At 28.7% G+C, this 115,343-nt stretch carries 110 protein-coding genes, 4 pseudogenes and 2 riboswitches (2 of these 116 running past the window's edge); of the genes and pseudogenes, 90 read left to right on the top strand and 24 right to left on the bottom strand.

Annotation, left to right across the window (positions count from 1 at the left end):
* The 3 genes from arsA to ACYUDJ_RS06965 form a co-directional block, all read left to right on the top strand.
* On the top strand, nucleotides 1–1,239 hold the 3' portion of the coding sequence (gene arsA / locus ACYUDJ_RS06975; RefSeq protein ID WP_043031546.1) for an arsenical pump-driving ATPase. 507 nt of this gene lie to the left of the window's left edge; only the last 1,239 of its 1,746 coding nucleotides appear in the window; its start codon lies beyond the left edge, outside the window; the stop codon is at nucleotides 1,237–1,239.
* 98 nt (nucleotides 1,240–1,337) lie between these two features.
* Nucleotides 1,338–2,408, top strand: a complete 1,071-nt coding sequence (arsB, locus tag ACYUDJ_RS06970) for an ACR3 family arsenite efflux transporter (protein WP_043031549.1) — start codon at nucleotides 1,338–1,340, stop codon at nucleotides 2,406–2,408.
* Nucleotides 2,409–2,461: 53 nt separating this feature from the next.
* Nucleotides 2,462–2,665: a DUF4177 domain-containing protein gene (locus tag ACYUDJ_RS06965; protein WP_043031551.1), complete on the top strand. Its 204-nt coding sequence runs from the start codon at nucleotides 2,462–2,464 to the stop codon at nucleotides 2,663–2,665.
* A 214-nt stretch (nucleotides 2,666–2,879) separates the two neighbouring features.
* Here the strand turns inward: ACYUDJ_RS06965 and ACYUDJ_RS06960 are convergent, their stop codons facing one another.
* Nucleotides 2,880–3,323: a C-GCAxxG-C-C family protein gene (locus ACYUDJ_RS06960; RefSeq protein ID WP_043031552.1), complete on the bottom strand. Its 444-nt coding sequence runs from the start codon at nucleotides 3,321–3,323 to the stop codon at nucleotides 2,880–2,882.
* 445 nt (nucleotides 3,324–3,768) lie between these two features.
* On the opposite strand from ACYUDJ_RS06960, the gene ACYUDJ_RS06955 reads away from it, so the two are divergent.
* The 13 genes and pseudogenes from ACYUDJ_RS06955 to ACYUDJ_RS06895 all read left to right on the top strand — a co-directional run bounded on the left by ACYUDJ_RS06955 (nucleotide 3,769) and on the right by ACYUDJ_RS06895 (nucleotide 14,263).
* Nucleotides 3,769–4,086, top strand: a complete 318-nt coding sequence (locus ACYUDJ_RS06955) for an ArsR/SmtB family transcription factor (RefSeq protein ID WP_003488869.1) — start codon at nucleotides 3,769–3,771, stop codon at nucleotides 4,084–4,086.
* Between the two features lie 161 nt (nucleotides 4,087–4,247).
* Nucleotides 4,248–5,054 carry an arsenite methyltransferase gene (gene arsM / locus ACYUDJ_RS06950; RefSeq protein WP_154219213.1) on the top strand — a complete coding sequence of 269 codons (807 nt, stop codon included), beginning with the start codon at nucleotides 4,248–4,250 and terminating at the stop codon, nucleotides 5,052–5,054.
* Nucleotides 5,055–5,389: 335 nt separating this feature from the next.
* Nucleotides 5,390–5,938 (top strand): histidine phosphatase family protein, encoded by a 549-nt coding sequence (locus ACYUDJ_RS06945; RefSeq protein WP_043031553.1) that lies wholly within the window; start codon nucleotides 5,390–5,392, stop codon nucleotides 5,936–5,938.
* 221 nt (nucleotides 5,939–6,159) lie between these two features.
* Nucleotides 6,160–6,351, top strand: a pseudogene (locus ACYUDJ_RS06940) (helix-turn-helix transcriptional regulator).
* Nucleotides 6,347–6,472, top strand: a pseudogene (locus ACYUDJ_RS06935) (DUF2922 family protein); the annotation flags it as partial. The pseudogenes ACYUDJ_RS06940 and ACYUDJ_RS06935, both read left to right, overlap by 5 nt.
* 169 nt (nucleotides 6,473–6,641) lie before the next feature.
* On the top strand, nucleotides 6,642–7,244 hold the full coding sequence (locus tag ACYUDJ_RS06930; protein ID WP_003488881.1) for a MarR family winged helix-turn-helix transcriptional regulator: 603 nt from the start codon (nucleotides 6,642–6,644) through the stop codon (nucleotides 7,242–7,244).
* The gene (locus tag ACYUDJ_RS06925) at nucleotides 7,244–9,028 is read left to right on the top strand and encodes an ABC transporter ATP-binding protein (RefSeq protein ID WP_043031555.1); all 1,785 of its coding nucleotides are present in this window, start codon (nucleotides 7,244–7,246) and stop codon (nucleotides 9,026–9,028) included. The genes ACYUDJ_RS06930 and ACYUDJ_RS06925 overlap by 1 nt, the downstream gene beginning before the upstream one ends.
* A gap of 402 nt (nucleotides 9,029–9,430) precedes the next feature.
* A complete protein-coding gene (gene bcmB / locus ACYUDJ_RS06920) occupies nucleotides 9,431–9,892 on the top strand; it encodes a 5-hydroxymethylcytidine 5'-monophosphate nucleosidase subunit BcmB (RefSeq protein ID WP_003488885.1) in 462 nt (153 codons plus the stop codon).
* On the top strand, nucleotides 9,882–10,856 hold the full coding sequence (locus tag ACYUDJ_RS06915) for a thymidylate synthase (protein WP_042386254.1): 975 nt from the start codon (nucleotides 9,882–9,884) through the stop codon (nucleotides 10,854–10,856). The genes bcmB and ACYUDJ_RS06915 overlap by 11 nt, the downstream gene beginning before the upstream one ends.
* 11 nt (nucleotides 10,857–10,867) lie before the next feature.
* Nucleotides 10,868–11,626, top strand: a complete 759-nt coding sequence (locus ACYUDJ_RS06910) for a class I SAM-dependent methyltransferase (RefSeq protein ID WP_042386256.1) — start codon at nucleotides 10,868–10,870, stop codon at nucleotides 11,624–11,626.
* Between the two features lie 45 nt (nucleotides 11,627–11,671).
* Nucleotides 11,672–12,886, top strand: coding sequence for a thiamine pyridinylase (bcmE, locus tag ACYUDJ_RS06905; RefSeq protein WP_043031557.1), 1,215 nt, complete (start codon nucleotides 11,672–11,674; stop codon nucleotides 12,884–12,886).
* 128 nt (nucleotides 12,887–13,014) lie between these two features.
* Entirely contained in the window at nucleotides 13,015–13,848 is an 834-nt protein-coding gene (gene thiD / locus ACYUDJ_RS06900; protein ID WP_003488894.1) for a bifunctional hydroxymethylpyrimidine kinase/phosphomethylpyrimidine kinase, read from the top strand.
* Nucleotides 13,849–14,032: 184 nt separating this feature from the next.
* Nucleotides 14,033–14,263, top strand: coding sequence for a TIGR04540 family protein (locus tag ACYUDJ_RS06895; RefSeq protein ID WP_003488895.1), 231 nt, complete (start codon nucleotides 14,033–14,035; stop codon nucleotides 14,261–14,263).
* A gap of 230 nt (nucleotides 14,264–14,493) precedes the next feature.
* Here the strand turns inward: ACYUDJ_RS06895 and ACYUDJ_RS06890 are convergent, their stop codons facing one another.
* The gene (locus ACYUDJ_RS06890; RefSeq protein WP_003488897.1) at nucleotides 14,494–14,958 is read right to left on the bottom strand and encodes a COG2426 family protein; all 465 of its coding nucleotides are present in this window, start codon (nucleotides 14,956–14,958) and stop codon (nucleotides 14,494–14,496) included.
* A 395-nt stretch (nucleotides 14,959–15,353) separates the two neighbouring features.
* Here ACYUDJ_RS06890 and ACYUDJ_RS06885 point away from each other — a divergent pair, with 395 nt between their 5' ends.
* From ACYUDJ_RS06885 to ACYUDJ_RS06855, 7 genes are all read left to right on the top strand, one after another.
* The gene (locus tag ACYUDJ_RS06885) at nucleotides 15,354–16,142 is read left to right on the top strand and encodes an ABC transporter ATP-binding protein (protein WP_003488899.1); all 789 of its coding nucleotides are present in this window, start codon (nucleotides 15,354–15,356) and stop codon (nucleotides 16,140–16,142) included.
* Nucleotides 16,143–16,144: 2 nt separating this feature from the next.
* Nucleotides 16,145–17,827 carry a hypothetical protein gene (locus ACYUDJ_RS06880; protein ID WP_003488900.1) on the top strand — a complete coding sequence of 561 codons (1,683 nt, stop codon included), beginning with the start codon at nucleotides 16,145–16,147 and terminating at the stop codon, nucleotides 17,825–17,827.
* Nucleotides 17,828–18,106: 279 nt separating this feature from the next.
* On the top strand, nucleotides 18,107–18,799 hold the full coding sequence (locus ACYUDJ_RS06875; RefSeq protein WP_003488902.1) for a response regulator transcription factor: 693 nt from the start codon (nucleotides 18,107–18,109) through the stop codon (nucleotides 18,797–18,799).
* 395 nt (nucleotides 18,800–19,194) lie between these two features.
* Nucleotides 19,195–20,115: an ATP-binding cassette domain-containing protein gene (locus tag ACYUDJ_RS06870; RefSeq protein WP_003488904.1), complete on the top strand. Its 921-nt coding sequence runs from the start codon at nucleotides 19,195–19,197 to the stop codon at nucleotides 20,113–20,115.
* Complete coding sequence (locus tag ACYUDJ_RS06865; RefSeq protein WP_043031562.1) at nucleotides 20,115–20,906, top strand: ABC transporter permease; 792 nt, start codon at nucleotides 20,115–20,117, stop codon at nucleotides 20,904–20,906. Before ACYUDJ_RS06870 ends, ACYUDJ_RS06865 begins: the two co-directional genes overlap by 1 nt.
* A gap of 122 nt (nucleotides 20,907–21,028) precedes the next feature.
* Nucleotides 21,029–21,886 (top strand): AraC family transcriptional regulator, encoded by an 858-nt coding sequence (locus tag ACYUDJ_RS06860; protein WP_003488908.1) that lies wholly within the window; start codon nucleotides 21,029–21,031, stop codon nucleotides 21,884–21,886.
* A gap of 45 nt (nucleotides 21,887–21,931) precedes the next feature.
* Nucleotides 21,932–22,837 (top strand): sensor histidine kinase, encoded by a 906-nt coding sequence (locus ACYUDJ_RS06855; RefSeq protein ID WP_042386264.1) that lies wholly within the window; start codon nucleotides 21,932–21,934, stop codon nucleotides 22,835–22,837.
* Between the two features lie 266 nt (nucleotides 22,838–23,103).
* Here the strand turns inward: ACYUDJ_RS06855 and ACYUDJ_RS06850 are convergent, their stop codons facing one another.
* Nucleotides 23,104–23,397: an H-type lectin domain-containing protein gene (locus tag ACYUDJ_RS06850; protein WP_003488913.1), complete on the bottom strand. Its 294-nt coding sequence runs from the start codon at nucleotides 23,395–23,397 to the stop codon at nucleotides 23,104–23,106.
* Nucleotides 23,398–24,345: 948 nt separating this feature from the next.
* On the opposite strand from ACYUDJ_RS06850, the gene ACYUDJ_RS06845 reads away from it, so the two are divergent.
* From ACYUDJ_RS06845 to ACYUDJ_RS06815, 7 genes are all read left to right on the top strand, one after another.
* The gene (locus ACYUDJ_RS06845; protein ID WP_042386267.1) at nucleotides 24,346–25,341 is read left to right on the top strand and encodes a DUF4003 domain-containing protein; all 996 of its coding nucleotides are present in this window, start codon (nucleotides 24,346–24,348) and stop codon (nucleotides 25,339–25,341) included.
* 279 nt (nucleotides 25,342–25,620) lie between these two features.
* Entirely contained in the window at nucleotides 25,621–26,691 is a 1,071-nt protein-coding gene (locus tag ACYUDJ_RS06840) for a VgrG-related protein (RefSeq protein WP_043031564.1), read from the top strand.
* A gap of 183 nt (nucleotides 26,692–26,874) precedes the next feature.
* Nucleotides 26,875–27,567, top strand: a complete 693-nt coding sequence (locus ACYUDJ_RS06835) for an ABC transporter ATP-binding protein (protein ID WP_003488916.1) — start codon at nucleotides 26,875–26,877, stop codon at nucleotides 27,565–27,567.
* Nucleotides 27,554–30,250: an ABC transporter permease gene (locus ACYUDJ_RS06830; protein ID WP_003488917.1), complete on the top strand. Its 2,697-nt coding sequence runs from the start codon at nucleotides 27,554–27,556 to the stop codon at nucleotides 30,248–30,250. The genes ACYUDJ_RS06835 and ACYUDJ_RS06830 overlap by 14 nt, the downstream gene beginning before the upstream one ends.
* 1,182 nt (nucleotides 30,251–31,432) lie before the next feature.
* A complete protein-coding gene (locus ACYUDJ_RS06825) occupies nucleotides 31,433–32,146 on the top strand; it encodes a response regulator transcription factor (protein ID WP_003488920.1) in 714 nt (237 codons plus the stop codon).
* Between the two features lie 171 nt (nucleotides 32,147–32,317).
* Nucleotides 32,318–33,580: a sensor histidine kinase gene (locus ACYUDJ_RS06820; protein WP_003488922.1), complete on the top strand. Its 1,263-nt coding sequence runs from the start codon at nucleotides 32,318–32,320 to the stop codon at nucleotides 33,578–33,580.
* Nucleotides 33,581–33,873: 293 nt separating this feature from the next.
* Nucleotides 33,874–34,515 (top strand): lactate utilization protein, encoded by a 642-nt coding sequence (locus ACYUDJ_RS06815; protein ID WP_043031566.1) that lies wholly within the window; start codon nucleotides 33,874–33,876, stop codon nucleotides 34,513–34,515.
* Nucleotides 34,516–34,870: 355 nt separating this feature from the next.
* On the opposite strand, the gene ACYUDJ_RS06810 is transcribed toward ACYUDJ_RS06815, so the two are convergent.
* Nucleotides 34,871–35,059 (bottom strand): H-type small acid-soluble spore protein, encoded by a 189-nt coding sequence (locus tag ACYUDJ_RS06810; RefSeq protein ID WP_003488926.1) that lies wholly within the window; start codon nucleotides 35,057–35,059, stop codon nucleotides 34,871–34,873.
* Between the two features lie 133 nt (nucleotides 35,060–35,192).
* A riboswitch (THF riboswitch) is annotated at nucleotides 35,193–35,293 on the top strand.
* Between the two features lie 95 nt (nucleotides 35,294–35,388).
* Here ACYUDJ_RS06810 and ACYUDJ_RS06805 point away from each other — a divergent pair.
* From ACYUDJ_RS06805 to brnQ (ACYUDJ_RS06735), 15 genes are all read left to right on the top strand, one after another.
* Nucleotides 35,389–36,174: an ECF transporter S component gene (locus ACYUDJ_RS06805; RefSeq protein ID WP_003488927.1), complete on the top strand. Its 786-nt coding sequence runs from the start codon at nucleotides 35,389–35,391 to the stop codon at nucleotides 36,172–36,174.
* Nucleotides 36,175–36,365: 191 nt separating this feature from the next.
* On the top strand, nucleotides 36,366–37,346 hold the full coding sequence (locus ACYUDJ_RS06800; protein ID WP_043031568.1) for a DUF5692 family protein: 981 nt from the start codon (nucleotides 36,366–36,368) through the stop codon (nucleotides 37,344–37,346).
* A 217-nt stretch (nucleotides 37,347–37,563) separates the two neighbouring features.
* A complete protein-coding gene (hypB, locus tag ACYUDJ_RS06795) occupies nucleotides 37,564–38,232 on the top strand; it encodes a hydrogenase nickel incorporation protein HypB (protein ID WP_003488931.1) in 669 nt (222 codons plus the stop codon).
* 84 nt (nucleotides 38,233–38,316) lie between these two features.
* A complete protein-coding gene (locus ACYUDJ_RS06790; RefSeq protein ID WP_043031571.1) occupies nucleotides 38,317–41,013 on the top strand; it encodes an FAD-dependent oxidoreductase in 2,697 nt (898 codons plus the stop codon).
* 83 nt (nucleotides 41,014–41,096) lie between these two features.
* Nucleotides 41,097–41,438 (top strand): hydrogenase maturation nickel metallochaperone HypA/HybF, encoded by a 342-nt coding sequence (locus ACYUDJ_RS06785; protein ID WP_043031573.1) that lies wholly within the window; start codon nucleotides 41,097–41,099, stop codon nucleotides 41,436–41,438.
* Nucleotides 41,439–41,689: 251 nt separating this feature from the next.
* Nucleotides 41,690–42,145, top strand: coding sequence for an AraC family transcriptional regulator (locus tag ACYUDJ_RS06780; RefSeq protein WP_043031575.1), 456 nt, complete (start codon nucleotides 41,690–41,692; stop codon nucleotides 42,143–42,145).
* Between the two features lie 414 nt (nucleotides 42,146–42,559).
* Nucleotides 42,560–43,357, top strand: coding sequence for a 4-hydroxy-tetrahydrodipicolinate reductase (gene dapB, locus ACYUDJ_RS06775; protein WP_043031578.1), 798 nt, complete (start codon nucleotides 42,560–42,562; stop codon nucleotides 43,355–43,357).
* 331 nt (nucleotides 43,358–43,688) lie between these two features.
* Nucleotides 43,689–44,528 (top strand): sulfurtransferase, encoded by an 840-nt coding sequence (locus tag ACYUDJ_RS06770; protein ID WP_043031580.1) that lies wholly within the window; start codon nucleotides 43,689–43,691, stop codon nucleotides 44,526–44,528.
* Between the two features lie 52 nt (nucleotides 44,529–44,580).
* Complete coding sequence (locus ACYUDJ_RS06765) at nucleotides 44,581–45,075, top strand: GNAT family N-acetyltransferase (protein ID WP_043031582.1); 495 nt, start codon at nucleotides 44,581–44,583, stop codon at nucleotides 45,073–45,075.
* A gap of 195 nt (nucleotides 45,076–45,270) precedes the next feature.
* The gene (locus ACYUDJ_RS06760; RefSeq protein WP_043031584.1) at nucleotides 45,271–46,719 is read left to right on the top strand and encodes a serine hydrolase domain-containing protein; all 1,449 of its coding nucleotides are present in this window, start codon (nucleotides 45,271–45,273) and stop codon (nucleotides 46,717–46,719) included.
* 192 nt (nucleotides 46,720–46,911) lie between these two features.
* On the top strand, nucleotides 46,912–47,517 hold the full coding sequence (locus ACYUDJ_RS06755) for a helix-turn-helix domain-containing protein (protein ID WP_043031586.1): 606 nt from the start codon (nucleotides 46,912–46,914) through the stop codon (nucleotides 47,515–47,517).
* Between the two features lie 575 nt (nucleotides 47,518–48,092).
* Entirely contained in the window at nucleotides 48,093–49,490 is a 1,398-nt protein-coding gene (locus ACYUDJ_RS06750; RefSeq protein WP_003488977.1) for a zinc ribbon domain-containing protein, read from the top strand.
* Nucleotides 49,491–49,827: 337 nt separating this feature from the next.
* Nucleotides 49,828–50,997, top strand: a complete 1,170-nt coding sequence (locus tag ACYUDJ_RS06745; RefSeq protein ID WP_042386287.1) for an amidohydrolase — start codon at nucleotides 49,828–49,830, stop codon at nucleotides 50,995–50,997.
* 563 nt (nucleotides 50,998–51,560) lie between these two features.
* Nucleotides 51,561–52,874: a branched-chain amino acid transport system II carrier protein gene (gene brnQ / locus ACYUDJ_RS06740; protein WP_003488980.1), complete on the top strand. Its 1,314-nt coding sequence runs from the start codon at nucleotides 51,561–51,563 to the stop codon at nucleotides 52,872–52,874.
* 150 nt (nucleotides 52,875–53,024) lie between these two features.
* Nucleotides 53,025–54,338: a branched-chain amino acid transport system II carrier protein gene (gene brnQ / locus ACYUDJ_RS06735; RefSeq protein WP_003488982.1), complete on the top strand. Its 1,314-nt coding sequence runs from the start codon at nucleotides 53,025–53,027 to the stop codon at nucleotides 54,336–54,338.
* 352 nt (nucleotides 54,339–54,690) lie between these two features.
* Here brnQ (ACYUDJ_RS06735) and ACYUDJ_RS06730 read toward each other — a convergent pair whose 3' ends face one another.
* Entirely contained in the window at nucleotides 54,691–57,168 is a 2,478-nt protein-coding gene (locus ACYUDJ_RS06730) for an ABC transporter substrate-binding protein (RefSeq protein WP_003488984.1), read from the bottom strand.
* Between the two features lie 221 nt (nucleotides 57,169–57,389).
* On the opposite strand from ACYUDJ_RS06730, the gene ACYUDJ_RS06725 reads away from it, so the two are divergent.
* The 21 genes from ACYUDJ_RS06725 (at nucleotide 57,390) to ACYUDJ_RS06625 (ending at nucleotide 77,471) form a co-directional block, all read left to right on the top strand.
* Complete coding sequence (locus tag ACYUDJ_RS06725) at nucleotides 57,390–57,626, top strand: FeoA family protein (protein ID WP_003488986.1); 237 nt, start codon at nucleotides 57,390–57,392, stop codon at nucleotides 57,624–57,626.
* Nucleotides 57,627–57,657: 31 nt separating this feature from the next.
* On the top strand, nucleotides 57,658–58,434 hold the full coding sequence (locus ACYUDJ_RS06720) for a FeoB small GTPase domain-containing protein (RefSeq protein WP_042386290.1): 777 nt from the start codon (nucleotides 57,658–57,660) through the stop codon (nucleotides 58,432–58,434).
* A 1-nt stretch (nucleotide 58,435) separates the two neighbouring features.
* Complete coding sequence (locus ACYUDJ_RS06715) at nucleotides 58,436–59,959, top strand: nucleoside recognition domain-containing protein (protein WP_043031589.1); 1,524 nt, start codon at nucleotides 58,436–58,438, stop codon at nucleotides 59,957–59,959.
* A 494-nt stretch (nucleotides 59,960–60,453) separates the two neighbouring features.
* On the top strand, nucleotides 60,454–61,068 hold the full coding sequence (gene cobC / locus ACYUDJ_RS06710; protein ID WP_043031591.1) for an alpha-ribazole phosphatase: 615 nt from the start codon (nucleotides 60,454–60,456) through the stop codon (nucleotides 61,066–61,068).
* A 272-nt stretch (nucleotides 61,069–61,340) separates the two neighbouring features.
* A complete protein-coding gene (locus tag ACYUDJ_RS06705; RefSeq protein WP_043031593.1) occupies nucleotides 61,341–62,897 on the top strand; it encodes a VanW family protein in 1,557 nt (518 codons plus the stop codon).
* Between the two features lie 220 nt (nucleotides 62,898–63,117).
* Nucleotides 63,118–63,864 carry an adenosylcobinamide-GDP ribazoletransferase gene (gene cobS / locus ACYUDJ_RS06700; RefSeq protein WP_043031595.1) on the top strand — a complete coding sequence of 249 codons (747 nt, stop codon included), beginning with the start codon at nucleotides 63,118–63,120 and terminating at the stop codon, nucleotides 63,862–63,864.
* A 25-nt stretch (nucleotides 63,865–63,889) separates the two neighbouring features.
* On the top strand, nucleotides 63,890–64,675 hold the full coding sequence (locus ACYUDJ_RS06695; RefSeq protein ID WP_043031597.1) for an AIR synthase related protein: 786 nt from the start codon (nucleotides 63,890–63,892) through the stop codon (nucleotides 64,673–64,675).
* Nucleotides 64,676–64,885: 210 nt separating this feature from the next.
* Nucleotides 64,886–65,164 carry a DUF4491 family protein gene (locus ACYUDJ_RS06690; RefSeq protein WP_080333491.1) on the top strand — a complete coding sequence of 93 codons (279 nt, stop codon included), beginning with the start codon at nucleotides 64,886–64,888 and terminating at the stop codon, nucleotides 65,162–65,164.
* 133 nt (nucleotides 65,165–65,297) lie between these two features.
* Nucleotides 65,298–65,480: a hypothetical protein gene (locus ACYUDJ_RS06685; protein ID WP_003489003.1), complete on the top strand. Its 183-nt coding sequence runs from the start codon at nucleotides 65,298–65,300 to the stop codon at nucleotides 65,478–65,480.
* 17 nt (nucleotides 65,481–65,497) lie between these two features.
* Nucleotides 65,498–65,746: a spore coat protein gene (locus tag ACYUDJ_RS06680; protein ID WP_043031602.1), complete on the top strand. Its 249-nt coding sequence runs from the start codon at nucleotides 65,498–65,500 to the stop codon at nucleotides 65,744–65,746.
* A 543-nt stretch (nucleotides 65,747–66,289) separates the two neighbouring features.
* Complete coding sequence (locus tag ACYUDJ_RS06675; protein WP_043031603.1) at nucleotides 66,290–67,642, top strand: polysaccharide deacetylase family protein; 1,353 nt, start codon at nucleotides 66,290–66,292, stop codon at nucleotides 67,640–67,642.
* 225 nt (nucleotides 67,643–67,867) lie between these two features.
* Entirely contained in the window at nucleotides 67,868–68,221 is a 354-nt protein-coding gene (queD, locus tag ACYUDJ_RS06670) for a 6-carboxytetrahydropterin synthase QueD (protein WP_003489008.1), read from the top strand.
* A gap of 243 nt (nucleotides 68,222–68,464) precedes the next feature.
* Nucleotides 68,465–69,652: a dihydropteroate synthase gene (gene folP / locus ACYUDJ_RS06665; protein WP_162266809.1), complete on the top strand. Its 1,188-nt coding sequence runs from the start codon at nucleotides 68,465–68,467 to the stop codon at nucleotides 69,650–69,652.
* A 160-nt stretch (nucleotides 69,653–69,812) separates the two neighbouring features.
* Nucleotides 69,813–70,064: a dihydroxyacetone kinase gene (locus ACYUDJ_RS06660; RefSeq protein ID WP_043031604.1), complete on the top strand. Its 252-nt coding sequence runs from the start codon at nucleotides 69,813–69,815 to the stop codon at nucleotides 70,062–70,064.
* Between the two features lie 93 nt (nucleotides 70,065–70,157).
* Nucleotides 70,158–70,613: a 2-amino-4-hydroxy-6-hydroxymethyldihydropteridine diphosphokinase gene (gene folK, locus ACYUDJ_RS06655; RefSeq protein ID WP_043031606.1), complete on the top strand. Its 456-nt coding sequence runs from the start codon at nucleotides 70,158–70,160 to the stop codon at nucleotides 70,611–70,613.
* Between the two features lie 300 nt (nucleotides 70,614–70,913).
* Nucleotides 70,914–71,354, top strand: coding sequence for a heat shock protein Hsp18 (gene hsp18 / locus ACYUDJ_RS06650; protein ID WP_043031608.1), 441 nt, complete (start codon nucleotides 70,914–70,916; stop codon nucleotides 71,352–71,354).
* A gap of 284 nt (nucleotides 71,355–71,638) precedes the next feature.
* Nucleotides 71,639–72,928: a MerR family transcriptional regulator gene (locus ACYUDJ_RS06645; RefSeq protein ID WP_043031610.1), complete on the top strand. Its 1,290-nt coding sequence runs from the start codon at nucleotides 71,639–71,641 to the stop codon at nucleotides 72,926–72,928.
* A gap of 54 nt (nucleotides 72,929–72,982) precedes the next feature.
* Nucleotides 72,983–74,158: a DegT/DnrJ/EryC1/StrS family aminotransferase gene (locus tag ACYUDJ_RS06640; RefSeq protein WP_080333492.1), complete on the top strand. Its 1,176-nt coding sequence runs from the start codon at nucleotides 72,983–72,985 to the stop codon at nucleotides 74,156–74,158.
* A gap of 144 nt (nucleotides 74,159–74,302) precedes the next feature.
* The gene (locus ACYUDJ_RS06635; RefSeq protein ID WP_043031612.1) at nucleotides 74,303–75,424 is read left to right on the top strand and encodes a DegT/DnrJ/EryC1/StrS family aminotransferase; all 1,122 of its coding nucleotides are present in this window, start codon (nucleotides 74,303–74,305) and stop codon (nucleotides 75,422–75,424) included.
* Nucleotides 75,425–76,782: 1,358 nt separating this feature from the next.
* Entirely contained in the window at nucleotides 76,783–76,983 is a 201-nt protein-coding gene (locus ACYUDJ_RS06630) for a helix-turn-helix transcriptional regulator (RefSeq protein ID WP_043031615.1), read from the top strand.
* Nucleotides 76,980–77,471: a DUF6773 family protein gene (locus ACYUDJ_RS06625; protein WP_043031617.1), complete on the top strand. Its 492-nt coding sequence runs from the start codon at nucleotides 76,980–76,982 to the stop codon at nucleotides 77,469–77,471. The genes ACYUDJ_RS06630 and ACYUDJ_RS06625 overlap by 4 nt, the downstream gene beginning before the upstream one ends.
* Nucleotides 77,472–77,885: 414 nt before the next feature.
* Here ACYUDJ_RS06625 and ACYUDJ_RS06620 read toward each other — a convergent pair whose 3' ends face one another.
* Nucleotides 77,886–78,440, bottom strand: a complete 555-nt coding sequence (locus ACYUDJ_RS06620; protein WP_043031619.1) for a flavin reductase family protein — start codon at nucleotides 78,438–78,440, stop codon at nucleotides 77,886–77,888.
* Between the two features lie 374 nt (nucleotides 78,441–78,814).
* Here ACYUDJ_RS06620 and ACYUDJ_RS06615 point away from each other — a divergent pair, with 374 nt between their 5' ends.
* The gene (locus ACYUDJ_RS06615; protein ID WP_043031621.1) at nucleotides 78,815–79,351 is read left to right on the top strand and encodes an adenylate kinase family protein; all 537 of its coding nucleotides are present in this window, start codon (nucleotides 78,815–78,817) and stop codon (nucleotides 79,349–79,351) included.
* Nucleotides 79,352–79,750: 399 nt separating this feature from the next.
* On the top strand, nucleotides 79,751–80,281 hold the full coding sequence (locus ACYUDJ_RS06610; protein ID WP_043031623.1) for a hypothetical protein: 531 nt from the start codon (nucleotides 79,751–79,753) through the stop codon (nucleotides 80,279–80,281).
* Nucleotides 80,282–80,596: 315 nt separating this feature from the next.
* Here ACYUDJ_RS06610 and ACYUDJ_RS06605 read toward each other — a convergent pair whose 3' ends face one another.
* From ACYUDJ_RS06605 to ACYUDJ_RS06595, 3 genes are read right to left on the bottom strand one after another with little or no spacing between them, the layout of a single operon-like run.
* A complete protein-coding gene (locus tag ACYUDJ_RS06605) occupies nucleotides 80,597–81,391 on the bottom strand; it encodes an ABC transporter permease subunit (RefSeq protein WP_043031624.1) in 795 nt (264 codons plus the stop codon).
* A gap of 18 nt (nucleotides 81,392–81,409) precedes the next feature.
* Nucleotides 81,410–82,327 carry an ABC transporter ATP-binding protein gene (locus ACYUDJ_RS06600; RefSeq protein ID WP_080333493.1) on the bottom strand — a complete coding sequence of 306 codons (918 nt, stop codon included), beginning with the start codon at nucleotides 82,325–82,327 and terminating at the stop codon, nucleotides 81,410–81,412.
* The gene (locus tag ACYUDJ_RS06595) at nucleotides 82,287–83,444 is read right to left on the bottom strand and encodes a helix-turn-helix domain-containing protein (RefSeq protein ID WP_043031626.1); all 1,158 of its coding nucleotides are present in this window, start codon (nucleotides 83,442–83,444) and stop codon (nucleotides 82,287–82,289) included. Before ACYUDJ_RS06595 ends, ACYUDJ_RS06600 begins: the two co-directional genes overlap by 41 nt.
* A 422-nt stretch (nucleotides 83,445–83,866) precedes the next feature.
* Here ACYUDJ_RS06595 and ACYUDJ_RS06590 point away from each other — a divergent pair, with 422 nt between their 5' ends.
* From ACYUDJ_RS06590 to ACYUDJ_RS06565, 6 genes are all read left to right on the top strand, one after another.
* Nucleotides 83,867–84,232 carry a hypothetical protein gene (locus ACYUDJ_RS06590; RefSeq protein WP_043031628.1) on the top strand — a complete coding sequence of 122 codons (366 nt, stop codon included), beginning with the start codon at nucleotides 83,867–83,869 and terminating at the stop codon, nucleotides 84,230–84,232.
* 336 nt (nucleotides 84,233–84,568) lie between these two features.
* Nucleotides 84,569–84,664: riboswitch (guanidine-I (ykkC/yxkD leader) on the top strand.
* Nucleotides 84,665–84,720: 56 nt separating this feature from the next.
* Entirely contained in the window at nucleotides 84,721–85,428 is a 708-nt protein-coding gene (locus tag ACYUDJ_RS06585) for a B3/B4 domain-containing protein (protein ID WP_043031631.1), read from the top strand.
* 18 nt (nucleotides 85,429–85,446) lie between these two features.
* A complete protein-coding gene (locus ACYUDJ_RS06580) occupies nucleotides 85,447–86,136 on the top strand; it encodes a radical SAM protein (RefSeq protein WP_043032388.1) in 690 nt (229 codons plus the stop codon).
* Between the two features lie 548 nt (nucleotides 86,137–86,684).
* Entirely contained in the window at nucleotides 86,685–87,767 is a 1,083-nt protein-coding gene (locus ACYUDJ_RS06575; protein ID WP_043031634.1) for a GerAB/ArcD/ProY family transporter, read from the top strand.
* 477 nt (nucleotides 87,768–88,244) lie between these two features.
* Nucleotides 88,245–88,820 (top strand): GNAT family N-acetyltransferase, encoded by a 576-nt coding sequence (locus ACYUDJ_RS06570; protein WP_043031636.1) that lies wholly within the window; start codon nucleotides 88,245–88,247, stop codon nucleotides 88,818–88,820.
* 48 nt (nucleotides 88,821–88,868) lie between these two features.
* Nucleotides 88,869–89,522 carry a pentapeptide repeat-containing protein gene (locus tag ACYUDJ_RS06565; RefSeq protein ID WP_043031638.1) on the top strand — a complete coding sequence of 218 codons (654 nt, stop codon included), beginning with the start codon at nucleotides 88,869–88,871 and terminating at the stop codon, nucleotides 89,520–89,522.
* 269 nt (nucleotides 89,523–89,791) lie between these two features.
* Here the strand turns inward: ACYUDJ_RS06565 and ACYUDJ_RS06560 are convergent, their stop codons facing one another.
* The 4 genes from ACYUDJ_RS06560 to ACYUDJ_RS06545 form a co-directional block, all read right to left on the bottom strand.
* Nucleotides 89,792–90,361: an NAD(P)H-dependent oxidoreductase gene (locus ACYUDJ_RS06560; protein WP_043031639.1), complete on the bottom strand. Its 570-nt coding sequence runs from the start codon at nucleotides 90,359–90,361 to the stop codon at nucleotides 89,792–89,794.
* Nucleotides 90,362–90,378: 17 nt separating this feature from the next.
* On the bottom strand, nucleotides 90,379–90,933 hold the full coding sequence (locus tag ACYUDJ_RS06555; RefSeq protein WP_043031640.1) for a flavodoxin family protein: 555 nt from the start codon (nucleotides 90,931–90,933) through the stop codon (nucleotides 90,379–90,381).
* A 104-nt stretch (nucleotides 90,934–91,037) separates the two neighbouring features.
* Complete coding sequence (locus ACYUDJ_RS06550) at nucleotides 91,038–91,364, bottom strand: ArsR/SmtB family transcription factor (protein WP_011948550.1); 327 nt, start codon at nucleotides 91,362–91,364, stop codon at nucleotides 91,038–91,040.
* A 343-nt stretch (nucleotides 91,365–91,707) separates the two neighbouring features.
* Complete coding sequence (locus tag ACYUDJ_RS06545; protein ID WP_460289538.1) at nucleotides 91,708–92,535, bottom strand: MerR family DNA-binding transcriptional regulator; 828 nt, start codon at nucleotides 92,533–92,535, stop codon at nucleotides 91,708–91,710.
* Nucleotides 92,536–92,646: 111 nt separating this feature from the next.
* On the opposite strand from ACYUDJ_RS06545, the gene ACYUDJ_RS06540 reads away from it, so the two are divergent.
* The 4 genes and pseudogenes from ACYUDJ_RS06540 to ACYUDJ_RS06525 all read left to right on the top strand — a co-directional run.
* On the top strand, nucleotides 92,647–93,270 hold the full coding sequence (locus tag ACYUDJ_RS06540) for a GNAT family N-acetyltransferase (RefSeq protein WP_043032390.1): 624 nt from the start codon (nucleotides 92,647–92,649) through the stop codon (nucleotides 93,268–93,270).
* Between the two features lie 198 nt (nucleotides 93,271–93,468).
* A complete protein-coding gene (locus ACYUDJ_RS06535) occupies nucleotides 93,469–93,984 on the top strand; it encodes a GrpB family protein (protein WP_043031645.1) in 516 nt (171 codons plus the stop codon).
* Between the two features lie 43 nt (nucleotides 93,985–94,027).
* Nucleotides 94,028–94,552: a GNAT family N-acetyltransferase gene (locus ACYUDJ_RS06530; RefSeq protein ID WP_043031647.1), complete on the top strand. Its 525-nt coding sequence runs from the start codon at nucleotides 94,028–94,030 to the stop codon at nucleotides 94,550–94,552.
* Nucleotides 94,553–94,558: 6 nt separating this feature from the next.
* Nucleotides 94,559–94,681: pseudogene (locus ACYUDJ_RS06525) on the top strand (acetyltransferase); the annotation flags it as partial.
* A gap of 258 nt (nucleotides 94,682–94,939) precedes the next feature.
* On the opposite strand, the gene ACYUDJ_RS06520 reads toward ACYUDJ_RS06525, so the two are convergent.
* Both ACYUDJ_RS06520 and ACYUDJ_RS06515 read right to left on the bottom strand, forming a co-directional pair.
* Entirely contained in the window at nucleotides 94,940–95,641 is a 702-nt protein-coding gene (locus tag ACYUDJ_RS06520) for a pirin family protein (protein WP_043031649.1), read from the bottom strand.
* Between the two features lie 276 nt (nucleotides 95,642–95,917).
* Nucleotides 95,918–96,226 carry a winged helix-turn-helix transcriptional regulator gene (locus tag ACYUDJ_RS06515; protein WP_043031651.1) on the bottom strand — a complete coding sequence of 103 codons (309 nt, stop codon included), beginning with the start codon at nucleotides 96,224–96,226 and terminating at the stop codon, nucleotides 95,918–95,920.
* Between the two features lie 127 nt (nucleotides 96,227–96,353).
* Between ACYUDJ_RS06515 and ACYUDJ_RS06510 the strand changes: the two genes are divergently transcribed.
* Together ACYUDJ_RS06510 and ACYUDJ_RS06505 are read left to right on the top strand one after the other, a co-directional pair.
* Nucleotides 96,354–96,983, top strand: coding sequence for a nitroreductase family protein (locus ACYUDJ_RS06510; protein WP_043031653.1), 630 nt, complete (start codon nucleotides 96,354–96,356; stop codon nucleotides 96,981–96,983).
* 624 nt (nucleotides 96,984–97,607) lie between these two features.
* Nucleotides 97,608–99,050 carry an esterase/lipase family protein gene (locus tag ACYUDJ_RS06505; RefSeq protein ID WP_043031655.1) on the top strand — a complete coding sequence of 481 codons (1,443 nt, stop codon included), beginning with the start codon at nucleotides 97,608–97,610 and terminating at the stop codon, nucleotides 99,048–99,050.
* A 176-nt stretch (nucleotides 99,051–99,226) separates the two neighbouring features.
* Here ACYUDJ_RS06505 and ACYUDJ_RS06500 read toward each other — a convergent pair whose 3' ends face one another.
* Both ACYUDJ_RS06500 and ACYUDJ_RS06495 read right to left on the bottom strand, forming a co-directional pair.
* Nucleotides 99,227–99,805, bottom strand: coding sequence for an LOG family protein (locus ACYUDJ_RS06500; protein ID WP_043031657.1), 579 nt, complete (start codon nucleotides 99,803–99,805; stop codon nucleotides 99,227–99,229).
* 57 nt (nucleotides 99,806–99,862) lie between these two features.
* Nucleotides 99,863–100,318, bottom strand: coding sequence for a DMT family transporter (locus ACYUDJ_RS06495; RefSeq protein WP_043031660.1), 456 nt, complete (start codon nucleotides 100,316–100,318; stop codon nucleotides 99,863–99,865).
* A gap of 113 nt (nucleotides 100,319–100,431) precedes the next feature.
* Here ACYUDJ_RS06495 and ACYUDJ_RS06490 point away from each other — a divergent pair, with 113 nt between their 5' ends.
* Nucleotides 100,432–101,319 carry a LysR family transcriptional regulator gene (locus ACYUDJ_RS06490; protein ID WP_043031662.1) on the top strand — a complete coding sequence of 296 codons (888 nt, stop codon included), beginning with the start codon at nucleotides 100,432–100,434 and terminating at the stop codon, nucleotides 101,317–101,319.
* A gap of 271 nt (nucleotides 101,320–101,590) precedes the next feature.
* The gene (locus ACYUDJ_RS06485; RefSeq protein ID WP_003489072.1) at nucleotides 101,591–102,037 is read left to right on the top strand and encodes a GNAT family N-acetyltransferase; all 447 of its coding nucleotides are present in this window, start codon (nucleotides 101,591–101,593) and stop codon (nucleotides 102,035–102,037) included.
* Nucleotides 102,038–102,246: 209 nt separating this feature from the next.
* Here the strand turns inward: ACYUDJ_RS06485 and ACYUDJ_RS06480 are convergent, their stop codons facing one another.
* Nucleotides 102,247–102,669 carry a pyridoxamine 5'-phosphate oxidase family protein gene (locus ACYUDJ_RS06480; protein WP_003489073.1) on the bottom strand — a complete coding sequence of 141 codons (423 nt, stop codon included), beginning with the start codon at nucleotides 102,667–102,669 and terminating at the stop codon, nucleotides 102,247–102,249.
* Nucleotides 102,670–102,791: 122 nt separating this feature from the next.
* Here ACYUDJ_RS06480 and ACYUDJ_RS06475 point away from each other — a divergent pair, with 122 nt between their 5' ends.
* The gene (locus ACYUDJ_RS06475; protein ID WP_043031664.1) at nucleotides 102,792–103,724 is read left to right on the top strand and encodes a helix-turn-helix transcriptional regulator; all 933 of its coding nucleotides are present in this window, start codon (nucleotides 102,792–102,794) and stop codon (nucleotides 103,722–103,724) included.
* Nucleotides 103,725–103,978: 254 nt separating this feature from the next.
* Here the strand turns inward: ACYUDJ_RS06475 and ACYUDJ_RS06470 are convergent, their stop codons facing one another.
* Together ACYUDJ_RS06470 and ACYUDJ_RS06465 are read right to left on the bottom strand one after the other, a co-directional pair.
* Nucleotides 103,979–104,449, bottom strand: a complete 471-nt coding sequence (locus tag ACYUDJ_RS06470; RefSeq protein ID WP_003489076.1) for a threonine/serine exporter family protein — start codon at nucleotides 104,447–104,449, stop codon at nucleotides 103,979–103,981.
* Nucleotides 104,449–105,210, bottom strand: coding sequence for a threonine/serine exporter family protein (locus ACYUDJ_RS06465; protein ID WP_043031667.1), 762 nt, complete (start codon nucleotides 105,208–105,210; stop codon nucleotides 104,449–104,451). The genes ACYUDJ_RS06470 and ACYUDJ_RS06465 overlap by 1 nt, the downstream gene beginning before the upstream one ends.
* Nucleotides 105,211–105,573: 363 nt before the next feature.
* Here ACYUDJ_RS06465 and ACYUDJ_RS06460 point away from each other — a divergent pair, with 363 nt between their 5' ends.
* Nucleotides 105,574–106,737: a MerR family transcriptional regulator gene (locus tag ACYUDJ_RS06460; RefSeq protein WP_003489080.1), complete on the top strand. Its 1,164-nt coding sequence runs from the start codon at nucleotides 105,574–105,576 to the stop codon at nucleotides 106,735–106,737.
* Between the two features lie 353 nt (nucleotides 106,738–107,090).
* Here ACYUDJ_RS06460 and ACYUDJ_RS06455 read toward each other — a convergent pair whose 3' ends face one another.
* Complete coding sequence (locus ACYUDJ_RS06455; protein WP_043031669.1) at nucleotides 107,091–107,591, bottom strand: peptide deformylase; 501 nt, start codon at nucleotides 107,589–107,591, stop codon at nucleotides 107,091–107,093.
* 234 nt (nucleotides 107,592–107,825) lie between these two features.
* Between ACYUDJ_RS06455 and pdxR the strand changes: the two genes are divergently transcribed.
* Nucleotides 107,826–109,262, top strand: a complete 1,437-nt coding sequence (pdxR, locus tag ACYUDJ_RS06450) for a MocR-like pyridoxine biosynthesis transcription factor PdxR (RefSeq protein WP_003489084.1) — start codon at nucleotides 107,826–107,828, stop codon at nucleotides 109,260–109,262.
* Nucleotides 109,263–109,565: 303 nt separating this feature from the next.
* On the opposite strand, the gene ACYUDJ_RS06445 is transcribed toward pdxR, so the two are convergent.
* The gene (locus ACYUDJ_RS06445; RefSeq protein WP_003489085.1) at nucleotides 109,566–110,084 is read right to left on the bottom strand and encodes a nitroreductase family protein; all 519 of its coding nucleotides are present in this window, start codon (nucleotides 110,082–110,084) and stop codon (nucleotides 109,566–109,568) included.
* A gap of 684 nt (nucleotides 110,085–110,768) precedes the next feature.
* Here ACYUDJ_RS06445 and ACYUDJ_RS06440 point away from each other — a divergent pair.
* Both ACYUDJ_RS06440 and ACYUDJ_RS06435 read left to right on the top strand, forming a co-directional pair.
* A complete protein-coding gene (locus ACYUDJ_RS06440) occupies nucleotides 110,769–110,954 on the top strand; it encodes a hypothetical protein (protein ID WP_003489087.1) in 186 nt (61 codons plus the stop codon).
* Nucleotides 110,955–111,033: 79 nt separating this feature from the next.
* Complete coding sequence (locus ACYUDJ_RS06435; RefSeq protein ID WP_003489088.1) at nucleotides 111,034–111,216, top strand: hypothetical protein; 183 nt, start codon at nucleotides 111,034–111,036, stop codon at nucleotides 111,214–111,216.
* A 274-nt stretch (nucleotides 111,217–111,490) separates the two neighbouring features.
* On the opposite strand, the pseudogene ACYUDJ_RS06430 reads toward ACYUDJ_RS06435, so the two are convergent.
* A pseudogene (locus tag ACYUDJ_RS06430) lies at nucleotides 111,491–111,961 on the bottom strand (epoxyqueuosine reductase); the annotation flags it as partial.
* A 246-nt stretch (nucleotides 111,962–112,207) separates the two neighbouring features.
* Between ACYUDJ_RS06430 and ACYUDJ_RS06425 the strand changes: the two are divergent.
* The gene (locus ACYUDJ_RS06425) at nucleotides 112,208–112,414 is read left to right on the top strand and encodes a hypothetical protein (protein WP_003356234.1); all 207 of its coding nucleotides are present in this window, start codon (nucleotides 112,208–112,210) and stop codon (nucleotides 112,412–112,414) included.
* A 200-nt stretch (nucleotides 112,415–112,614) separates the two neighbouring features.
* Here ACYUDJ_RS06425 and mraY read toward each other — a convergent pair whose 3' ends face one another.
* Nucleotides 112,615–113,568, bottom strand: coding sequence for a phospho-N-acetylmuramoyl-pentapeptide-transferase (mraY, locus tag ACYUDJ_RS06420; protein ID WP_003489092.1), 954 nt, complete (start codon nucleotides 113,566–113,568; stop codon nucleotides 112,615–112,617).
* A gap of 427 nt (nucleotides 113,569–113,995) precedes the next feature.
* Here mraY and ACYUDJ_RS06415 point away from each other — a divergent pair, with 427 nt between their 5' ends.
* Both ACYUDJ_RS06415 and ACYUDJ_RS06410 read left to right on the top strand, forming a co-directional pair.
* Complete coding sequence (locus tag ACYUDJ_RS06415) at nucleotides 113,996–114,856, top strand: helix-turn-helix domain-containing protein (protein ID WP_003489094.1); 861 nt, start codon at nucleotides 113,996–113,998, stop codon at nucleotides 114,854–114,856.
* Nucleotides 114,857–115,037: 181 nt separating this feature from the next.
* Nucleotides 115,038–115,343: the 5' portion of a TetR/AcrR family transcriptional regulator gene (locus ACYUDJ_RS06410; RefSeq protein WP_003489097.1), read on the top strand. 258 nt of this gene lie beyond the right edge of the window; the window shows 306 of its 564 coding nt (coding positions 1–306); it begins with the start codon at nucleotides 115,038–115,040; its stop codon lies beyond the right edge, outside the window.

Raw genomic sequence — 115,343 nt, 5'->3', positions numbered from 1 at the left:
GAAAGTACACATGGTGCTTCATGTTTAGGACAGCTTTCAGGACTTGAAAGCAAAAAAGAAGTTTATAAAAATGCAGTAAATACTCTAGCGGATAAGGATAAAACTACACTTATACTTGTATCACGCCCAGAAGTATCACCTTTAAAGGAGGCTGAAAGAGCTTCTAAAGAACTCCAAGATATAGGAGTAAACAATCAAGTTTTAGTTATTAATGGAGTACTTGAAGAGCATGAAGATTATCTTTCTAATGCTATTTATACTAAACAACAAAAAGCATTAGAAGATATTCCACAATCATTAAAGACTGTTGAAACTTTTCAAATTCCATTAAGACCGTATAATGTAACAGGTTTAGAAAATGTAAGAGCTTTTTTAAAGAATAATAATATTAAATATAATGATGAAAAATTAAACACTACTAATGTACCTAAATTAAATAAGGTAATAGAAGATTTATATAATACTGATAAAAAAGTAATATTTACAATGGGTAAAGGTGGTGTAGGTAAAACTACAATAGCTGCTGCAATTGCCGTAGGATTAGCTAAGAAAGGAAAGAAAGTACATTTAACAACTACTGATCCAGCAGATCATTTAAAATTTGTGTTAGATGAAAGTTATGGAATAACTCTAAGTCATATAGACGAAAAAAAGGAACTAGAAAAATACAAAGAAGAGGTATTAAGCAAAGCACGAAAAACCATGAGTGAAGATGATATTGCTTATGTTGAAGAAGATCTAAGATCACCTTGTACTCAAGAAATAGCAGTATTTAGGGCATTTGCAGAAATAGTTGAAAGGTCAGAAAATGAGGTTGTAGTTATTGATACAGCACCAACAGGGCACACTTTATTACTTTTAGACTCTACTCAAAGTTATAATAAAGAAATTCAACGTTCACAAGGAGATATTCCAGAATCAGTTAAGAAGCTTTTACCTAAGCTTAGAAATGAGGAAAATACAGAAGTAATCATCGCAACATTAGCTGAAACTACTCCTGTTTATGAGGCTTTAAGATTGCAGAAAGATTTAAATAGAGCTGGTATTCACAGTAAATGGTGGGTTATCAATTCAAGTTTCTATGCAACCAATACAACAAATTCTATCTTAAAGGTAAAAGCCAACAATGAGGTACAGTGGATTAACAAAGTGAATGAAATATCTAAAGGTAATTTTGCAGTTATAGGATGGATGCCTGAGGAAGTTAAGGGGGAGATACTTAACCGCTTAATAAAATAAGCGTAATTCCACTATAAAGTGACAGTACAAATTTTGTAGTGGAATTTTTAGAATATTATATAGGGCATGATTAGAATATTAATTTAAGGAGGGATAATATGTCTCTAGATAAGAAAAAAGAAAAGAAAGGTCTTGGAGTATTTGAGCGGTATCTTACTATATGGGTAGCACTTTGTATTGTAGTAGGAATACTTATTGGTAGATTTATTCCTATTATACCTGAAACTTTAAATAAATTTGAATATTATAATGTATCCATTCCAACTGCTTTCTTAATTTGGCTTATGATATATCCAATGATGCTAAAAATTGATTTTAGTAGTATAGTAGATGCAACTAAAAAACCTAAGGGATTAGTAGTTACTTGTGTTACTAATTGGCTTATAAAGCCATTTACAATGTATCTTATAGCATCATTTTTCTTAAAGGTTGTGTTTAAATCTTTTATTTCAGCAAGTCTTGCTACAGAGTATTTAGCAGGAGCAGTATTATTAGGAGCAGCACCATGTACAGCTATGGTATTTGTATGGAGTTATCTTACTAAAGGGGACCCAGCTTATACTTTAGTTCAAGTAGCCGTAAATGACCTTATTATATTAATAGCTTTTGCTCCAATTGTTGCATTTTTATTAGGAGTAAGTAATGTTACAGTTCCATACGGCACATTAATTTTATCAACTATATTATTTGTAGTTATACCTCTTACAGCAGGATATTTAACAAGAAAATCTGTTATAAAGAATAAGGGAATAAAATATTTTAATGATGTATTTTTAAAGAAATTTGATAATATAACTGTTATGGGATTGCTTTTAACTTTAATTATTATTTTTTCATTCCAAGGAGAGATTATACTAAATAATCCACTTCATATTTTATTAATTGCAGTGCCACTTACAATTCAGACATTTTTAATATTTGGGATTGCTTATGGATGGGCAAAACTATGGAAATTACCTCATGATATTGCTGCGCCAGCAGGGATGATAGGAGCGAGTAATTTCTTTGAATTAGCAGTTGCGGTTGCTATATCATTATTTGGATTAAAATCAGGAGCAGCCCTTGCTACAGTGGTTGGTGTTTTAACAGAAGTACCTATAATGCTAACTCTTGTTAAAATTGCTAATAATACAAGGGGATGGTTTCCAGTGAAAAATATAGAGAAATAATAAATAAATTTTAAACCACACTTCTATTAGAGTTATTAAGGAGGTTATAGCATATGAAATGGGAATATAAAGTTATTGGAATTAATTCTGTGCAAAATTTAGGTGAGCCCGGAGATTTACGAAAGGAACTTAATAATTATGGAAAAGAAGGATGGGAACTTGTAGGTGCTTTGACCAAACCTCATGAGGGAATAGGATGGATTCCAAAACCAGATAATGGTTCAGTAATATTTAAAAGAGCACTTAGTATAGAATAGGTGAGAATTATATAAATTATGAAAAGATAATTAAAAATTAATTATATTTTCCTCAGGCTGTTTATAAACATATTTTGTAAACAGCCTTTTAAATTTATACAAAAAGAATTTTTATTATTTATGTAGAATATATATTATAGACTAAAAATGCCCGATAGGCTTCTATGGAGGATAAAAATGCTTACCACCAGTAAATAAAATATATTCTTGTTACTTATCTATTTTCTACTATTATTCTTGCTACTCTTTCCGCTACTTCACCTGTAAATGCTATACATTGATTCATATGCTCTTTTGAACCTAATTGCATGCCTTTTGTTAGAAATCTACAGCAAAGACTTTTGTGTTCTTTTTTAAAATCATCATGTAATTTTTTACTTAGTTCCATGGATTTTTCAACTATAGGGTCTTTTGCTTCTTTTCTACCAAACACCATACCAAGTGCCATTATTCCACCTGCTATAGCTCCACAAGTACATCCTGAGCCTCCCATCCCTACTGGAAATCCTGATGCCATAGCTATAGCATCATCTGAAACTTCTATTTTAAATTCATCTCTAATAGTTTTAACTACTGCTTCTGAACAATAAAAATCTCCATTTCTATAGTAATTTTCAGCAACTTCTCTTATTTTATTAAAGTCAATATTATCCATCATATTACCTCCAAAATTATTATTTAGTTGTAAACTATTTTTATTCTAAGCTAAAGTTCATATCAATATGAATAAACTTATTATTTATTGTAATATTCTGCATTGCAAGTTATTTTCCTCTTACTCGATTTAGAATAAAAACATTATTTATGTAGAAATTTTAAAAGTTATGTCTATAAGTTTAATTATTATTTTAATTTTATATTTGATTTTTATTAGTATTTAAATAATATTAGTGTTAAGTAATCTATTTTGCACAATATATAACTTAGAGTATAGTTAATACTTTCAGGTTCACATTTAATATATTATTTGTATAACATACTTCTATATGGATGAATGTTTATGTATGGGTATATTTAGTGCTGATAAATATAAAGTACATTGACACTATATAGAATGTGATCTATACTGTGCATAGATAAATATCTGTATTGGAGGGAACTCAATGAACTTAAATTATGATGATAATGCAAAAATTATTAAAGCATTATCAGATGGTAGTAGATTAAAAATAATTGATATGTTGTCCTGTGGAGAAAAGTGTGCTTGTGATATATTAGAACATTTTGATTTTACACAGCCAACACTTTCTCATCATATGAAGGTTTTAATGGATTGTGGCCTTGTAGAATCTAGAAAAGAAGGCTTATGGTCACATTATTCATTAAATATTACTAATTGTAATAAATTAATTTTATTTTTTATGAATATTATAACGGAAACAGACGACTGTATCTGTAAAGATAAAACAAAATCTAAATAATAAAAAACTTAGTTAAGAGAATTAAATTATATTACATTAAGATAATGAAGTTTTACAAAAAAAGTTTGGATAGTACCTAAGAACCTTACGACTTTAGTCGTGAGAGGTTCAGCACTGAATAGTTAAAGTAGGGAGGAAAAAAGATGAGTGATTTAAAGAAGATGAGTGATTTAAAAAAGATAAATAATTTTAAAAAGGTAGATGTTAGAAATGCTGTCCGTAATAGTTATAGAAAGATAGCTATTGGAAATGCAAAAGAGGATGGCTGCTGTGGTGGAAGTATTAATCTTAAAAAATCTTCCATAGAGATATCACGTAAGATTGGATATTCTGATGAAGAAATATCAACTGTTCCAGAGGAAGCTAATATGGGGTTAGGTTGTGGAAATCCCCAATTAATAGCTAATATTAAAGAAGGAGAGACTGTTATAGACCTTGGAAGTGGAGGAGGATTTGACTGTTTTTTAGCTTCAAAGAAAGTTGGGACTAAGGGATATATTATTGGAGTTGACATGACTCCAGAGATGATTAGTAAATCAAGAGTTATGTCTAGGAAATATAGGTATAGAAATGTAGACTTTAGATTAGGTGAAATTGAAAATCTTCCTGTAGCAGATAATACCGCGGATGTAATTATTTCAAATTGTGTTATAAATTTATCTCCAAATAAACAAAGAGTATATAATGAAGCTTATCGTGTATTAAAAAAAGGTGGTAGAATTGCTATTTCTGATATAGTTCTTATTAGAGAATTGACCAAGGAAATGAAGCAAGATGAGAAACTTTATTGTGGATGAGTTACTGGGGCATCTTCAGTTGAAGAATTAAAAGTATATTTAGAAAAGGCTGGCTTTAGTGATATTAAAATTGAAACTAAAGAAGTCTCAAAGGAATATGCTGAAAAATGGGGACATAACTTAAAGGTTGGAGAATATATTATGTCTGCATCAATAAAAGCAATAAAATAATAATTTAAAAGGAGTGGAAAAAATTTTTTCTGCTCCTTTTTTGAATGTAAGGAGTGCCGCTTATGACCTTAAATGAATACATAAAGCTTGGAGAACTGTAGCGAGTAGAAAGAAAAATAGTAACTTGTACAAAGTTTCCTTGTTAAATAAAGCTGTTGTTAGAATACAAGTTGTATTGCTTTGTTTTTTTATTTCATAATATGCAGTAAATATTGCCTTCTAAGAGTGACCAAAGTAATAGAAGATCTATTAAAAATATAGGCTAACACCTTTGAGTTGATTATCATACATTATTATTGATATAGAATGTATGCACAGGGAAAGGAGAATTTAAATTGAATGGATCGTTACTAGATTTATTAAGGAGTGGAGGATATATACTATATGTTAGGCATGGGGAAGCGACTGTTGGAGAAGACCAACCTAATCTAAATTTTCTATACTGTTTTACTCAAAGAAATCTTTCGGAAACAGGAAGAAGACAAGCAATTTACTATGGTCAAATTATTCGTAATTTACAAATTCCTATTAATTATCCCGTCTTAACAGGCCCGCTTTGTAGAACCATAGAAACGGCACAATTGGCTTTTGGAACGGCAAATGTTCAAATAGACCCATTTTGGTTTCAGATTTATAGGCTAAGTGGAAATCTATTTACTGCAGAGCAACGAAGAATACTAGATTCTCTTCAGACAAGGTTGGAAATTATACCGCCTCAGGGTAGTAATATGGTCATTGTCGCTCATAGCTTTCCAAAAGGAATTGGTTTGGGCCAAATCCCAGACATGGGAACAGTAATTGTTAAACCGCTGGGGCAGGGGAATGGTTACGAAGTTGTTGCTAAATTGTCCTTAGCAGATTTATTGAATTTAGAAAAACACTGATAAGAGAAAACAAAGTCCATATCGAATGCCTTGGACTTAAGCATATGGACGTTGTAATTATGTTTAAAGGTATTATTTACTAATCACCAATGATTAATTGACTTTCATCGTTAAAGAAAGGTTTAGAACAAGCTCGACCCGAGGTTTCACAAGGATCCCCAGGGTATGTAAGCTATATTTTATTATTACAATTCATCAATTATAACAAATCTCATAGGTAAGTGGTAATTCATCTTTCAATTTACCGAGCTGAAAAAAGTATATATCAATCTAAATTAAGTGAAATGGTAGGTGTATCTCGTCAAACAATTAGTTCCATTGAAACATGACAATTTTGTCTATCGGCGAAATTGGCTTTAGTAATTTGTATAGCCTTAAATAAAAAATTTGAAGATATTTTTTATTTTGATTAAGAATTGTGGTAAGGCTATAGTAGACAAGAACATATTCCAAAATAAAAGTGGAGATCTTTCAAATCTTAAAGTTGCTAGGATTATAACAACAGATACAGAAGAAATTAAAATAGAAGAATAATTACAAAAGCTCTCACAATGTGGGAGCTTTTGTTCATTAGATTCATAAGGAATTTGTAAACATAATTAAATTTATTTAGTTTAAATATTGACAAACAAAATAAATGAGCATATAATTTATTTTGTTAGATTAAGTATAAACTAACAAAATTAAAGCGGAGGAATACAAAATGCATGAAAATAATATATTAAACAATTTAATGCACATTGCCAGACAACCCTTTATGTTCTTTAGAAATGAAGTACAGGAAAAGACAGACAATGCTTTTGAAACATTACGTTTATTGGCCAATGAAGAAAATGTTACGGCAGGTCGTATTGCTGAACACTTAGATATAAAACCATCAAGCGTAACTCAGATTATTAAAAAACTCCAGGATGTAGGAACAGCTGAACGTGTAAAGTCTGAAGAAGATGCTAGGGTTACTTATGTATTGATAACTGATAAGGGAAGAGAAAGTTTAAAAGATAGAGGGGATATTTCAGAAAACCTGAAAGTTAAGTTATTTAAAGGTTTTGAAGAAGATGAACTTGAAAAGTTAGATGATTATTTAACTCGTATGTTAGAAAACATTTCAAGTGAAGATTTTCAAAAAAAATTAAGTGAAATTTTCGGTGATGATAAAATGTGGCAGCGATTTGGTAAAATGTCAGCACACTTCGGACGTGCGCGCGAACATATTATTCGTGAACATATGTTAAATCACAGTGACTTTGGTGGCTTTAGAGGTTTCGGCGATCACGGAAGATTTGGAGAAAGGAGGCATAAATAATGGACGGAGACAGACATGATAATAATTCAGTACGTAAAGATGGAACCAAATTTTCATTTAGACAATTTGCCAAATTAATTACAACAACAAAACCTAAATATTATCTTTTGGTTATTGGGGTAATCTTCTTGATTATATCATCTAGTGTTCAAATTTATGTTCCAAAATTGGCAGCATCTTTAGTAAACAATTTTTCTAAAGGAATGGATTATTCACTGTTATTAAAAGTTGTTTTGTTATTTATTGCTTCTGCAATTGTTTCAGCAATTGGTGGAACTATACTAGGTGTTTTTGGTGAAAATGTCATTCAAAATTTGAGAAAAACACTATGGATAAAACTAACTACACTTAAAGTAAAATATTTTGATACAGTGAAAGCTGGTGAAATATCAAGCCATTTGGTAAATGACACTATGCAAGTAAAGCAACTACTTGCTGCTACTTTTCCTCAAACATTAGCCAGTGTAATACTTGTCGTTGGATCAGTATATATGATGATTAAAATGGATTGGCATATGTGCGTGGCTATGTTAGTTGCAGTACCAATTGTCATAATTGTAATGATCCCAATTATGACATTTGGAGCAAAAGTTGCTCATACTAGACAAGATGCACTTGCACAGTTTAATGGAATTGTTAGTGAAACATTAAGTGAAATTAGACTAGTAAAAATATCTAATGCAGAAAAACAAGCACAAACAGGTGCAAATAATAAAGTAGATAAATTGTTTAAAGTAGGAAAGAAAGAAGCAATCTTTGATGCAACAATGCAACCATTTATGATGATGATATTTATGAGTATGGTTTTTGGTTTATTAGCTTATGGTATGCATCGAATTGCTATAGGCGCAATGGCAATAGGAACATTAATGAGCTTTTTAATGTATTTATTTAATTTAATTGGAGCAATGCCTAGTATTGCAACCTTGTTCTCAGAAATGGCTAAAGCTGCTGGTTCAACAAAGCGTGTACAAGAATTGCTTAGCGAAGAACCAGAAGACTTTGAAAATGGTAATGAAGTTGATTTGTCTAATAAGGAACTCAGGGTGGAAAATATCAATTTCTCCTATGAAAAGGATGAACCAATCTTGACTAATATATCTTTTGAAGCAAAACCAAATGAAATTGTTGCTTTTGCAGGTCCATCAGGTGGTGGTAAGTCAACAATTTTTAGTTTACTTGAAAGATTTTATGAACCTAGCAAGGGAAGGATTAAATTTGATGATATAGAAATAACAGATATTAAATTAACAGATTATCGTAGACAAATTGGATTTGTCTCTCAAGATAGTGCAATTATGGCTGGAACCATTCGTGATAATTTAACTTATGGTCTTGATGAACAATTTAAAGATGAAGAACTTTGGAATGTATTAGAACTTGCATATGCACGAAAATTTGTAGAAGATATGCCAAATGCTCTTGATACAGAAGTTGGTGAACGTGGAGTGAAAATTTCTGGTGGTCAACGTCAACGTATTGCAATTGCTCGTGCCTTCTTACGTAATCCAAAAATTTTGATGTTGGATGAAGCAACAGCAAGCCTTGATAGTGAATCAGAAATGATGGTGCAAAAGGCACTCTCTAACTTAATGAAAGGTCGTACAACACTTGTTATTGCCCATAGATTAGCTACTATTGTGGATAGTGATAAAATCTATTTCATTGAAAAAGGTAAGGTAACAGGTAGTGGAACGCATGAAGAACTTGTAAAAAGCCACAAAACTTATGCAAAATATGTTAGTGAACAGTTCCGAGTTGATACGTCGATACTTACAGCTTAGTAAATATAATAAAAGCTATTACTATATTATCTGAAAATGAAGATATGAATAAAATAGTTTATATGTTTGATTTAGCATTAACTAAACTTAATATGATTTTAGCAAAAGTGATGGAATTATCCATCACTTTTTTATTTTATTAGCATATTTCTAGGAGCTACGCTTTAAATAAATATGTAAATAAAATACTAAAAAAGAAAAAATTAAGCATATAATTATTGATGGCTTAACAATTAATGGTATAATATATATAAAAAACCAATATTATAAGTTTTAAATTAAGAATAAAACTTATTACTTAAAACAAAGTTTAAAAACTACTTTGTACTTGTTTTATAGTATCTAAAATCTGAATATAGGAGGAAGTTGTGTAAATTTATATTATTAAAGTGAGGTGTAATTATGAATAAAAGAGTGTTTTTAGCTGCTCCCTTTAAAGGGGTAATTAAGGAAAAGCAGTCGATTATGAAAGAAGAAGAAAAGAAGAGAATAGAAGATCTTATTTTATTTTTAGAAGAAAAGGGATGGAAAGTAGATAATGCACATAAGAGAGAAGAGTGGGGAGCTAATTTTATGTCTCCAGATCAATGTACAAAATTGGATTATGATGCAATAAAAGAATGCGATTTATTTATAGCTTTCCCAGGGGTACCCGTTTCCCCAGGAACCCATATTGAAATTGGATGGGCTTCAGCAATGGGGAAAAAAATAATTTTACTTCTAGCTGAAAAAGAAGAAAATTATGCTTATTTAATCAGGGGATTACATACTGTAAGTAACGTACATTATATAATTTATAATGAGGAAAAAGAGTATCTTCAGAAATTAGATTTATATTTAGATGGTGAAAATAATGAAGTTTAAAAATTTTCATGAAGCGTATTTAAAAAATTTAAATGATGTATATTATAACCCTGAGTTTATAAATCAACCAAGAGGAAATGTAAGTAAAGAAAGATTAAATTATTTTATGATACTAGAAAATCCACGAGAAAGAATTTGTTACACAAAATCAAGGAAAACTAATATTGTTTTTAACTTTGCAGAAGCATTATGGTATTTATCGGGGTCTAATGATTTAGATTACATTTCTTATTATGCAAGCAATATGAAGAAATATTCTATGGATGGCAAAATTCTTACAGGAACTGCATATGGTCCCAAGATATTTTCCTATGGACATAATAACATTAATCAGTGGCATAGGATAATTGAATTGTTCAAAGAAGATCCAGATACAAAGAGAGGATTTATTGAAATCTTTGATGCAAATGAAGATTTATCATTAAAGAATATAGATGTTTCTTGTACCATAGGATTTCAATTTTTCATTAGAGAACATGAATTATATATGACAACTTTTATGAGAGCAAACGATGCTTATCGAGGAATTATAAGTGATGTTTTTTCATTTACTTTTATTCAAGAGTTTTTAGCCACTGAATTAAATTTAGATGTAGGGCAATACAGTCATAATGTAGCAACAACACATATATATGAGCCAGATTTTAAATTAGCTGAAAAAGTATTATCCGAAAGCAAAAGTGCTAAAAAGGAGCTCTATTTTCCTAGAATGCCTAAAAAGGATAGTTGGCAAGATTTAAAAATAGTTCTTCAATATGAAAAAGAACTAAGAAAACAGACAGTCCATTTAACAAAGAAAGATATTGATAAATTAGAGATAGATGAATATTGGAAGCAAATCATTTATTTATTTGTACTTTACCAAGAAATATATTATGGTGAAAATTTAGATTATGAAATATATGAAAGCTTAGAACCAACTTATAAGTATTTGTTTTGTAATAAGTGGAATCAGTATTTTTAGGAGGGGATATTTTGGGTACATGTTGGAAGGACGAAGATGTTTCAAAAAAGTTTAATTTGTATAATGATATGCTAGAAAATATTTTGGGATTTAATTATATTTTTCAAAATTTAAAATCAAATAAATCTATTAAAAAAATTTTAGATTTTGGATGTGGGCCAGGAAAAGTGGCGGAGCGAATGGCAAAGATAAAACCTGAATCACAAATTATTGCAGTAGATCAATCAAAAAATATGCTTGATATTGCAATGAAAGAGCATAATAAAGAAAATATAACTTACCAATTAATTGAGCAAAACCAATTAAAAGGAATAGAGAAAAATTCCATAGATTGCGTTGTTCTTTGTTTTGTAATAATTAATAATTCAGATAAAGATAGAATTAAAACGATTTTCCAGGAAATTTTTAGAGTTCTAAAAAAGGGCGGAAAATTTTTTATTCTTGATTCTAATCCTAATGCTGCTGGGGTAGAATTTTCAACTTTTACAAATGGGAAAAGTGGACAAGCTTATCATTTAGGGGATCATAAAAAACAATTTTTGAAAATCCCTAATAATGAAGTGCTAATTTTGGAGGATTATTATTGGTCAACAGATTTTTATATTAATAATCTGGAAGCAGTAGGATTTGAAAATTATAAAATTGTAGAACCAACTATAGAGAAAATAAACAAACATGAATTGAATGCTATTGAAGAAACATATGAAATTAAAGAGTGGGGGAGTGAAAAGAATAAACCACCCTTTATTATATTTGATGTGGAAAAATAAGCAAATTTAGAGAGGAATTACATGTATAATGAAAGGAGTAAACCCATGAAATTGAAAAATTTATTTAAAAGAAGTTTATCTTTTTTATTTTCATTTATAATGATTTTTACATTGGTTTCAGGCTTAAATGTACAGGCTTTTTCAGGTGATGAACCCAAACAAACTCTTAATGTAGCTTTATATGAATATGTTCCTGATCCTATACGTTTTAAAAAAGCAGTTGAAACTGAGTGGAATAAGAAAGAACCTAATATAAAACTTAATTTTGTAGATTGGGATTGTTATAGCGAGGATCCACCAAAGGATTTGGATGTATTTGTTTTTGATGCAATTTATTTATCTCATTTTGTAAAGGAAGGATATCTATCTCAAATTCCACAAGGGGACATAAAAAATAAAGAAGATATTCTACCTTTCGCAATGGAAGGGTGTACTATAGAAGGTTCAGCTTATGCAATACCTCAAATCATATGTACGAATCTCTTATTTAGTAGAAAAGGAGATTATGACATACAAAAAGTAAATTCTGTGTATGATTTAAATGACAAGTTAGGAAAGAACACATCAGAAGATATTATTCCTCCTAATAATAAAGGACTATTAATAGATATGTCTGGAGGAACTAGTAAAGTTTGTATGTATTTAGATTCATTAATTGATACAACACAAGAGTATACAGAATTTAATTCATTACCTAATTTAAATGAATTAAATAAAGATGCAATTGATAGCTTAGGATTATTACAATCAATGGCTGGAAAAAATCAAGCTAATTATTGGCCGGAAGACAATGATTCATATATTAGGGCTAAATGGTTTATTAACGGAAAAGGAAGGGCTTATATAGGTTATACTGAAGCAATGTCTCAAATGAAAGAATTTGCAGATGATATTGATTTTAAGACAATTTCTTTATCAAAAAATTCTAATATTCCTATTTTTTATGGAGATGTGGTTGGAGTAAATTCTTCTATAACAAATTCATATAAAAAAGAAAAGGCAATTGAACTTGCTAATATTATCACAGACAAAAACACCATGGTTAAGGCAGTTTCTCCTGATGAAAATAATAAATATCCTCAATATTTATTACCTGCTAGAAGAAGTGTATATAATAATTTAGAAAATAATCATCCTATTTATGGTAGATTATATAAAATAGCGGATAATCCTAATAATAGACTGTTTAGGACTGGACCTGAAATACGTATATGGTTAAAAGAAGCCAAAAATATTATTACCGAATATTTACAACAATGATATAATAAATAATAATTATTCAAATTAAAGAGGGTGTTAAAAAAATAGATTGGATTTTAAGACTTCAAATATAAAAATTAGATCTATTTTGGTATACACCCTCTTTTTATAGAGGGGGAGAAGATTCTATGAAAAAAGTACTTAGTATTGCAGGTTCTGATTGTAGTGGAGGAGCAGGGATACAGGCAGATTTAAAGACTTTTTCTGCTCATGGGGTTTTTGGAATGAGTGTTATTGTATCTGTAGTTGCAGAAAATACTAGTAGAGTAATTAATATTCAAGATGTTACACCCGATATGATTAAAAGCCAGATTGATGCAGTTTATGAGGATATTGGTACAGATGCAGTAAAAATAGGAATGCTATCTACGCCAGATTGTATGAAAGCAGTATCTGAAAAACTACAAGAATATAAACCGAAAAATGTTGTAATAGATCCAGTTATGTATGCAAAAAATGGATGCCCTTTAATGGACCCTAATTCCGTATCTACACTAATTGAATCTATTATTTATCATGCAGATATTTTGACTCCCAATATACCAGAGGCAGAGAGAATTTCAGGGTACAAAATAAAAACTATAGAAGATATGGAGAAAGCTGCTGGCATTATTGAAGGCATGGGATGTAAAAGTGTTTTAATAAAAGGTGGACATTATATTGGGGATGCTATAGATGTATTATATGATGGAAAAAAATTTTATCATTATAAAACTCAGCGAATTAATACAAAAAATACCCATGGAACAGGTTGCACATTATCCTCTGCAATTGCTTCTAATTTAGCTTTAGGTTTCGAAATAAATGAAGCAGTAAGAAGAGCAAAAAATTATATAACTATGGCAATCGAACATTCATTAGAAATTGGTAAAGGAAACGGACCAACTAATCATTTTTATCAAGTTTATTTAAATGGACTACAGGGAATGGAATTGGATAAGGAGACAAAATGTAGTCAATAATCTAAAATAAAGTCTTTTGTTATGCAATCAATATTTTGAAACTAGTGGATTTTAAAATAATAGAAAAGTATAAGAAATAATATTTAAAAACTCTTGAAAAATTTGCACATCTTTTTTTATTTTTATGATACAATTATGTTCTGTATAAAAATATTTACTAAAATTAATACGGAGGATAAACAAAATGAGAAAGGTGTACAAAAACCCAAAGGAATTAGCTACATGTTTAAAGGATTTAGTAGATTTATATTTAGATGATCTTATGACTTATGAAAAGTTAGAAGAAAAAGTTTCTAAAATAGTCGATGCTAACAAAAATAGTATATATAAGAACGAAGTTATAAATACTAAATTAGCTAACGTATTAGGGGATTTGAGAATAGATGTTATAAACAAAATAGTAAAAGATAAATAAATTTTTCATGTAATTAGGCAGAGCTAAAAATACAATTTATTTTCTTTTATAAAAAAATCTAGTGAAAATTTTATGATGCATAAATCATAAATTTCCACTAGATTTTTATTAAGTATTAACTTGCTTTTATATTTATAGCTAAGAAGTTTTAATTGACTTTTTAAAAAATTACATAATTATTTATAAGACATTTTATCTATATAAAGTCCTAAATAATTCATTAAATCATTTTAAAAGACCCTAAACAAACCAACAGCAGCAGTACCCATTATAATACCTGCTAGTAATACTCCAGCCATAACAGCTATAACAGTAGTTTTAAAATCCATATCTAGAAAACTAGCTGCTAAAGTGCCTGTCCATGCCCCGGTTCCAGGAAGTGGTATTCCAACGAATAATAATAAACCAATAAATAAACCACCTTTACCTGCTTTTTCTTGCAACTTTTTACCTGCTTTTTCTCCCTTTGATAAACACCATGAGAAAAATTTCCCAATAACAGGTTTGTCAGCTCCCCATATAAGAACCTTTCTTGCAAATAGATATATGAAAGGTACAGGTAACATATTTCCTATAATTGCAACAATATAAGATTGAAGCACAGGTAGTTGATACATTTGGGAGTATGGAATAGCTCCACGTAGTTCTAGAATTGGAACCATAGATATAAAAAATACTATTGCATATTTCGTCATTATATAAACTCCACCTTTTCTTTTAGTTAAAAATATATAAGTAATTTTAGAAATAATATATCATAAATCATAAATAAGTACAAATAGGTTAATATCAATATTAAATAATTATACACAATTTTAACCTAATTTTAACCTAAAGAACTATAACATTTTTAATTTGGTGTTTAAAAATCTTAGATTAATGGGATTATTTATAATATGATTGATTATTAATATATTTTATTAAAAAATATTAGTTATATAAGTGGAACAGTCTATGTTTATATTCATATATTTTATTTGAGTATGTCATGGAAAAAATGTATTCTATTAACATTTACATATGGTATAATTAGGAATGTGTTTAAGCTAATTATATAAAATTTTATAATAAATTATAGTGAGGGTAATTTATGGACAAGTCAAACGATGTAGTAGTTTCTATAAGAAACTTAAAAATGAGTTATGGAAGTAAAGAGGTATTAAAAGGAATAAATTTAGATGTAAATAAAGGGGAAATTATTGGGTATATAGGACCTAATGGTGCTGGGAAAAGTACCACTGTAAAGATAATGCTTGGTTTAGTTAAGGGATATGAAGGTGAAGTAAAAATATTTGGAAATAATATATCCTATGATAATGTAGGGTATAAACATAAAATAGGGTATGTGCCTGAAAATGGAGAAGTATATGACAATTTAACCGCTTACGAGTATATAACTTTTTTAGGCGAAATATATGGCATGGAATTAGAAGGAGTAAATAATAAAGCAAAAAAACTTATGAGCCTTTTTGGAATAGAGGAAGCGTATCACTCAAGAATATCTTCTTATTCAAAGGGGATGAGACAAAAACTTTTGATAATATCAAGTCTTATTCATAACCCTGATATCTTATTTTTAGATGAGCCTTTAAGTGGACTTGATGCAAATAGTGTGCTTGTTTTTAAAGAGGTGCTTTCAAAATTAGCCTCAGAAGGAAAAACTATATTTTATTCATCTCACATAATGGAAGTTGTTGAGAAAATAAGTAGTAGAATAATATTATTAAATAATGGACAAATTGCAGCGGATGGTACTTTTGAAGAGTTAAAGAAAAGGAATATGGAAGGTTCTCTTGAACAAATTTTTAATCAAATAACTGGATTTACAAAGCATGAAGAGATTGCAAATGAATTTATCTCCGTACTAAAGGAGGTATAGAAATGGAAGATTTTAAAATATTGAAGTTTGTTGATAAATTTAAGTTTATATATGAGAAACTTGGTGTTAATTATGCTTCCATGAGAACAATACTTAAATTAAAGCTTTTGATGGATAATAGAAGAGTTCCAACAATATATAAAGACAAGGAAAATGAGGATAAAAAGAATACTTTTAAAAAATCACTTCTTCTATATGGATTAATGGGAGTTTTTCTTGCGGTTTTTATTTTTATCCCATCACCTATGGTTGTAAAAATGAGTATAAATATAGGTGCCATAATGTTTTTAATCATGAGTACTATGATTGCAGATTTTTCTTCTGTACTTTTGGATATTCGTGATAAGAATATATTAAATACTAAACCATTAGATCCCAAAACAATAAACGCAGCTAAGACTACTCATATATTAATTTATATTACATCTATTTCCGGGGCAATTGCAGGGCCAACCTTAATAGGGGGACTTATTAAATATAAATTTAAGTTTTTTATAATTTTCTTTTTTCAAATAATATTGATATCATTTTTTACAATGTTTTTTACCGCCATATTGTATTATTTTATATTAAAAATTTTTGATGGAGAAAAGCTTAAAGATATAATAAATTATTTTCAAATAGTGCTATCAGTAGTGCTTGCTTTAGGATATCAAATTATACCAAGAGTATTTGATTTTACTGGTGTAAATGTAAATTTTAAAATTAAATGGTGGAGTTATTTAGTTCCACCAGTGTGGTTTGGAGCGCCATATAGCTTAATAATGGAACATAATACTGGAAGGGAGTATGTTTTATTAAGCATAATGTGCGTGGCTATACCAATTATAATTTTTGGTATATACTATAAATTTATTGTTCCTTATTTTGAAGAAAATTTGCAAAAACTTGATAGCAGTATAAGTAAAAAAGGAAACCTTGAAGAAGCTAAAGGGGTAAGGCATAAAGGATATGCATCTATTTTTTGTAGAGATAAAATAGAAAATGTATTTTTCCGTTTTTCAAGAAACATGATAGCTACAGAAAGAAAGTTGAAGCTAAAATTGTATCCTACTTTGGCTTTTGCTGTGATTTTTCCTTTCTTAATGTTTATAGGCTCTTTTTCAAAATATGAATCAGTTTCACAGGCATTTAATGAATTTTCAAAGGGAAATTATTATTTTTCAATTTATTTATCAGTGTTTATGTTAGTGGCAAATATAGATCTTTTAAGTCAAAGTGAAAAATATAAAGGTTCATGGATATATATTGTTCTGCCTATAGACAACCCAGGAAAAATCCAAAAAGGAGTTTTAAAAGGATTTATATCAAGATATATTTTCCCAGTATTTTGTAGTATTTGTATTGTTTTTTTAATAATATGTGGATTAAGAATATTACCAGATATAATAGTAATGTTTTTCAGTATGATGATTTTAATGGTTGTTATGCAAAGCTTATATAAAAAAGAATTACCTTTTTACAAGGATTTTCAAAGTAATGGGGAAAATTCCATTATTGCATTTGTAGTTTCTGCAGGTCTTACAGGAATCTTTTTCGGATTACATAAGTTGATTAGAAGTTCAATACAATATAGTTTTAGTATTTATATATACATTGGAATTTTGCTTATAATTAATATAATTTTATGGAAAAAACTATTTAATATAAGTTGGAAACAATCTCAATTAGAGGATGCACAATAATCCACGGGAAATGTAAACAGCTTGAAAATGTAATTTATTTTAAATAGAAAAGTATCTTTAATATTAATAAGGGATTTATTATACTAAAAAGAATAAAATAGTTTAAATAAAAAAAGCCAGGGAGTTTCTTTGGCTTTTTTTATTTTAATAGCTATTATTGAATTATTTTATTATAATTCAATATTTAAAATTAAGTTTTTATTTTTTGTCTACCCACTATACCTGTTATAATAACAGTAAGGGCTAAGGTAAATATTAACTATATTGGGGGAAGTATTAATGGATAAAGACATTAAAATATTAGTTGTTGAAGATAATAATGATATAAATAAGTTATTATGCGATATGTTAAGACAAAGCGAATATATTACTAAATCAGCTTATTCCGGAACAGAAGCTTTAATATATTTAAAAGAATATGATTGGGATATGGTTTTATTAGATTTAATGTTACCAGGGATGGATGGTAAAGAGCTTTTATCTAATATAAGAAAAAGTAAACCTATGCCTGTAATAATAATTTCGGCTAAGGAAGAAAAGGATATTAAAATAGAAACTTTAAGAATGGGAGCAGATGATTATATAACAAAGCCCTTTGATATAGATGAGGTGTCAGCTAGAATAGATTCACACCTTAGAAGGTATAAAGAATTTTCCAATATAGCACCACAAAATTTATTAGAATATAAAGAAATATCTCTTAACAAAGATACTAGAGAAGTTTTTGTGTATGACAAACAGATAATGTTAACAAGTAGAGAATTTGATATTTTACAACTTTTGATGGGTTATCCTAAAAAGGTTTTTACTAAGGCTAATTTATTTGAAAGCGTATGGAGCAGTGAGTATTTGTGTGATGATAATACTATTAATGTACATATAAGTAATTTAAGAAATAAGTTGTCCAAAGCAGGCACAGAGAATGAGTATATCCAAACCATTTGGGGAATCGGGTATAAGTTAGATAGCTAATCTTTCTTTATTCTATATTAATTTGTTTAGTAGCTGTTTATGAATTGGGTTATAAATTAAATGGATAATATTAACATTGTTATTAGTTTAAATTAATTTAAAATTTTTTTATTTACTTTCTGATCATAGGAACACAAAAACTAAATTTCCATGCTTTTATAAATGCTCCATATTTATAGGATAGATAATTAATGTTAATATTAAAAACTTTATTACAGTATGAAGTCTTACTTGTAATGTTTTAACTTAATACTTTCTTAAGGTTTTTCTTTAGAATTCATTAGGAATTAGGTTTTAATATTAAATATGTAGTAAGGTTATCAACATGTTGATAATAATATAAAAGATTTAACTTAATAATGAATTAAATTAAAACCTAAGAAAGGAGATTTATTTTGAGCGAGTATATTTTAAAAACAACAAATTTAAGTAAAAGATATAAAAAGGATTTTGCAGTGAATAATCTAAATATTAGTATAAAAAGAGGAGAGATTTATGGTTTTATAGGAGAAAATGGAGCAGGAAAAACTACATTTATTCGCATGATAACAGGACTTGTCTACCCTACCAGTGGAGAAATAAAATTATTTTCTAAAGAAGAGGGTGATGAATTAGGTAATGTTAGAAAAAGAATAGGTGCCTTGATAGAAAGACCAGCTTTTTATCCGTATATGACAGCCTATGAAAATTTAGAGGCTTTTAGGATTGAAAAAGGTATTCCAGGTAAAGAATGCATAGATAAAACTTTAAATTCTGTAGGTCTTTATGAAGATAAGAATAAAAAACTAAAGAACTTTTCTCTTGGAATGAAGCAAAAGTTAGCATTAGCTATAGCCTTATTAGGAGATCCAGAGTTTTTAATATTGGACGAGCCTATAAATGGATTAGATCCTATGGGAATTAAGGAAGTAAGAGAGCTTTTAAAAAAATTAAATAAAGAAAAAAACATAACAATGCTTATATCTAGTCATATTTTAGGAGAATTATATCAACTTGCAACCTGTTATGGAATTATTCATAAAGGTAAGTTAATGGAGCAGATTACATTAAAAGAGTTAGATGAGAAATGTAAAAGAAACTTAAGTATAAAAGTAGATGACGTAAATAAAGCTGCTGCTATTTTAGAAACAGAATTATCCACAAATAATTTTAAAGTTTTGCCAGATGGTACTATAAAGCTTTATGATTATGTGGATAATTCAAGATTAGTTTCTTCTACACTTACAAAACAAAATATTATAATTGATCAAATCATGCCAAATGAGAGCAATTTAGAAGAGTATTTTATAAATTTGGTAGGAGGCGATTTTAAATAATGTATAATTTAATTAAATTCGAATTTTATAAGTTAAAACATAATAGGGTATTTAAAAATTCACTTATTTTAATAAGTCTTTGTGTTGCCTATACCATATACTTATTCTTTTTTAAGGAACATACGTATAAGGTATTTAACTCTGCTTTTGGAGGAAGAGAATATGGATTTTGGCTAAATAATTTTAATAATAGGGGAAACCCAAAAGCTATAGAATTTGTACATTCAGCCCTTGGTTTTGTACCTGTTTTTGAAATATTAATTATGTTTATAGCAGGAGAATTTATAATTAAAGAATATTCCTATGGAACACTAAAGAATATTTTATCCTATGGACATAAAAGAGAGCAGGTTTATATATCAAAAATAATTATTATGTTTGTAGTTACATTTATTTTAACATTTTTATTGTTGTTTGGTACTGTTATAGTAGCTTTTATTAGTGGAGCTATAAAAAAAATTTCCTATGATGAAATAATACATGTAATTAATTTTACGCTTCTAGTTTGGATTATTTTTGCAGCAATAGCTAGCATTTATACATTTTTATCTACATTAATAAAGAGTAAATCTTTAATTGTAACTATAGGTATGGTATATATTTTCTTAGCAAATATTTTTATAGGAAGAGTTTATTGTCAAAGATATACTCCAACTTTTATGCTTATGGATATAGGCATTATGCTACTAAGCATACAAAATATACATCATATTATAATGACCTGCATTGCTTTAATTATAGTTACTAGTTTTCTAGGCGTTTTAGTATTTAAAAAACAGGATATAAAATAAAAATAGTAATTTGATGTACAGGTTATTTAATAATCTCTCAGACAAGACAAAACATAACACAAAAAGTCGGTAACAACCGCTTGAAAAAAGATAAGATATAGATACAGATAGGGGTGATGATTATGGGCTGGATTGAAGGAATTGGTGAAGCTATCAAATATATTGAGGAGAATATCACTGAAGAAATACCAATAGAAAATATTGCGAAAAAAGCATTTGTGTCTCCCTTCTATTTCCAAAAAGGTTTTGCAATGCTTTGTGGTTTTACGGTGGGAGAGTACATCAGACAACGCAGGCTTACCATTGCCGGCAGTGAGCTTGTTTCTACTGATGAAAAAATAATCGATATTGCACTGAAATATGGCTACTCCTCACCGGATAGTTTCACAAAAGCTTTTACTCGGTTTCATGGTGTCACACCTACTGCTGTTCGAAAAGATGGAGCAATGATTAAATCCTTTGCTCCACTGAAAATCAAATTTTTATTGGAAGGCGGTTATATTATGGATTACAAAATTGTTGAAAAGGATTCCTTTACTGTCATGGGTGTATCAAAGGTGTTTAAATATGATAGTGCAACTACAAAAGTCCCACAGTTTTGGACAGAGCATTATGAAACAGGAAATGGGAAATTTGTATGTGGAATGTACGGGGTAAATATAGACGAGAGCATGGGTTCAGATGAGTTTGAATATTTGATTGCAGACAATTATAATCCGTCTATGGAAATACCTAATGGTTTTGTTACAAAGATTATTCCTAAATACACCTGGGCTGTTTTTGCTTGTAAGGGCCCAATGCCGAAATCTATGCTAGATGTGAGCAGAAAAATCTTCTCAGAATGGCTACCTAATTGCAAAGATTATGAAATTGCAGCAGGCTACAATATTGAAATGTACACTAATACGGATGATTATCCGCAAGGTAATCAAGATGAAAACTACTACAGCGAAATTTGGATTCCTGTTAAGAAAAAATAACTACGTAAAAGGTCATAATTTTTAAAAAATGGAGAGGAGAGTAATATGATTTTTATTATAATAGTGCTAATAATTTTTTTATTGCTCTTACTCCCCTATGTATTTTTTATGAAAAGAGAAATAAAAAACATTACAATCCAATTAAATGAATATAATGATTTGAAATCATTAAAAAAGATAGATGCTACTCTTTTTGATAAAGAAATTGAGAATTTAGCCTATAGCATTAATAAACACATTGATATAAATATACAATCACAAATTAAGCAAAAAAGACTAGAAGAAGAAATAAGAAAAAATATAGCTAATATATCTCATGATTTACGTACACCCCTTACATCTATTATAGGTTATATACAAATGATAAAAAAAGGGAATCTATCAAAGGAAAAGCAAATAGAATATATAGACATAGCTGAAAGAAGAGCAAAGGATTTACAAAATTTATTAAGTGATTTTTTTGAACTTTCCATTATAGAATCACCAGATTATTATATTGAGCTTGAAAAGATTAATATAAATAATATACTGTGTGAAGTCATAGCTTCTTTTTATAATAGTTTTCTAGATAAAAATATAGCTCCTAAAATAGATTTGCCAAAGGACAACATTATGGTAATTGGAAATGAAGGGGCTATAAAAAGAGTACTACAAAATTTAATAGTAAATATTATAAAACATTCTAAGGAAGATGTTTATATAGGTTTAAAAAAAGAAAATAATAAAGCTGTATTAACTACAATTAATAGATGTGATGATATTAAAGAGGAGGATGTAGATTTAATTTTTAATAGATTCTATAAAAAAGATGATGTCAGAACCAATAAAAATGGAAGCACCGGATTAGGCTTATCTATTTCTAAAAGACTTATGGAAAAAATGAATGGGGAAATTTACGCTGAAGTTCATAAAGATTTATTACATATTTTTTGTAAATTGGATTTAAAATAAGAGGCTGTACTCAAAAATAAGTACAGCCTTTTTTACCTTGTGTATGTAAAACATATGTCTACCACAAGGTTAACCAACACATATTAAATTATACATATAATTTAATATCTAATTCAAGTAAGTTTTTAAAGTTCCTATTAAATTTATGCTTATATTCATTTATCTAGAGGGTAGTAGTTATAGGAAATAAAAATTTAAAGGCAATAACTAGTGTAAAAAAGGAACAGAAGTATTTTCTGTTCCTTAAAAACATTACCTAAATTTTACTATTCACCATAAGCCATCCAGCTAACTCCAACTCCATAAATTTCGGAATCTGACCAAGTGTGAATACATAGCGTAAAATCGCGGTTAGTTACATTATCTACATATACTTTAACACGTGCATTATGGTTTTTTATTATATCAAGGCCGCTCAAGGCAACCATTACAGTTGGTTCTTTTTCAAATACTTCTTTGAAACTAATTGTAGTACGATATTCTCTTATACCATCACCATTTAGAAGATTCCAACCTCCAATAGTTTGATCATAATAAGCTTGTCCACTTCTTATTTGCATAACTATCTCTCCTATCTTTTATCTTGAAGGTTTATATTAATAGTTTCCGTCTAATATTAATATATGTTTAAAAATAATTTGTGTGAGATATGATTCAAAATGATAAGAAATAATATATACAAAAATAAGGTGAGTGAATTTTAGATAAAATATAATATAAGTAGGTTTATATAAATATAAATTAAGGAATAAGTTTATTTATTTAGAATTTTTAGTGGTTATTGTGTATTTCAATAATTATAAATATATAGTGCTAAAAGTAACATAATATAGATGACTTTTAACACTGTTATAAATAGACATATTATTATATAATATTAACTGTATAGCATTTTATTGGAATATAACAAAAACTATAGATTTAGTTATAATTTTATATTATTACGAAATTGTAATAATTAAGTTCAGTATATTGTAATATAAATAGTTTAATATAGAGGTAAGTTGAATTAAGTAATTTTTATCTGATGACTACCTGCTCTAATACTCCCATCTTCTTCAAGGTGGGAGTAAAGAGCGGTTACGTCCCTGGATAACCATTTCCTCCTAAAGGATAACGACTTCTAAGGAGTAAAACTTCTAAGAAGTCTGTTAATAAGCTTTAGTGGGAGTAAAAACTCCCTATAAAGCCACGAACTCTGTTTATGGAACAGTGAAGTTTTATTATAAGAATTACTTTTTAGGGGATAAAAATTATTTAAAAAATATTTATAATTAGGGGATAGAAAGATGGAAAAAGAAAAAAATGCTTATATTAAGGAGATTATATTTGTTATATCTTTAGCTATAGTATTGTGTATGTTTGTAATGAGATAAAATAGATATTAAAAATAATAGTTTGTTTTTAAGTAAACAATAATCACTATAATAGCACAATAAAAATACTAAAAAGCATAGATTAATAGAAATGTTTACATGATTATTAAAAATCATAGTGGAGGTGGAACTATGGAATTATTATTAAAACAAAAGATAGATTTGATGACAGAGAATTATAATGAGCTTAAGAAAGCCTTTAAATGGGAGTATAGCATAGTAAAACATTTTGTGGCTATGAACTCAGCTATTAAAGATAAGAAGATAAATGTTGAAGAAATTGAAGAGATAAAAGATTATATAAAAAAACAGGTAGGGCTATTTTCTCAGTTTAGAGGAATGAATTTATTTATTTTAAGTAGTCTTTTGTATTTAGAAAGTAATTACAAAGATTTTTTTGAAAACATGCAAAAGGTATACGAAAAAATGAGAGATGCAGGTTTTAGAAATAGTCAGTACTTACCTTTAGCTTCTTATACTATAGTTAAAGAAGTTTCTATGGATAAATGGGATGAAAAAATCCAAAGAATGAAGAATTTTTACTCTAATATGAAGAAAAATCATCCTTGGTTAACTACAGCAGATGATTATGTTCTTGCAGCAGTATTAGCTACTTCAGATTTAGATATAGAAAAAACTTCAGAAGAAATGGAGATTTGTTATAAACTACTCAACGAAAAGGCTTTTGTTAAAGGAAATTCCCTTCAAAGTCTTTCTCAAATACTTGCTTTGGGAGAAGAAGATGCAGAAAGTAAATGCAGTAGGGCGGTGTCTTTATATAACGAATTAAAGAGTGAAAAGTGCAAATTAAGATATGATGGATTAGCTTCTTTAGGGGTACTAACTCTTATAGCTTCTAATGATATTAAGATAGTAGAAGAAGTAAAAGAGGTTTATAAGTATATAAAAGAAAAAGATGGTTATGGAATCTTTAGTATTGAAAAGTCCCATATAGTTATGTTAGCTATTTCTTTAGTAGCAGATTCTTATATAGAAAGAATTCAAAAAGGATTAATAGATATAACTTTGGCAAACAGTATAAATGCTATAGTAATAGCACAACAACAGGCAGCCATAGCAGCAGCTTGTGCAGCAAGTGCAGCGGCGGCCTCATCAGCTAGTTCATAAAAAAGAATATTATAAACAATATAAGTATAATTGTTTTAAAAAATCTATTTTATTAAATGAGAGTTTTATTTATATTTTTTATACCTAAAATATTAGGAAATAGTAGAAAAGCCCCTATAAGTGTCTATTGAAAGGGCCTAAAAAGAATGCTATAATGTGGATTATTACAGGCTTTTGTATATAAATAAAGTTTATTAAGAAAAATATTTATTCATATAATATAATATTTATTTTGTGAGGATGAAAAAATACTTTTTTAGGATAAAATGGGGGATAACTATGGTGGAAAATACAAATTTACTTAATAGCATATTTTTAAACCAATATAAAACACAAATGAATAATAGTAATAATACTAATACTGTTGATGGGAAAACATTGGGGAATTTTGACCAACAACAAGCAGTGCAGCAAATGGTTTTCCAGGTAGTGCTAAGTCAAATGATGAATAGTATGGGTAGCATGAGTAGTATGAATGGTATGAGTAGTATGAATGGTATGAGTAGTATGAATGGTATGAGTAGTATGAATGGCATGGATAGTATGAGCAGTATGGGCAGCATGAATGGTATGGGTAGCTTAGTAGCAACACAGGCATTATTAAGTAGTTTGACAAATACAAGCTCATTTAGTTTAGATAATTCATTGAATGCTCTAAGTAATTTTAATTCAACTATGAGAGGGGCAGCTAGTTCTTTATCTAAAGGCTATAATAATAGAGTGGATAATAGTTTTAGCAGTTTAGGTATACGTGCTTCAAAGTATGAATCTAATTTAAATCCCGCAGAAATCAGCGATGATCCAGGGGATTATGGCGGAAAGTCCTATGGAGCATGGCAATTTTCATCTAGAACAGGTTCTTTAGATTCATTTATTAATTCACTTAAAGGAAATAATAATGATATGTATTATAAACTTACATATGCAAAGTCTAAAGATAACGGTACATTTGGTGAAAATTTTGATGCCGCATGGAAGAGTATTTCAAGTCAAAATAAAGATAGATTTTTAAAGGTACAACAAAACTACGTAAAGGCAAACTTTTATGATACTGTAGCGCAGTCTTTGAAATCAAAATTTGATTTTGATATAAGTAAAAGAAGTAATGCTTTAAAGGAAAGCTTATGGTCTACAGTAGTTCAACATGGGGTAGGAGGAGCTACATCTATATTTTCAAAACTAAATTTAAATAATAATGATAGTAATATTATTAATGATTTATATAACGAACGTCAAAATGTAAATGTATATTTTAGAAGTAGTTCACCTGAAATAAGACAAAGTGTATACAATAGATTTACTAGAGAAAAACAGGACATGCTAAGTATGTTAAATGAACAATTTGTTTAAAAATACATATAAATTAGGAAAATGTAAAAAGCATTCAATCTTTGAGATTGGGTGCTTTTGTTAATATATATTCATAATTATTACTATTTTGTAATAATTAAATTTATAATATTGTAATAAAAGAGGTTTAATATATAACTTGTAGATGACAAGTCAAATAGAAAAAGAGGAGTGGACTTATAAATGGAATTATTAAAAGTTAAAGATCTTTGTAAAAGTTATGGAAAAGGTGAAATAAAAGTAAATGCCTTAAAAAATATTAATTTAACTATAAATCAAGGAGAATTTGTGGCTATAGTTGGTCCTTCAGGTTCTGGTAAAAGTACATTACTTCATCTTTTAGGGGGAGTGGATAAGCCAACCTCTGGTAAAGTTGTTTTAGAAGGTACAAATATATATTCTTTAAAGGAAAATGAATTAGCTATATTAAGAAGAAGAAAAATAGGATTTATATTTCAGTTTTATAATCTAATACCAGTACTTACCGCAGAAGAAAATATGGAAATGCCAGTGCTTTTAGATAATAAAAAACCAGATAAAAAATATATGGAAGAACTTTTAGATATATTAGGATTAAGAGAAAGAAAAAATCACTTACCTTCACAACTGTCTGGTGGACAGCAGCAAAGGGTTTCTATAGGTAGGGCCTTAGCTAATAAACCATCTATAATATTGGCAGATGAACCTACAGGTAATCTAGATTCTAAAAATTCCAAGGAAATAATAGAACTTTTAAGATATTCAGTTAAAAAATATAATCAAACCCTAGTGCTTATAACCCATGACTTAAATATAGCAAAAATGGCAGATAGAGTTATAACCATAGCAGATGGAGAAGTTAAAGGGGACGAGGTGACTAAAGTTGAAAAGCTATAGTGAAATTACAGGAAGATATTTAAAACAGAATAAGAAAAGAACAGTGTTAACCATAGTAGGAATAATTTTAGCCATATCTTTATTTTCTGGTATAGGAAATTTATTTTTCAGTATGAGAGATAATTTTATACAAAGAGAAAGAGAGCAGAAAGGCAACTATGAAGTAAAATATTCAGGAGTAAGTGAAAATAAAGTAAATAAATTAAAAAATAATTTTGAAATTAAGGATTATGGTGTAAGTAAAGAAAATAATAGCTTTATTTTAAAGGATGATAAAAATGGTGAGAAAACAGGCAGTGATATTGGTAAAAATTCACCAGACAATAATCCTAAAATCCTAAATTTAGATTTTTATGATAATAGTATGTTAAATAATGTAATGACTATTGATATGAAAGAAGGAAGAAAACCCAAGGCAGCAGATGAAATAATACTAGAAAAAAAAGCAAAGAGAAAATTAGGAAAAAAAATAGGAGATTATATAGAAGGAATTAATATGGATTCCGAAATACTTAAAAAAGCAATAAAGGACAATCCTCAAATACTTTTTAATGCTAATGAAAAGATTAATTTACAAAAATCAGATTCAAAAGAAGTTAAAAAGTATAAAATAGTAGGATATTTTGATGTTGAAACAAGTATATCAAGCAATTTTTATGGGGCTATAGGATATTTGGATAAGAACTCCATAAAAAATGATAGTAAGTATTCTTTTTATGCAAATCTTAAAGAAAAGAAAAATAAGGTAGCTATAGGTAAGAAAGTTGGTAAAACCGTAGGATTAAGTGAAAATAAAAGAGGAAGTAATGAACCAGAAGTAAGTTTTAATGATTCTGTATTAAGACTTATGGCGGAAGGAAATAATACCATATTAAATGAGGGGACAAAGGGAATATTTGTATTTATTGTAACCTTAATAATAGTATGTACGGTAGCTGTTATTTATAATGCTTTTAACATTTCTGTAGCGGAGAGAATAAATCAATTTGGTATATTAAGAAGTATAGGAGCTACTCCAGCTAAAATAAGAAAACTAGTATTTAAAGAAGCTTTTATAATGAGCATTATAGCTATTCCTATAGGAATCATTTCAGGATATTTAGGAATTTATACTACAATAAAGCTTATGTCAAATTCAAAACAGTTTATATTTGAAGGTTTAAAAATAGGCTTTTATAAAGAGGTTATAATTATATGTATTGTACTTACAGCTATAACTATAATATTATCTGTGTTAGGTCCAGCTATAAAAGCCTCTAGAGTAGCGCCAATAGACGCTATAAGAAATTCTTCAAACCTTAAAAAAGAAAAAATAAAAAGAAGAAAAGGAAGACTTACAAAATTAATATTTGGTGTAGAAGGGGCAGTGGCCTACAAAAATATAAGAAGAAATAATAAGAGATTTATAATAACAGTTTTCTCTCTTATGATATCTTTAATAATGTTTATAATTTTCACCTCTATGGGTAAGATATCAGGAGAAATTACTAAGCAATTTATGGATTCAATGCCTTTTGATGCTAGTATTCAATCAGATAAATCAATTGATCAAAAATTTATATCTGAAATTAGAAGTAAAGATGGTATAAAAGAAGTATATGCTCCAAAGATTAGAAATGCTTTAGTATATTTAGAAAAAAATATTTTAAATGAAAAATATTATGAAAAGATAAATAAAGAAATGCCTAAAAGCGAAAAAATTAAAGGAAAAGATTATGTTTGCTTAGATAATATAGCATATTCATCTTATGATAAAGCTTCCTTTGAAGAGGCAAAAAATAATTTAGTAGAGGGAAAAATAGATATAAAAGCTTTAGATAATAATGGAGTATTGCTTATAAATAGAAATGAGATAACTAAGAAAAACGGAGGAAAAGTAATATCAGATATTACAAAATATAAGGTTGGAGATAAAATAAGAATTCCAAGGACTAAAGATAAATTTTATCCTGAAAGAGGAGAAGAAAAGAAAATTGATTTAAAAGAAGAATATAGACAAGGTATAGAAAAAGGAGATTTCATTGAATTAACTATAGTAGGTATATTAAGTAAGGACAGTTTTAATGGAAATTTAGGTAAAGATAGTATAGGCTTAGTTTTTAGTGATAAATGTTTTGAAAATAATTTTGGCGCATTACCTGTAAAGTCTGTTGCTATAACCTATAAAGATGAGAAGGCTAGAGAAAAATATGAAAGTTATTTTGAAGAAAAGGCAGAAGAAGTAGAAGGAAGTTATATAGATGTTTATAATATGAACAATCGAATGGAAAGCGCTAATAAACAAGTTGCGGTATTTATGTATGGTTTTATAACTATAATAACCATAATTGGAATGGTAAATATAATAAATACTGTAACTATAGGATTACTTCTTAGAAAATCAGAATTTGCAACTTTAACAGCTATAGGAATGACAAAAGCTCAATTAAATAAAATGGTAATGTTAGAAGGATTACTTCATGGGATATTTACCAGTGTATTTGGATCAATTATATCCTATGTATTATATAATTTACTTTTAAAAAAGAGCTCAGATTTTATGAGTTTTGATATTAAGTTTCCTATAGATGTATTTGCAATAGGTATTTTAGGAGTAATAGCCATAACAATTTTAGCTTCAATAATACCACTTAGAAAACTTAAAAAGATGAGTATAGTAGAAAATATAAGAGCAAAAGAATAAAAATAGTATCAATAAGAGGATGTTTTAAAATAAATTTAATTTTAATGCCGCAAATAGAAAAAATATATTCATAAACAGAGTTCTTGGCTTCAGTGGGAGTTTTTACTCCCACTAAAGCTTATTAACAGAATTCTTAGGAGTTTTACTCCTTAGAAGTCGTTATCCTTTAGGGGAAATCGTTATCCAGGGACGTACCTGCTCTTTACTTCTACTTTGAAGAAGATGGAGTATTAGAGCGGGTAGTCATCGGATAAACCATTCATTTTTCTAAGTAGTTCTAAATGTGGCTACATTAAAAATTTTCTACCCGGTAGAGTCGCCTTCCTGGCTTCACTACCGGCTCCTCACGTCCTGTGAGGAATTACGCAAATTTTTAATTTGGCCAAATTAAGAACTACTAAAGCTTATTCATATGTTTATTACATATATTTTTCTATTTGCTATATTAAAATTAGATTATATTAAAATACATTTTGTATTAGAATCTCAGCATAATTTGATTATTTATAGTAATATATATTTTGCATTATCTTCTAAATTTTAATTAGTGTAAAGTTTTTATGCTAGTTAATCTTTAAAAGTAATAATTACAGGTATAAATAATAATTACAATGGACTGAAAAAATTAATAATTAAAAATGATAGTTAAAAGCTTAAAGTTTAATCTATAATAATGGGGGAGAAAAATATGAAAAAAGAAATAATAGAAAAAGATAAGGGAAAAAATAAAAAAGGGGATAAAAAAAATGATGATTATATGGCCTTTTTAGGTATGATGGCAACATTGGATTTATTAGTTGTGAAGTAGGATTATAAAGACTTATAGCTCATAGTAGAGCTTAAGTCTATTTTTTTATAATTTAATTATATAAAATAACATTTAAAAATTTAGGTGTTTTAATAGATAAATTACTTTTCTTTTAAATAATTATAATATAAATTATAATTAAATAAGGTATATATAATAAAATTATTAAGTTTTTTATCTATTGATAATTTAATTATATAGTTAGTAACTAATATAAGAAAAATTTATTCAAGTTTAAGAATCAAATGATTAAACATCCTATGGGATACTAAGAATATAAGAACGATTTTGGAATTAATCTGTTAATAATTATTAACAAAATAGATATATTTTATATTAAATGTTACAACTACATTATATAAGGAGAGGGTTTTGTGACAAAAATATTATTAGTAGAAGATGATATGGCCCTGGCCATTGGAGTGGAATATACATTAAAACAAGAAAATTATGAAGTTAAAAGAGCTAAAAATTTGAAAGAGGCTAGAAAGATTTTAAAAGAAGAAGAATTAGATTTAATTTTATTAGATTTAATGTTACCAGATGGAAGTGGATATGATTTTTGTAGTGAAGTAAGAGAAGAAAGCTTAATCCCAGTAATATTTATGACTGCCTGTGATGAAGAAGCTAATGTGGTTTTAGGATTAGACATGGGAGGCGATGACTATATAACAAAACCCATTAGAATAAGAGAACTTTTATCTAGGATAAATGCAGTTTTAAGAAGAAGAGCTAAGGAAACAGAATCAAAAAATAAGAATATAAAAGAGAATAATTTAAATAGTAATAAAATAATTTCAAAGGACATAATAATAGAACCCTTAAAAGCAAAAGTATTTAAAGGGGAAGAAGAAATTTTATTAACAGCAGGGGAATATAAATTACTTTTAATATTAGTAGAAAACAAAGGGAATGTGTTATCTAGGAATGTTTTATTAGAAAAAATTTGGGATGTGGATGGAAGTTTTGTAGATGGAAACACATTAAATGTTTATATAAAAAGGTTAAGAGAGAAAATAGAAAAAGATCCTAAAAAACCTGAATATATAGAAACTGTAAGGGGGATAGGTTATAGATGGAGTGAATAAAAGTGCTTTATAAGAATGTAAAACAATTTGTGTAAACTCCATTTAATATTTTAACTCAGTGTAAAGTAGATTGTGGAATTTTCAGTAGATAGTTACTACATATATATTAAAACTATAAAATATTATATTAAATCTTTATAAATTAATTTAGTACAACTGAGGGGGATAATTTTGTTAAAATATTTTAGAAATCCTGAAATTAAAGAATTAACTTTTAAATTCAGCATAATATTTATTTTATTTGCTACATTAACTACAATTTTTATAAAAGGAGAACTTAATAAATTAAATAAAGATTACATAAATCAAAATACCTTGATAGTAGGAAATATACTATCAAAACATCCAGAACTGGAAGAAGAAATAATACTTTCTTTAAAGAGTAATGAAGATGCAAGATATAATGAAGAAAAAAATTATAAAATAGGAAAGAATGTTTTAGAAAAATACTCTTATGATGAAAATTTAGAACTTTATAAAAATCCAGTATTAAAGAACTTTAGTATAAAATTTATATATAGAACCATAATTTATTTTGGTTTAGCTATTTTTATTATATATATCATAATATATGATAAGTTTAAGTATTTTTATAAAAAAGCAGAAGTGTTCACTAAAGCCTCAGAAGAAATAATGGATGGCCATTTCAATAAATTTGTAGATGAAAATAGAGAAGGAGATTTTTATATTCTTTCTTCTAAATTTAATTTAATGTCAAACAGATTAGAGGAATCTTTATTAAACTTAAAAAAAGAAAAAATATTTTTAAAAAATATAATATCAGATATTTCCCATCAATTAAAAACACCACTATCCTCTTTAATAATGTTTAATGAATTGATGAAGGATGAAAATATGCCAATAGAAGATAGAGAAAATTTTTTGAAACTTAGTGATGAACAGTTAAAAAGAATGGAATGGCTTATTATAAATCTTTTAAAAATAGGTAGACTAGAGGCAGGGGTAGTAGAATTTAAAAGAGAAAATAATCCTTTGTATGTGACGGTAAGTAAAGCATTAGCAGGTCTTAGTGAGAAAGCTAAGAGAAAATCACAAAAGGTAATAATTAATATAGATGAAGATGTATATTTTAAGCATGATATGGAATGGACAGCAGAGGCTATTTCTAATATTATAAAAAATTCTATAGAACATACAGATAATTATGGACAAATAAAAATAAGTTGTGAAGAAACACCAATATCTTTAACTATAAGTATAAAAGATAACGGAGAAGGAATACCAGAAAAATTACAAAATAAAATATTTGAAAGATTTTATAAAGGAGAAAATTCAGTTAATCCTTCCAGCATAGGTATAGGCCTTTCCCTTACCAAATCCATAATAGAATCTCAAAATGGAAGTATAATTGTAGAAAGCGAAGAGGGAAAAGGAACGGAATTTATAATAACATTTTTAAAAACTGTTATATAAATTGTAACTATTCAGGTAATATTTAAGGAATGAATTTCTAAAATCTATCCTTCATCACTTTCAATAGGAGCTTGAAACAGAAAATTTGATTAAGAAATTCTAATCTTTTGTCCAGATAAAATTTATAAATTCTTTTATTTTAGATATTGTTAAGTAAAATCATAAAATTTAATATTAAGTATGGTTCATATTTACTTAAAATTTGATAAAATATAGTTAGTAGGAAAAATAAAAAAATTTAGGTATGATTTTTAAGAAAATAAAAAATTAAATAAGCATGGGAGGGTATGATTTTGGATAAAAATATTTTAGAGGTAAAAAAGCAAAGGATAATGAGAACTATAGAATCCTTACAGGAAAATAATATAAATGGGTATTTAGTTAAGGATAAGGATGAATTAATAGATAAGATAAAAGATATAGTAAAAGAAGGATCTAAGGTTTCTTGCGGTGGTTCTATGACTTTATTTGAAACTGGAGTTATAGATCATTTAAGATCTGGAAGATATGAATTCTTAGATAGATATGAAGAAGGGTTAACTCCACAGGATATAAAAAATATATTCAGAGAATCATTTTTTGCAGATGCCTATTTTGCAAGCTCCAATGCTATAACCGAAAAGGGAGAATTGTATAATGTGGATGGAAATGGAAACAGAGTTGCAGCTATGCTTTATGGACCAGATAAGGTTATTGTTATAGCTGGTGTAAATAAAATAGTGAGAGACTTAGATGAAGCCATAAAAAGAAACGTATATGTATCAGCACCAGCTAATACTAAAAGATTACAAAGAAAAACTCCTTGCACAAAGCTAGGATATTGCATGGACTGCAAAAGTGAGGAGAGAATATGTAATGAGTATACATTGATAAAGAGACAAGGAAATAAAGATAGAATTCATGTAATATTTATAAATGAAGATTTTGGATATTAAAATTTTTTCAATTCAAAAGATTTTATCCGATGAATACCTGCTCTAGTAATCCAATCTCCTTAAAAGTGGTAGTAAAGAGCGGCAATGTTTCTGGATAACCATTTCTCCTAAAGGATAACGACTTCTAAGGAGTAAAACTCCTAAGAATTCTGTTAATAAGCTTTAGAGGGAATAAAAACCTTCTTTGAAGCTTAGAAATTTGTTTATTTAAAGTAAGTAAAATAAGAAAAAATAATTTTTTATATCAATTAGAATAAAAATTAATACAAATTATTATAAAAATCACATAAATTAAAATAAGCACACCATGAATATTATCTTTGTGGTGTGCTTAATTTAGTATAGATTGAAAACTTTAATGATTTATAACACCGCTATCTCTTATGTCATTAAGAGGAGCCATTATAGTTGTACCGTTATTTAAACTTTCTACTGTAGCCATTTTAGAATATTCATCTACGGATCTTATAATTACAGGTTCGCCTTTACAATAAACATCCGTTTCTCTAGAATTAATTAACTGAGAAGCTCTAGTTGCGTCCATTTTATTCACTCCTTTAGCACTAATTTTTCTATTGTCCTTTATTAGTTTTTACATTTCTATATAAAATATGTAGACATTATATTTGTATTTCTGTATAATGTGTTTAGACAATTTAATTTTGGAATTTTAAAGTAACAGAGTAGGTAATTACACGTTAAGGTTTAGAGGACGGGAAGTTGTCTCTAAAAGAAAAATCTTTAAAAGATTTGCGATGTATTACCGCATTCCGCTGTTACATTAGAGAGTTATATTCAAAACACTTATTTTTCTCTTTAGTGTAATCTAGTGGAGAAAATAAGTGTTTTTTTATTTTAAAAGGGGGAGCAAAAATGAAAAAAGAAATTCAAGTGAAAACAATGGTACTATGTGGACTTTTTATAGCTGCAGCTATAATATTAAGATTTTTTAGCATAATGGTACCTATAGCTGGAGCTGGTGCTATGAGGATAAGTTTTGCCGGTATATTTATTAAAATGCCAGCAGTGCTTTTTGGTGGAGCTATAGGCGGTGTTGTTTCTGGGGTAGTAGACATATTAGCTTATATAATAAAACCTATGGGAGCATATATTCCATTTTTAACATTGACTAGTATATTAAGTGGTATACTTACAGGAATAATATGGGTTAAAATTAAAAATGTGCATATAGATAAAATAGAAAAATATTATCCAATATTTTTTATAGTTTTAGGTTCATTATCTGGGGCTATTCATTTAATGACATTACTGCTAGATAAATCCTTTTCTTTTAAAATAATGAATATATTAGGTAAAAAATATATATTTGTTTTATCGGCTATAGAAATAATAACTATATTTGCTTTAATAGTATTTATAATAAATATTAAATTAAAAAATAATAACACAGTTAAACATATATATGAAGATTACATGAAAATGATTTTAGCTATAGGAATACCAGGAATAATAGTATGCACTTTAAATACTTATATACTATTAATGTTTATACCAGGACTTCAAGGAAAAAGTTTCATGTTTTTATGGATACCAAGAATTGTAGAAGAAGTATTTATGATAGTATTTGAATCCTATGCAGTATCCCTACTATTAAGGGTATATGAATCAGTAGTGTTAAAAATAAGTAACCAACAATAAGGAAGTTGCAACGCAACTTCCTTATTTAGAGTACAAAGTAAAATGAACAGAGAACAGATGAAGATTGAGGATAATACTAAAGGAAGGTGTGTCAATAGACACTTTTAGTTATTTGCCTATTGAAGAATAACTGGGATAAATTGTATAATAAACTTAATAGAATATCAATTTTTATATTAGGGAGGTACTGTATGTTTCTCTTCAATTACGCGGATGGGGCATCAGCATTAAGCGTATGGGGTGTTTGGATAATTGTTTTTGTAGCGCTCTTTGGTTTAAATGAAATAGCTCGTAGATGGAAAGCTATTGGTTTTCTCTGTTTTTTTATTTTACCACTAATACTTTCAATATTGTGGTTTACAGTATTAAGTGATACAACTTATACAGACTGGTTCCATTTAGCAAAGGTGTATTCTTCTACAGCAGGATGTATAGGTTTTTGGTGCATCAGGCATGTTAAATGGGAAAATAAACTCACAGGTAAAGAGTGGAGATTATCTGATAAAAAATGGGCATTATGTTTTCCGCCACTTATTCTCGCTATCAATATTATAGAGGCAGTAGCGCGGGATTTCCAAGTTGGTATTCAATATCATGGTGGAGGAGTATTAGCAGATGAAGCTATGTATGTACTTGGAGGTTCTTGGAATTTTATGAATGGTATAGCAGGTATCTTAAATATAATAACCATAACTGGATGGTTTGGAATTTGTATAAAAAAACAGACTGCTAAGGATGGAAGTAAAGATATGCTATGGCCTGATATGCTATGGTTTTGGATAATAGCATATGATTTATGGAATTTTGCTTATACGTACAATTGTCTACCAGGGCATGCTTGGTATTGTGGATTTGCTTTGTTATTGGCTCCAACTATTTGTGCATTTACTGTGGGAAAAGGAGCATGGCTACAGCACCGTGCACAAACACTGGCATTATGGTGTATGTTTGCACAGACCTTCCCATCATTCATTGATAAGGGGGCCTTTGCTGTTAAGTCACCCTACAATCCAGCACTACTATTTGCATTTAGTTTTGTAGCACTAGTTGTAAATATAGCAGTATTTATTTATATGATTTATAAAATAGGTAAGACCAAAAGAAATCCTTATCTTGGCGAACTTTATACAGATCTGGAAAAATATAAGGAAGTTAAATCACTTGCAGAATAAATATCATGTCAATAGGATAACAGTTTTTATTTATCAAATAGAAAAGAGTATAAACAGAGTTCTTGGCTTCAGAGGGAGTTTTTACTTCCACTAAAGCTTAGAAATAGTTATCCAGGGACGTAGCCGCTCTTTACTCCCACCTTGAAGAAGATGGGAGTATTAGAGCGGGTAGTCATCGGATAAATAAACTTTAACATAAAATGGGGGTATAGGTGATATGGACAAATATAAAGTTATTGAAATTAAGAAAAGTGTTTTCGAAGATAATGATCAACAAGCGGATTTGCTTAGAGAGGAATTAAGAAAAGAGAAGACTTTTTTATTAAACTTGATGTCATCACCAGGTTCAGGTAAAACAACAACTGTTTTAAGAACAATTGAAGCTTTGAAAGATGAAATGAACATTGGTGTCCTAGAAGCAGACATTGATTCTGAAGTTGATGCCCATACTGTTGCTCAGGCTGGTGCAAAAGTAATCCAATTGCACACAGGTGGAATGTGTCATCTTGATGCAAATATGACCAAGCAAGGTCTATTGGGTCTTGGAATAGAAGAAGTTGACTTTGCTATCTTAGAAAATGTAGGCAATCTGGTATGTCCAGCAGAATTTGACACTGGTGCATCAAAAAATGCCATGATTTTAAGTGTACCAGAGGGGGACGACAAACCTTTGAAATATCCTTTAATGTTCTCTATTGTTGATGTTGTATTAATTAATAAAATAGATGCAATAGCTAATTTTGACTTTGACTTTAAGGCAGTAGAAGAACGTATAAAAAAATTGAATCCTAATATTAAGGTTATCAAAATCTCTGCTAAAACTGGTGAGGGAATTGATGAATGGATCAATTGGATACGTACTGAAGTAAAAAATTGGAGGGCATAAACAGAGTTCTTGGCTTCAGAGGGAGTATTAGAGCGGGTAGTCATAAATAAATAGCTGTGAAATTTAATTTGGGGGGAAACAGATATGGTAAAGAAAAAAGTACTTGAACTGGCCAATAAGATTGCTGGTGGGATTACTGGTGGGTTAGTAAAAGTAAAACCAACGGATCCAGAATATAAAATTCTTGCCACAGTTACTACAGATGAAATGGCAGAGGTAGCACTTCATCTAGAAATCCGCAAGCCCAAAAGTTTAGAGGAGGTTGTGGATCTTTGCAAAAAACCTGTAGATGAAGTAGAGAAGATTCTATACCAGATGGCAGTTGATGGTTCAATTAAAGTAGAAAAGGAAAATGGTGTGGATAAATATTTTCTTGAACTTTATGTTCCTGGTGTCATGGAATACATGGTTGCAAGTAGGGAAAATATAAAAAAGTATCCAGTAATTCCCCAATCCTTTGAAGAATATACAAGAAAATTAGGTGCATTAATGGCAGGAAATATTCCTGTAGGAATGGGTGTAATGAGAGTTATACCAATTGAAAGCGCCATTGAAGGTGATACAAGAAGAGCCTCTTATGAGGAAATTTCAGACCTGATTAATAAACATGAGATTTTCTCTGTTGCGGATTGTGCATGTCGTACATCCATGAGAGTTATTGGGCAAGGCTGCGGACATACCGTTGAAGAAATGTGTATTCAGCTTGGTCCAGCTGCTGAGTATTATATTCGAACAGGAAGAGGTAGACGTATTACTAGAGAAGAAGCTATTGCTATTTGTAAGAAAGCTGAAAAGGAAGGTTTGATACATCAGATACCTAATTTATCAGGACCAGGAAAAACCCTTGCTATTTGTAATTGTTGTGGATGTTCCTGCTTTGGATTAAGGAATGCCAATCTTTATAGAAACCCTGATTTTTCAAGATCAAATTATGTTTCACAAGTGGATAAAGATAAATGCGTTGCTTGTGGACAATGTGTAGAAAATTGCCCATCTAATGCATTAACACTAGGGCAAAATTTATGCACAAAGAAACCTGTTATAGTGGAGAAGGAAAAAGAAACGCCATACGATACTAAGTGGGGGAAGGACAAATGGAATCCTGATTATCGTCATCGTAAAGTTGTTGCTGAGGGTGGAACAAGTCCATGTAAATCTGAATGTCCAGCTCACATAGCAATTCAAGGGTACATCAAGATGGCATCTCAAGGAAAGTATAGAGAAGCCTTGGAGCTTATAAAGAAAGAAAATCCCTTCCCAGCAATTTGCGGACGTATTTGTCCAAGAAAATGTGAGTCTGCTTGTACAAGATCAGATGTAGATGAGCCACTTGCTATTGATGAAATCAAAAAGTTCATTGCAGATCAGGACTTAAAACAAGAACATCGCTTTGTACCTGAAAGGAAAGATAATAGACCAGAAAAAATTGCTGTAATCGGTGCAGGTCCTGCAGGCTTATCTTGTGCTTATTTCTTAGCTGTTGATGGTTATCAGGTAACAGTGTTTGAGAAGCAACAAAAGCTTGGTGGTATGTTAACCCTTGGAATTCCTTCCTTTAGACTAGGAAAAGAAGTAGTAAATGCAGAAATCGATATTTTGAAAGAATTAGGAGTAGAATTTAAAACAGGGGTTCAGGTTGGCAAAGATACTACTTTTCCTGAACTGAGAGAACTTGGCTACAAAGGGTTTTATGTAGCAATTGGCGCTCAAGCTGGCCGAAACCTAGGGCTTGAGGGTGAAGAAGCAGAAGGGGTAATGACAGGTGTAGATTTTTTAAGAAAAGTAAATTTAGGTGAAGATTTGAAAATGGAAGGGGAAGTTATCGTCATTGGTGGAGGAAATGTTGCTATTGATGTTGCTCGAACTGCTGAAAGAATTGGTGCTTCACAAGTAGATATGTATTGTTTAGAAAATAGACAAGAAATGCCTGCACTTGGGGAAGAAATTGAAGAAGCATTGTCAGAAGGTATTACCATCAACAATTCTTGGGGACCAAAACGTATAATTCAGGAAAATGGGCATGTTGTTGGTGTGGAATTTAAAAAATGTATTTCTGTCTTTGATGAAAATAGAAAGTTTAATCCTAAATTCGATGAAAATGAAACAAAGATCGTTAAAGCAAACAGTGTATTGACTTCAGTTGGTCAAGGAATGAATTGGGGTGAATTATTAAAAGATACTAAGATAGAATTAAATCCAAATAGGACAATAAAAGCTGATCCTATCACTTTCCAAACAGGAGAGATAGACGTATTCGCTGGTGGAGATGCGCTAACAGGACCAAAGTTTGCTATTGACGCTATTGCTTTAGGTAAGCAAGGTGCCGTTTCAATTCATCGCTATGTTCATGGTGATAACTTGACAATAAGCCGTGAAAGGGAATATCGTGCTCTTGACAAAGAAAATTTAAACATGGATGGCTATGATCGTTTGCCTAGACAAAGACCACTTCATGTTGAAGGAAATGAATCAAAAGTAACCTTTAAGGATTTGCGTGGTACATTTACTGAAGAGCAAATAAAGAAGGAGACTAAGCGTTGTCTTGGCTGTGGTGCTGTGGTTGTAGACCAATACCAATGTGTGGGCTGTGGAATGTGTACTATAAGATGTAAATTTGACGCAATCTCACTGATAAGAAAATATGATAGTTCTGGTGTAGAGTTTAAAGATATGAAACCTGCAGTTATAAAACATGTTATAAAACGTCAAGGAAGAATTGCAGTGAAAAGTGTAAAAAAATCAGTAAAATCAATTTTCTCAAGAGAAAAAGACAACATATAATAGTTAAAGTATTATTCCAAATAAGATAGGTGGGAGAGTAGTTTCGTACATTCTTTATACTTTTACAAGAGAGGTGAGGTCATTTGCATGAAGTTGGAATTATGATTGAAGTCATTAAAAATGTTGAAAATTTTGCAAGAATAAATAGATTAACCAAAATAGATACATTAGTTCTTCAGATTGGCGAGCTCTCATCGGTAATTCCGAGATACATTGAAGCATGTTACCCAGCTGCAGTTGATGGTACATTATTGCAAGATACAAAACTAAAAATTGAGATACTACCAGGCAATGCTATTTGTAAAAAGTGTAATAAAGTTTTTAATCTTATTGAGAATAGTAATAAATGCCCAAATTGCGTAAGTAAAGATTGGGAGATACTATGTGGAAAAGAGTTTATGATTAAGGAAATCGTTGCTTGCTGAAATCACGTTTTTAAGAAAGTATTTATAAATAATAACTAGGGGTGTTGCAAAATTACTTTTTATATTAATTTTGTAACATCCCTATTAAAATTAGCGGTAGAATTAAACCGTAACATAAATAAAGATGTAAAAATGTTTATTTTTAGACAAATAGTAATTGGGCAATTTTAAAAAATAAATTGAAATACATTTTAAAGCATTATATGATGAATTCAGGCATCGATGTACTCTATTAAAAAAGAAGGTAAGTTATGGATATTAACATTGAAATGATACCATCATATAAAATTGCTTATATACGAAGAACAGGTCCTTACGGTTCAGAGAATGTGCAAATAATGGAACAATTAAAAAATTGGGCTAGAGAAAAAAACTTATTTAATGAAAATTCAATTATATTAGGAATAACCCAAGATAACCCTAAATTCACAGAAGCTAAAGATTGTCGTTATGATACATGTTTAGTTGTTTCGGATGAATTCAAGGTTGATAATAAGTATATTAATTTTGGAAAAACTATGGGTGGAAAATATTGCGTATTTAAAATAAGTCATACAGTAGATGCTATGCAAGAAGCATGGATGGAGATATTTTCGGAGTTATCAAAAATAAATTATGAATTTGATGATAGAAGACCTATTCTTGAACGATATGCAATGCAGATGATAAATAAGCATTATTGTGAAATTTGCGTACCAATATTATAAAAAAATATTAAAACAAATTCCAATTTAATAGCCTTCAAAGGTTAAGAATTGAAACAAGAAATAATTTTAGTCAATAGATAGCTATAAAAATAAAGAATACTAATATTTGTGCCCTAATATTTAAGCTAACGCTCTAATGCCACGTCCTGTTTACTTTACGCTTAAATATTAGTTCACAAATAAAGTATTCTTATTATTTAAATGAAAACAGAGTTTAAGAGTTTTAGAAAGATTTATACTAGCTAATCAAGGTGGAAAGAAATCTGCCTTGATTTTATTTTATGGAGGATTTTAAAATTTAGTATAGAATACTTAGTGTAGTTAATGAATGAAATTATATATAATCTAATAAAATTTTTAATAATAAATAAAAAATACTTATTTATTTAGGAAAATAAACAGGGGGTTATACTAATGAAGATAATAGTTATTGGACCAAGGGGAAAAATGGGGAGCTTGGTTACTAAATCTTGTTATAATAATGAAAATATAGAACTTGTGGCAGCAGTAGCCCCAAAGGAAAGGGATTACATAGGACAAGATCTTGGTATAGTTGCAAATCTAGGTAAAAATATAGATTGTAAAGTTGTAGATAATTTAGAGAATGTTATAGATAAATGTGATTGCATTATAGATTTTACAGATCCAGAAACGTCTATGGATGTATTTGAAAAGGCTTTAAAGAGTAAAAAATCTGTGGTTTGTGGTACTACTGGATTTTCAGAGGAAGAAATAAATAGGATAAATGAAATTTCAAAAGAAATACCAGTGGTTTTGGCGGGAAATACTTCTATGGTGGTAAACCTTATGTATAAATTAGTAGAACTTGCCGCTAATACTATAGGCAATATGTCTGATATTGAAATAATAGAAATGCATGATAGATATAAAAAGGATGCTCCAAGTGGAACTTCTTTAGAAATTGGAGAAGTTTTAGCAAAAACCTTTAATAAGGAATTGAAAGAATTGGCTCAATTCGGAAGATATGGGAAAGGTGAAAGAGAAGAAGGAAAAATCGCATATCATTCCTTGAGAGCAGGAGATATTTCAAGTAGTCATACAGTTATGTTTGGTCTTATGGGGGAAAGATTAGAAATAACTCATCATGCTCACAACTGGGAATGTTTTGCAAATGGAGGCTGTCAAGCTGCATTATTTTTAAAGGATAAAAAACCAGGAATATATTCCATGAAAGATGTATTAGGTTTGTAAAAATAAAGGAACTGTCTCAAAATAAAGTAGATTTAATTTTAATACTGCAAAGATAAAAAATACATTCATAAACTACTCATTTTGCTAAGTAGTTCTAAATATGGTTACATTAAAAATTTTCTACCCGGTAGAGGCACCGTCCTGGCTTCACTACCGGCTCCTCACGTCCTGTGAGGAATTACGCAAATTTTTAATTCCGCCAAATTAAGAACTGCTAAAGCTTATTCATATGTTCATTTCATATATTTTTTTCTCTTTGCTATATTAAAATTAAGTCTATTTTGACACATCCTTTTTAAAATATATCTAAAAATATTTGGGAGATGATTTTGTGAAGAATTTTGTATCTACTAGGTGGTTACAGAATCATTTAGAAGATGAAAATATAGTCATTGTAGACTGTAGAGGAGATCTTTTAAAGGATAGCTATGGAGAAGAAGTTTATAAAAAGGGACATATAAAAAATGCTGTTTTTGCAGATTTAAAAAAAGTTATGTCTTCTGAAGAAAGGGAACATGGAGGTAGAAATCCATTACCAGATGTAGAGGACTTTAAAAGAAGTATAGGAAAACTAGGAATAAACAAAAATACTTTAGTTGTGGCCTATGATGAATTAAAAATAGCTGGAGCAGCTAGATTTTGTTGGATGTTAAGATATGTAGGCCATACTAATAATTATGTTTTAGATGGTGGTATAAATAAATGGATCACAGAAAATAGAAAGCTATATATAGAAGAAAACAACAGCAAGGAAAAGTTAGATATTAAAAATGAGGACTTCAATATTTCTTTAAATGAAGAAATAAAAGCAGATGTAAATTACATAAAAGATAATATGAAAAAAGATCTTATATTAGTAGATTCAAGAACTAACATAAGATATGAAGGAATAGAAGAATCTATAGATAAAAAGGCTGGACATATACCTGGAGCTAAAAATATTTATTGGAAAGATATGCTTGAGGAAGATGGAGCTGTTGATGAAAATAAAGTAAGAGAAAATTTTCTGCCGTTAAAAGATTATACTAATATAGCAGTTTATTGTGGATCAGGAATAGATGCAACCTTTAATTTTTTACTTTTAGATGAAGTAGGAATTAAAGCTAGAGTATATGCAGGAAGTTGGAGTGACTGGATAACCTATGAGGAGAATCCTATACATACTAAATAAATATTTATAAACATAAGAAAGTTTGACAATTTAATTCAATGGAGGAAACAAAATGTTAATACAAACTGAACGCTTGGAGCTTATCCCTTTAACTCTTAATCAATTAAAACTATGGATTGAAGATATTTCTCAACTTGAAAAAGAATTAGATTGTTCCTATAAGGCAGAATCAATGGAAGGATTTTTTCTTGAAGTAGTAAAAGGACAGTATGAAATCACCCAAAAAGATCCTAACAATTATTTATGGCATAGCTTTTTTTTCTTAGTTCGCAAGGATGATAGGGTTGTAGTAGGTTCAGCTGATTTTAAAGATATTCCTAATGAAAATGGTGAAGTTGAGATTGGTTATGGTTTAGGTAAAGAGTTTGAGCACAACGGATATATGACAGAAGCTGTAAAAGCAATGTGTGGATGGGCATTAAAACAAAATGGTGTTACAAGTGTAATTGCTGAAACTGATTTAGAAGGTTTGGCTTCTCAAAAGATTTTAAAACGTTGTGGATTCAAAAAAGATAAAGAAGGAGAAACTCTTTGGTGGAGATTATAAAGATAATCTTTTAGCTACTATAAATAGATAATAATTTGCAGAACACTAAAAATGAGTTGCGAAGGGTAATAAAAATGGTTTTATTAGTTGTAGATACACAAAAATTAATAACAAATGAAAATTTATTAAATTCCAATTTGATATTGAGTAATATAAATTAGAATTTAGTTTAGTAGTTGTAACTAAGGAGAGTTTATGAAAAAGACTATTGTTTTTGTATTAACGATACTTATATTATTCTCAGGATTCGCAACACAAGGTTGTCCGTTGTCAAATGCGCAATCTGCGGCAATACAAGCGTTGCTGGATGATGCCTGTCGTATATCAGGTGTGCCAGGAATGTCAATTTCAATACTTGTTGATGATGAAGTATTCTACTTTTCTTCTGGGTATGCAGATCGTGAAAAGGGACTGTCGGCAAGTGAAAATACGCTATATGAGCTAGCTTCGGTCAGCAAAGCTTTTATGGGCATAGGTATTCTGCTGATGGAAAAACAAGGACTGCTGTCAATGACTGACCCCATCCAAAAGTATTTACCTTGGTTTACGTTAAAGCATCAGGGGAAACCCATTGATATGCAAAGTATTACACTCAATAACTTTTTACACCATACTAGCGGCTTAACAAATGGCAGTCACAGTCAAATCATTCCACAAGGCAATACGCCAGATATGTTGAAAAAAACTGTAAAAATGCTCGTAGATGCTGAATTGTCATTCTATCCTGGTGAGCAGTATAATTACGGAACTGTTAATTATGACGTATTAGGTCTGGTTATTGAAATTGTGTCGGGTCAGAGCTATGAAGACTACATGAAAAAGCAAGTGTTTCAGCCGTTAGGGCTACACCAGACGTATGTTTACAAAGAAGATGCTCAAGCTACTGGACAATTGGCACAGGGCTACCGCTCTTCCTTCTTTATGACGACCCCATATGATGCACCAGATTATGCTGGGAATAAACCCGCGGGCTACATCATTTCTTGCGCCAAAGATATGGCGCGTTGGATGGGCATACAGATGGGTATTGTTCAGGATATACCCGAAATATTCCATGAGATTATCGAGAAGTCCCATCATGGGGACATGTCTGTTTCAGATGTCAACGGAATGTTTTATGCCGCGGGGTGGTCAGTAAATTCCGAACAAACAATTATTGAACACTCAGGGGGCAACCCCAATTTTGCAACCGAAGTGGCAATACTGCCAAACGAACGCACAGCCGTTTGCTTGCTGACCAACGGCGCAAATACCAATAGAAATTTAGTGTTAAAAATTAAGGAGATATTGGATGGTAATCTTTCTCAGTCGTATGAAATAAGCGGCACACAGTTTCTTGACATCACTTTGTCGTCTGCCACAATTATTTGTTGCCTGTTGGCTGTTCTGTTCTTTCTTTTAGGATTACGCAGAAAGAAAATGAATGAGCGACAGCCAATGACAAAAAAGAGAATAATCGTAACAGTTATTTTGCTGATTGCTACGATTGCCCTGTGTATAATGTGCTGTGCCTTCGATTGGTCAACGATACTTATTTGGCAAACATATAGTGTTCTTACAGCTTTGATTTCATCGGCATTATTAACTGGAAGCCTTACATGGTTTGTATACACTCACCGATATAATACCTCGCTCCGAAAATAATCATAATGTTAAGTAATTAAATTCCAGTTTAAGGTTGAGTAATATAAATAGTAAATTTGTTTAATACACATTTATAGTGCAATAAAATGGCATGTAAAATCCATTTTACATATTAAAAAGTAGTGATGTAAAATAGGTTTGATAGCATGAACACGCTCCGAACGATAGAATGTAAGCAGGAGGAATATCAAAGTGGACATTAGCAAACAAATAAAAAAATATAGACTCGATTCAAAATTATCGCAGGAGGATTTAGCTGAAAAAGTATTTGTAACACGGCAGACAATTTCAAACTGGGAAAACGGTAAGAACTATCCTGATATAAATAGCCTGGTACTATTAAGCACTCTCTTTGGTGTTTCTCTTGATATTCTAGTTAAAGGAGATTTGGAGGAAATGAAAGAAGAAATTAAAACAGAGGATATCAAAAGGTTTAACCGTGACGGCACGATTTTTACTGTACTACTTATGGCAACAGTAGTATTGGTCGTTCCACTATTTCTTTACTTAAATTTTATTGGAATTGCAATCTGGTTAGTGCTATTTGGCATTACAATGTATTATGCAATATGCCTTGAAAAGCAAAAGAAAACTCATGACATTCAAACATACAGAGAAATCATAGCTTTTACCGAGGGAAAAAAACTTGATCAAATTGAAAAGAGTTGTGAGGTTGGAAAACGCCCATATCAAAAAGCGTTCTCAGTAATTTGTTCAGGATTGATTACAATAGTTGTCACTATAGGAATGTATTTTTTATTTAGATTAATTCAGTATATCAAATTGTTACTGGTTTAGAAATTCCAATTTGTCTGATTGAACAAAACTACCTTAATATGTAGTTTTGTTAAGGCATATTTTCATAAATTTATTACATTATCTATATTGGTATGTAGATAATATTTATGGTTATTAACTTTCCATAATCCATATAATGTAGAGTTAGTTTTGATATATAATGCAAAACTAAACAACTAAATACTACTATATAAAATAAAATGGGAACTATAAAGTTTACTTTACATTTTTTATACCATATTTTTAGTATTATAAATTATTTTTATAATGGAAATAATGTAATAAATAGTTAAATGAAATAGTATGGTGGAAGAATTAATTATTCCACCACTTTTACACCAAAGGATAAAATACAGTGTGATACATAATAATATGGAAAGTTACACAAATATTGTTTTTACAAAATTTAAGATATAAAAAGATAAATTAAAATATTAGTTTTTTCTAATTCATAGAAAATAAGTAAGAGTTCTCAAAATAAAAGAGAACTCTTACTTATTATATTGCGTTAAATTGATAATATAAAAATAAAATGTTAGAATTAAGTATAATTTGTAGAGAAGGGAGAATAGTTTATGCATTTTTGCAGAAAATGTGGCAGTAAGTTACAAAAAAATTCAACACGGTGTAGTACCTGCGGGAGTGAATTAGAAAAAATACATAGTGAAGAAATAAGCAGTATAATAGATAGAGGGAAGCTTTTACATAATGAAATTTTTAATGATGAACATATTTTAAAGCATAAAGAAGAACCCTTAGAAATAATAAAAAATTTTAATTTAAATAAAAAAATAAAAGAAAATAAAATTTTTTTAATTGCTATTTTAATATTAATAATAGTAGGTATCCCACTTATGAAAAATCCAATAAAAAATTTTTTTATAAGAAAGGATGTAGCAAATTGGTTGGTGTATGCTGTTGATAAATATAAAGAATCGGATACCCTAGATACTGTTAGTGATTTTAAAATAAAATCTAAACTACAACCACAAGAACCTATGGAGTATAAATATATAGAAAATATAATAGAACAATGTACTTTGAGAGTGAATAACAAAGTAGATAAAAAAACTAATGAAAGATATAGTAAAGTCAGTTTGATACACAAAAAAGACAATATTTTAAATGGAGAAATTTATAGTAATAAAGAATACATAGCTATATCAATGCCTCAATTATATAAAGATATAATGTACATAAAATGGGAAGATATAAATAAACTAATAAATAATAAAGAAAATAATGATGTTTCAGAAACAATAGATTCAAAAAACTATGAGAATGTTTTAAACATAAAAAAATCTAAATATTATGATAAGGTTAATGAAGATTACAAGGAATTTTTTAATAAGGTTATGGATGACTATGTTGCAAAAGGAGATACTGTAGATATAAATATAAAAGATAAAGAAAAGACTGTAAAATGTGATGAAATAGTAGTACACTTAGATAATGAAGGAATAATAAAAGTTTTAAATGCTTTCTTTGAAAAAGTATCAAAGGATGAAAATTTAAAATTATTAGTTAGGGAAAAGGTTTTTGAATTTTTAAGTATTGCCCAAAATAATGAAGACCTTAATAAATTTAATCTTAGTAAAGAAGATGTAGATAATATCAAAAGAGAGTTCAATTCAGAATATGATTCTTTTATGAGCGAGTTGAGTTATATTGAAAAAGCAGATAAAAAAGGCTTCAATGCAAAAATAAATAGTTTAACAAAAGTAAGAGTTGATTCTAAAAATTATATAAGAGGATTTAAATCTCAAGTTTCTATAGAGAATAAAAAGACTTCTTTTAATTTTATATCAGATACTGTGGTTAATTCTATTAATTCTAAATTACATATAAAAAAGATATCTAAAGAAGGGGCTAAGGATATAAGTAAACTTACACCAGAGGATAGAGATAATGTAGCAAAAGAGGCAGGAAATAATATAGGAAAAATTATGTTTCCAAAACTGAATATAGAGTAATAAAACTTAAAAGGTAATTTTTAAATTAGATAAAGTATTTAAATTTAGGGTAATATTTTATATGATATAAATATTACCTTTTAATTTGAAATAAAATATTATTTAAATAAAATAATTTTAATTTGTTATTAAATATAAAAACATATATTAAATTTAATATATAAAGTTATCTACAGTAACTATAAAATTACACTATAGTAATTTATGGTAAATCATAAAAAGCTAATAAAATTTTGTTAAAAAAATATTAAAGCTCCATTAAGTTAAAGATGAAAAATAAGGGAAATCAAATACAAATTTGAGAAATATATTTAAAAAGTGTTAGGGGGTATATTTGTTGTTATTAATAAAAAATGGGAAAATTTTGACTATGACTGACAAAAAACATGTAAACGATTGTATACTAATTAACAATGGTAAAATAGAAAAAATAGCTAAAAGAATAGAGATTAATAATGAGAATATAAAAGTTATAGATGCTAAAGATGGATGGGTAATGCCAGGCATTATTGATGCTCATTGTCATATAGGTATAATGGAGGAAGGAATAAGGTTTGAAGGCATGGATTTAAACGAGTATTCTAGTGCTATAACACCGCATTTAAGAGCTATAGATGGAATAAATCCTAGGGATTCGGCATTTCAATCTGCTATAGAATCAGGAATAACTACAGTTATGACAGGGATGGGAAGTTCAAATCCTATAGGTGGGCAATTTGCTATAATAAAAACCTATGGTAAATCTGTAGATGAAATGCTGGTAAAAGCTCCAGCAGCTTTAAAGATAGCCTTTGGAGAAAATCCTAAAAGTATATTTGGAAAGAAAGGCTCTATGCCCATAACAAGGATGGGAACAGCAGCTTTAATAAGGGAAACTTTATATAAGGCTAAAAATTATATGAATAGAAAAGAGGTGGCTTTAAAGGAAGAGAAAATATTTGATATAGATATTAAAATGGAAGCTATTATTCCTGTTTTAAAAAAAGAAATACCTTTAAAGGCTCATGCTCATAGAAGTGATGATATACTAACGGCCATAAGAATAGCTAAAGAATTTGATTTAAAACTTACCATAGATCATGGGACGGAAGCACATTTAGTAGCGGACTATATAAAAGAAAGTGGTTTCCCTGTAATAGCAGGGCCAAACATGAATTTTAGAGGAAAGGTAGAAACCAGAAATAGAAATTATAATACTACAAAAATTCTACAGGAAAAGGGAATTTTATATGCTATGATTACAGATCATCCTGTAGTTCCTATTGAATTTTTACCTATGTCAGCAGCTTTAGCTGTAAAAAATGGATTAAAAGAGGAGGATGCTCTAAAGGCTATAACCATTAATCCAGCAAAAATATTAGGTATAGATGATAGAGTAGGAACCTTAGAGGAGGGAAAAGAGGCGGATATATGCATATATAATGGCAATCCTCTTAATATAAATTCTAAAAATATGTACACTATAATTTCAGGTAATATAGTATATAATTTTAATAAAGATTTATAAATTAATTTTATTTAAAATAAATAAAGTACTTTACATTAAGATTTTTGTCATATATAATAAAAAATAATAATTTATTGTAAACACTTCACATAAAAATGAGGTGTTTTTTATTTAATCTAAATATATAATAAAAATTCTAATTGTCGTTTATTATAGAAAATCCAATCTATTTTAATTTCTAAGAATAAATTCTAAATGATTTTCAAAGGCAACATATGAGAAAACATTATTATTTATTATAAAGAAGAATAATAAAGCATCAATTGGGTTAAAATATTGTCATAAATTTAAATGAAAAAGAAAAAGATAATACATATATCTAAAAATTCCAAAAATTTAGTAAATATAATAAATTGCATAAAAAGTGCGATAAAAATATAACAATATCTAATGATAAAAGAATAAAACAGCAGAAAATAGGATCTATATTGAATAAATGAATGCTAGGATTATTAAATTAAGAATAAAATTAAAATTTCAGAATTTATTAAATTTTGAAAATTAGAATATTATGATATAATAACTAATAAAATTATATCAAATTTGAATTAAGGGGGACTAAAATGAAGAAAACATCAGCAAAAGATTTCATAGTTATTGGTTTTGCACTTTTCGCAATGTTTTTCGGGGCAGGCAACTTAATCTTTCCACCTTTTATGGGAAAATTAGTAGGGGATCAGGCACCAGCAGCAATTATAGGTTTTTTAATTACCGGAGTAGGTTTGCCATTAACTGGTATAATAGCCTGTGCTAAAATAAATGGGACATTTTCAGATATATCAGGAAGAGTAGGAAAGATGTTTGCTATTATATCTACAACAGCATTAATATTAGCTATAGGACCTATGCTTGCTATACCAAGAACAGCAGCTACAACTTATGAATTAGCAATACATCCGATATTTCCAGGTGTAGCTCCATTTGTAGCAGTTATAATTTATTTTGTTATCTGTTTAGCCTTTGTATTAAGACCATCAGGAATAGTTGATAGTATAGGTAAAGTTTTGACACCAGCTTTATTGGTTATGTTAGCAATTATAATAATTAAAGGATTAGTTTCTCCGCTAGGACCTACTATATCAACTGGATTTAAAGGGGCTTTTTCAAAATCTTTACTTGAAGGATATCAAACAATGGATGCTATGGCATCAGTAATATTTGCATCAATAATAATAACAGCTGTAAGAGCAAAGGGATATACAGAGAAAAAAGATATTGTGAGTCTTACTATAAAATCAGGAATTGTGGCTGCAGTAGGATTAGCTTTTGTTTATGGAGGACTTATGATTTTAGGAAGTCATACTTCACAAGTAATTCCTGGAGAAATAGGAAGATCAGCCCTAGTTGTTGAGATAGTTAGTAGACTTTTAGGTAATGCAGGTACAGTTATATTAGGATTAGCAGTTGGCCTTGCCTGTCTTACAACAGCAATTGGACTTATATCCACAGGAGCAGAATATTTTAGCAGTTTAACTAATGGTAAAGTATCTTATAATGCTTTTGCAATTATTATAAGTGGAGTAAGTGCATTACTTGGAACAGGTGGAGTTGATAAAATAGTTAAATTCTCAGTTCCAGTATTACAAGTTTTATATCCAATAGTAATAGTTTTAATAGCAATAACTTTAGCAGGTAAAGCTGTAAAAAATAATACCGTTGTAAGAATTACTGTTTATACTACATTAGTAGTAAGTTTCATAGATACAATAAATATATTAACAGGTGGTAATGTAGCTTTTATAAAAGGCATTTTAGGAATTATACCACTTTCTAATGTTGGTTTTTCATGGTTACTTCCATCAGTTATAGCATTTATAATAGGTACAGTAGCCTTTGGAAAGAAACAAGATGAAAATCCCAATATAGCAGATGCTTAATTTAATATAAGAAAAAACACCTTGTTGTAAAACAATAAGGTGTTTTTTTATTTTTTTGTTAAAGTTTCAGAATTTAATCAATTTTCCCAATAATCTTAATATAATATAGTGATTAATAAAATCATATTGAATTAGGATTGAGGGGGTAAAATGAAAAAAAAATCATCAAAGGATTTCATAGTTATTGGTTTTGCACTTTTTGCAATGTTTTTTGGGGCTGGAAACTTAATATTTCCGCCTTTTATTGGAAATTTAGTAGGGGACAAGGCCCCTGTAGCTATCATTGGTTTTTTGATTACTGGAGTAGGTTTACCATTGAGTGCTATAATAGCCTGTGCTAAAATCAATGGTACATTTTCAGATATATCAGGAAGAGTAGGAAAACACTTTAGTGTTATATCTACAACAGCTTTGATATTAGCTATAGGACCTATGCTTTGTATACCAAGAACAGCAGCTACTACTTATGAATTAACAGTACAGCCACTATTTCCATCTATAGGTCCATTAGTATCAGCTATAATTTACTTTGCTATTTGTTTGGCCTTTGTATTAAGACCATCAGGAATAGTTGACAGTATAGGTAAAGTTTTAACACCCTGTTTATTAGTTATGTTAGCAATTATAATAATAAAGGGATTAGTTTTACCACTAGGGCCTGTTGTTAATACTAATTTTAAAGGAGCATTTTCAACATCTTTACTTGAAGGCTATCAAACAATGGATACTATGGGGTCAGTAATATATGCATCAATAATTTTAGCATCTGTAAGAAGTAAGGGGTATACAGATGAAAAAGATGTAATAAGTGTTACTATAAAATCAGGTTTGGTTGCTATAGTAGGATTGGGTTTGGTTTATGGTGGACTTATGATTCTAGGGAGTCAAACTTCACAAATAATCTCTGGAGAAATAGGAAGAACCGCTTTAGTTATTGAAATAGTTAAAAGAGATCTAGGAAATGCAGGAACATTTATATTAGGAATAGCTGTTGGACTTGCATGTCTTACTACAGCTATTGGGCTTTTATCTACAGGAGCAGAATACCTTAGTAAATTAACTAAGGGGAAAGTATCCTATAATGCTTTTGCAATTATTATAAGTTTAGTAAGTGGGATATTAGGAATAGGTGGGGTTGATAAGATAATTAAATTCTCAGTTCCAATATTACAAATTTTATATCCAATAGTAATTGTATTAATAGTAATAACTTTATTAGGTAAAGCTGTTAAAAATGATAGTGTAGTAAAATTTACTGTTTATATTACATTAATAGTAAGTGTAATAGATACAATGAATACATTAACAGGTGAGAAGGTGGCTTTTATAAAAGGTATTTTAGAAATTATACCTCTTTCCGGTGTTGGGTTCGCATGGCTAATTCCAGCAATTATAGCATTTATAATAGGTACAATAGCCTTTGGAAATAAAAAAGAAAAAATTCCACAAGCAGTGGATTGTTAATATAATATAAGGAAAGTGCGACGCACTTTTCAGAGTACAGATTATAGAGTACAGAGAACAGATGTGGATGATTTTGTTTCGATTCTCTACACAAAATCTTTAATTATAATTATTCTACTAAGTTAATTATTAATTTTATATAGAGTAATCTTAAAAATCTTCTTCATTAGAGGAGTATAACTAAAAAAATATATAAAAGCCACTGATTACATTAAGTTTATATAAAAACTAACTGAAATTAGTGGCTTTATATATTAAATTTGTTTGCTAACGCAAATAGTTTTGAATGCAATTTAAATTCGTATAAAGATTATGAAAAGTACAATTTTAGGATAGTACAACCATTTGATATTTAATTTTTTATTATATCCTCATATTTGAAAAGTCCTAAAGGATTAGCCTTTAATCCGAGTATATTATTTTGTACCGCTATAGCTAGTTTAGGATGATATAAAAATATCCAGGGAACATCCTCTACTATAATTTCTTGTATTTCTTCATATAATTTTTTCCTTTTTTCAGGATTTATTAAATTCTTAGCTATTTGTAATTTTTCGTTTACTATTTTATTATCATATCTAGATATGTTAGATACATTGTTTATATTAAATAATGGCTCTAAGAAATTATCAGGATCTCCAGAATCAGCGCACCATCTGCTTATAGCCATATCACATTTTAAAATATTATCTAAGTTTAGGTATTCAGAAGAATCTACTTCTTTTACAACACAGTTTATGCCTATACTTTCTAGATCCTCTAATACATATTCTGTTATTTTAGAAAATAAAGAATCCTTTTCTTTTCGCACTAGTATATTTAATTTATCTCGAGACCTATTAAAATCACTTCTAGAGAGAATTTCTTTGGCTTTAGATTTATTATAGGAAAAACCTTTTAGTTTATTATTGGGTATTATGCTTGGAGGAAAAGGTCCTTTTGCTTCAACGCCTAATCCACCTAATAAACCCTTTATTATTCTATCCTTATCTATAGCTAAGTTAAGAGCATATCTTATATTTTTATCCTTAGAAAATATGGAGTTAGATTCCATATTAAAACTAGCATAGTAAGTCGCTAGTAGATCCTGTTCTATAAGATTTATATTTTTATTAGAACATAAAGCTGTATATTCCTTTTCATCATTTAAAGTTAATACATCTAAATGCTTATTTAAGAAATCATCTATAGGAGATTCAGATTTAAAATTAATATTTATAATATCAATATAAGGAGCTCCATTAAAATATTCTTCGAAGGCCTTTAGTTTGCATCCTTCATCATTAAATTCAGATAGTTTATAAGGGCCACATCCTACTACATTGCCATGATTTATAGAATCCTTATTTATTATGGCGCAAAGTTCTAATCCAAGGTTTAATAAAAATCCACTATAGGAATAGGATAAAGTTAAAGAAATTCTATATTTATCTAATATTTTAATACCAGAAACATGATTTACCATGCCCTTTTTAAAATCTTCAGATCCTTCTATAATTTCTAGTAGCCAATCATTAGGAGAGTCAAGTTTAGGATCTAAAAGTCTTTCTAATGAAAATTTTACATCTTCAGAGGTAACTTCTTTACCATTATGAAATTTTATTCCTTTTTTAAGATTAAAGACCCAAGTAAGGTTATCATTTTCTAAGTACCAACTTTTAGCTACTCCAGGGGATATTTCTCCATAGGAGTTTATGGTTAAAAGACCTATATGTATATTATTTAATAGAAAACTACTATTAAAGTCATAACTTAAGGCAGGATCTAAATATAGAGGCTTGTCAATATAAGTATTTAATATTATATTGTTTTCTTTAGAATCAATTTCTATTTTATTTAAAAGATTATTACTAATATATTTTAAGTTTTGTGAAACCTCAGATAAATCCTTTAAAGAAGTTTTGGTATATTGAGTATTTAAAGAAGCTAATTCCACTATAAACATTAACTTTTCAGAAGTAGTATTCATCTCTTCAGTAGAGCTTATAACGTTTTCTAAATGGCCTATTTGTTTTGTAATAGCATCATTAATCTCTTCAGACACAGTGGTACTAGTTTTTATAGAAGATATTATGCTGTTGAAGGTTTCCATAGTTTTATTAGCTATTTCAGTACCTTCTTTTACTTTATTCATAGTTTCATTTATAGCCTTTATAGCATTGTCTATACTAATATTTATTTCTTTTATATTATTTCCTATAAAATCAACGGAATCCATACTTCTTTCTGCTAGTTTTTTTACTTCCTGGGCAACTACTGCAAAGCCTTTACCAGCTTCACCGGCTCTTGCAGCTTCAATAGAGGCATTTAAAGATAATAAATTAGTATTGTTTGCTATGTCTTTTATTACATCTAGCATATTGTTAATATCTAAAGCTTTAGTACTTAAATCCTTTACTACGGTTTTGGAATATAACATAGATCCTTCTATTTCTTTCATAGCCTCTATAGAATTTAAAGCAGCCCCGTTACCTTCCTTAGCAACTTCCATAGTATTTTCCGATATTTGTTTTGAGTTTTCTGTGCTAGAAAAAACCTCCTCTGCTATGGCAGAATAGTTACTTATCTCACCTGTAACTTTGGAGATAGAATCCATTTCCATTTCTACATAATTAGATATATCCTTTGTTATTTTAATTAATAATTCCGTAACAGAATCTGTTTCTATTATTTTTTTATCAAGTTTTTCTACTATTTTTTTTTGATTATTAGTTAGAACTTTTAAGTTATCTTCATAGATTGTAATATCACAGGGCTTTTCTATACTTTTTTCATTTAAGCTATTAATATTTTTATCTATGGAAGATTTTTTGAATTTTAAATTAAACATTTTAATCCCCCTATAAAATAATAATTACTACTACATTTTAACCTATTTAAATAATTTGTTAAAGCATGAAAAATATTCATTTAAATATAATTTTTAAAACATTTAATAAAAATTGTATCATAAACCATTGGCAAAGAAAATTACTATATTAACTTTCAGTAACAATAATATTACAAATTTCATAGCATAAATACATAGAGTTATATATAGGAGATGATAATGTGGCAGAAAACTATAAATTGTCGGAGGTACCAGTAGGTAAAACTTGCAAAGTAAAAGAATTAAAAGTAAAAGAATTATTAAAACAAAGGATTCTAGATCTAGGTATGGTGCCCAATACAGAAATTTATGTTTTAAGAAGAAGTCCTTGGGGAGATCCTACAGCTTATTTAATAAGAGATACCTGTATAGCCCTTAGAAAAGAGGAGGGAGATAAAATAATAGTTACTATGAATTAAATTTTAAAAGTCTAAAGAGAGGATGATGGTTATGGGATTAACCTATACTTCAGGTAAAAAAGAGGCTTTAAAAGATCTCTTTAATGTGGAAAAAGATAATAAAAATGATATTATAGTAGCTTTAGCCGGTAATCCTAATACAGGAAAAAGTACGGTTTTTAATGCATTAACAGGGTTACATCAACATACAGGAAATTGGCCAGGAAAGACAGTAACCAATGCTCAGGGAAAATATAATCATAAGGAAAGAGACTTTATAGTAGTTGATTTACCTGGCACCTATTCACTGCTTGCCAGTTCTGTAGAGGAACAGGTAGCGAGGGATTTTATTTGTTTTGGAAAACCAGATGTGGTGGTTGTGGTAGTAGATGCTACTTCCGTAGAAAGAAATTTAAATTTGCTTCTTCAAATATTAGAAATTACTCCTAAAGTAGTGGTTTCCTTAAATTTAATGGATGAAGCCAAAAAGAAAGAAATTAAAATTGATGTAAATAAACTAAGAAGTGAATTAGGGGTACCTGTTGTACCAACCGTTGCAAGAAGCAATAAAGGAATATATGAATTAAAGGATAATGTCTATAACTTAGCTTTAGGAAATATAAGGACTAATCCAGTTAAAGTAGAATATAGCAATGAAATAGAGTGTGAAATAAAAAAAATAAGTTCCTTATTAGAAAAAGTATTTCCCAGGGAAATATCCTTACAGTGGTTAGCTTTAAGATTATTAGATGGTGATGAGTCTATTTTAAATTCTATAAGTAAGTATTTAAATTATGATATAAAAAGTGCTTTAATAAAGGGGGATTAAGGTGAAGAAATTAGATAAGGATGAGGGGAGAAAAAATACTGAAACTAGGGTGAACATAAAACATTATAGCAGTAAAGATTATAAAAAATATAAATTAAAAGTGCCAAAGGTTAAAAATAATATAGATGTAGAACATAGTATTAAAGATAAAAATTTAAATAAGATTTTCAAGAATATAGAAAATTTTAGAGAAAATTATAATGAAAAAATAAGAGATGAAATAGTAAAAAGTATATACAATAAGGCAGAAGAAATTGCAGGTAACTCTGTTAAAAAGAATAGAGAAAAACTTTTAGCCCAACAAAAGATAGATGATATAGTAACTTCTAAAATTACGGGAATCCCCATTATGCTTTTACTTTTGGCGGGAGTTTTATGGATAACTATAGAAGGAGCTAATGTGCCTTCAGAGCTTTTAGCTAAAATGTTTTTTTTCATAGAATATAAGCTTACAGAATTTTTTAATTATGTAAATGCACCTTCATGGCTTCATGGTATCTTAGTTTTAGGAATATATAGAACTTTAGCTTGGGTTATATCTGTAATGTTACCACCTATGGCAATCTTTTTCCCTATATTTACTCTATTAGAGGATGCAGGCTACCTTCCAAGAATAGCTTTTAATTTAGATCATGCTTTTAAGAAGGCTTGTGCCCATGGGAAACAAGCTTTAACCATGTGCATGGGATTTGGTTGTAATGCAGCTGGTGTTATTGCTTGTAGAATAATAGAATCACCAAGGGAAAGATTAATAGCTATTTTAACTAATAACTTTGTACCTTGTAATGGTAGATTTCCTACGTTAATAGCACTTTCTATGATTTTTGTTGGATTAAAATTTGAAGGTTCTGGAGGAAGTAGTTTTATAGCAACTCTTATGATAGTTCTTCTTGTACTTATAGGAGTAGGAATAACCTTATTGGTTTCTTATATATTATCAAAAACATTGCTAAAGGGAGTTCCATCATCCTTCACATTAGAATTACCACCCTATAGAAAGCCCCAAATAGGAAGGGTAATATATACATCAATCATAGATAGAACTATTTTTGTATTAATGAGGGCCGTAGTAGTGGCAGCACCAGCGGGAGCTATAATATATATATTAGGAAATATAACTGTAGGAGATAGTACTATATTGGTTCAAGTGGCTAATGCTTTAGATCCTTTTAGTAAGGCTATTGGATTAGATGGATTTATACTCTTAGCCTTTATATTAGGACTCCCAGCTAATGAAATAGTGCTACCAATACTAATAATGTCCTATCTATCTAAGGGAGCTATGATAGATTTTGAAAGTTTAGAGCAGCTAAGAAACATACTGATTTCAAATGGGTGGACTTACTTAACTTTATTAAATACTATGTTATTTTCCCTCCTACATTTCCCTTGTGGAACCACTATATGGACTATAAAAAAAGAAACAGGAAGTACAAAATGGACTATATTTTCAGTAATAATGCCTACAGTAATAGCTATAGTAGTATGCTTCTTCACAACTCAAATTTACAATTTAATAGTATAAGATTTAAAGGTAAGTATATAGTTTATTTTTTATGGGAGTTACTTTAGATAAGTCTTTTTATTAGTTATACTAGTAAGTAACAGCTTAGTTATTAAAGGATTTATTTTATATAAGTTCTTTTAGATTTAGCACTAGTATAGGATTTGTCTTTAAGTAAACTCCTATTTAAGTTAAGAATCATTCTATAATTTTTTTGTTTTATTTATATATAAAAATAAGACCTTTGTTTTAGCAAATAATAAAAGTTGCTAAAACAAAGGTCTTGCTCCAAGATTTCTGTAACATTCTTGCACCAAACCGGGTTATAAAAACCAGCATGTCGATTGGATGAACAAAGCCTAAAGCTTTGACGAGCTACTCCCCTTTATTTTTATAAAAGCAATTATTCATTTATTTATATATTAATAGGTTATGATATACTTAGAAAAATGTTACAATTAAAATAGATTTAATTGTAAAGGCGCAAATATAAAAAACTAGATTAGGAGAGAAATATGAATATATATTTAGTAAGACATGGAGAAACGGAGCAAAACAAAAGAAAAAATTTTTATGGTAAATTAGATGTGGGATTAAATGAAAAGGGAGAAGAGCAAAGCTATAAAGTAGGAGAAATTTTAAAGAATGTAGATTTCAATAAAATTTATATAAGTGATAGAAAAAGAACTAAGGAAACTGCAGAAAGAATTTTAGAGAGAAACAAATTATATAAAAAAGAAAAAAATATTATTTATAAAGAAGAGAGAATAAATGAATTAGACTTTGGTATTTTTGAAGGTAAATCCTATGAGGAGATAGGCTTTTTATATCCAAAAGAACAAGAGAGATGGGAAAAGGATTGGAAAAACTTTGCTCCTCCCAAGGGTGAAAGTGCAGTGGAATTTTATAGTAGAGTAGAAAACTTTATGGAACATATACGAAAAGAAGAGGATGAAAACTATTTAATAGTTACCCATGGAGGAGTAATAAGAATGATATATAGTTATATACTTCAAAATAATATGGATTTTTACTGGAATTTTGCTTCAAGAAATGGAGATATAACATTAATTAAATATGAGTATGAAAACTTATTTATAGATTACATATTACCTACAAAGTTAATTTGAGATTAGTACTATGTGAAAGTAGTTTCTTCTTTACAGGTCTTTTGAGTAAAGGTAAAATTATTTATGAGAATACCATCTTTCTTAATTTTTGTTTGTCCGATGACTACCCGCTCTAATACTCCTATCTTCTTCAAAGTGGGAGTAAAGAGCGGCTATGTCCCTGGATAACGATTTCTAAGCTTTAGTGGGAGTAAAAACTCCATCTGAAGCCAAGAACTCTGTTTATAAGAAATCTAGGTAATTAATAAATGTAAGTTGAAGAGGTGATGCTTATGGTAGAAAAAAGTAGTAAAAAATTTGACAAAAGGAAAATTATAATTAGTGTAATTATAACAGGTGTCATCTTATTAGGAGTTATAGCTATATGTACAAGCTATATGCAAAGGTCTGTAAAAAAATATAGCACTTTATTTTATCCCGGAACCAGAATTGAAAATGTGAATGTATCAGGAAAAACATTAGAAGAAGCTAAAAAGCTTTTAAAAGAGCAGTATGTAGACAAACTACCTTCTAAAAAATTAGTAGTAAAGGCAGAAGGCAAGAGCTATCCATTTGAATTTTCTAAGTTAAATGTGAAGTACAATTTGGACAAAGCATTGGATAAAGCTTTTAACTATGGAAAAAACCTAAATATTCTTAGTCAGTATAAAATCATAGTACATCCAGATGATAAATGCATTAGTGCAGGACTTTCTTATGATAAAGAAGTGGTGAAAAAGTTTATAGATGGTATAGCCAAGGAGGTTAACAAAGATCCAATTAATGCAGCTGTAAGCAGTACAGCTGGAAAAGTTAGCTTGGTTAAACATAGGGCTGGAAAAAAATTAGATAGTGATAAACTTCAAAAAGACATAAACAATAGTATGAATGGGGACGCTAGTAAAGACGTTGTAGTCCAAGCTCCTATAGAAGAAGTTAAACCTAAGGTAACTACAGATAAAATTTCATCTATAAATACTTTAATATCTACATTTCATACAGAGTATGGGGGAATATCTTCACAAGAGAGAGCTAACAATATTGAAGTATGTACTAAGAGTATAAATGGTACTGTATTAATGCCGGGAGAAACCTTTAGTTTTAATCAAGTAGTAGGAGAAAGAACAGAGCAAAGAGGGTATCAATCTGGGCCAGTTATAGTAGGAAATCAAGTGGAGTCAGGATTAGGTGGAGGAATTTGTCAGGTATCATCAACATTATATAATACTATTTTATTAGGCAACATAAATGCTACGGAAAGAATGCACCATACGATGCCATCAAGTTATGTACCACTTGGAATGGATGCTACTGTAGATTGGGGAAATATAGATTATAAATTTAAAAATACTTTTTCATATCCTATTTATATTGAAGGAATTGCTGATGGAAGCAGCATAATATTTAATTTATATTCTAATTCAGAATTGAAGAAAAGAACTTATTCTATTTGGAATGAAGTTTACAATACTATAAATGCTAATATGAAAACTGAAGATGATCCTAATCTTCCAGAAGGAAAACAAGAGATTGTACAAAATGCATACACAGGATATAAAGTAAGAGTTTATAAAAATATCTTAGAAAACGGCAAAGTAGTAGGTAAGGAACTTGTTTCTGATGATTTTTATAGACCAATAGAAGGATTAGCAAAAGTAGGACCTAAAAAACCAGCTTCTAAACCAGCGGAACCGAAAAAAGATGATCCTAAACCAACTCCTAAACCAGAAGAACCGAAAAAAGATGATCCTAAAGCTAAACCAAATGAAACTAATGACAAAGAGAAGGATAAAGAAAAAGATAAAGATAAACCTACACAAGAAACTCCTAAAGAAGATACAAAAAAATAACACAATAAAAAGTCTATAAATAGATAAGTATGTAGTGAGAATAGCTATATGCTGTTAGTGTAAAATTACTGTAGGATATTTTTGAACAAAAAATAGAAAAAGAGACACCCTTTCCATAATATGTTAAGTGATGAAATAGAACATAGAAAGGGTGTCTCTCATAAATTTTTGTTTGTACGAAATTCAAGTAATTAATAATAAATATAAGAGAGGTGAAAGTATGGAAAATGTGTTAAATGATTTTTTATTAATGATTCAGTTTTTTACTCGTATACCTATAAATAAGAACTTACAGTGTGAAAAGGTGAATTTTAGAAGAGGAGCTTTTTTTCTTCCTGTAGTAGCTTCTATTATAGGTGGAATGGAGTTTTTAATATATTTAGGCCTCAAAAATTTTTTACCACCTAATGTAATAATAGTGTTATTGCTTTTATTTACAGCTATGATTACTGGTGGACTTCATATGGATGGATTAGCAGATACCTGTGATGGTTTTTTTTCTTTAAGAGATAAAGAAAGAATAATAGAAATTATGAAAGACAGTAGAATAGGATCCTATGGAACCATAGCATTGATAATTGATTTATTATTAAAATACCAACTCCTATATTCTTTAGTTTTAAAGGGATACAGTATAGCTATACTGTTAGCCCCCATCATAGGAAGAATTAGCATTTTATTTTTATGTTTATCTAAAAGGACAGCGAAAAAAAATGGTTCAGGGAATATATTTATAGGAAATATGTGCAAACCCATAATATTTTCTATTACTATCATAGTATTAATAATAAGTACATATTTTTTAGGATTAAAAGCTACAATAATTCCCTTTATAGGAGTGTTGTTAATAACTTATTTATTATACTTATTATGTTTAAATAAAATAAATGGACTTACAGGGGATACCTTAGGGGCTTGCAATGAACTAGGTGAAATAACCTATTTATTAATTTTATTAATGATGTAAATTTATGTGAGAGGAGATTGGTCTTATGGAGATAAAAAAGGTAAGAGATTTAACATTAATTTCCTTGACTCAGGATAAAACTTTAGTTGTGGCCTGTGATAGTTCAGGAAGTATTGGTCCTAAAAAGAATGATATATTAAAAATACCAGCTTTTTATACAGGCAAGTTCGCTATTAGGGTAGGTATTTTAGAGGTTATGTGTACAGGAGCAGAAATTGTAACAGTTACTAATGCGGTATGTTGTGAAATGAATCCTACAGGAAAGGAAATAATAGATGGGATAAAAGGTGAGTTAAAAAGAGCTGGCATTGATGAAGTGGTTTTAACAGGGAGTACTGAGGAAAATTTTACAACTTTTTCCACAGGTGTGGGGATAACTGTTTTAGGTATAGTGGATAATTCTGTAATAAAAGTTAACAGTGTGAATAACTTTGGAGACAATAATGAAAAACATAATAAGTTTGATGAGGATGATGTTTTGCTAATATCTGTGGGAATACCTAAGTTAGGAAAAGAGATTAATATTTATGATGATAAGGAAATAGTTGATTATGTGGATATAAAGATATTACTAGAAAACCCTAAAGTACATGAAATTGTGCCAGTGGGATCTAAAGGAATATTGTATGAAGGAGAGGTTCTAGCTAAAAATAATAATTTAAAACTAAAATTAGAAGAAAATATACCTATAGATATTAAAAAATCTAATGGTCCAGCAACTACGGTAATAGCAGCAATACATAAAGAAGAATGTGAAAACATAAGATCAAAAATAAATAATGTAAATATAATAGGAAAATTAGAGAGATAGATTTATTTTTAATTCCGTCATATTAAGAATTACTAAAGCTTATTCATATGTTTATCACTTGTATTTTTTATTTTGCTATATTAAAATTAAATCTATTTTAATACACTTTGTTTATAATTTTAAAGTGTATAGAAATTTCATAGCATTGTTTATAAATATATGAAAATAAGGTAAAATGCTATGTATTATATATAAAGGAGAGATAATATTATGAATTTTACAGGAATAATTATGGGGTTATTTATGTTATTTTTTACTGGGATAGGACATGTTATTGTAATAAAAGGAGAGTATCACTTTGGAATTAAGATTTGGCCAGGTTTTTTAATATTAGGCATAGGACTTATAGTTTTGTCATTAACTATAGATAATGTTTATTTGTCAGGTGGTTTAGGTATAGGAGGACTTACTTTTTTATGGGGAATATTAGAGTTGTTTCAACAAAAGGAAAGAGTAAAAAAAGGATGGTTCCCTAAAAAAGAAAAATAAATTTTAAAAGAAAAATATTTTGAAATTGGTTTTATATGGATGAAAGTGAAATTATATACATCATATTTTTAGAATATATATTTTTAAAAAGTTAAAACTACTACTGTAATATTTGAAAAGGAGTTGTTTTAAAATGCAATTAACTGAATTAGAACTTCAAAATTTAAGACATTTAATAGGTAGTCATGAAACTGCATGTAACAAATTAAACGCGTATGCTCAGCAAGCACAGGATCAACAAATAAAACAAATGTTCCAAAAATCAGCACAGGATGCTCAAAATACAAAACAAAAATTAATGTCTTTTTTAGGATAGTTTAAGGAGGTATAATCATGCAAGATAAAGATATGATGAATGATACGCTATCAATGTTAAAGGCTAGTTTAACAGGATATTCTACTACAATTTCTGAAACAGATAATCAACAATTAAGACAAGAGATTCAACAAATGAGAAATAGTTGTGAAACAAGTCAATATGATTTTTATAATGTAGCAAAACAAAAAGGTTTCTACAAACCAGCAGCACAAGCTTCACAACAACAAATTCAAACAGTTAAAAGCCAAGTAAGTGGTTCATAAAATTATAGTTTAAATTAATAAGATAAATAATGATTTATAAAATTTGGTTAAAACTAATAGACCAAATAAATGGCTTATAAAATATAAGCGAAGGTAGCAGGGATGCTTGCTTCTTTGCGATAGAATTAAAAAAGTATAGGCGAAGGTAGTAGGGATGCTTACTTCTGTGCGATAGAATTAAGAAAGTATAGGCGAAGGTAATAGGGATGCTTATTTCTTTGCCAAAAGATTAGAAAAACACTATCAAAATAAATAATGCCATTTTTAGCATTATTAAAAAATTTTGATAGTGTTTTTTGCAATTTCAATTATTAATTAAACTTGTAAACAATTTGTAACTAAAAACATTAAGTGTTTTATTATAAAATAAAATTATGGAAAAATTTAAAAATATAATATATTACTTTTTTAAAGGGGAAGATATATTAAGGCTAATTTGTTATATAGAATTAAGTTCTGTATAAAGATCACATAATCTAAAACTAATGAGTGTATATTATAATTTTTATGTTTTACTTTATAACATCTTAAGGAGAATGCGATATGAAAAAAATTAAAATTTCAATACTTGTTTTATTTTGTGTTTTAATAGGGTCTACTAATTTTTTAATAGGATGTAAAAATAATAAAGCACAGGTTACACAAAACAGTAGAAAAGATGAACAAAAGATAAAAGAAGAAAAATATTCTAAGTTTTCAGGGCTAAACCTAAGCAAGACGGATATTAAGCTAAAATATAAGGGTGAAATATTAAATTTAAAATTACCAATATATATGGATAAAAACAGATACTATGTTCCAGTTAATAATGTTTTAGATAAAATTAACGTGAATTATACAATAAAACAGGGAAAGGCTCATGTAGAAAATGGTGATAAAAAGATAGATATAGATAAAAACTTAGCTAATATTTCAGGAGAAAAATATAAGCTTAGAAAAGATGTAATTTTAAAAGAAGATATAATGTATATGTCTTTCTTTGATTTTAATAAAATAATGGGATTAAAAGCAAATTGGAATGAAAGTGAAAAAACAATAAGTTTATACAAAAATAAAGAACAAGAAAAAATAGAGAATAATAAAAACAAGGATTCTAAAATAAAACCAGCTTTTGTAAGACTTGAGGATATAACATCTAATCAAAGATATAAAACTCCAGAGGCATTAGAAAAATTAAGAGTAATATCAGATTATCTATATTCTAAAAAAATACCTTTTCATGTAGCATGGGTTCCAAGATATTTAGATCCTAAAAATAATATAGATGATGATGCATCTAGAGATTTTAATATACATAATGCTAACTTTGTATATACTTTAGATTATTTTATCGATAGAGGAGGCATTATAGGACTTCATGGATACACTCATCAATCAGGAGCAGAAGTAAGTATAGATGGTATAGAATTTGATGAAACAAGAAATAACGATGAATCTATTATAAGAGAAAGAGTTCAAAAAGCTATTCAATGTGCAAAAGTTCTAGATATACCTGTAGGATTTTTTGAAAGTGCTCATTATTCAGCCACAAATGAAGAAACTAAGATAATAGAACAATATTTTAATTATATGTATGATCCACCTAAATTTGCATCTATGGGTAACATAGCTAAAAGAAAATCACAGGGTAAAACTGTTACTTATATACCAACACCATTAGATTATGTTGATGGTGTAAAACATGCAGATAAAGTTATAGAAAAGATTAATAACTTAGATGAAGGTACATTAGGTAGTTTTTTCTATCATCCTAGCATAGAATCCAGCTTTATAAAATTTAAAAATAATAAGGATGGATCAGTAGAATATACTTATGAAGACAATTCACCTTTAAAAAAGATAGTAGAAGCCTTTGAACAAAATAATTATGAGTTTAAGAAAATAACAGAGATTTAGTTATAAAAAAGAGTTTCCTATTTGTAGATTTTTTCTATTATAGGAGATTCTTTTTTATTAATATAGTGTATTTTTTGATATACTATATGTTAAATGTATTTATTACAATGTTCAGTAGATTTAATATTTCATCTTTTTACAAAGATGTAGATAACAGTGGTAATTATTCAAAAATTCCACTAAATTTAAGAATTGATTAAAACAAGTGAAGGGAAGTTGTATAATATGATACTTATTAAAAAATTTAAATTTGATGCAGCACACAATTTAATACATTACCATGGAAAATGTGAAAGACTTCATGGACATACATATGGTCTAGTAATAAAGATTTCAGGAGAACCAGATAAGGAAGATATGGTAATAGATTTTACAGAGCTTAAAGCTATAGTAAAAGAAAATGTATTGGATATATTAGATCATGCTTATATAAACGAAATAATAAAACAACCAACAGCAGAAAATATAGCAGTATGGATATGGGATAAACTATACACAAAATTAAAAAGAGACAATTGCAGCTTATATGAAATAGAAGTTTGGGAAACAGAAACTAGCGGAGTGGTTTATAGCGGATAATAATAAAGAATTTATAAAATAATTATATTGTGTATGAAATAAATAAGATTAGCTATTAAAGATAAATAATATATTAAAAAAATTATTTGTCTTTAATAAGATTATATAATAAGGTGAATGGAATTAGTAAGCATATACAAACTTAATATTGGTTTACTTTGATATTTTACCAATTGTAAAGCATTTTTATATAACATACTTTAAATTAAATATAATATTTTATTATAAAAAAGGGGATTAAAAATGATTATAGAATTAAATAAAAATAGTTTCCCAGAAGAGCTTAGTAAAATAGAAGTACATGAAGGTAGTATAAATATATTTATGAATAAAAATAGCATTACTCCTTTAAAAATTTTTAATGTATTAGCTCCTGCAGCCAATATAATAAAACAGGAACTAATGGCTTTAGGTGGAGATTGTGCCATAAATAAATATTGTGTAAATTGCAAAGTGGAAACTTCAGATATAATTTTATTAGGAACAGATAGACAATACAAAAAATTATTAGCAAAACTTAAATATATGACTTTTTTTAGAATACAAGAAATAGTAGTGGAGTTAGAAAACTATATTAAAAATAATGGAGCTGTTAGAACAATTTTAAAAGATGGAAGAGAAATAAATTATGAAAATTTAAAGGTTATGGGAATTATAAATTGTACTCCAGATTCTTTTTATGAGGGTTCTAGAAAAAATTCTATAGAAGAAGCTTTAAAAACAGCAGAAAAGATGTTAAAAGAAGGGGCAGAAATTTTAGATATAGGTGGAGAATCCACACGACCAGGCTCTGACCCAGTAGATGAAGAGGAAGAAATAAAAAGAGTAGTTCCTGTTATAAAAGAAATAAAAAATAGATTTAAGGATGTTATAATTTCTATAGATACTTACAGAGCTAATACTGCAAAAGCTGCAATAAAGGCAGGGGCGGATATAGTAAATGATATAAGTGCTATGAAGTATGATGAAAATATGGTTAAAGTAGTTAAAGAATACAATGTGCCTGTAATACTTATGCACGTAAAAGGAAAACCAAAGGATATGCAAATAGATCCAGTTTATAAAGATTTAATGAAAGAAATTCATCTTTATTTTAATGAGAGGATAGATTATTGCAAATCTCATGGCATAACAGAGGATAAAATAATATTAGATCCAGGCATAGGCTTTGGAAAAACTGTAGAGCATAATCTAAAAATAATGAACAGAATAGAAGAACTAAAAAGCTTTAATCTTCCAGTACTTTTAGCAGCCTCAAGAAAAGCCACCATAGGAAAAGTTTTAGGAAGCTTACCTACAGAAGAAAGGCTAGAAGGAACCATAGCTTTATCTTGTTTAGCTGTAGATGCAGGACTTCAAATGGTGAGAGTACATGATGTAAAAGAAAATATAAGAGCCATAAGAATGCTAGAAGCTGTAAGAAAAATATAAATTATTTTAAAGATATATATAAATATATTTTAAAATCTAAAAAATATAATGAAAATTAAATTATAATTTAAATTGTATCTTCTGATTTTTAGGTCTGTAAGATAAATTTATATAATAAAAGAAAAAATTAGAATTTGTAAAACGGAAAAGGAGAATGACTATGCTTGAATACAGATTTGATACGCAGTTATTAATTGAAGGAGAAAATCTTTCAGAAGATAAAATAAATGAGTATATTACAAAAAACATTGAAGGTGACTGCTTACTTGCAGTTGGTGATGAGGAATTGATCAAAATTCATTTTCATACAAATACTCCATGGAAAGTGCTTGAGTATTGTGCTTCATTAGGTGATATTCATGATATTGTTGTAGAAAATATGGAACGACAATCTAATGGGTATCACGGTTAATAAATATAAATCTTTGTTTATTAAAAGGTTTCAAAAATCTGAGAGTGCTATAAATAAGATATATATATATAATCCTTAAGGAGATGATAATATATGCATACAGCTTATGTGGCCTTTGGAAGTAATATAGGTGAAAAAGAAAATTACATAAAAAGGGCCTTAGAAAAAATAGAGGAAAGAGAAATAAAAATAATTAAAGTATCTCCTATATATGAAACAGAACCCTATGGAGTATTAGATCAAGATAGTTTTTTAAATGGAGTAGTAAAAATAGAAACTAATTTAACTCCAGAAGATTTAATAGGGGAGCTTTTAAACATAGAAAAACAGTTAGATAGAGTAAGAGAAAGAAGATGGGGACCTAGAACTATAGATTTAGATATTATTTTTTATGATGATTTAATAATAAATGAAAAAGATTTAGTTATTCCTCATAAGGATATGGAAAACAGAGAGTTTGTACTAAAACCTTTGTGCGATATAGATGAAAATTTTATACATCCGGTTTTAAAAAAATCAGTAAGAGAATTGTATGATAGGCTGAAGTAAATATTTCTAGTTTATTTTTATTATATTCCTCTAATAATAATTATATAGCCTGATACTATATTAATGTTTAATATAAACAGAGTTCTTGGCTTCAGAGAGAGCTTTTACTCCCACTAAAGCTTATTAACAGACTTCTTAGGAGTTTTACTCCTTAGAAGTCGTTATCCTTTAGGAGAAATTGTTATCCAGGGACATAGTCGCTCTAATACTCCCACTTTGAAAAAGATGGGAGTATTAGAGCGGGTAGTCATCGGATAAAAGGAACAAAACACCTAAATTAAACAAAGGAGGAATTTAATAATGTTTGAACTGATTCCTTTTAGAGAAGATGATTTAGCTAGACACGATGATTTTTTTTCACCATTTGTAAAGAAATTCTTTAGTGATGATTACTTTACAGAAATGAGTAATATTCATAAAAACTTTAATGTGGATTTAAAGGAGACAGATGAAAACTATTTAATAGAAGCGGATCTTCCAGGAACAAAAAAAGAGGATATATCTATAGATTTTCATAACAATTATTTAGTAATCAATGCAAAAAGACAAGAATCAGTAGAAGATAAAAAAGAAAACTATGTTAGGCGTGAAAGACATTATGGTGAATTTAAGAGAAATTTCTATATGGATAATGCTGATGAAAATAAAATAGATGCTTCATTTAATAATGGAGTTTTGAAGATTACTATTGCTAAAACAAACCAAGATAACAGCAAAAGAAAAAAGATTGAGATACATTAAAAATGTAGATTTTAAAAATAACTATTGCTCATTACCTTACGTCATGTGTTAATATAATATTATAAATTAGTGTAGGATATATATCCTACACTAATTTATTACATAATTTTGCACAGTTAAATGAACTGTAGAGTTTTTTAGATTCTGAAATAGTTCATAAAAATAATTATATCGGTTAATTAAAATATTTTTAATTTTATCTTAATGAAGATTAATTAAAGTTAGTAATAAAAATTATTAATAATAATTCCTACACATAATATATTATTGCAGAGGTGATTAATATGAAAGATACCTCAAAAAAATTATTTACCACAGGAGAATTTGCTAAAAAAGCTGGAGTAACCATAAGGACTTTAAGATATTATGACAAAATAGGGTTATTAGTTCCCAGTAGCCATAATGAATTAGGTCATAGATTGTACAGCAAAGAGGATTTTGGTAAACTACAAAAGATATTAACTCTTAAATTTATAGGGCTTTCCCTAGAGGATATAGCTAATATAATGAAGTATGATTTGAATCATAAAGATTTTAAAAAGTCTTTAGAAATTCAAAAGGAAATAATGAAGAAAAAAATAAAGCATATACAATCTATTATAAAAGCTATAGATGAAGCGGCAGATACCATAGATTTTAATAAAGAAATGGATTGGGATAAGTTTATAAATATAATAAGTGCCATAAATTCTGATAAAAATTGGACTCAGCAATATGAAAATGCATCAAACTTAAGGGCAAGAATAGCTATTCATGAGCTTTTTAGTACAAATAAAGAAGGTTGGATGCCATGGTTTTTTAAAGAATTAAAGCAGGAATTAAGTATGATGAGTTCAAACTATAAAAATTATAATAAAAAAATAAGTAATGAGAATATATCAGAATTAAGTAATTTAGACTTAAAGCAGCCTAATATAAAAATATTAGAGCTAGGTTGTGGTGATGCTAGTCTTTGGAATAAAAATTTTAATCATATCCCCTCAAATTGGGAAATAACATTAACAGATTTTTCAGATGGTATGCTAAAGGACGCTAAAAAAAATTTAGGAGAAAAAAGAAGTAGATTTAATTTTAAAATTGTAAATGCAGAAAATATTCCTTTTGAAGAGGAAAGTTTCGATGTAGTTATAGCAAATCATATGCTTTATCATGTACCCAATATAAATAAAGCTTTAAAAGAAATAAATAGGGTATTAAAAAGTGAGGGTATTTTATTTGCCTCCACTGTTGGTAAAAATCACATGAAAGAAATAAGAGAAATAATTTCTACATTTGATATATATAGTTTAACCAGTGAGAGCTGGGAGATTACAGATAGTTTTCAATTAGAAAATGGATTAAAAATTGTATCAGAATATTTTAATATGGTAGAATTGAAAAGATATAAAGATAATTTAAAGGTGACAGATCCTGTATATATATTAGACTATATATTTTCCATGCCAGGAAACAATAAAGTGAATTTATCTTCAAAGGATTTAAAAAAGATTTATGATTATTTAGAAGATAATATAAAGGAAAAAGAAAATATTTATATAACAAAGGATACAGGATATTTTAAAGGTAATAAATAAATAAAAATTATTTTAAAATAAAAAATTAATTGTTAAATGAAGGGAAGGATTATAATGAAAAAGATACCATTTTCACCACCAGATATTACAGAAAGAGAAATAGATGCAGTAGTAGAGGTGTTAAAATCTGGTTGGATAACTTCAGGTCCTAAAACACAACAATTTGAAAATAATTTAGCAGAGTATTGTCATACAAATAAAGCTGTAGCAGTATCTAGTGCCTCAGCAGGATTAGAACTTGTATTAAAAGAGTTTGATATAAAAGAAGGAGATGAAGTGATAACTACTCCTTATACTTATACAGCTACAGCAAGTGTATGTTTGCATAGAGGTGTAAAACCAAAATTTGTAGATGTAGCAAAAGATAGTTTTTTAATAGATATAGAAAAATTAGCAGATGCAATAACATCAAAAACTAAAGCTATATATACAGTAGATTTTGCAGGAGTGCCTGTAGATTATGATGCTATTAAAGAAGTTTTAAAAGCTAAAGGTCGTGAAGATATAATCTTAGTATCAGATTCAGCACATTCTTTAGGTGCTATCTATAAGGGTAAAAAAGTTGGAGGTCAAGTAGATTTCCATGTATTCTCATTTCATGCAGTAAAAAACCTTACAACAGCAGAAGGTGGAGCAATAACTTTTGGAGATAATAGTTTTAAAGGAAGAGAAGATTTACACAAAGATTTTAAATTACAATCTTTACATGGTCAATCAAAGGATGCTCTATCAAAGATGAAAGCTGGAGCTTGGGAATATGATATAGTAACAGATGGACATAAATGCAATATGACAGATATGGGATCAGCTATAGGTTTAGTTCAGCTTACAAGATACGAAGAAATGCTAAGAAAAAGAGAAGCTATATTTGATACTTATACAAAAGTGTTAGCTGAAAAAGAGTGGGCTATAATACCATTTAAAAAAGATGAAACTAAAGAAACTTCATATCATATATATCCACTAAGAATAAAAGGATTTAAAGAAGCTGAAAGAAATGAAGTAATAAAAATATTAGCTGAAAAAGATATAGCAACAAATGTACATTTTAAACCACTACCAATGTTTACATTATATAAAAATTTAGGATACAATATAGAAGACTATCCAAATGCATATGCACAATATGCTAATGAGATTTCTTTACCAGTATATTCTACATTATCTTTAGAAGATGCAGAATATGTAGCTAAAGAACTTGTAGCTGCAGTAGAAAAAGTAATGAAATAATTAATAGCTCATTGTAGTTAAAATATTTATTAAATTATAAGTAAGTAGAAATATTTACTTATAATTTAATGTAATGAAGTAAGCAAAGCTGAAATAGAAAAATTTTGATTATTAAATAAAAATAAAAAAGAAAGAGTGATATAAGTGAAGGTTAACTTTTATACATCTAAAAGAGAATATTTAGAAAAAAAAGCTGAATTTGATAAAGCTATATTTGATGTAGTAGAAAGTGGAAGTTTTATACTTGGACCACAAGTTAAAAACTTTGAAGAAGCTATAAAAGAATATACAGGAGCAAAACATGCTATAGGCGTAGCATCAGGTACAGATGCTTTAGTAATTGCCTCTCATATTTTAGGTTTTGAAAATGGAGCTGAAGTTATAACTTCACCATTTACATTCTTAGCATCTACATCTTGTATAGCTAAACATAGAGCTACACCTGTATTTGTAGATATAGACGAAGAAACTTTTGAAATGGATTTAAATCAAATAGAATCAAAAGTAAATTCTAAAACAAAGGGAATACTTCCAATTCATTTATTTTCACAAATGAATAACATGGATAAAATAATGGAAATAGCAAATAAAAATGATTTAAGAGTTTTAGAAGACGCAGCAGAAGCCTTTGGAATGAGATGGAAAGGTGATGGAGACAGCTATAGACATTCAGGAACTATAGGAGATATGGGTATATTTTCATTCTTCCCAACTAAAACATTAGGTGGATATGGTGACGGAGGTATGATAGTTACTAATAGTGATGAATTAGCAGAAAGAACTAGAATGTTTAGAGTACATGGAGCATCTAAAAAATATCACTATGATTATATAGGATATAATTCAAGATTAGATAGTATGCAAGCTGCTGTACTTTCAGTAAAATTAAAATATATAAATGATGCTATTAAAAAGAGAGAAGAAATAGCTAATATGTATATGGAAAAATTACAGGATTGTGAATATGTAAGGTTCCCTAAAATAAAAGGAGATCAAAAACCAGTATATTATGTATTCAATATACGTGCTGAAAGAAGAGATGAACTGGTAGCTTACTTAAAAGAAAATGAAATAGGAAATAGTATTTACTATCCAATACCATTACACATGCAAAAATGTTTCAGTTACTTAGGACATAAAGAAGGAGACTTCCCAGTAGCAGAAAAAGTATCAAAAGAAATATTAGCATTACCAATATATCCAGAATTAAAAGAAGAAGAAGTAGATTTTGTTTGTGAAACAATAAAGAAATTCTACAGAAAATAAGGAAATTGCGACTAAGCAGCTTTTAAAGGTTGAAAATTAAAACAAGAAATACTTTTGTTCAATAGATAGCTATAAAAATAAAGAATACTAATATTTGTGCCCTAATATTTAAGCTAATGCTCTAATGCCACGTCCTGTGACAACAGAGCTAAGTAAACGTCCTGTTTACTTCACGCTTAAATATTAGTTCACAAATAAAGTATTCTTATTATTTTTACAGATATCTATTTTCTCTAAAAGTATTTCTTGTTTTAATAACTTTAGAGGCTGTTATAGTAATTTTAGAATAGATAGTAGAGAAAATAAGAAAATTACTATTTAAAGTATATAATACCTTTGTTTTAAAAAAGGATATGTGGCGAGATCAGCAACTCACTTCAATAAGAGATTCTAATTTGCTTTTTCTTAAAATATATGGTTCCAAATTGTAACTCGCTGAACTCTCAAACAACAATCTGGAACATACATATATTTTGCAAAAATAAATAAGAATCTCTAATTTTGTTTAAATGCCTTTTACACCACATATCCCCCTTTTAATAGGCTGAAGTTAGTATAGTTCTCTTAATATCTTTAAAGGGTGTTGTAGTAATTTCCAACTGAAAAAACCTGCAAATTTAAAGAAAAAGAAATAAATTCTTAAAATCATGTATTCCATGGTAGTCACAGTGCTGAATATATACAGTCAAATATTGAAAAACATCTAAAATTTTATGGATGCTAATATATTAAGAATACCACTCACGTTTGGTAGGTAACGGGTTATATTTAATATGATACTCTTTGAAAGCAGCGTACAAAATATAAAAGAATCATTCTAAAACACCACATTATTCACGGATTGAATTGTGGGGTGTTTTTATGTCGCAGTCTGAAATAAAGGCGGCGTAACTTTTGAAAATGTAGATACGAATAATGTTCTTTGAAAATTGAATAATACGGTGTTAAGAAGTAAAAACATTTTATATTTACTACCAAAACAACCATTGGTCGGTGCATAAATATGATATAATTACTATTAGTTAAATCACAATAGTAATTAACTGTGAAGTAAAGATTATTTGTATAATGAGCAGATAAATAGTAATTTGTTGATCAGATTTGATCTTCGGGTTATTTATATAATGGACAGGAGTATCACATGGCTATAGCAAGGTTGGGCTATTTCAGTGTAACAAGGTATTTATATTTTCTAAAAGTGACATAAACCCCACAAGAGTATTTAGAATTGCTACTGTGGGGTTTTTTCTTTTGACATAGAAAGTGGTTGTCATAAAAATTTAACAAACATAAATGCAAAATATATTTTACATTATGCAATGTATAATGTATACTAAGACTATGAAAGGTGGCATTTTATGAAAAATAAGAGAATGAAAATCGCCCGAATGGAATTTGATATGAAGCAGGAGGACTTGGCAAAAGCCGTAGGCGTTACCCGACAAACTATCGGGCTGATAGAATCAGGGGAATATAACCCCACGCTAAACCTTTGTATAGCGATTTGTAAGGAGCTTGGCAAAACATTAAATGATTTATTTTGGGAGGAATCGAAATGAAAAATCAAAATTCGCAAGACGAAAGAGTTGTAGCGCAACGCCGCAAAATAAATAGTGAAGCATACGGCATTTTAATGATTGCGCTTTTCTGTTCAATGCTCGTACAGCAGTTTCTGTTGAACGCTCCGTTTGAGCAGTATGCCGTTGAGTTTATATGCTTCTTCGGAATGTCCCTTTACATGATAATACGGTACATGACCTTGGGACTTAACATATACGGCGAAGGAAAACGTGCTAAAGCCATCCCTTTTGTGTACAGTATAGTAGCCGGAATTGTAGTAACAACGATTAACGGGGTTTTGAACTATACACAGTACGCAGAACAATATAAGGAAGATGGTATAGGTTATTTTATTGCCGTCTTGGCAATTACTTTTATCAGCGCAACCGTTTCGGTTTTTGTTGTACTGTCTTGCCTTAATTATCTGAACAAGAAAAAACAGGCAAAAATTCAAAAACAGTTAGACGAAAAAGAACAGGACGAATAGCTGTGTTTTTTTTCCGTTAATAAGCATACTACGGAGTTCAGCTTTGCCTCCAAAGGCGTAGAATATGTTTAGCTCCCATTTATGAGCATAATACGAAGCTGACAAATTACAATTTATAGAGTTGAAATAACATGATTTTAGCTTTAGTTATATCGTATCGTTCTTATTTAATGTCAAACAATAAAAAACGAATAATTATTTTGAATACCGTATTATTCATAATTGAATTCTACGGTGTTTTTACGTTGCAATACAAAGATTATGCATCACAACAGATGATGCTATAAAGTTATTGTTTTATTACGGTTCTGTTAAAGAATATTGCTACTTTCTTAACGTGACATTATTATCCACATATATGGCAACAAATATAAAAGTCAAAAGGACTACCTTATGAGGATAGCCCCTATTTAACTATTTAGGTAGTATTTCTAGACCTGTTTTAAATAAAGTACCTACGTCTTTGCCTAAATCATAATAATTTGAGCCCATCATCATTAGTGGGTTAATTTTTAATGGGTCAGGTTTGCCATCTGTCATACATTCCTCATTAACGTATACAGCTTCTATTTCTCCTAAAAACATTTGAAAATCAAAGACAGGAATGGTTTGGATAACTTTACATAGAAAATTCATCGTGCATTCTTCAGCCATTGGTGCTTTTCCAATTTCATTATAAAATGATGTAAATAAATTAGACTTGTCTGTTTTATGCCCTGATACTATACCACAATAATCGGTCTTTTGAACCAAGTCCGCAGAAGGTATGTTGACACTGAAGTAACCATTTTCCTTAATACCTAAAGTTGTGTAGTGACTATCCTTAAGCGATACATATAGCACTGGCTTAAGGCTTACTACTCCGCATGCACCTACAGTGACATAATTAGGATTCCCATTCACATCTCCTCCTACAAGTATAGTAGGAAACGGGCCAAAAGGTCTGTTTTGTAATTTAATCTTTTTCAATTTGACACCTCCATTTCTTAATTCCCATGGTAAACAGCATTAATATTATAATGGTAATTCACAAAAAAGTATAGATTTTTCTTTTCAATGAGTTATGCTACTGTAATAGTATGCCCTCAAGTCAATATGTTTATTGTCTTGCTTTTAATGTGCATAGTTCATAATATGAAATAAATGCGACGTAAGTTTTAATTTCAGACTACGAACAATGTTCTTTGAAAACTGAATAATACGGTATTAAAAAATAAAAGTTATCTCAAGTATATTGAAAATTAGTACAAAAAAGTGGCAAATATGATAAACTTTCCTTATGAACTAAGTCATAGTTGTAAATTATTCTGAACAAAATTATTTATTTTTTAGGAGTGAAAATGATGATAATATGGATAAATGGCTCTTTTGGAATTGGAAAAACAACAATATCAAATGAGTTAAATAAAAAAATAATAAATTCTTTTATATATGACCCTGAAATGGCAGGAGAATTTATTTGGAATAATTCCCCCGATTGTATTAGCAGAAAAGGAGACTTTCAAGATATACCATTGTGGCGTGATTTTAACTATCAGATGTTAAAATATTTACATGAAAATTATTCTGGAACAATCATAGTTCCAATGACATTGGTAAATAAAGAGTATTATAGTCAAATTATTGATAGATTGATTACTGATGGCATTCTTATTCATCATTATATCTTGGAAGGTTCAAAATCTATTATATTAAGCAGATTGTTAGAAAGAGGTGAAGCAGATAATTTATGGGCTTCCCAGCAAATAGATAGATGTTTAATTTCATTTGAAAAAGACATTAGAGGTATAAAAATTGATACAAATAATTTGAGCATTGAAGAAATAGTTATGTTTATTTTAGAAGAAAGTTATGATCATATAAATTCTCAAAATGAATAAAACATTTAGTTAAGATATTTCGTAATGTTCTTATTTAACGTCACAAATAAAAAAACGAACAGTTTACTCAAACACCGCATTATTTATGAATTGAATTTTGAGGTGTTTTTATGTCGCAATACAAACATATTAAGTAGTAAAATTATATATTTTTTTATTTTATAAAAGGAGGAGTAGGTTGTGGGGAAAAGTTTATCAGAAATATAATGAATTCCAGGGACTGTAATTATATGTTATAATTTCTGTAGTAGTTAAGTTATGATTGGAATTATATTAGATGCTAAGTAAGTAATAATAGAAAGGATATAACATGATACAATTTTAGTATTGATTAAATTAAAATTGTAATATATAACTATTCCTTATTAAAGTATAAATTTCTTTGAGGTGAAGTTGAGAATGAAAAAAAAAGTAGAATATTTATATGATAAGGATAATATTCTTAAGGTGATAATAAATATTAAAAAAGGCTTCTTAGGAACTAGTGGATATCTTTTGTTTTCAATTTTTATGCTACCAGTGGGACTGTTTATAATTTTGGATATGCTGCTGGAGGCACTGAGTTTAAAACTTTTTCAATGGCCTTTGAAAGATATACTTCTAATGTTATTTGTAGCTGGTCTTGCCGTTTATATAGGGTGTATGTCCCTTTACCAATGGATAAGATATAATTTTGGAAAAGAAATTTTAATACTTAATAATAAAGATAAAAGCTTAAAGTATCAACAATTAGTACTTGGTTTTGGAAAAATAAGAGTTTTTGATTATTGTAATATTTCAAAAATAATAGCGGAATCGGAAGATGGTAGATATGAAGAATATTATTGTTGTTTAATACATCAAGAAAAAAAGTTTAAATTTGGGATTGTAAATGGCATTAAAGAAGGGAACATTATAGCAATGAGGATAAACGATTTTATTATTAGGTGATTAGTTTTAGAATCTCCTTATCTAACGTAATAACTTAAAAACTGAATAATTTACTCAAACACCGCATTATTCAAATTTGAATTTTGCGGTGTTTTTCTGTCGTAATCCGAAAATATTCTGAACTAAGTTTAGTCGTGAACAGTCAAGTCTTCCTTATATGCTAATCATATAATTCAAATCAGCACCTAAGATAGCTGTCTTCTCCGTGTGTTTTTTAAAAATAATATTTTTTCAATATATTTACTAGTACTCTTTCGTCAAAAACATAAAAATTAATTATGTGAGGAACAAAATTAAAAGGTTAATAGTACATATCTAAATTAGTTTCTCAGGAATAAACTTAGAGGAAATCCTTTTTATCAATATATAATCAAGTATCAAGAGAACACCGCCACCTATAAGCATTACAACTTTGCTAAGCAAAAGCACACCTGTCATTTGAGCCACTAATATAAGAATCACTGGAATGACAAGAAGGCCGCTTACTTGCTGTGCTTCTTGGAAGGTTTCTGATTTTGACGATACCATCACAGTAAATATTAACGATAATAAATTGATCGCAGGGGAAATCCAAAGTATGATTATAAGCCATTTTACATCTGGAAAAATAAGTTCTCCAAAATAGATAAAACCACCTACATTAAATATGATGCCAAATACTATAAATGAAATCAAAGTCACCATGTAAGAGGGCACAAAAACACCTAAAATCTTGGCTCTAAGCAGTTGTTCCATGGATATTGGTGTGTAAAGCAGAGACTCTAGGGTTTTATGTTCCTTTTCTCCCACAAAACTACTGGCTCCAATAACTCCTGAACACATTATTGGAATTATAAGAAAGTATGATGGAAACATAAAGTTTAGCGTTACTTTTATTAAAAGTTGGGCTGGAGTATATGTTTTATATTCAGAAGGTAATTTTTTTATAAGAGGAGCTATCTTTGTAAACATACTTGAATCATTTCCAATATAGTTAGCACTTATCAATATTGCTAGGGGGATGATTACAATCAAAACAATTGGTACAATAGTCATAGGAATAATAACCCGTTTTGAACTTGTTATTTCATTTATATCTTTATATATCAATGCTTTTTCATTTCTATTCATATTCTAACTACTCCTTAACTATAATTTCACATCATTAGATGTACCTTTTATATATTTAAAGTACAATTGTTCCAAAGACCATTTCTGCTGTACAGCCTCATAAATTTCTCCACCACTTGTCAGTATGTTTTGTATTAGAGTATTTACCTCCTTGTCTCCTGAAATAGATTTGTTATATATATCATTACCTTCATGGATAAATCCAAATTCTTTAGAAATATTTTTTCCTCTAATTTTTAATCGAAGGGCTGCATTTTTCCTTGAAGCAAGTTCATCAAATGTACCTAGACCAAGGATATTGCCGTTATTTATAAAGCCATATAGTGTACAAATATCTTCAGCATATTTTAATTGATGGGTACAAAGAAAGATTGTAACCTGATTTTCCTCTGCAAGTTCTTTTATAAGTCTTGTAACATTCAGTGCATTTTCTGGGTCTAAGCCAGAAGTAGGTTCATCAAGAAATAAAATCTGAGGATCGTGAATTAATGCCAAGCCTAAAGAAATTCTCTTTCTCATTCCTGTGCTGAAAGATTTTACCTTTTTATTCTTTACATCTAGTAACTCTAACCTTTTCAATATAAAATTAGTACGTTCATTAAGTAATTTTTCACCAATTCCATGCATTTTTCCAAAGAATATTAAATTTTCTTCTGCAGTAAGATTTTCATAACAGGAGGAACTTTCGGTCATAACTCCACATAATCTATGGATCTCAAGATCATTTTTCCCCACAGGTATCCCTAAAATTTCAGCATGTCCTGATGTTGCTGAAAGAACTCCATTAAGGATTCTAACTGTAGTGGTTTTTCCTGAACCATTAGGGCCAAGAAAGCCAAATATCTCACCCTTTGGTATACTTAGACTTATATTTCTTAGCGCATTAGTTTGCCCATCATAAGATTTTTTTAGATTCTCTATATTTATTGCATTCACTTTTTTCACCTAACTTTTCTTTCAATTTTTTAACAAGTAAATTATATCGTTCATCTTCTCTTAAGGGTTCAAATGCAGGATTTAGATCAACTGTATCGACAAAACTTTTCTTAATTGTTATCTCATCGACGGGAGTGGTTGTTCCAATAAAATTATTATCTTCAAGCCACTTACCTACATGAGTAAAATATTCATTTTCTTTAAAACTCAATGGAAATTGGATACTGCAAACAGTGTTCATATATCGCTCTAATGCATCTATTGCCTTTTCTTTCTCTTGCTCTATCAAATACCCTTGTGCAGCAACGATATGAATTGCAAAAACGTCATTTGTCAAAATCTCTTTTAACTGAAAAGAATCAATAATCTGAATGCCTTGAGAATAAATCTTTTCAAACAAAACTGGGTCCATCATGTTTAAGGAAAGATAATTGTTTAGAAGTGTTAATGTGTTTATTACATTATTGTAAAGTAGTATTTGATTCACTTTATTTGCCTCGGCAGTTTTCCCCTGCATCTGATACGCATTAATCAGTATGACATCATCTCCTCTATATGGATCTAATTTATTATCCAATAAGCGAATAACTTCTTCGCTATTTCCCAATGCTATCTCTGCCAATGCTTCCATAGTATTTGCATTTTTTATGTAAGAAATGTTTTCTGATTCCTCTTTTATTCTCCTACTTAGCAATATACATTGCTGAAAAATTTCTTTTTTTATTGCATCATTTTTTATCAGATTGGAATAGTTTAATAATAATTGAATAATAGAAAGCAAAAAAGGAAAACAAGAATAGTATTTTTTTATTAATTTATTACACTGTTCCATTACTTCATCAAATGGCTTTACAGCAAATTCATGAGAGAGTTTACTATAAATTTTTTTAATATCTTCCTTTGTAAGTTGTGGAGAATATCCCAATAATTCATCCACTGAAATATTAAAATAAGTTGCAAGCTCAGGAAGAAACAAAATATCGGGATAACTTAATCCAGATTCCCATTTGGAAACAGATGCTTTAGAAACTCCAATGTAATTTGCCAACTGTTCCTGAGTTATTCCTTTTTCTTTTCTCTTATGAATAATGCACTTACCTATATTTAATCCTCTCAAATTTATCACCTCTAATAATATTTTATGTGTTGACCTATTCCCTGTAAATAGATTTGTAGTTGATCTTAGTGGAAAAAGTTAACTTGCAGGAAACTTATTTTAATAATTAAAGCCCTGCTTTTTTTATTAAGAAAGGCTAATGTAAATAACCTTTAATTCACAATTTCTAAGGAGCGTAACTCTATATAATGATTATTGCCAATCTAAATTAGATATATGTAGGGATTCTAATCTTTATAGCTCTATTTATTTTATCCGATGACTACCCGCATAGAAGTTCTATGAACGTCATAGAGCTTTTATATGTTATAATTTACTTAAAGTATACAAATAAATTAGAATTTGTCAGTGAGCTAGTTTCGGTTAAGAACAATTTTATTATAATACAAGCTAGATAAATTATGAATTTGAGGTGAAATGCTATGGACAAATATACAAAAGAAGAATTGATAGAAGCACTACGAGTTGTATCCTCAACTATCAGTAAATGTGAAAAAATACAGCCCAAATTTGAGGAGGGTACTTCTCAGCACACACTCCTTAAGAACAGGATAAAAGCGATGTATGTTTCAAAATCATTAATAACAGATGAAAATGTTATGGACAAATATACAAAAGAAGAATTGATAGAAGCACTACGCCCAGTATCTTCAGTTATCAGCAAATGTGAAAAAGCACAGTTAAAATTTGAGGAGGGTACCTCTAATCACAAGCGCTTTAAGAACATAATAAAAGCGATGTATATTTCAAAATCATTAATAACAGATGAAATTAGTAAAAGAGGTTAATTACAGTTTGTTGATGAGCTTATTAGTTCGTAGACTATTAAGTTAAAAAGATAAATAACATATTAGAAAATCGCATTATTCAGAGCATTTTTAAAGTAAGTCAGATTGGTAAGATTTTGCATCACAACAATAAGAGGTGAGATATAATGTTCAATACTTTAAGTTATATCGGTGAAAAACTTAATAGTTCAAATATAGTGTGGGGAGCCGGTGCTTCTATTAGTTAAGCCACAGTGGTAAAATTTTGCCAAGGAAGGCATATAGTTGATTCAATTTTAATATTATGCTAAAATTAGTTTATAATTTTTAGACTTGTAAATGACAATTTAATTACATATCTAAGTTTTCTAGGGTTCCGCAGTTTGTAATTGGCAGGTCCGAGAGAAAACACACAGTTGACTGTGTACACGGAGGGATAAAAGCCTGGGAGATATTTAATAATATTTCTATGGCTTTTTTATTTTTTATTGTTAAGGAGGTATATTTTAATGAAAAAATTTGTTGTTGAAGATGACTTTTGGAATCTATTCCCCAATGCAAGGATTGGTGTTGTTGTTTGCCATGGCATAGATAACTCTATAAAAGATAAAGACAAATATAAGGATATGATTTATAATTCAGAAAAGGAAGCCTTAAAATATTTGAAGAATGAGCAATTCAGCAGTAACGAAGTTATAAAAGTATGGAGAGAGGCGTTTCAAAAATTTAAAACAAAGAAAGGTGCAAGGTCATCCATTGAGGCATTACTAAAGCGAGTGCATAATGGGAACCATTTAGGAACTATTAATCCTCTAGTTGATATTTACAACTCTATTTCATTAAGATATGGATTGCCCTGCGGTGGTGAGGATATCGATACATTTGTTGGAGATATAAGATTGACCAAGGCAGTTGGAAATGAAAATTTTGTTACATTAGGAACGGATGAAAATGCACCACCATATGAAGGCGAAATAGTATATAAAGATAATGAAGGAGCAATTTGCAGATGCTTTAATTGGCGCGAGTCAGTAAGAACAATGCTCACTGAGAATACAAAAAATGCTTTTTTGTGCATTGAATTAATTGATGGAAGAAGATTAAAAGAGTTTGAGAATGCTTTAAAAGATTTAACAAAAACAGTACAGGATAATTTAGGTGGAACATGTAAGATTTCAATTCTTGATATTAACAATAAGGAAGTATCAATAAAGTAATTTGAGGAGGATAAGGTGATTGGTGATTTCAGTTATAAGGATATTTATATTGAAGATGGAAGAAGGGTACTGGAAGTTAACATACTTCCAGAAAAGTATTGTAACTTTGACTGCATATTTTGGCCTATTGGAAGGTCGCAAAATAAGGTAGATACCCAAAAGTCATTTGATAAAATAGATAGTTCATTGATTGAACTAGAAAGCATGATAGAAAATACAAAAGCAGAATTAATCTTTATTAACTCAAAAGGAGAAGCCTTAGTAAATGATAAAATTGGTGATATTGTTGACCTTATTAAAGTCAAAGGGTTACCTGTAAGACTGCTTTCTAATGGATATTTACTAGGTAGAGATGAATATATAAAAATTGCTAATAAATGTGATGAGGTTATTGGAGAGATAAAAGTAATAACAGAAGAAGATTTTCAAAAAATTCAAAGACCAATTGATGGGTATACGTTAGTAGAATATATTTCAAATATGGCTTCCTTTAATAAACAATACAAAGGGAAATTTATATTCGAAATTACTATCATTAAGGGATATAACGATGATGAAGAATCAATTAAGAAGATAAAAAATATTATTAAGGAAATATCTCCCAATAAGATAATTATTGCAAGAATAGAAGATGAAAGATTTAAGAAAAAACTTGGTATAACTGATGAAAGATTTGAGGAAATTCCAAATTCATTACTAAATATTTAGTAATGCTAATACATAATATTCTTATTTTAACGCAACAACTGAAAAAAAGAACAATTTGCATGGGCACCACATTATTGAAAATTGAATTTTGTGGTGTTTTTGCGTGGCAATACAAAGAAATGAAGAACAAAAGCTATATTTTATAAAAACTTTTTTATGCACTAGATTTGCAATTTAAATATTTTTACAAAAAAGTATGTAGGGGTTCCCTTCTCAACTAAAGTCGAAAGTTTTTACACTCACATTCTTATGGATAATATAATTAAATTTAAGAAATTTGCACATAATATATGATAAATATATACGAATTATATAAAAATGAGAGATATAGTCTAGGTATAGATGTTGGATTAAAAGAATTTGCCATAATGAGTGATGGAAAAATTTTAAATAATCTTAAATAGAATGTAATAAAAGGTACATTGACTAGAGGGGTTGGAACAACCTTGATAGTATGAGTAAACTTGTATCATTAGATATATCGACCACAAAGTTACCATCTTCTATAAGCAGTGGTGATTTGTGTAAAAGTTTAGGAGAGAACCATAATGGAAAATAAAAGTAATAATGTGTTAACTACAGACCAAACTATGGCCATAATAGTAGGATCTATGATAGGAATAGGAATATTATCTCTTCCAGCTGATTTAACTAAAATAGCTGAAAATGATGGATGGATTGGAGTAGTTATAGGAAGCTTATATCCTTTTTATATAGTACTTTGTGCTATATTAATATTTAAAGATAATTCTTACCACAACACCAATATAGTGGAAATAAGCAAGAACTATTTTGGGAAAATTTTAGGTAGTGTATTTTCTTTTGTATTTGCTTTCCAATTTTTTATTTATATAATTATTACCACTGCTAGTATAAGTAATTTATTAAGAGTTCATTTAGTTTTATTTTTAGAGCAATATAAATTAGCCATCCCAATACTATTAATTTCAGTATATGCTGCCTCTAAAGGCATAAAATCCTTAGGTATAATAAATGAAATTATTTTTTATGCAGCTATCCCATTAATTTTAATAACTTTTTTGGCAATAAAGCAAGGGAATATTCGCAATATTCAACCTATATTAGCAGCTCCATTTTCCTCTATTTTAAAGGCTAGTATAGAGACTGTATATTCTTTTTTAGGTATAGAATTTATTTTTTTAATAGTTCCTTTAATGAAGGATAAAACTAAGATAAAAAGTTCCTTTTTAAAAAGTACATCAATTGTAGTTGTTGTGTATATATGGCTAAGTTTTATATCCATATATTATTTAGGTCCAGATGTAGCAAAAAATTTGTATTGGCCTACGTTATCTCTTGCAGAAACAATTTATGCACCTGGTATAAGTAATTTTAAACTTGTGTTTATGTTTTTATGGAACAGTTTAATATTTCAAACCATAGCTAATCAGAATTATTTTTTCTATTATTCACTGTCCAACATTTCAAAAAAAATAAATCCTAATATCTTATATAGTATAGTATTTATCTTCGCTGCTATAATTGTTAGTAGGTTAGATAGTTTTATAACTCTTACAAAGATCAGTAAATATATTAATATATTTTATTTAACATTTAATTTAATTTTTATAACCAGTATAACTATTATAAAAATTATAAAAAGCAGATGAAAAAATTAACTAACTCGCGAATAAATTTGGGTTTTCTTGTGAGTATTTGTTAATATACCAAGAGAATAAAAGGGGGTGCCAACTCTTTAGTAATCTATTTGATGGAAATAAAGGAATGCACATTGATATATTGATACAACTGAAAAAATGAACAATTCATAAAAAACACCGTATTATTCATTTGAATTCTACGGTGCTTTTACGTTATACTTCAAATATATAAAGCAATAAAATTATATCCTTTTCGTCAGAACTTAGTACAAGTCAAACTTATTGTAAAATACTAGATAAAGCTGTTTTACATTTATTGCAAAAGCAATCCTCCATTAGCATGTAAATGTGATATAATTACCATTATCTAAGCTGAAATAGTAAAATTATATGCAACGATATATATACATCCTGATCATGAAGGTATAGATGCTTTAAATTTGGCTTATCTTGAGTAACTAAATTATACATGCGGAGGTGAAAATAATGAACTTCAATGAAATGAATATTTCAACAGAAAGATTAACATTAAGAGGTATTAAAATTTCTGATGAAGAGTCGATATTTAAATACCGCTCAAATCCACAAATATATAAATTTCAGAGTTGGAAACCACAAACGCTCGAAGAAGTAAAAGAATTTATTTGTGAAAAAACTGCTAAAATTCCGAATATACCAGATACATGGTATCAACTTGTAATTTTGATTAAGGAAACTGATGAATTAATAGGGGATGTAGGAATTCATTTTATAGACTCAGATAACTTACAGGTAGAAATAGGATTTACCTTATCTTTAGAGCATCAATGCAAAGGATATGCTACTGAAGCTGTTATTAGCGTAATAAATTACTTATTTAATAATTTAAAAAAACATAGAATAATTGCTTCAGTTGATCCCAGAAATATAAAATCTATAGCATTGCTTGAAAGAATTCAAATGAGAAAAGAGGCACATTTTAAAAAAAGCTTTTGGTTTAATAATGAATGGGCAGACGATGTAGTATATGCAATTTTAAAAGAGGAATGGGATAACCAAAAAGCAAAAAGCAACAATGGATAAAATGTGAGGTGAGTATATAATTTCTATTGAAAGGAAGTTAATAAAGCTATGAGTATTATTAATCCACGAATTCCAGCAGATCTGATAAGGATAGAAGATTTTTTATCATATGCACAGCCATATTTATATGAGGAGATACCAATAACGCAGACAAAGATTTACGAAGAACATATTGAACATTTTGATTTTTACAAAAGCGAAATCAATACAAGCATTTTCGAAAACTGTACATTCCTTGATTGCAGTTTTGAAGGAGCAAGCTTTGTTGATGTTGTATTCCAAAATTGTAATCTATCAAACAGTAATTTTGCAGACGCATATTTCGAAAGGTGTCAGTTTATTACCTGCAAATGTGTAGGAGTAAATATGAGCGATACTATTTTCAAGCAGACATCTATGCAAGGATCAAATTTTCAATATTCCTATTTCGATAAAGCTAAAATGACAGATGTTGCTTTTGAGGATATAGATTTCACTGAGGTATCTATAACTGAAGCCAAATTGAAGAGATTCGAAGTAAAAAACTCCAACTTTATTAAAAACAACTTCTTTAAGACAATGTTGGCAGGTGTTGATTTTACAAAAAATGAGCTTATTGCTCCGACGGTATCTTCACCTCCCATTGAATTTCAAGGAGCCAAAATTAGTATGGTTCAGGCGGCTGACTTAATTGGTCTTTGGGGAATCATTGTTGAGCAGTAATTAAATATAATTTTCATTAGGAAATTAATGGGTTATGAGCAAAGCATTTAATCGATATAATTGAACACACTAAATAAAATATGTCTTATGTAGAATCAGGATAGCTTTGCCTTGATTGACTTGAGCCATCCTGATTTTTCTTTCACCTTTTTTATGCAAGGATATGCCATATAATTTTGTTATTTAATTTGATGATACCAGATATGCTAAGAAAAACTAGGAAACACTATTCTGCTCTAGGATATTGTGGATATGAATTGAGTTCAAACTTAAATATCAATTGCCAACCTTTGCAAAAATTTCTCCCTCTTCACCTGAGCCCCCTTAGAAACATCCCCGCAGTGGAGCCACTTAGCATTTTTAATTCCAATACCTTTTAATGTAGTATTGATAAATGTTTTCTGAATCAGATTGCCAGCAAAATACTTTAAATACCAACGGGGAGATTGGCCCGTTGTTATCACTTTGGCAGATTTAATATGAGTTAACTTTCCCTTTAAACCTGTATTTGATTCTGTATATGCAAAATTTTTTAACATAACTTTATCAAGAAAACCTTTAAAGATAGCAGGGGTATCGTACCACCAAAGTGGAAATATAAAAATAATTTCATCTGTTTTTTTTAACATGTTTTGATATTTGGTTACTAAAGGATCCTTATGTTGTCCTTTTGAATACAAAGCTAATTCTCCTTCGGTCATAACAGGGTTAAAATTCTCTTTATTTAAATCAATTACCTGGTATTCATTTTTCCTTTGTTCTAAAACAGTTGTTACTGTATCCAGTATAGCCTTATTAAAACTTCTGTGCCATGGATGTGCAAATACAATTGTTACCATCTTGAAACACCTCTCAATTAATATTTTAAAATGTCTGCTCCCAATGTATAGGCAGCTTTTTTAGATTGCTCATTTTCAGAAATCTGAACCTTATATGTGCTTACATTAAGATTTTGTATGAATTCCATACCAAGATATTGTGAAAGCATAGTGATGGATTGTACGATATTTTTAACTCCTGAATTAGCTTCACTGCTATCTCCATAGGTGGTTAGCAATACAATTTTTTTGTTTAATAAAGTATTATAATCTACTGCATATAGCCTGTCTAAAAAAGTTTTTAACTGTGCAGCCATATTAAAAACATAGACAGGGGTTGCCAAAACCAAAACATCTGCTTTTTCTACACTTTTATAAATATCCTGCATATCATCTTTTAATACACATTGATTTTGACTGCTTTTTTTGCAGGCATTGCAGCCTGTACAATATTGTATATTTTTTGCTTGAAGATAAATTGTTTCTATTTCAACCTGGGATGTTAGGCCCTCTAAACCTTTTAAATATTCTTTCAATAAAATAGCCGTATTGCCTTGATTTCGCGGGCTTGCTAGAACAGATAGTATGTTCATATTTATTCCTTCCTCTCAATTAAATTGGTGAACATATGAATACTTTAGTGCACACATATGCACATTATAATGTTTTTAAAAAGGCAAGACTGCCTTTTTAAATTTTACTGACGTATTAATTTTTTTAAATTTGTTGCTGTCAATTCAAATTTTTCAAGAATATACTTATCGTTCAATTCATAAAAAATACTTCTATTTTCTTTTGTTTTATTGACTATGCCATGTCTATGCATTAAGTCTAAATGTCTTGAAATAACTGAACGGTCCTGTGCAAAATTTTCAGAAATATCTTTGATATTATTAGCACCGTTAATAGCCAGGTATTTTATAATATCACATCGCACTGGATCAAACAAAGTCTTAAAAAATTCAAAATCAATGCTTTCTTCTATTTCTTTGGTACATTCTAAAATTAAATCTTTCTTATCCATACATATCACCTAATTAAGATTATATATGCACATATATGCATCTGTCAATAATAATTTATATATATTATTATGAACCATTTATACAATCCAGTTGATTACGATGTCATCGGTATAAAATTGGGCTAAATATCTTCCTCAATTTCCAATGTAAAAGAATATTATGGCGAAAGTATATTCTTAATAGTAGTTCCTATAGGAATTCTAATCGATTACTTTGGATGGTCCGCTATATCAGATAATCCCGTTAGTATTGCTAGAATACTCAGAGTTGTCATTATGATTTTCGCCATTTTACTGGCATAATTATTTTGATATTGATTGTTCAAATAGAATGTATTGGTCTTCAAATTGGATTTTGGGGAAAGTATATTTCTACAAAATATTCGTGTTCCATACTTTTATGAAGTAGCGCAAAGTTGTATTTTACTAATAGGGTAGAATTGTATAAGTCAAAATGACGGCATAATTTATATAGATATTCCATTAAATCCTTTTTTACACCCCAGAACATAATATTGGAATAATATCCTGTTACACGATGCTGTGCCACAATGTTATGTTCAGCTGCAAATATAAATTGCTTTTGAAGTATAGTTGTATTTATTGTACTGTCAGAAAATGAAAAACCAATTACCTCGTCATTCTCTACTATTGTTCCATCCGACTCGCTATGATAGAAAGCCCATTGCTCTAAAGATTCTATCCCTTCTGTCTGTTGTGATTTAGTATCTTCGTGCAGTAATGTTCCCAAATCTATTCTATAGATGGTAATATCAATTTCTTTATAAACTGAAGCAGTAGAAAATGTGTAATCGTTTTTAAATTTAGAAATAGTAGTAAGTAACTCTAGCATATCCTCAGCATATTGATCAAGTTGATTTAATAGCCTTTTTTCTTCGTTTATACGTTCCTTCTGTTCTTTTACCATTGATAAATATCCATCGATACTTTCCGAATCTATTCTTTCTTTCATTTGATCTAGGGGGATTTTCATATATTTTCCAATTAAAATCATTTCTAGGATATCCAGATGTTCTAAGGAGTAGTAACGATAATCATTTTGAGGATCAATAATTGGCCTTAACAATCCTTTTCGGTCGTAGTGACGTAAAGTATCAAGTGATATGCCATATAATTTACTTACTTGTCTAATACGTAGTAATCCCTGCATTTTATCCTCCTTAAAAAATTTAACAACACCAATTGACTCTTGAGTAGCTCAATGGTTTATTTTAATTATAGTACCTAAAAAAATTTAATTTGTAAAGGGGACAATATGCTGATGGACAATATTTATATTGAGAAGTATCAAAATACCGATTTTAGAGATGTAATTGCTTTATTAGTACAATCTTTTAAAAGCAAGTTTTGCCAACACCAAAAGCTAAGTGATAATGATATAGAAAATATTTTGTACGCTTCTTGGCATCTCAAAGCTGATGATCCCGCATATCTTCATTTTGTAGCTAAGCAAGACAAAAAGGTAGTTGGCGTAATTCTAATGCGTTGCAGCAAAACAGAAAATACTAATGAAGACATTCCTATTATATCGCTATGTAGACGATATGGTGTCTACAATGTTATAATGATGTACACCAAAATGGTAATGTTAGAAGATTACAAACTAAATGAAGGAGAGTGCTATATAGAGCATATTGCGGTCGATGGAACCTGTCGTGGAAAAGGAATTGGCATGTTACTTCTTCAGCATGGAGAACAGGCATTATTAGATAGAGGGTATACATCTTATACATTAGCAGTTGCTGGAGGAAACCCTGCAAAACACCTTTATTGCCGATTTGGTTTTGAGGATATAAAAAAGATAAAAAGTCCCTTAAAGGGATACTTTGTTGGAGAATCTCGATGGACTATAATGCAGAAGGCTTATAATTATAAGTATCGGTAATATCGGTGTTTTGATTTTTATAAATCAAGCCGCCTTAAATGAATGCCTTACCCAAATATAAAAAGCTATGTATTTATACATCAAGCAATGAAAAATAATGAAAATGCAGAGTTCATATCAAGCTATATTAGTTTACGATAACTATAATTTGAGAATAACTAGAGAAATTATAGTTTTATTAGAAAGGAGATTGTTTATATGAAGGTTCAAGTTGTAGAGTATAGCAGCCAATGGCCCAATTTATATCTGGAAGAAGCTGAAAAGATTAAAAATATACTTGGAAACGAGTTAGTTGATATTTACCACATTGGAAGCACATCAGTGGTGAATTTAAAAGCCAAGCCAATTATAGATATTATGCCTGTAGTAAAGGACATTACAAAAGTTGATAAGTATAATAAAGAGTTTGAAGATCTGGGATACGAGTCAAAAGGTGAATTTGGTATAGCCGGCAGAAGATATTTTAGAAAAGGATTGGAAAATAGGACCCATCAAATTCATGTGTTTGAAAAAAGCAACTTCAATGATATTGAAAGACATTTAGCTGTTCGTGATTATTTAAGAACACATCCAGAGGATGCATTTGAGTATGGAGAACTAAAGAGCAGATTAGCTACCATGTTTCCTGATGATATAGAGGCTTATTGTGATGGTAAAGATCACTTTGTCAAGGAATTAGAAAGAAAAGCATTAGAATGGAATTCATCACGCTAATAACTATCAAGGTTTAATTTTATTTGAAAGTGAGTTGATTATTTTGAACTATAGATTACTTGAAAGGTCAGAACTTGCACTATTAGGTGAAATTGATAGAAAAGAAATTGTAAATGAAGTTTATTATTTTAGAGATAATAAACTTGAAATAGTAAATGAATTTTATAATATTGAGGGATGGGACTTGAAAGAACTCCATGAATATATCGATAGATTACAAGACATATATGATAGAAATGGAACTATATATGGAGCCTTTGACAATAAAACAATTGTAGGTTTAGGGGCTTTAGAAAGCAAATTTATTGGCAGAAATAATGACCAACTTAAACTTGATATGTTATATATAAGTAATAATTATCGTAAAAAGGGTATAGGTAAAAATCTAGTGAATTTGCTATCTAAAAAAGCAAAAGAATTAAATGCCAAAAGTATGTATATATCTGCTACACCCTTTAAAAATACAGTGGAATTTTATTTCGCCATCGGTGCAAAATTAACAAATGAGATAAATAAAGATTTATATAAATTAGAACCATATGATATACATATGATTTTACAATTATAATAAATATATGCTTTTAAAATTTTAAAAGAAGAATGGGATAAAGCATTAAACTCAAAAGATGCTTAGGATAACAAAGGTGATATTGTAATTGGAAATGATGTGTGGATAGGATATGATGCTATAATTATGTTTTTTAGTATTATAGGTTCAATATCGTATTTGCATTTTGAAAGCTGGAAAGAATAGGAAATTTTATTAAGGCAAAAGTTTTCTAAACAATAATAATTGAATGAGTCGGTATTTAAGATGGAATATTCTTATTTAACATAACAACTGAAAAAATGAAACTGCATTATTCAAATTTGAATAATGCAGTGTTTTTACATCGTATGACAAATATATTAAGTAATAAAATTTAATATGCCTATTTATGTGATTTGAATACTATTAATCTTGTTTATTCATTTCTAAAACTAAAACGTGGGAAGTTTCTTTTGCTTTTATTAAAATATCTTCCTCAACTATTTCCATAGCATCTCTATCAACTAATTCAATATTGTTTATTATTGAATTTCCTTCTATCTGAACTAAATATGCCTGTCTTCCTTTCTTTACCGGAAAACCAATTTCTTTTCCTTTTTCAAGTTCTAAGGAATAAATATTCATATCTTGATTTATTTTTATTGGTGCATTTCTGTTTTTGCTTGAAACCATATGAAGCCATTTATTGTGTCTATCATCCCAATTAAATCTGTAATCTCCATAGCTAGGTTTATACCCTTGTTTATCGGGGAAAATCCATATCTGTAGAAGCCTTAATATTTCTTTTCCGAAGTTATGCTCACTATGATATACCCCTGACCCTGCACTCATGAATTGAACATGACCACGAGTTATAGTATTCTTGTTTCCCATACTATCTTCATGTGTAAGATCACCATTAACTACATAGGATATTATCTCCATATCTTTATGAGGATGAGTATTGAATCCAGTACCAACTTCAATTAAATCATCATTTATTACTCTTAAAACTCCAAAGTTTATATTATCTGGATTGTAATATTCAGCAAAGGAAAAGTGGAATTTACTTCTTAACCATCCAAGATTGCTACTACCCATATTTTTATTTTCTATCTTTATTAACATTCTACATCTCTCCTTTTAATTATCTTTTACCATCTTAATTTAAACTATAAATAAAATTTTCTATAAAAGTGGCTTTGTTAACTTTAAAATATATATTAACAATATTTAATTTAGTTAGTTACATTTAGTAAGTATATTTAAATTAATTATTGCACATAAATTATAATTAGTAAAGAAAATTTTTAATAATTATTTAAAGTTACTTCAGATTTATGTTTTATGAACAAAAAATAAAAAACTCCCTAAATCAATAGGAAGCTTCTTATGTAATCTTATTTAGTTCCATTTTTCTGCCCATTTTTGAACTTCATCCATAACAGCTTGTAAGTCTGACCCTTTTTGTGTAAGTTCATACTCTATACGTACAGGAGTTTCGGGATAAACTTTTCTAATAATAATCCCTGCCTCCTCTAATTCCTTAAATCTTTCCGTAAGAATACGAGCACTCATGTTGGGAATTGCTTCTGATATATCAGAAAAACGCTTTTGACCACTTAATAATGTTCTTATAATTAATCCAGTCCATTTTTTCCCTAATAGTTCAAAAGCAGTTTCAAACTTTGGACACATATGATATTTTTCCATATTCAATCACCACCTATTACTAGTATATCATGTTTACTTGACAAAAGTAAGTTACTTACTATATTATACCAATATAAGGATTTGTTGTGGTTTTATTTATAAAAATTCAGAAATAGGGGGAATGGCTATGTCAGAATTAAAAAAAATTATTGAAGAAAGACGCTCTGCTAATAACTTTATAGAGGGAGTAAAAATTCCAGATAAAGATTTTACTGAAATATTTGAGCTATTAAAACTTGCTCCTTCATGCTTTAATATTCAACATTCAAATTATTTAGTTGTAACAGATGAAGAAAAAAAGGAGCAACTAAGAAAAGCTGCTTTTAATCAGTATAAAGTGCACACAGCTTCCGCAGTTATATTAGTATTGGGAGATAAATTAGCATATAAAAATGCAGAAAATATTTATTCAGGAATGCTTAATTTAGGGATTATGAGTAAATTAGATTATGATAATATTGTTCGTGATATAAATAATCTCTATGAAGGCAGGGGTGAAGATTTTCAGCGTAGTGAAGCAATAAGAAATACTTCTCTATCAGCTATGATGTTTATGTTAATTGCTAAAGATAAAGGATGGGATACTTGTCCAATGATTGGCTTTAATCAAGAGGAAGTTAGACAAATCTTCAATATTCCTGAAAACTACGAAATAGCTCTTATGATAACTATGGGAGAAGAAGATACTTCTAAGACAAGAATGAGGGGATATAGGAAACCTGTAGGAGAGTTTGTAAGCTTTAATAGCTTTGAATAGGGATCTCAGAAGGATATAAATATTTATTAAATATTAAAAATCAATAAATTTTTAAAATACCGTATTGTTCAAAAATGATATGTTTCCATTTTCAGAAACAGATTTTTATTTTTTAATCTGTCTACTTTAAGGAGAACATATCAAATCTGAATTTTACGGTGTTTTTACGTTGTAATACAAATAACTAGGTTTCAATACTTATAAATTATTGAATAATTTTTATAAAGTTAATTCATGGTATTTTAATATATGAATAATGTTATCTATAATATTCATGTTACTAAAATATATTTATAGGTATCAACCTAGTATAAAAACAAAATAATTATTTCATTTCATTGATTCTTATCTAATTTATCCATATTTTTTTTAGGATGCAGCTAGAATTCATTATAGTTTAATTGTTTTTTTTATTTTCTATATTTCATTATTGGAAATAAATTCTTTAAAAGTTTTTATTTGTAATAATAAAATGAAAATTAGGAAAATATTGAAAAATATTTAAAATGCATGTATAATTGTATATATTTATCAATTATTCAAATTAAATGGAAGAAGGTGAAATCAAATGATTCATTCAGTCATAATAGTTACTTAAAAAAATTAAATTAGGGGGTATGTAAAATGAAAAAAAATTTAACCAAAATAACAACTGTTATTTTATTAGTATTGTCTATGACACTAACAAATTTTTCAATGATTGTAAGAGCAGATGACCCAAAGGCACAAGGAACACAGAAGGTGGAAGCATCTAATGTTAATGAAGAAGTAAAAGATGCAGAGGAGACAATAAAAATACCTACATTAGAAGATATAGACAATTTAATAGATTCGGCAGAAGAAGTTAAAAGTGAAGAAGACATAAATAAAATGCCTCCATTGAAATTTCCGATAGAATTTCCAGAAATTAATACTAGGAGCATTATAGGAGGAAATAATTATCCCATTATTTTAGTTCATGGTTTTATGGGGTTTGGAAGAGATGAATTATTAGGATATAAATATTGGGGTGGAGTAGTTGATCTTCAAGAAAAGTTAAATGCCTCAGGGCATGAGACTTATACAGCAACAGTAGGACCAGTATCTAGTAATTGGGATAGAGCTTGTGAACTTTATGCTTACATAGTAGGTGGAACAGTAGATTATGGAGAAGCTCATGCAAAAAAATCTAAACATAATAGATATGGAAGGACATATCCAGGGATATATAAAAATATAAGCAATGAAAATAAAATACATTTAATAGGACATAGTATGGGTGGACAAACTATACGTACACTTACACAGCTTTTAAGTAAAGGCAGTGAAGAGGAAATAAATTGCGGACAAGAAAATATTTCACCATTATTTGAAGGAGGAAAGCATTGGATTCATAGTGTTAGTACTATCTCTACACCTAATGATGGTACAACTTTATCAGATTTAATGCCAGCAAAAGATTTAATAAGTTATACATTTGGTGTATTAGGAACAATAACTGGTAAAAACAAGTTGTTTAGCTCAATATATGATTTAAAATTAGATCAATGGGGATTAAAAAAGCAAAGTGGAGAATCTCAACGTGATTATATTGAAAGGGTTTTAGAAAGCAATATTTGGAATAGTACAAAGGATATATCAACTTATGATTTATCCACAGAAGGTGCACAAGAACTCAATACATGGGTAAAGGCTCAACCAGATGTGTATTATTTTTCTTGGACAACCCAAGCAACTAAAGAATCTATACTTACAGGTCATTCTGTAGCACAAATTGGTCCAATGAATCCTATATTTTATCCAACAGCAAACTTAATGGGTAAATATTCACGTAATAAAAAAGATCTTCCTATCATTGACAAGAAATGGTTCCCTAATGATGGTGTTGTAAATTGTATTAGTCAAGATGGTCCTAAATTGGGTTCTGATGATGTTATTGAGCAATATACTGGCGGAGCTAAAATGGGACAATGGAATGTAATGCCTAGAATTGTAAATACAGATCATATGGACATAGTAGGTACATTTGGTAACGTTAAAGATTGGTATATTGATTATGGAAACTTTTTAAGTAAATTGCAAAGATAAATACATGAAATAATTAAGATAAAGAGGGTGTCTCAAAATAAAAATAGCCTTAATTTTAAAACCATAAATATAAATAATACATTCATAAAGCAATTCATTTTGCTGAGTAGTTCTAAATTTGACTATATTAAAATTAAGGCTATTTTGAGACATCTTCTTTTTATAATGAAATTTACTTATACTAATTCACGCCATTTATTTTCCATTAGAGGTGGCACATAGTTTTTCATTTGTTTGATTAATTCTGAAGGATTGTCTGAAACTGAAATAAGCTTAATATTTGATTCATTCATGAAACCTTCAGTACAAGTGTTTTTAATCATATGTAAAAGAGGGTCAAAGAAGTTTGATATATTTAATATGCCAATAGGCTTTTTATGAATACCAAGCTGAGCCCAACTAAGTACTTCAAACAGTTCTTCAAAAGTACCCAGTCCACCAGGAAGTGCTATAAATCCATCAGAAAGCTCAGCCATAGTTTGCTTCCTTTCATGCATGTTTTCAACTTCAATAAGTTTAGTCAAATTTTCATGAACCATTTCACCTGAGAAGAGCCCTTTAGGCATAACCCCAATAACTTTTCCGTTATTTCTTAAAACTTCATTTGATATCTCCCCCATAAGACCTATTCTTGAACCACCATATACTAATTCAATTTTATTTTCAGCCAATATTTTACCTAGTAGTTTAGCACTTTCTTTATATTCAGAGCGTAAACCTAGATTAGAGCCAGAATAAACACAGATTCTTTTCATAAAAATTACCTCCTATAATGATGTTTTATTGATTAAGATTTAAATATAAATCTCTAATTAATGAGTTTGAATAATATAAACCCCTAAGACTAAGAAAATAATACCTAGCGTTCTTAGTGGAGTTAATAAATGAATTTGGTTGCCTAATAATCCAAAATGGTCAAATATAACAGCAAAGAGTATTTGACCACATACTACAAGGCTAAACATACTTGCAAATCCAATCTTAGGAGATGCAAATATAGTTGTAAATATATAAAATGCTCCCAATAATCCCCCTAGAAACATCCACCAACTTGTATTTTTGATATGAGTAGCAGTTGGCAATGTACTAGAACCATTTAATACAGTAAAGAAGAATACTAATGCAAGTCCTAAAGTTCCTACACCAAAGCTAATAAGGGATGAAAGAATAGGATTTCCTATTTTAGAACGAAGTACAGCGTTTATACCAACCTGTAAGGTTAAGGCAAATCCAGATATTAATGATAGTAAGTAATAAATAAATACCACACTATAACCTCCAATGCTTTTAATTGTTGAATAACTTTTATAAAGCAATTATAATTAATATACTGATATAAGTAAAATTAATATCTAGTATAGGAGGTATACTAAATTTTTATATGTATATTAATCTTGAACTTTATAGAATTTTTTATATTACTGCCAAATTAGGCAGTATATCTAAAGCAGCAAAAGAGCTTTTTACATCACAGCCAGCAGTTAGTCAATCTATAAAATTATTAGAGGGAAAATTAGGTGGGGAATTATTTCATAGAACTCCAAGAGGAGTTTCACTTACTTTAGAAGGTGAGGTATTATTCAAATATATAGAACAAGGCTATGGTCTTATGATGACAGCAGAAAGAAAATTTTCAGAATTAAAAAATCTTAATTCAGGTCAGGTAAGAATAGCTGTATGTAGTGCAGTATGCAAATACTATCTAATGAAATACATAGAAATTTATAATTTAAATTATCCAAATATAAAAATTTATGTTAAGGATAAGTCAAGCCATCAAATAGCAAAAGCATTAGATTCAGGTGAGATAGATATAGGAATTTTGAATATGAATATAGACACAAGCAATTCTTTAAATGTTATTAAAACATTTAAAATACAAGATTGTTTTGTGGTAGGAGAGAAGTACAAGGGAATTTGTGAAAAACAGATAACATTGAAGGATTTAGTGGATAGATATCCTATTATTTTACTAGAGAAAGGTGGCAATACAAGGGGTTATATAGATAATTATTTTAGTTCACATGGATTGGACGTAGTACCGCAAATAGAGTTAAGTAATGTAGAACTAATGATAGAATTTGCAAAAAGAGGCTTAGGAGTTTCCTGTGTTATAAAAGATTATATCAAAAAGGAGTTAGAGCAGGAACAATTATATGATATATCTATTAAAGAAAAAATCCCAGAGAGAATTATGGGCATAGCAACTAAAAAAGATATTCCTATGTCTACAGCAGCTGAAAGATTTATTGATCTTATTGAAGATTAGATTATTTATTTTAACTTTACATTTAAGATATGATAAGCTAGTTCTTTATATTGATATAACCAAGATTAAAATTTAGCATTGCTATTAAATTATTTAAGGTAGGCGTTACCATGTTTTGTAAAATTAGATTAATTGATTTAGCTCTAAGCAAAAACTGTAATAATATCAAGGCATAGCTTTGCAAGGGCGATAAAAAAATAATTGATAAACTTCAGAAACACCATTTAACCTATAATATTAAGTATAAAATATACTTAGGAGGAATTATTAAATGATAAAGATAGAAAATCTAAATAATATTAATAGAGATGATATGGATAATATACTAAATGTATGGGAGTCATCAGTAAGAGCAACTCATACATTTTTAAAAGAAGAAGATATAATATCAATAAAACCTCAAGTTAAAGAAGGTGTTGATTATGTTAGTAAACTTCTATGTGTAAGAGATGAAAAAGGTGCTATACAGGCATTTATGGGTGTACATCAAAGTAAAATTGAAATGTTATTTGTAGATTCAAACAGTAGAGGTAATGGTATAGGTAAAAAACTTATTAATTACGCAATAAATGTTCTAAATGCAAAGTTTGTAGATGTAAATGAACAAAATACACAAGGAGTAGGATTTTATAAACATATGGGGTTTGATACATTCAAAAGATCAGAATTTGATGACCACGGTAATCCATTTCCTATTCTTCATATGAAATTTTTATAATTAGTAATTTTTATATATCATTTATAAATTTAGATAAGTTATATCTATAACTAGAATTTGAATGAACATAGAAAAGTATTTAAATATGTAGTAAAGTTTAGGATAATGAATAGTGAACAGTATCATAAGTGAAGCTAGAAATAGAGTTTTTATAAGTAATATTAAAAATAAGCCAACGATATTTAAATATCATTGGCTTATTTAGTATACTATAAAGCTATAGCAGCGCTTTCAGTATAATCTAATGTAACAGTAGCTTCTTTAAAGTGAATTTCATAAAGAGATAGTTGATTTCCGACCTCATTTATTGTGATTTCATAATTAGGAATTTTCTTGATAAAATCATTTTTTAAATCAAATATTGTTAAATTGCTTTTTTGAATTAGTGCCTTATTAACTCTAACATGTTCATTTCCATTAGATGGGATAGTGGTAAATGCCACTATGTTGTTTTTAGCAAATTCTTCAATTTTTGGATTATCTGAGAATGTTGAAAAGTATACTACTCCTTTCTTTGAAACATCGTAGTAAAAATTAACAATTCGAACATTTGGAATATTATCTACACTTGTTGCTAAAGCTAACTCCTTTTGAGATAGCATAATCCTATTAAATTCTTGTGAAAAATTCATTTGTAATCCTCCTATATATTAGGTATATTATTTCTAACAGATTAAATATATCACAGTAAATCTGACCCCATTATGTCAAGGTTATAAAATAAATGTATACATGATTTCAAGGAGAGATATTATTGAAAATAGATAGATTGATATCCATTATTATGGTGTTACTAAATAATGAAAGAATAAGTGCAATAAAATTAGCTAAGATGTTTGAAGTTACACCTAGAACCATTTATAGGGATATAGATACAATATCTTTAGCAGGGATACCAATAATTACTCATACTGGGGTAAATGGCGGTGTTAGTATAATGCCTGAATATAAAGTTGATAAAAAGTTTTTTACTGCTTCAGATATATCAACACTTTTGATGGGGCTTTCTAGTGTTTCAACAACATTATCCAATAAAGAAGTTATAGGCACTTTAGAAAAGGTAAAGAGTTTACTTCCGAAAGACCAATTTAGAGATATTGAATTAAAGTCAAATCAAATAACTATTGACCTTACTACGTGGATGGGGAATAAGAGTTTTCAACCAAATCTTGAGAAAGTAAAAAGCGCTTTAAATGATAGTAAGTATTTATCATTTGAATATTATGGTGGTAATAGAAAAAAAGATAAACGCTGTATAGAACCATATAAATTAATATTGAAAGAAAATAACTGGTATTTACAAGGATATTGTACTTTAAGAGAAGATTTTAGAGTATTTAAATTATCTCGAATTTCAAACCTTGAAATATTAGAATCAATATTTGTACCAAGGGAGTTTAAATCAAAACCATTAGATGGAAGTGGGTGGATAGATAAAAGGCTTATTACAATTAAGCTTCTAGTTGATTGGTCTTTAAGAGAACAAATGGTTGAAAGATGTGGAGAAGAGAATGTAAAGGCTTATGGAGAGGATAAATTTATAGTTGAGTTTCCTTTTGTAGATGATGATTTAGGATATAATATATTAATGGGATTTGGAGATAAATGTGAATGTTTATCTCCAGAGAATGTACGTGTAGAACTTATTAAACGTATTAAAAAATTATTATACATTTATGAAAATTAATATTTACTTAGAAAAACCTCACTTGCAACTGATACGGAGAACCGTACAATAAGTAAGTGAGATTTTACTAAATTTGGATGAAGATATGGTGGTAAAGTGGATCTCACCACAAAAATGTTGAGATTTAGCCAGGTTAATTGGATAAATCTCTAGATTTTTGTGTCTAAGATATTCACGTAGATCTAATCCTATTAAAGGATACTTTTACAAACAATACATTTTACAGTCTGAAAAGGCTGCATAAATTGATAACATTAACATGTTAATTTTGAATTTGAATTTTCTCGATGTTTTTTTAATAATGTAAAAAAATAAACTAAAATAACAGATACTGCAACAATACCAGCTACAATTCCTACAGTTATCATTACTGTTTCTAGTCCTTTTTGTATAAATATTTTCTTGTTTTTTTGAAGCATTGCCTCCATAGTATAATAAAGTGTTCCCCCAGGAAGAAGTGGAATAATTCCTGGTATCATAAAAATATTTGTTGGTGCTTTTAATTTTCTTGCCATTAATTCAGACCAAAGGCATACTATCATTGATGCAATCATATTACCTAAAAATATACTTTCTGTAATGTGGTAGATAACAAGATAAATTGTCCAAGAAAGAAGTCCTCCAAAAGTTGCTGCGGCCACATGTTTTTTGTTTACAGAAAAAAATAGTGTAAATCCCAGGGTGCCAACTCCAGCCATTAGCACTTGTATTATATTTTTCCACATTAAAGTATACCTCCTAATAATATCATTGAACCTACAAATCCTATTGCAATTGAAAGAGCAATCATAAATGCTTCAATTAGTCTATATAATCCAGGCATTATATCTTGATAGAATATTTCTTTTACACCATTTATTAAAATTAATGCTGGTATAAATATCATTATATCTCCAATCATAACTTTATCCACATTCATACAAAGTCCAAAATGGCCACATAATTGAGCAAGGCAGCCTGATAAAAAACAGGCAATTACTGTATATATTACACGATTTAATTTGCGAATTTGAAAAAAATGATCCATGCCAAATATTACAATTCCAATAATTGAAGATACAAGGCCATCTAAGAATGTACCACCAAAAAATACAGCAAATCCAGCGGCAGCTAGCATATATCCTATACACTTTTTAATATTACTTTCTTTACGCAACTTATTATTATCCAATGCAGAACCTATTTCAGAAATGGGGGGAACTTTACTGCATATTTCTCTAGCCATAGCATTTAATGCTTCTAACTGGCCTAAATCCGTTGCTGTAGAATTAATTCTAACTGACTGTGTATAATGTCTTCCTTCACTATCTTTCATTGTCATAACAATCAAAGTTGTAATGGCGTATACATTACAGACTTTAATGTCATATGCATTACAGATACGTATAATTGTATCTTCTACACGACGGACCTCAGAGCCACACATTACCATGCGTCGCCCAATTTCCAACACATACTCCTGAAATTTATCATATTTTGCCTGCATAATAAATAACCTCTCCATTAAAAATTGTTTTTTCACCCACATATTTCTTAATATAAATAAATATTTACTGCCAAACAAATTCAGACATATATAATTATATAATTATTTTTTATTTTATACTACATTTTTCCTTATTTTTTATGTTTGAAGTGTGATATAAAAAACTACGAATTTATACAATAGCCAAGCATCATGCAAAGTGCTTTCTACTAAGTTTTATTATAATTATTTTGTAAAGTGTTGACCCTAACATCACGTCATAGTGTAATATAAAAATACAGCTTGAATATATTACAAAAATTTCTAGCCGGCCGAGTATTAGATAACATTGATAGCTGTAAAATCAAACTTTGAGGTGTAGCAATGAGAACAGTAAAACAAGTTTCGGATTTGACAGGAATAAGTGTGCGTGCACTACATTACTATGATGAAATAGGATTATTAAAACCAAGTGAAATTACAGAGGCAGGATATAGACTTTATGATGATAAGGCTCTTAAAACCTTGCAGCAGATTTTATTTTTTAAGGAACTTGATATACCTTTAAAAGATGTTAAAGAGATAATGTCAAGTCCATACTTTGATAAAATGCAAGCATTAAAAAATCAGAAAAAGTTACTTTTGTTAAAACGCAAAAGGTTGAATGGCTTAATAGAGCTTATAAATAAAACATTAAAAGGAGAAAGTACAATGAATTTTAAAGAATTTGATATGAGTGAATATTATAATGTATTGGAAGAATTTAAAACAGAACATGAAGATATGATAATTAAGGCTTATGGTAGTGTAGATAAATATAATGAACTTATTGAAAAATGTAAATCTAATGAAGATAAGATTGCTAAAATGGCTATAAAGCAGTATGGAAGTATTGAAAAATATGCTAAAGCTGTAAAGAAAAATTTTAATAGTGATATGATAACTTTATCAGAACAATATGATAAGTTTAAAAAAGATTGTTTAGAAGATAAGCATCCTAAATTAAAAGAATTATATAGAAAGCTTACATCTGACTTAAGTAAAGATACTTCTTCAAAGGAAATTCAACAAATTGCTGAAGAAATAATCAATATAGCTAAAAAAGATTATGAGGCTTTCAAGATGGATAATGGAGATGATCATTGGTACTATATGGTACAAATTTATTTGGTATATCCTGAATGGATAGAAGCAGTTGATAAGAAATATGGCCATGGTGCATCTAAATTTATCGGAGAAGCTCTAAAAAATTGTTCGGGAACTAAGCAGCCTAAAGTAGAAGAACTATATGAAAAGCTAGTATCTGACTTAGGTAAAGATCCTTCTTCACAGGAGATTCAACAAATCATTGAAGAAATATCAGATGAAAGTAAAAAAAATCAGGAATTTTACAAAGTAGATGAGGGGGAGAATTATTGGGGTTATATGGCAGAACTTTATTTATCAAATTCTACTTTTATAAAAGTAATTGATAAGAAACATGGCAGTGGTGCATCTAAATTTATTGGAGAAGCTTTAAAATTTTATTCTGAAAATAGTAAGTCGTGAATTAAAAACTATGAAGGATTTGACATGCAGAACGAAAGTTACAAGTATTAGCTTAGATATTCAAAAGGAACTTAAATTAAATAATTAGAAGTTAAAAATCGCGTAATTCAAGAAAGGAAATTATGCGATTTTTCGTAATACTACTAACGGTACTAAAACTGTTATTATTTGCTACTGACACGGTGAAGCGTACCACAAATAACGGTAAGAATTTATCAAAAGAGATGGACCGTGATAGATTATTCTATAACGGTTGTAGAATAGTGGTAGGGCTAAACCGAATCGCTTGTATTGGATTTAAAATAATACAAAGCGAGTAAAAGAGCAAATCTTACTAGTAAGTTTATTGAAACTTAACAGCCACTCTTATTCTTGTTTATTCGAAATGATTTTAAATCCTTTGCACGTTGTACAGCCAAAATTCCGTCTAAATGATCATACTCGTGTTGAAATAGTTCTGATAGATCACCTTCAAGATACATTTCACAATCTTCCCAGTTTAAATTTTTATAAGTTACTTTGCACTTCTTATGTCTTTCTACATATACTTCAAGACCTGGAAAACTCATGCAATCATCCCATAGTTGAAAGGTATCGTCTCCAATAAATTCAAGAACTGGATTAATGAAATAATGAGTTTTATAGCCTAAATGCATGTAGATTATTCTTACAGATTCACCAATCTGTGGTGCCGCAATGGCTCTACCAAATCCATATTGATTTTTAAAAGAAACAATCGTGTCATGTAAGTCATTGATTACTTGCTTAGCTTTATCTAAATTTGATTTCTGTATTTCCTCAGAAATTCTGTAAAGTATTTCATCACCTAATAATAGGATTGATTTTGTTGGCATAATATAACCTCCCGTTTTGGATTAAATTATTATAAATAGATACTAAACAACTGAGATTTTGTCATTAAGTTAAGCAACCCCACACCGACGGCTCCTGATTTGTCAGATATTTCTTTCATGTTCAAGATACGCTGTGGACTGCATTGATGATTATCAGTTGATTTGCTATAATTATATAGCAGTATTATCCCTATAAAAAGGGATGGTTACTGAATATTTTATGGGGTTGGTTTTGTGGAAATACAGATTACATTAAAAAGAAATATTAGTGTTCCATTATACATTCAAATATATGAAGCATATCGAGGTGCAATACTTAGTAGTCATTTAGAGCCGAATTCAAAACTTGCTTCAATAATGCAACTAAAAGGATCCCTTTGTGTAAGTCGTAATACAATTGAGATGGCGTACTTACAACTTTTATCAGAAGGATTTATTTATAGTAAAAGTGGGAGCGGCTATTTTGTATCTGATTTGGATAATTATGAGTCATTAGATTATTCTAATGATCAATCTAGTTCCAAAGAAATTAGTATACCTCCAATAGAAAGTTTGCATTTAAACAGAGCTCATGCAAAGTACGATTTTAAGCCAGGGTCAGTTGAGCATAATCAATTTCCATTCAAAACATGGAATAGAGTTGCTCAAAATATAATGAGCTTAGAGAATCAAGAGATTTTAACATACTCAGATCCAAGGGGAGAATTATTACTTCGTATGGAGATATCTAAATACCTTAAGCGCTCACGAGGAGTTAATTGCCATCCAGATCAAATTATTATAGGTGCAGGGACTCAAACTCTTATCAGTTTACTTTGTTTCATACTAGGTAAAAACAAGCCTTTAAAAGTAGCTTTAGAAGATCCTGGATTTACAGCTGTTAGAAAAGCATTTGAATGGAATGGATGTGATATCATACCAATTAGTTTAAATAACAATGTATTCGATATCTCAATGCTTAAAAGTAAATTAGATTATCCTTCTGCTATATATCTAACACCTTCAAATCAACATCCTATGGGTGGCCTCCTAAATGTTTCTGAGAGATTGAGTCTATTAAACTGGTCTAAGAACAAAGATACTTATATTATTGAAGATGATTATGATAGTGAATTCCGATATAACATCCATCCTGTTCCAACAATGTTTAGTCTCGATCAATTTGATAAAGTGATATACCTAGGTACATTTTCTAAAACATTATTTCCCGCTATGCACATTGGTTATATTGTTTTACCCAAGAATCTCGCAGAAGAATTTGTGGAAATAGGGTGCTACTATAATCAAACCGCATCAAAAATCCATCAGCTTACCATAGCTGAATTTATGAAAAGTGGATATTTTGAACAACATATAAGAAAAATGAGAACTTTATATGGAAAAAAACATAAGAAAATTGTTGATTCCATAAATAAGGTTTTTGGCAGTCATGCTCATATCATTGGAGATCATGCTGGTGTAAATTTAACTCTTCGAGTTAATAGACCTCACTCTGAAAGTGACCTTATCCAAAGAGCTAAAGAAGTTGGTGTTATTGTATATCCAATTTCCTTCTATCATTCAAATCAGAAAAGTACAAATAAACGTAATGATATCTTCCTTGGTTATGGGCACATGAAACTTAAAGAAATTGAACATGGGATTACACTCTTGGGAGAAGCATGGTTATAAGGAAGCTGCCTCAAAATATATTTAATTTTAATATAGCAAATATAAAAAAATACACATGATAAACATATGAATAAGCTTTAGTAGTTCTTAATCTGGCGCAATTAAAAATTTTCGTAATTCCTCACAGGACGTGAGGAGCCAGTGGTGAAACCAAGGATGGTGCCTCCACTGGGTAGAAAATTTTTAATGGAGCTAGATTTAGAACTTCTTAGCGAACTGAATAGTTTATAGGTGTATTTTTTATATTTGCGGTTTTAAAATTAAATATATTTTATACTAGTAAGTATCTAATAAACTTTAATTTTAAAAATGATTATAAAAAACAGTTTGGGAAATATCTTTTCTTTTTTGGTGATTAGGATTTGGTTTTGCATCCTTACTTGGATAACCTAGTGGCAAAAGGCATATTGGTTCAAGATTTGTTGGTATACTAAAAGCATTACGAATAGTATTTGGGTCAAAATGACCAACCCATGTTGTACCCAAGCCAAGTTCAGCAGCTTGTAACATCATATGTGTAGCAACAATACTCCCATCAATATCAGTATGGCTTTTCCCATCATAACTGCGTTTCCAAGCTTCATTTTTATCCGCGCATATAAGTAAAGCCATAGGTGCATTGAAGTGATAAATTGTACAAGTTTTTAGTTTTTCAAGAGCTTCAGTATTTTCAATTACTAAAATTCTTTGAGGTTGATAATTTACAGCAGTTGGAGCTAATTGTCCTGCTTTTAAAATTAAATCTAGTTTTTCTTGTTCAATCTTTTTGGTATCAAAATTTCTTACAGAATATCTTTCTTTAGCTAAGTCTATAAAATCCATATAAACATCTCCATTCTATAATATTTATTTTCCTGTCTTCTTTTATTATAATAATTACAAAGCAGAAAAAGAAGTATGCACTTTTTAGTAGCATACTTACCATTAGGAGAGTGTAATTAAATTTATTAGTATTTACTACTGATAAGGTTAACCTGTGACAAACCCAAAAAAACATCCGTTGTATAAATTGGCAGGAACAATAAAGAATATGAAGGAATATTTTTATAGAAGGTTAATAGTATAGAGTATATTTTACCATCCTGTCTAATAGCAAAAAAAATCCATTATTAAATATGTTTTTATTATATCCAAGATATGTCGATTTAAATGAAAATTTGTATCTTAATCTAATTATATAATTAGATTAAGATGCGAACATATTAAGGAATATGAACATAATATAGAAGTATAGCCAGTAAAAAATATAGAAAGGTGTTATTTATGTGGGCTTGCAAGGCATTTATAATAATATTATTAGCATCAATATTATTAACATTAATATTTATAAAATTAATATTTATATCAATATGCACCAATATAAAACCATATAATTATAAATTCACAATAGATTGTATGGATAAAGATAATAAGGAGTGTACTAGAGTTAATTTATATGCTCAAAATTTATATTTGAATTCTCACTCTTAAACTTTAACTTAAGAATAAAAAAGAGGTGAACAATTAATGGAAACAAATAATATAGATATGGAAGAATTAATGAAGATGAAAGAATTAGTAGATATGGAGAAATACGAGAAGGATAATGAGAAAAAGTGGGATAAACATGATAGAAATTCACACTGTGGTAAAGTTAATATATATACTAGGAATGTTTATTTATCCATAGATTGCCATGGACATAAATGGTAATCTAATTATATTTTAAAAATTATATTTGAATTCTTACTCATAAACTTTAACTTAAGAATAAAAAAGAGGTGAACAATTGATGGAAATAAATAAGATAGATATGGAAGAATTAATGAAGATGAAAGAATTAGTAGATATGGAGAAATACGAGAAGGATAATGATAAGAAGTGGGATAAACACGATGAACATTCACACTGTGGTGAGGTTAATATATTTACTAAGAATGTATATTTAACTATAAATTGCCATAGACACAAATAGTAATCTAGTTATATTTTAAATTAATTACTCTGAGGTAGTTCTTAATTAGAACTACCTCAGATTATTTCTAGAGTTTTTTACAATATAGAAAATTAAGAATAATAATTGGATATAATAGTAAATAAAAAGAAGAGCGATAATTTATCACTCTTCTTTCGACGTCAAAAAATTTTTTTACTTTTATCTTCATTTTAAAAACATATGTTATCTGGAAACCATGGAATATGACGGATATTTGAATGTGACATGTATAGTTAATTTTTCTAATTTATAATCAAGGTTTTCTATAAAAAAAGGTACATGGTGTATTTACTACACACTTTCCACATACTTCACTACCTACACTGTTTGGATGATTACCAGATTTATTGGTGTAAGAGCTTCCGAATTCTGTATATAATTCTGCATTTTTTCTTAGTACGACATAACATTTATGTCTATCATATCCATCTAAAGTCAATGCACCTGATGGACAATGTTTTACACATATACCACAGCTTCCATTATTTTTATATAAGCAAAATTCATCTTCTAAAGGTGAATCTGGTTTAACATCTAGATTGGTTACAATGGTGCTATATCTTCCGCAGCATCCAATCTTAGTTATAAGCATATTATTGATACCAAAGGTTCCAAGACCAGCAACTTTTGCAAAATGTCGATGAGACCAATTCCTTTTTAATATCTTTTGGTCAAAGGTGGAAGTTTATGGTGAAATACCTGCATGATATCCTATTTTTTTAATAAAAAATTTACAAATGAAACAATATCTGAATTTTACAATGAAAGACTGAGCAATTTATATTACGGGTTAAGTGAATGTGTTAGTAATATTGAAGAAATAAAGAAAGTAAAGGCTATATGAAAGTTGAACTTTATAAAGAATCATTAGAAAATAATGTAGAAGAAATTTCTATAAGAGAAAATTAATAATGTAAAATATTTTAGGTTTTATTGAAGCATACTAATATTATAAAGGAGAATGATAGCCATGAAAGTAAAGATAGTATGCCAAAGAGATTATGAAACAAAAGAAGTAGAGCTACCCATGAATGAAGAATCATTATTAAATATTCAAGGGAGTGTACTTGAAAGAGATACATTAGGGTATATAGCAGGAGCAGATGTAAAATATTATGATGATGAGGGAAATGAAATAGAAAATGTATTTCTTCTCAATAAGCAGCTACAAAATTAGAGGTTTAAGAAGTAATTTAGGCAAAAAGTATAACTATAATTTAATGTAATAAAAAATAGTAGCATCCAATTGCGAATAGGGACTACTATTTTTTTAGATTTTTTCTATAGTAAGTATAACTTATTATTGTGATAGTATCTACAATTTTGAGGTTTTAATCAGTGGAGTAAGTTTGTTACGTTCAAAAGTAATACTGTTAATTACATAGATAAAAATCCAATAAGACATAAAATTGTTGTTATTATAGAAAATACTGAAACTATTTTGGTTTCATGCCAGCCATGTAACTCAAATGAGTGATGAATAGGAGCCATTTTAAAAATACGTTTACCAAATAGTTTAAAAAATACTATTTGAATTAATGATGATAATGCTTCAATAACATAAATTCCTCCAACAATGATAATAATAAATGGGTTTTTGAGTATCATAGCTATCGTTGCGATAGCACCACCAAGGGCTAAAGAACCAGTATCCCCCATAATTATTTTAGCGGGATAGCAATTATATCGCAAGAATCCTAATAAAGCTCCTGCTATACAACCGCAACTAATTGATAATGTATAATGACCCATTCCAAAAGATAGAAAAATAAAGAATGTTACTATAAGTAGTGTTATAGAAGTAGCAAGTCCGTCTAAACCGTCTGTTAAGTTTAATGCATTAGTTGTTGATACGTAATAAAAAATAATAAAAGGTATGTATAAAATTCTTAAGTCAAATAGTTTTTTAGTAAATGGAAACATAATTATTGAACCAATTGAAGGATTATAGTATGAGTAAATGGCAAAAATACTTGATACAAAAAGTAATAAAATCATTTTTCCTTTTGAAGTTAATCCTTCATTTTTTTTATGTATTTTCTTTAAAGTATCATCAATGAAACCTATCAGTCCAAAAGCAATAAGTGAAGATATTACAAGCAAGAGTTCTTTATTATAATTTTTTATCATAAATAACATTGTTATTATTGATGAAAAAATAAAAATAATACCACCAAATGTAGGAGTTCCAGCCTTTTTTTTATGGCTTATTGGAATTCCATTTTTAATGCTTTGTCCTAGATTTAATTTTTTAAATAATGGGATAAGAAACAAACTAGTAATTGTAGATAATAAAAAACTGAATAATACAGCATATATAATAGTACTCATAGTAAATCCTTTCTAACTTAATATTTCTTAACGTCTATTAAGTTCTTAATAATGTTGTAATTTCTATAGTGTAATTTGTTATAAATATATAGCTTCTAGTCCTTGTATAATACTAAGAAATTAATTCCAAGTTTCATTGCTGCAGCACAGTTTTTAATATAATCATCAATAAATATTGCTTTGATTTTATTTTCGTCAATAATCCTCCTATCAATATGGAATTTCAAAAATTGGATTTGTTTTAGCTAACGTTGATTTTTTATAAGAAAAGAAGAAAAAGTTATTTTAGCTTCATAATTATGGTAATATAGTGATTGAGTTGTAACAATAGATATATATTAGTATCAAAATAAATTGAAAAGTATAAAATACTAAATTGAATATTATTCAAGTAACTTGATTATGAATATAATTTGGAGGGATAATTTTGAAGAATGAGTTATGTAAAATTAGAGAAATAGATGAAAAGGTAAAAGATAGGTTAGAGTATATAAAATCTAATAATGATAGTATGATATGTGATATTAATACAATAAAAGCTTTAAAAAATAATATATATGAAAAAACATCTAAAATATTTATATATAACTTAAAAAAGCTCATTCAGTTAGAAATAACACAAAAAAATCTTGCTAAGAAAATAGGTGTTTCAGAAGATTTACTTTCTAAATACAAATCAGCAGAAGCTTTTCCATCTATAGAAACCTTAATATATATTTGTGAAGTATATAATATAAGCATAGATAAACTTACTTCTATTCCACTAACAGCAGCTGATATGGAAAACTTAGAAAATAATATGGATATTAATACAGATATATTTGAAGATAAATATTATGTTTATTTTTTAGTTACTAATATAGCTAGAGAAGGAGCTATACATGAAGGTATTGTTGAATTTTTCAATGATAATGTAGTATTTAAAATTCTTTCAAATGGCGAAGTTGTTAAGTTATTTAAAGGAGACTACAATACTTTTGATAAGCTTATATTCTTCAATTTACAAAGTACTAATGACGGCATTACATATATAAATATGGTCAAACCTAATGTAAATAAAAATAAATATGTGGGAGGTATAGCTTTGCTTATGTTACCTTCAGATGCAAATAGTAAACCTTGTGCTCAAAAAATTCTCTTCAGTAAAATAAGGGTAGATAGGGAATTGCATTACGAAAGATTAAAAAAACTTTTAAGCTTTTCTTGTCAAGAAACAACTTTTGAACATATAAAATTATCTTCAGTTGAAGATGAGGATGCTTATAATTTTATTAGAAAGTTGATTTAATCCATCAATAGGATTTTAACATGATATTTTACTCTCTTCCTAAGATTAATGCTTTAGGTGAGAGTTATTTTATTATATGAAATTATAAAATTTATTAAATACAATTTTAAATATTGCTATATTATAACAAATAGTTTATAATCAAACGTGTATAAAACATGTTTGAAAATGAGGCGATGAGTTGGATAAATCTAACAATACTAAAAATCAATTAATAGAATCAGTAATGAAATTATTGCAAGAGTGTGACGATGTTTCAGAAATAACATCAAGAAAGATAACAGAAAGAGCAAAAGTAAATTTATCAACAATAAATTATTATTTTGCATCCAAAGATGAATTAATAAATATTGCAGCAAATAAATTAATACGAGATTTTGCCAATGCTTATTTTGAAGATATGAAAAATGATGTAAAGGCACCAAAAGATAAACTTAGATATTTTTTAACTCGTATTAGTGATATAGTTGTTCATTATAAAAAATAT

This window comes from Clostridium sp. CTA-6 (assembly GCF_054768115.1).
Note: the sequence above shows the minus strand (reverse complement) of the source record. Positions and strands in the feature narration are given on the sequence as shown.

What these genes read in the sequence shown, in the direction of transcription:
- ACYUDJ_RS06445 (WP_003489085.1), bottom strand. Translation starts at nt 110,084, where the DNA reads ATGGATTTTATAGACTTAGCTAAAGAAAGATATTCTGTAAGAAATTTT.
- ACYUDJ_RS06800 (WP_043031568.1), top strand. Translation starts at nt 36,366, where the DNA reads ATGTTTCTCTTCAATTACGCGGATGGGGCATCAGCATTAAGCGTATGG.
- brnQ (WP_003488980.1), top strand. Translation starts at nt 51,561, where the DNA reads ATGAAGAAAACATCAGCAAAAGATTTCATAGTTATTGGTTTTGCACTT.
- ACYUDJ_RS06695 (WP_043031597.1), top strand. Translation starts at nt 63,890, where the DNA reads ATGGAGATAAAAAAGGTAAGAGATTTAACATTAATTTCCTTGACTCAG.
- ACYUDJ_RS06640 (WP_080333492.1), top strand. Translation starts at nt 72,983, where the DNA reads ATGAAAAAGATACCATTTTCACCACCAGATATTACAGAAAGAGAAATA.
- ACYUDJ_RS06480 (WP_003489073.1), bottom strand. Translation starts at nt 102,669, where the DNA reads ATGAATTTTTCACAAGAATTTAATAGGATTATGCTATCTCAAAAGGAG.
- ACYUDJ_RS06915 (WP_042386254.1), top strand. Translation starts at nt 9,882, where the DNA reads ATGAAGTTTAAAAATTTTCATGAAGCGTATTTAAAAAATTTAAATGAT.
- ACYUDJ_RS06780 (WP_043031575.1), top strand. Translation starts at nt 41,690, where the DNA reads ATGGATATTAACATTGAAATGATACCATCATATAAAATTGCTTATATA.
- folP (WP_162266809.1), top strand. Translation starts at nt 68,465, where the DNA reads ATGATTATAGAATTAAATAAAAATAGTTTCCCAGAAGAGCTTAGTAAA.
- ACYUDJ_RS06440 (WP_003489087.1), top strand. Translation starts at nt 110,769, where the DNA reads ATGGAAACAAATAATATAGATATGGAAGAATTAATGAAGATGAAAGAA.
- ACYUDJ_RS06485 (WP_003489072.1), top strand. Translation starts at nt 101,591, where the DNA reads ATGATAAAGATAGAAAATCTAAATAATATTAATAGAGATGATATGGAT.
- ACYUDJ_RS06675 (WP_043031603.1), top strand. Translation starts at nt 66,290, where the DNA reads ATGAAAAAAATTAAAATTTCAATACTTGTTTTATTTTGTGTTTTAATA.
- ACYUDJ_RS06565 (WP_043031638.1), top strand. Translation starts at nt 88,869, where the DNA reads ATGAGTATTATTAATCCACGAATTCCAGCAGATCTGATAAGGATAGAA.
- ACYUDJ_RS06860 (WP_003488908.1), top strand. Translation starts at nt 21,029, where the DNA reads ATGGGCTGGATTGAAGGAATTGGTGAAGCTATCAAATATATTGAGGAG.
- ACYUDJ_RS06500 (WP_043031657.1), bottom strand. Translation starts at nt 99,805, where the DNA reads ATGAAAAGAATCTGTGTTTATTCTGGCTCTAATCTAGGTTTACGCTCT.
- cobC (WP_043031591.1), top strand. Translation starts at nt 60,454, where the DNA reads ATGAATATATATTTAGTAAGACATGGAGAAACGGAGCAAAACAAAAGA.
- ACYUDJ_RS06930 (WP_003488881.1), top strand. Translation starts at nt 6,642, where the DNA reads ATGCATGAAAATAATATATTAAACAATTTAATGCACATTGCCAGACAA.
- ACYUDJ_RS06680 (WP_043031602.1), top strand. Translation starts at nt 65,498, where the DNA reads ATGCAAGATAAAGATATGATGAATGATACGCTATCAATGTTAAAGGCT.
- ACYUDJ_RS06510 (WP_043031653.1), top strand. Translation starts at nt 96,354, where the DNA reads ATGTCAGAATTAAAAAAAATTATTGAAGAAAGACGCTCTGCTAATAAC.
- ACYUDJ_RS06460 (WP_003489080.1), top strand. Translation starts at nt 105,574, where the DNA reads ATGAGAACAGTAAAACAAGTTTCGGATTTGACAGGAATAAGTGTGCGT.
- ACYUDJ_RS06730 (WP_003488984.1), bottom strand. Translation starts at nt 57,168, where the DNA reads ATGTTTAATTTAAAATTCAAAAAATCTTCCATAGATAAAAATATTAAT.
- ACYUDJ_RS06890 (WP_003488897.1), bottom strand. Translation starts at nt 14,958, where the DNA reads ATGACGAAATATGCAATAGTATTTTTTATATCTATGGTTCCAATTCTA.
- ACYUDJ_RS06840 (WP_043031564.1), top strand. Translation starts at nt 25,621, where the DNA reads ATGGTGGAAAATACAAATTTACTTAATAGCATATTTTTAAACCAATAT.
- ACYUDJ_RS06575 (WP_043031634.1), top strand. Translation starts at nt 86,685, where the DNA reads ATGGAAAATAAAAGTAATAATGTGTTAACTACAGACCAAACTATGGCC.
- ACYUDJ_RS06880 (WP_003488900.1), top strand. Translation starts at nt 16,145, where the DNA reads ATGGAAGATTTTAAAATATTGAAGTTTGTTGATAAATTTAAGTTTATA.
- ACYUDJ_RS06520 (WP_043031649.1), bottom strand. Translation starts at nt 95,641, where the DNA reads ATGTTAATAAAGATAGAAAATAAAAATATGGGTAGTAGCAATCTTGGA.
- ACYUDJ_RS06955 (WP_003488869.1), top strand. Translation starts at nt 3,769, where the DNA reads ATGAACTTAAATTATGATGATAATGCAAAAATTATTAAAGCATTATCA.
- ACYUDJ_RS06885 (WP_003488899.1), top strand. Translation starts at nt 15,354, where the DNA reads ATGGACAAGTCAAACGATGTAGTAGTTTCTATAAGAAACTTAAAAATG.
- ACYUDJ_RS06625 (WP_043031617.1), top strand. Translation starts at nt 76,980, where the DNA reads ATGAAAAATCAAAATTCGCAAGACGAAAGAGTTGTAGCGCAACGCCGC.
- ACYUDJ_RS06865 (WP_043031562.1), top strand. Translation starts at nt 20,115, where the DNA reads ATGTATAATTTAATTAAATTCGAATTTTATAAGTTAAAACATAATAGG.
- ACYUDJ_RS06645 (WP_043031610.1), top strand. Translation starts at nt 71,639, where the DNA reads ATGAAAGATACCTCAAAAAAATTATTTACCACAGGAGAATTTGCTAAA.
- ACYUDJ_RS06630 (WP_043031615.1), top strand. Translation starts at nt 76,783, where the DNA reads ATGAAAAATAAGAGAATGAAAATCGCCCGAATGGAATTTGATATGAAG.
- ACYUDJ_RS06550 (WP_011948550.1), bottom strand. Translation starts at nt 91,364, where the DNA reads ATGGATAAGAAAGATTTAATTTTAGAATGTACCAAAGAAATAGAAGAA.
- ACYUDJ_RS06470 (WP_003489076.1), bottom strand. Translation starts at nt 104,449, where the DNA reads ATGTGGAAAAATATAATACAAGTGCTAATGGCTGGAGTTGGCACCCTG.
- ACYUDJ_RS06540 (WP_043032390.1), top strand. Translation starts at nt 92,647, where the DNA reads ATGGACAATATTTATATTGAGAAGTATCAAAATACCGATTTTAGAGAT.
- arsB (WP_043031549.1), top strand. Translation starts at nt 1,338, where the DNA reads ATGTCTCTAGATAAGAAAAAAGAAAAGAAAGGTCTTGGAGTATTTGAG.
- ACYUDJ_RS06835 (WP_003488916.1), top strand. Translation starts at nt 26,875, where the DNA reads ATGGAATTATTAAAAGTTAAAGATCTTTGTAAAAGTTATGGAAAAGGT.
- ACYUDJ_RS06690 (WP_080333491.1), top strand. Translation starts at nt 64,886, where the DNA reads ATGAATTTTACAGGAATAATTATGGGGTTATTTATGTTATTTTTTACT.
- ACYUDJ_RS06590 (WP_043031628.1), top strand. Translation starts at nt 83,867, where the DNA reads ATGGACAAATATACAAAAGAAGAATTGATAGAAGCACTACGAGTTGTA.
- queD (WP_003489008.1), top strand. Translation starts at nt 67,868, where the DNA reads ATGATACTTATTAAAAAATTTAAATTTGATGCAGCACACAATTTAATA.
- ACYUDJ_RS06895 (WP_003488895.1), top strand. Translation starts at nt 14,033, where the DNA reads ATGAGAAAGGTGTACAAAAACCCAAAGGAATTAGCTACATGTTTAAAG.
- ACYUDJ_RS06810 (WP_003488926.1), bottom strand. Translation starts at nt 35,059, where the DNA reads ATGGACGCAACTAGAGCTTCTCAGTTAATTAATTCTAGAGAAACGGAT.
- ACYUDJ_RS06805 (WP_003488927.1), top strand. Translation starts at nt 35,389, where the DNA reads ATGAAAAAAGAAATTCAAGTGAAAACAATGGTACTATGTGGACTTTTT.
- ACYUDJ_RS06455 (WP_043031669.1), bottom strand. Translation starts at nt 107,591, where the DNA reads ATGCCAACAAAATCAATCCTATTATTAGGTGATGAAATACTTTACAGA.
- hypB (WP_003488931.1), top strand. Translation starts at nt 37,564, where the DNA reads ATGGACAAATATAAAGTTATTGAAATTAAGAAAAGTGTTTTCGAAGAT.
- ACYUDJ_RS06705 (WP_043031593.1), top strand. Translation starts at nt 61,341, where the DNA reads ATGGTAGAAAAAAGTAGTAAAAAATTTGACAAAAGGAAAATTATAATT.
- ACYUDJ_RS06535 (WP_043031645.1), top strand. Translation starts at nt 93,469, where the DNA reads ATGAAGGTTCAAGTTGTAGAGTATAGCAGCCAATGGCCCAATTTATAT.
- ACYUDJ_RS06605 (WP_043031624.1), bottom strand. Translation starts at nt 81,391, where the DNA reads ATGAATAGAAATGAAAAAGCATTGATATATAAAGATATAAATGAAATA.
- ACYUDJ_RS06465 (WP_043031667.1), bottom strand. Translation starts at nt 105,210, where the DNA reads ATGCAGGCAAAATATGATAAATTTCAGGAGTATGTGTTGGAAATTGGG.
- ACYUDJ_RS06765 (WP_043031582.1), top strand. Translation starts at nt 44,581, where the DNA reads ATGTTAATACAAACTGAACGCTTGGAGCTTATCCCTTTAACTCTTAAT.
- bcmE (WP_043031557.1), top strand. Translation starts at nt 11,672, where the DNA reads ATGAAATTGAAAAATTTATTTAAAAGAAGTTTATCTTTTTTATTTTCA.
- ACYUDJ_RS06425 (WP_003356234.1), top strand. Translation starts at nt 112,208, where the DNA reads ATGAAAGTAAAGATAGTATGCCAAAGAGATTATGAAACAAAAGAAGTA.
- ACYUDJ_RS06505 (WP_043031655.1), top strand. Translation starts at nt 97,608, where the DNA reads ATGAAAAAAAATTTAACCAAAATAACAACTGTTATTTTATTAGTATTG.
- ACYUDJ_RS06555 (WP_043031640.1), bottom strand. Translation starts at nt 90,933, where the DNA reads ATGAACATACTATCTGTTCTAGCAAGCCCGCGAAATCAAGGCAATACG.
- ACYUDJ_RS06720 (WP_042386290.1), top strand. Translation starts at nt 57,658, where the DNA reads ATGGGATTAACCTATACTTCAGGTAAAAAAGAGGCTTTAAAAGATCTC.
- hsp18 (WP_043031608.1), top strand. Translation starts at nt 70,914, where the DNA reads ATGTTTGAACTGATTCCTTTTAGAGAAGATGATTTAGCTAGACACGAT.
- ACYUDJ_RS06760 (WP_043031584.1), top strand. Translation starts at nt 45,271, where the DNA reads ATGAAAAAGACTATTGTTTTTGTATTAACGATACTTATATTATTCTCA.
- ACYUDJ_RS06960 (WP_043031552.1), bottom strand. Translation starts at nt 3,323, where the DNA reads ATGATGGATAATATTGACTTTAATAAAATAAGAGAAGTTGCTGAAAAT.
- ACYUDJ_RS06925 (WP_043031555.1), top strand. Translation starts at nt 7,244, where the DNA reads ATGGACGGAGACAGACATGATAATAATTCAGTACGTAAAGATGGAACC.
- ACYUDJ_RS06965 (WP_043031551.1), top strand. Translation starts at nt 2,462, where the DNA reads ATGAAATGGGAATATAAAGTTATTGGAATTAATTCTGTGCAAAATTTA.
- ACYUDJ_RS06560 (WP_043031639.1), bottom strand. Translation starts at nt 90,361, where the DNA reads ATGGTAACAATTGTATTTGCACATCCATGGCACAGAAGTTTTAATAAG.
- ACYUDJ_RS06875 (WP_003488902.1), top strand. Translation starts at nt 18,107, where the DNA reads ATGGATAAAGACATTAAAATATTAGTTGTTGAAGATAATAATGATATA.
- ACYUDJ_RS06610 (WP_043031623.1), top strand. Translation starts at nt 79,751, where the DNA reads ATGAAAAAAAAAGTAGAATATTTATATGATAAGGATAATATTCTTAAG.
- ACYUDJ_RS06685 (WP_003489003.1), top strand. Translation starts at nt 65,298, where the DNA reads ATGCAATTAACTGAATTAGAACTTCAAAATTTAAGACATTTAATAGGT.
- cobS (WP_043031595.1), top strand. Translation starts at nt 63,118, where the DNA reads ATGGAAAATGTGTTAAATGATTTTTTATTAATGATTCAGTTTTTTACT.
- ACYUDJ_RS06660 (WP_043031604.1), top strand. Translation starts at nt 69,813, where the DNA reads ATGCTTGAATACAGATTTGATACGCAGTTATTAATTGAAGGAGAAAAT.
- ACYUDJ_RS06615 (WP_043031621.1), top strand. Translation starts at nt 78,815, where the DNA reads ATGATAATATGGATAAATGGCTCTTTTGGAATTGGAAAAACAACAATA.
- brnQ (WP_003488982.1), top strand. Translation starts at nt 53,025, where the DNA reads ATGAAAAAAAAATCATCAAAGGATTTCATAGTTATTGGTTTTGCACTT.
- ACYUDJ_RS06515 (WP_043031651.1), bottom strand. Translation starts at nt 96,226, where the DNA reads ATGGAAAAATATCATATGTGTCCAAAGTTTGAAACTGCTTTTGAACTA.
- ACYUDJ_RS06750 (WP_003488977.1), top strand. Translation starts at nt 48,093, where the DNA reads ATGCATTTTTGCAGAAAATGTGGCAGTAAGTTACAAAAAAATTCAACA.
- ACYUDJ_RS06790 (WP_043031571.1), top strand. Translation starts at nt 38,317, where the DNA reads ATGGTAAAGAAAAAAGTACTTGAACTGGCCAATAAGATTGCTGGTGGG.
- ACYUDJ_RS06855 (WP_042386264.1), top strand. Translation starts at nt 21,932, where the DNA reads ATGATTTTTATTATAATAGTGCTAATAATTTTTTTATTGCTCTTACTC.
- ACYUDJ_RS06490 (WP_043031662.1), top strand. Translation starts at nt 100,432, where the DNA reads ATGTATATTAATCTTGAACTTTATAGAATTTTTTATATTACTGCCAAA.
- thiD (WP_003488894.1), top strand. Translation starts at nt 13,015, where the DNA reads ATGAAAAAAGTACTTAGTATTGCAGGTTCTGATTGTAGTGGAGGAGCA.
- ACYUDJ_RS06585 (WP_043031631.1), top strand. Translation starts at nt 84,721, where the DNA reads ATGAAAAAATTTGTTGTTGAAGATGACTTTTGGAATCTATTCCCCAAT.
- mraY (WP_003489092.1), bottom strand. Translation starts at nt 113,568, where the DNA reads ATGAGTACTATTATATATGCTGTATTATTCAGTTTTTTATTATCTACA.
- folK (WP_043031606.1), top strand. Translation starts at nt 70,158, where the DNA reads ATGCATACAGCTTATGTGGCCTTTGGAAGTAATATAGGTGAAAAAGAA.
- ACYUDJ_RS06435 (WP_003489088.1), top strand. Translation starts at nt 111,034, where the DNA reads ATGGAAATAAATAAGATAGATATGGAAGAATTAATGAAGATGAAAGAA.
- bcmB (WP_003488885.1), top strand. Translation starts at nt 9,431, where the DNA reads ATGAATAAAAGAGTGTTTTTAGCTGCTCCCTTTAAAGGGGTAATTAAG.
- ACYUDJ_RS06850 (WP_003488913.1), bottom strand. Translation starts at nt 23,397, where the DNA reads ATGCAAATAAGAAGTGGACAAGCTTATTATGATCAAACTATTGGAGGT.
- ACYUDJ_RS06545 (WP_460289538.1), bottom strand. Translation starts at nt 92,535, where the DNA reads ATGCAGGGATTACTACGTATTAGACAAGTAAGTAAATTATATGGCATA.
- ACYUDJ_RS06570 (WP_043031636.1), top strand. Translation starts at nt 88,245, where the DNA reads ATGAACTTCAATGAAATGAATATTTCAACAGAAAGATTAACATTAAGA.
- ACYUDJ_RS06845 (WP_042386267.1), top strand. Translation starts at nt 24,346, where the DNA reads ATGGAATTATTATTAAAACAAAAGATAGATTTGATGACAGAGAATTAT.
- dapB (WP_043031578.1), top strand. Translation starts at nt 42,560, where the DNA reads ATGAAGATAATAGTTATTGGACCAAGGGGAAAAATGGGGAGCTTGGTT.